This is a genomic window from Dehalogenimonas etheniformans, assembly GCF_014672715.2.
Taxonomy (GTDB): domain Bacteria; phylum Chloroflexota; class Dehalococcoidia; order Dehalococcoidales; family Dehalococcoidaceae; genus Dehalogenimonas; species Dehalogenimonas etheniformans.
Genome location: NZ_CP058566.2, coordinates 55,808 through 170,610 on the forward strand (window position 1 = coordinate 55,808; position 114,803 = coordinate 170,610).

Consider the following 114,803-nt stretch of genomic DNA (forward strand, 5'->3'; position numbering starts at 1 on the left):
TGTTCCAAAAATGTTTCGCGGTCACTCGGGGATATAACGACATCCATGCCACCACGCCTGACCAGTTCGACAACATTCTTACTTGAAGTGGCCATTCGAAGTCCCCAGTATACCCAGGCTTCAGCGCCGCCGCCAGGACGGGCTTCTCGGATTGTCGACAAGGGGATATCGTATCTTACCGGCGCACCGAGACAAATGCGCACCCGGTCGTCAAAGATCTGGTATTTGCGCGGGATAATGAAGTAGAACAGCCCAGCCTCGGCAAGAGCGACGATTACCATCAGCCATAAAGTCCCCGGGATGAGAAATCCCAGGAGTAGATCGGCGAAAATCAGCAAACTGATGATGCCGGATATCGGCGCGGTATCGTAACGCGGAGCCGTTTCATAACGGAGTTCCGGCGAATTGCCTATGCTATACATTGAATAGGAATTGGGCGATGTCGCCGTCCTTCATGATGTAGGTCTTGCCTTCTAGTCGAAGAACACCCTGTTTTTTGGCTTCGGCCATCGAACCGGCACGGATAAAATCATCATAGGCGACGATCTCGGCCCGGATGAAACCGCGCTGGATATCGGAGTGGATCTTGCCGGCGGCAAATTGCGCGTTGGTGCCGGCAGTGATACTCCAGGCGCGGCACTCATCGGGGCCGGCGGTGAAGAAAGAGATCAGATTTAAAAGAGCGTAAGACGCTCGAATAGTGCGGGATAGGCCGGTCTCCACCAGCCCGTAGTCGGCGCGGAATTCTGCGGCGGAGGCGGCGTCCATGGTAGCCAGTTCGGCCTCAAGTTTGCCGCAGATGGCGATAAGGCGGCGTTTGTTGCCGGAAAACTTCGCAGTGAATTCTTTTTCGATCTTCTCGACATTTCCCAGGTCTTCCTCGCCGATGTTGATCACCGTCAACAGGGGCTTCGCGGAAAGGAACTGGTACCCCGTCAGCGATTTCTCTTCATCTTCTGTGAGTTCGACGTCGCGCAGGGGGATATCCTTTTCGAGCTCGGCTTTCAAGCGGTTGATCAGGTCCTGCTCGGCAAGGATCTTGGGACGCTCGGTAGCCTTAGCGGCCTTGAGGGACTGTTCGATCTTGCCCAAGCGGCGCTCGATGATCGCCAGATCGGAGAAGGTCAGTTCAAGGTTCATGGCTTCGATGTCCCTGGCAGCGTCGACGGTGAGCTGGGGGTGGGGCACCGAATCGTCTTTAAAGGCGCGGACGACGCTGACAAGCTCATCCATGGCAGAGAGTTCGCGCAGAGCCTCGCCGCCGATGTTCTTGACTGAGGCTCCCAAGTCAAGGTATTTGACCTCGGCGAAGGTGGTTTTTACGGGTTTGAACATCGCCGACAGTTTGTCGATTCGGGCATCCGGAACTTTGGCGATGCCGACGTGGACGGATTCGCCGGGCCGGGCAGCCGCAGCCGCGCCCGTGGCAGCTTCAAAAATGGTGGTGCGGCCGCTCATGGAGAGGCCGATAATGCCGATAGATAAAGCCATTCAATATCCTTTAAAGAAAGTCGGGGACATTATACCATCCGAGGTTAGGAGCTTTCAGCAGTCTAATGTTGTGTTTGAATTTGCCATTTTAACGAAAACGACTCAAACGACTCGGATTTCAGGTTCAAATTCACCTTCTCGTCGAGAACCTCGATTGAAAACAAATCTCGGGGCGTCGGCGGAGAACGAAGAATCGCCATTCCACCATAGTGGATTTTTCCAGATGGGGTAGCATAGAGGTCCTGCGCTTCACTCAGGACGACATACGAGGAAAACATGGCACTATTATAGCACACATGTTCATTAGAGTTGTCAAGCGTCTCGTGTCGTTTTTTGTGCCATTTTCAAAAAATATTTTGGCAAAAAAGCTACCACAAATGCGCGGGCGGGTTAAAATCCGCCCCTACAGGGAGCGTTTTGCGAGGGATGCCTCACAGTCGGCAACAAGGTTTTGCAAGCCGCAGGCGAGACAGGGAGAATCGTGGCAGTCGCCAGTGGATTCGCCGGACAGGGCGCGTTTATACTCCCGTCTCAAATAACCCTCGGTGACGCCGGTCTCGATGTGCGACCACGGGAAGACCTCATCCAACGGCCGCTGCCGGCGGGCGTAGAAGGCGGGGTCAAGGCCGAATTCGGCGAAGGCATCAGCCCAGCGCTGCCAGGAGAAAAATTCCGTCCAACCATCCAGCATGCTGCCGCGTTTCCAGGCCGAGTGGATCACTTTCGACATACGCCGGTCGCCGCGGGAGATAGCCGCCTCGAGGAGGCTGGCTTTGGGCTCCGACCACGATAGTTTAATGCCCTTGCTCCTTATACGATCGAGCAGGTGGCGTTGCTTAACAACGATAGTCTCCTCATCATCCTGGGCCGCCCATTGGAATGGGGTGTGGGGCTTGGGAATGAAGGTGGACAGACTGACACGCAGAGTTGGCCGGCGGCCGGGGGCGTTACTACCAAGGGCATATACCTTATGCAGAGTGTCGGCCATCTCCGAAAGATCGTCGAGAGTTTCTGTCGGTAAACCCAGCATGTAGTAAAGCTTCATGCCCGTCCAGCCACGGTCGAAAGCCGCTTGAGCGGTGGCAAAAAGGGCTTCGTCCGGGATGATTTTGTTGATCACATTCTGGAGGCGAGGCGAAGCGGCTTCCGGTGCGAAGGTCAGGCCGCTTTTGCGGCCTTCAGGAAGACTCTCGACCAGCGACACCGAACCGGGTGTGACCCGTAGCGAAGGCAGAGAAATGGCGATGTGCCTGCCTGAATAGCGATCGGCAAGTTTGCTCACCAAACCATCGATGTCATCGTAATCAGATGTGGAAAGCGAAAGAAGCGAAATTTCATCGTAGCCGCAATTGGATATGATCTCATCGGCGGCATCGATTACTTCCTGGTGGGGGCGCTGTCGGGTGGGGCGATAGACAACGCCTGCATGGCAGAAACGGCAGCCCCGGACGCAACCTCGGGAGATCTCGATGACGCCTCGGTCCTGCACAGCTTCGATGTATGGGACAACCGGTTTGGTTATCGGTGGAGGAAGTTTTTGGACGATGCGACGGGTGATTATGGCAGGGGCAACCGGATTGTTTGGAGTTACCGAAGCAACAGTGCAGTCGTCTTTGGATTTCACGTCATAGAACGAGGGGATATATAAACCGTCTACAGCTGCCAATTTTTCAAGAAGCCCGGTTTTACCACCCGGCTCGCCGTCGGTTTTCCAACCGCAGTAAACATCGATAAATTCGGAAATAGAGTCCTCGCCGTCACCGATGAAAAAGACATCAACGAAATCAGAGACCGGTTCGGGATTGAACATCGAGGTACCGCCAGCGACCACCAAGGGGGAATCTTCTCCTCGATCAGCCGCCCAAACCGGGATACCGGCGAGGTCAAGCATTTCCAGCATCGTGGTGAAAGACAGTTCGGCGCCCAGAGAGAAACCGACGACATCGAAGTCACGGACCGGACGGAAATTCTCGAGAGACAAAAGGGTCAGCCCATTGTCCCGTATAGCCTTGATCATATCAGGCCAGGGCATGTAGGCGCGTTCAGCGAGGGCGTCATGCCGCCTGTTGATGATATCATAGAGAATGGGGAGAGAAAGATTGGAGAGGGCGACTTCATAAAGATCAGGGAAGCAAAGGGCTATCCTGACCGGAGTCGCGTCGAAATCCTTGACAATAGCATTAACCTCGCTGCCGGTGTAGCGGGCGGGTTTTTGGACTTTATATAAAATGGAATCGGGGTAAGACAATCAATGACTCCATTGATAAGAATTCAAGGTATTCGGGGCTCTGAGATTCTTCACTTCGTTCAGAATGACATTTACGTTTTAACTTCATCGAGGTCTGCAAGATGGAAAACCATGCCGTCGCGGGCGGCGATCACGCGAATGCCGGTTCTTTCGGTCATATCCGCGGCAACCTCCCACGGATGCGCTTTCCAGACGTTCATACCGAAATGTGTCAGGATGGCGGCTTTGGGCTTGATGCCGGCGATGATTTTCTTCGCCTCGTCCAGGGTCAGGTGATCGACGGTGGGTCTCGGCTCAGTCAAGACGACGTTAATGATCAGTAAGTCGGCGCCCTTGTAAACATCGATCAATTTATCGAAATATCGGGTGTCCGTAATGTAGGCGATGGTGCGCCCGTCTGCATGGAAAACAATCCCATAGGTCTCAACGGGGTGATGGTGCTGCAACGGCGTCTCGAACTTGAGACCATCGAGTTCATACTTGCCGCCTTCTTTAAGAACCACAACTTCATTGAGGAACTTTTTTACGTATGAGTAGATGACGGGCTCGGGCCCGAAGGCATCGGATGGCGCATAAAATTTACCCTTGCCGCGGAAACCGCCGCCGGTCATGGCTTCGATCATGACGTTGACGTCGCCGGAATGGTCGAGGTGGCGGTGGGAGAGGATGATAGCATCCAGGGTCTCGGCACGGAGCTTGCGCTTGTTTACCTGGACGATGCATCCCGGGCCCGGGTCAACCAGAACATTCTTCCCAGATAGGGACATCCACATTCCGCCGGACGCCAGAATCTGGAGGGCAACCATGATGCGGGCGCCGCCCGTGCCTAAAAAAGTGATGCTATCGTCGCGGGGTTCAGTCATGACCGGCAAAGTATAGCAGAATCCCTACCCACCACCCATACTCCACAAACCGGAAATCCGAATATCGTCCCTCGACAAGCTCAGCACCGAATAAATTCAAATGACCAAAATCCAAAACTGGTACGCCGGGTTTAAGGAGGGCTGGAATCGGCCGGGTTGCGCTGCTGGGCTAACCGGGAGATCTGGTCAATTTGGGATTTGTCGAAAGACACCTTGGTCTGGGGGAAGGGTATTTCGATGCCGTTTTCGTCGAAGGCTTTCTTTAGACGCAACCGGAGTTCGCCGGCGACCTGCCACTGCTTATTCGGCCGGGTGTCCCCCACGATCTTGATTTCCACACCGGAATCAGCGAGATTCTCGACCCTGAGAACCTGAGGCGGTGAAATTATTATTGGGCTGTAATTCTCATCGGCAGCCAGCTCTTTACCGACCTTATTGATCACGGCGATAGCCTTCTCAAGATCGGTCCCATAGTCTACGGAAACATTGATATTGACCCTGGCCCATTCACGGGTGAAATTGGACACTGTGGTTATCAAGCTATTAGGAATTATATGAACGATGCCATCAAGATCACGTAGCACGGTGCGCCGCATGTTGAAGTCCTCAACCTGGCCGGAAATATCGACGATCTTAACTACATCACCGGGGTTGAACTGGTCTTCAAGCATGATAAACAGGCCATTTAAAGTATCTTTGATCAGGCTCTGGGCGCCGAAACCGATAGCGATACCGGCGACGCCGGCGCTGGCGATGAGCGGTCCGATGTTGATATTCAATTCTGATAAGACCATGAAGGTAGCTATGGTGAAGATCGCCACGCCCAGGGCACCGATGAGAACGCTAAGGATGGATTTAATGCGGCGGAGCTCATCTTCCTTGGGCAACCGGTCAACACGGGCGCGAAGTTCGACCAGGCGGCGAACGACGCGGGAGAGGAATACTTTGATTATCTGATAGAAAATCCAGGAGCCGACGACGATCAGCAAAATCCGTGCGCCATGGCTGCCTATCCAAGAACCGATGGAATCTATGAGATCTCCCCAATCAATCATGATTTCGCAGTATACAAAAGAACACCGAAAATTGGAACTCCCGGTGAAAAAATTGAAGGGTTAAGGCCAGGTGGGTTTACCGGTGCGAACTTCCTCTCCGAGGCGGCTGACCGAAGTGACGCCCTTGACACCTTCCATTTTCGAGATCAGGCGGGCCAGTTGGGTCAGTCCCTTGGTCTCGATGTCCAGGCTGATGGCGGTCACACGGTCGGGGCTCTCGGCTACGGTCATGCCGGTGATATTGATCTTTTCATCCGCGATCAGAGTAGAAATATCGCGCACCAGGCCGACCCTGTCCCAGGCCAATATCTGGAGACGGGTTGGGTAAAGCTGGTCGGCGGTACCCCACTGGACAGGGATCAAGCGCTCGGGTTCTTCTTCCTTGAGGACATTGTAGCAGTCGGTCCGATGGATGGTGACCCCCTGGGAACGGGTGACATAGCCGATGATATCCTCGCCGGGAATAGGATGGCAGCAGCCGGCGATCTTGGAGACGATGTCGCCGATGCCCATGACTGAAACGCCAGACGTCGGGCCTTTGCCAGACGAAGACGGGGCTGAAACCGGGAGAGCGCTGGGCTCTACAACAGGCTTCGGCCCCTCCGAGGCGGCGATCTGGGCCATGGCGATGGTGTGGGCCGACAAACCGCCGTAACCGATGGCGGCGTAGAATTCGTCGACGTTTTCGTAGTTGTTCTGGTGGGCCAGGCTCTTCAGTTCGGGGATCTTGATGCCGAGATGGCGGAACTCCTTCTCCAACTGCTCCCGGCCTTTTTCGATGTTTTCAGTCCGCTCCTGCTTCTTGAACCACTGGCGGATCTTGGTTATGGCATGAGAAGTTTTCACGTAGCCGAGGTTGGGATTCAGCCAGTCCCGTGAAGGGCCCTTGTCTTTCTTGGTAGTGACGATCTCAACGACATCGCCATTCCTGAGACGATAATCCAAGCCGACCAATTTGCCGTTGATCTTGGCGCCGACGCAGCGGTGGCCGAGCTCAGTGTGGACGCGATAGGCGAAATCGAGAGGCGTGGCACCCTTGGGCAAATCTTTAATTTCGCCGCCGGGGGTGAAAACGAATACCTGGTCGTTGAAGATATCGGTCTTGACCGATTCAAGGAACTCCTCGGCGCCCGACAGGTCGCGGTGCCAGTCGACAAGCTGCCGCAGCCAGGAGATGCGGTCTTCGGACTTTACCGCGGCTTTTTCGCCTTCCTTGTAGCGCCAATGGGCGGCGACGCCATATTCCGCCAGGCGGTGCATCTCATAAGTCCGGATCTGGATCTCGAGAGGGGTGCCGCCGACCGAAACCACCCCGGTGTGGAGGGACTGGTAGCCGTTAGGCTTGGGATTGGCGATATAGTCGTCAAAGGTGCTCGGAATGGGGTGCCAGATGGCATGTACCGTCCCCAGGGCGGTGTAACACTCCCGGACCGAATTGACCAGCACCCTGATGGCTAAAAGGTCGTAAATCTCGTCTATCTGGCGTCCTTGGGCGGTGTATTTTTCTGCCTTCTGGTGCAGAGAATAGATGTGCTTGGCGCGTCCTGTGATCTCGGCTTTTAGGCCGGATTTTTCGAATTCGCCCCGTAAAACCTCGATAACCTTATTAATGAACTCCTCGCGTTCAGTCCGTTTGGATGAGATAAGCCTGGCCAGGGACTTGTATTCGGTGGGCTCTAGGAATCGGAAGGCGAGGTCCTCAAGCTGCCACTTTATTTCCCAGATGCCGAGGCGGTGGGCGAGGGGAGCGTAAATCTCGAGAGTTTCGCGGGCGGTAGCCTTCTGGTTCTCCGGCGGCATGGCATCCAGGGTTCGCATGTTGTGAAGCCGGTCGGCAAGCTTGATGAAGACGACACGGAGGTCTTCTGCCATGGCCACGAGCATCTTGCGGAGGTTCTCGGCTTGCCGTTCGTACGTAGTGTTACCGGAAAAACGCGTCTCGCCCGGGGCAGCCAGTTGCAGTTTGGCCAGCTTGGTGACCCCGTCGACAAGCTTGGCGACGTCCTTGCCGAAAAGCTCCTCGATTTTACTCAGGGGTATCGTGGAGTCCTCGGGAACGTCGTGGAGCAAAGCGGCTTTGATCGCCGTGGAATCTAGCTGAAGCTCAGCAAGGGTCAAGGCGACGGAGAGAGGGTGCTCGATGAAAGGTTCGCCGCTCTTGCGGGTCTGGCCTTCATGGGCTTTGGCCGCGAAGTCATAAGCCGATCTTATCAACTCGACTTTTTCCGTGGGCAGGTAGCGGGTGGTAGCTTCTAAGAGGGTGGTTACTTCCATGAATTTACCATAAAGTGACGAATGCTTAAGTATAGCGTAAATGCCGACAGCTGTCAGCAAGGTACATAAAGCAAAATCCTAATATCTAATACTAAATCCTAAATAAATCCAAATGATAAAAATCAAAATCCAAAACGGGAAACGAACGTTGAACCACAGCCGGGATTGAATCCAGTGTTATAATTCATCCGAATTTGTTCAGATGAAAAGAATTCATAAGATATTAATCTCGACAACAGTAGGAATTTTGATCCTAGCTTTAGTGTGGCCAGTGATGGACTATGGAATTTATTTCACCGGCCCTATAGAGACTTTGATGGGTGTGGTGACGGTTTTATTGGGGGTTGGAGGAGCGCTACTTTTAAGCTATGCGGCGCACGAGATTCATCCCGCCCTGGTACCAATCCTTTGGGCGGCTTTATTTTTAGTCACACTTGCCCGTTTCCTGGCGGGGAATAGCGAAGGGCTAATGGAAGATTTGGCGTGGATATTTTTCCTCGGTATCCCAGGAATTGTGTTGCTGATAGTCGGCTTAAGAGTGCTGGTAAAAGCCCGCGGATCGGCTGATAAAACCAATCGTTAATCCGGCAGATCACCGTTCTGCCCTGATTTTCCTCACCCGGCTCCAAATGAACCACACAACAAGCCCGACCCCGGCAATAACGATCGGGATATCGAATGGCCGCATGACCTCGCGGATTTTTTCCCAATTCTGGCCCAGGAGGTAGCCGCCCCAGGCTAAACCGGTCGACCAGGGCAATGCCCCGAGGAACGAAAAGGCGAAAAACCGCTTCAGATTCATGCGGGCGATGCCGGCAGGCAGGCTGATGAAGGTACGGACGGCGGGCAATAAGCGGGAGAAAAAGGCGGTGACATCGCCGTATTTTTGAAACCAATGGTCGGTCCGGGCTATTTCCTCTGAAGTTATCAAAAAGTATTTGCCGTAGTGCTCAAGGAAGCCCCTGCCGAACCTGGCACCTGCCCAGTAGGCAACTCCAGAACCCGCCAAATTGCCCATGGCGCCAATCAAACCGATAAGAAGTATATATTCCCAGCCGAGGCCTTTGTCGGCAACGAGCATCCAACCGGCAAGGGGCATGATGATCTCGCTGGGCAGCGGAATACAGGCGCTCTCGATAGCCATAAGAACAAAAACGCCACCCCACCCCATGGCATCATAGGCGCTGCGGATAAAATCGAGGATTGCCTGTTCCAGAGAGCCTCCAAAAGCCTGCTAGCCGATGATTGTACCGAAAAAGCAGAACAATTATCTAATCGAGAGCCTCAGTTGTTGGGATTCTCCAGCCCTCACCTTAATCCTCTCCCACGAGGCCGTGGGCGATGAGATTAGATATCCAGGTTCTTGACGTGTTGAGCGTGCGCCTGGATGAACGCCTTCCGCGGCGGGACCTCGTCACCCATAAGGAGGTTGAATGTGGCGTCGGCGCGGGCGGCGTCCTGGACTTCAACGGTCAACAAGGTGCGGGAGGCGGGGTTCATAGTGGTGTTCCAGAGCTGCTCGGCGGACATTTCGCCAAGACCCTTGTAGCGCTGAATGTCCACGTTCTTGCCCTTGAACTCTTTTAAAGCCTCCGCTTTTTCGTTGTCGGAGTAAACCCAGCGTTCGTTCTGTCCCTGCTTGATGCGGTAGAGGGGCGGCTGGGCGATGTATAGGCCGCCGCCAGCGATGAGCTTGATCATGTGCCGGAAGAAGAAGGTCAGTAACAGGGTGCGGATATGAGCGCCGTCAACGTCGGCATCGGTCATCAGGACGATACGGTGGTAGCGCAATTTATTGTGGTCAAAATCATCGTCGATGCCGGCTCCCAGGGCGGTGATGATAGCCCGGATTTCCTCGTGGGACAACATCTTGTCAGGCGCGGCTTTTTCTACGTTCAGGATCTTACCGCGGAGGGGCAGGATGGCCTGGAAACGACGGTTGCGGCCTTGCTTGGCGGAGCCGCCGGCGGAGTCACCTTCCACCAGGAAAAGCTCGCACAGCGAGGGCTCTTTCTCCGAACAATCGGCCAGCTTGCCGGGCAGGGTGCCACCATCGAGGGAGTTCTTCTTGATAATGAGGTCCCGGGCCTGGCGGGCGGCTTCCCGGGCGCGGGCAGAGGTAAGAACCTTGTCAATGATCTTTTTGGCATCATCCGGGTGTTCTTCAAAATAAAGAGTCAACTGGTCGAGTACGGCGCTTTCGACGATGCTCTTCATTTCGGCGTTGCCGAGCTTGCCCTTGGTCTGGCCTTCAAATTGTGGTTCGGAGAGCTTCACGGAAACGATGGAGACCAAGCCCTCCCGGGAGTCCTCGCCCGAAATAGACGGATCAGACTCCTTGACCAGCTTGTTCTTTGAGGCGTAATCGTTCAGGACGCGGGTCAGGGCGGAGCGGAAGCCGGTTAAATGGGTACCGCCATCCTGGGTGTTGATGCAGTTGGCAAAGGAAAAACTGGTTTCGGAGTAGCCGTCGTTGTACTGCATGGCGACTTCGACGATGGTGGGATCCGCCTTTTTGTAGATCGAGATCGGCATGCGGTTGATGACGCCGCGGTTATGGTTCAAATGGCGGACAAACCCGGTAAGGCCGCCCTCGAAATAGAATGTTTCCTCGACGTCGCCACGTTTATCAACCAGGGATATTTCGAGGCCTTTATTCAGATAGGCGATCTCGCGGATTCGCTCGGCTAGGGTCTTATACTCGTAAACTGAATCGTCAAAGATCTTCGGATCGTATTTGAAACTGGTAATGGTACCGGTGCCGCACGACTCGCCGACTACGGCGACAGGGGCGACCGGGATGCCCTGGCGGTATTCCTGGCGATAGAGTTTGCCATCCTGCTTGACCTCGACGCGGACCCATTCGGACAGGGCGTTGACCACCGAGGCGCCGACGCCGTGGAGGCCGCCGGAGACCTGGTAGGTTTTGCCGCCGAATTTGGCACCGGCGTGGAGGACGGTCATGACCGTTTCCAGGGCGGAGACGCCAGTGGTCTTGTGAATGCCAACCGGGATGCCGCGCCCGTTATCTTCGACAGTGACCGACTGGTCAGGGTTGATCGTGACCTCGATCTTGTCGCAGTAGCCGGCCATGGCCTCGTCGACCGAGTTGTAAACGATTTCATAAACGAGGTGATGCAGACCGCGGTAATCGGTGGAGCCGATATACATGCCCGGGCGCTTGCGAACGGCCTCGCGACCGCCGAGAACCTGGATGTCTTCAGCCGTATAAGATGCCGCTTTTTCAGCGTCGGTGTCGTCTAAATGATTGTTTTCCATCATCACTGCCTTAAAGGGATTTTAATAAAGAAAAGGCCGCCATCGAAACGATCGGCGGCGTAACTCTGCGTTCGAATTTCATGCGCTTCTAGCTGTTGAATTATACCATTTTAAAGGGGAGGGAGGCAAAGTTTAGATTGTCAGCAGTCAGCTGTCAGCGATCAATTTGGAACGAAGGTTTCCAACCGCAGATTGCTTCGTCGTTTCGCTCCTCGCAACGACATTGCCGTCGCTTCGGACTCGGCGAGGATGTATTGGAGGAAAGTGTTACCATGCCATGCGATAAATACGCTCGATGTCTTCCTGCTCGAGAGGAGTCGGATTGTTCTTAATCCATGGTGAGGACACCTTAGCAAGGCGCGCAAGGTCCGAAAATCTATCTTTAGATACGCCGAGGTTTTCTAATCGAAGACGCATGCCAATGTTTTTCAGCCAATCTTCAACGGCTTTCTGTCCATCGCTTGCGCCAAAAACCCGCTCGCCAAGCAGGCAAATTCGATCGGCTCTCTCGCGAGACAGATCGGCAAGCCAGGCCGGAAGGAGGGCTACCAACCCTTCACCGTGGGGGATGTCATATAAGCCGGAAAGAGGGTGTTCAATGCCGTGGAGAGTCATGGAACCATCGCCGCCGCCAAGACTGGCGAAAGAGGAACAGGCCATGGTGGAAGCCCAGGCCAGGGCGCGGCGGGCCTCCCTGTTGCGCAGGTCGGCTTTTACGATCGGGAGATATTTGACAACGGTCCGGAGCATCGCCTCGCGCCAGCCGTCGTTCAGGGGTTCGGGGTGGGAGGCAGTTATGTAAGGCTCGACGGCATGGCAGAAGATGTCGACGCCGCCAGCCAGGGTCGGCGCCAGGGGGAGTGATGAAGTGAGTTCCGGATCAACAATAGCGATTTTAGGTAGCAATGAAGAGCGCGATACGACGCTTTTTTGATGGGTAGTCCAATTGGTGATGACGGCGGCAGAGTTGACTTCAGAACCGGAGGCGGAAACAGTCGGCACCATGATCAATGAAGGTACTTTGCCGGGCGGGTTATCACGGGTGGTGATGTAATGCCAGATGGACTTATCGCCAGCCGAGGCGAGGGCAACACCCTTTGATGCGTCCATGGCGGAGCCGCCGCCCAGGGCAATGACAACATCGATTTTTTCGCCGCGGGCAATCGCCGCTCCCTGATCGATGGTGGAGGCGCGGGGATTGGGTTCGACTTTGTCGAAGAGGATGACCTCTAAACCGGCACTCTCGAGCATGTCGGCGGCCTTATCCAAAAGACCGAGCCTACGCATCGTTTTCTGGCCTGACACTATCATGGCACGACGGCCAAATTTGGCCGCTTCATCGCCCAGGCGGGCGAAGGTCCCCTCGCCGAAGATGAGACGGGTAGGGAGATTAAATTCGGTGACAGACATTAAACTTACCTTTCCGTGGCTAATTCTCTTTCAATTAATGCGATCGCGATATTGAATGCCTTGATCCTTCTTACCGCCAACGTGTATTGGGAAGAACCTTCCTTGAAGTTTGGCTGAATTTTCTCAATCTGACGAATTATCAATGGTAAAGTTCGGAGAGCTTCTTCTAAATCTTCTCTGGGATAATTTTCGGTGATATCCTGCTTCGGCATTCTGGCTATTAGTGATGACGACAATCGAAGGACTTTGAGCCTTTGAGAAACCATCGTTAATTGAGGGGTGCGGGGAGGCTGTTTTTGGGAAAGTGTTGCCTGAACTTTCTCGCTTTTACGAATCGCTGAAAACAGCGCCTTTTGGGCTGATTCCAATTCGGTTTTCGTGAATGCACTCATTCTCGTCATTTACACTGCACGGGCACTATATACCGTGCCCCTGCGGCTGGTTGCGGTCCTTGAGCCACTGGCGCTTCTGGGAAAGGCGAACCGCTTCATCGGTCGGCTTGTAGTCCGAAAGGAAGGTGCGGGAAAAGTCAGCGTAGCGCTCTTCGAGGATAGCCTGGCGGATATTGGCCATCAGTTTGTTCATGAAAAAAAGGTTGTGTATCGTGGCGAGGCGGTAGGCCAGTAATTCCTTGGTTCGGAAAAGGTGATGAATATAGCCGGCAGAAAAATTACAGCAGGTGTAGCAGCTGCAATCTATTTCGATGGGGTTTCTTTCGCCTTCATAGCGGGCGTTGGCGATATCGATGCGGCCGGCCCGGGTGAACAATGCGCCGTTTCTGGCGACGCGGGTCGGTAGGGCGGAATCGAACATGTCAATGCCTACCTCGACCCCGCGAACAATATCCTCCGGGGAACCAACGCCCATCAGGTAGCGGGGTTTGTCAACCGGCAGGACATCGCTAGTGGCGGCGGTGATCTCGACCGTCTGGTCCTTGCTCTCGCCGATGGCCAGGCCACCGATGGCGTAGCCCGGGAAGTCGGCATCGATCAAGCCTTCTGCGGAACGGCGGCGGAGATCGGCGTGGAGTCCACCCTGCACAATTGGGAATAATGCCTGGTCGGGACGAGTCTTGGCGGTTTTACAACGGCCTGCCCAAGCCTGGGTGCGTTTCACGGCGGATTCGATGACCTCGCGGGAGGCTTCCACGGGAGGGCACTCGTCGAGGGCCATGATGATATCGGCGCCGAAAATCTCCTGATACTTAATAGCCAGTTCCGGGCTGAAGAAGTGCTCCGAGCCATCGAGATGAGAGCGGAAAGTAACACCTTCATCTGACATTTTCCGGAGAGGTGACAGTGAAAACACCTGGTAGCCCCCGGAATCGGTCAACAGGGCTCCGTCCCAGCCCATGAACTTATGGACCCCGCCATAACGAGCAATGACATCGGTGCCGGGGCGGAGGTAAAGGTGGTAGTTGTTAGCCAAGATCAGTTGATACCCGAGGTCTTTGATCTCGTCGGGCGTGAGCGTTTTAACCGTCGCCTGGGAGCCCACCGGCATGAAACAGGGGGTTTCGACGGCGGCGTGGGGAGTCGTCAGGATCCCGGCGCGGGCGGCGCCAGATTTTTCGAGCAGGAAAGAAAATTCAGTCATTAATGCATCCTATCAAGAAGCAGGATTTTCAACAATCCAAGATGATAATTTCTTAAAAAAGGTTTATCAGGTAGCGTCGAAGCACATAGTGAATTATCGAAAGCAGTCCTGCGAAAAGAAGGACGAACAAAATGGGCGCCCAACTCAATCCAGCTAAGAGAAGACCGATGGAGGTAGCGGCGGCAGGGGGATGCTCCGTATTGGTAACAGCCATGAGAAACATTGAAAGAGCAATGGCGCAGGCAAATGTCAAGGCCAGTAGCACCGTCGATTCATTAATATTGACTGAAAGACTGTCGACGAACAATAAATGGGAGACAGTGCCTGAAATTAAACCGACGGTATGGCCGCCGATAAGACGCCGGGGGCGAGCGGTCATGGTGTGGGGCATCGAGAAAACGATAAAGGTGCTAGCACCCAAGGCCGCTACGATAACCACCTGCGTAACTTTTTCGACAAAGAGAAGAACGACGAAAAAGGTAGCCAGGGCTAAGATGCTCTGGACGATGTAAGCCCAGGGGTTCTTTTTAAAATGCGGATCAAGGATTTCCATATATCAGACACCAGATGCGGGCCGGTTTTCGTCCAGGAAATCCTGGAGGATGACGGCCGCGGCCACCGCGTCATCGCGCTCTTTGAAAAAAGTCTTTTTCTTCTTGCGGTTGGCTTTCATGATCTCCTGGGCGTCGGCGGTGGAGAACCGCTCGTCCTGGAAAAGTACCGGAACATCGGTCATGGAAGCGATCCGGCCGGCAAAATGCTGAACGTGCTCGGCCTGGGAGCCTATATGGCCGGTGAGGAGGCGAGGCAATCCGATCACGACCTTGCCGGCGCGATATTCATTGACCAGTTTGGCCACTGTCTCGGCGTCGGAAACTTCGTCGCGTCGTTCCAGAACGACCAGAGGCCGGGCGATAATGCCCATCGGATCGGAAAGGGCTACTCCGAGCCATTTGTCGCCGACGTCAAGACCTATAATGCGTTCAAGCATGGGAGGAGAATTCTACCAACAAACCAATACTAACATTATACAGATTTCAAATCGCCCCAGCCCCGAGCTCGGCATGCCATGCCCCTGAAAAAGGGGACGCCCCTCACCTTCAGTTCCTCTCCCACTCGGGGAAAGAGGAAAATCGGAGGGATTATTTGATGAATTCGTTGACTGCGTCCAGCGCGGCGGCGAGTTTGGTCGCATCCCGGCCGCCACCCTGGGCAAGATTGGGACGGCCTCCACCACCGCCGCCGGCGATTTCCGACAGTCTCTTGATGATGCTGCCGGCATGGTAGCCCACCGAAACCAGTTCCGGCGCCACAACGCAAAGGAACACAGGTTTATCGGAGTAAGTCGAACCCAGTACGATCAACGCGGGCGCCAGCCTATCACGCAGGATATCAGCCATATCGCGCAATGTATCGATGTCGGCCTCACCGACGGCGGCCACCAGGAGTTTGCCGCCCTTGATAGGCCTGGCGGCCGACAATAGGGATAAGGCATCTTTTCTTGCCAGCTCCTTTTTGAAAACGTCGACCTGGCTCTTACCATTTTCGATCTCGGTCTGGAGGTCCCGTGTCTTGTCGTTCAGCAGCTTGACCTGTTGGCGCACAAAGGCTTCGGCGCCGCGGCCGGTAACGGCCTCTATGCGGCGGAGTCCCGCGCCGACCGACGATTCGGCCACAATCTTAAAGAAACCAATCTCGCCTGTGGTCTTGATATGGGTGCCGCCGCAGAGTTCGGCCGATAACTGCTGATCAGCGCCGATGGATAAAACCCGCACCGTCTCGCCGTATTTTTCACCGAAGAGGGCGGTAACGCCGGTTTTAAGGGCCTGCTGATAACTGGTTTCCACGGCCGCTACTGGGTGATTTTCACGAATATGTTCATTAATAATGTCCTCGACGCTAGCTATCTCCTCCGCGGAAACGGCCTTCAAGTGCGAGAAGTCGAAGCGCAGCCTGTCAGGGTCTACCACAGAGCCCCTTTGTTGAACGTGTTGACCCAAAACCTCTCGCAGCGCGGCCTGGAGGAGGTGGGTCGCAGTATGGTTACGGGCGATATCGTAACGACGCGGCACATCGACTCTGGCAAGCGCCTCGTCACCGATCTTGATCTCGCCCCGGCTGAGGTAACCCTGGTGCAGGACCACGCCGGGGGAGAGAGCGACGGTATTGGTGACGATGAACGAACTTTCGCCTGAAGTGATCTCGCCGATATCGCCGACCTGGCCGCCCATCTCGGCGTAAAAGGCGGTCTTGTCCAGGATCAAGCCGCCTTCCTCACCTTCCCGGATGACATCGGCGCTGGAGTTGTTTTTCAAGATACCGTCAACGGTGGCATACTGCGACAGGGTGTCGTAGCCAGTGAAACAGGTGGTGCTGAACGAATGGCGGGCGTGCGCCTCCTTACTCAATTCGAACTTGTGCGAAGCGCGCGCTTTCTCTTTCTGTTGGGACATTTCATAGTTGAAGCCTTCAGCGTCAACTTCAAAACCAGCCGCGGAGGATATCTCCGAGGTGAGATCGAGCGGGAACCCGTAGGTATCATAAAGTTTGAAAGCCTGTTCGCCGGTGATCTTGCGGCGCAGCAACGCTGCCTCCGAGACCATCATTTCTTCAAGAAGGCGCATGCCGGTAATTAGGGTTTCGGCGAAACGAGACTCCTCCCGGGCAACAAGCTCGGTGATAAAGTTGCGGCGGGCTGCCAGTTCAGGGTAGACCGGGCTCATGCGCTCGATAACGGTCTCGACGAGGGGCACCATGAAGGGCTTGTCCAAGCCAAGGTTGCGGCCGAACAGGGCGGTTCTGCGGAGCAGCCGCCTCAGCACGTAGCCGCGGCCTTCATTCGACGGAATGACGCCGTCGGCGATCAGGAAGGTTATGCTGCGGGAATGCTCGGCCACTATGCGCATGGCGCGGTCGATCTCCGGGCTGGAACCATATTTTTTACCCGAAACCGTTGCCACTTTATCGAGCAGGTAATCGAACCGGTCGGTCTGATAGACTCCGGATTTGCCTTGCATGATGGTGGTCAGGCGCTCAAGGCCCATTCCTGTATCGATGCTGGGATTTTTAAGCGGAATCCGGCTCCCCGATTTGTCCTGGTCGAACTGGACGAACACCAGGTTCCAGATCTCGCAGAAGCGGCCGCATTTGCAGGCGGGGCCGCAATCAGGCTGGCGGCAGCCGACGCCCTCACCGAAGTCGTAATGAATCTCGGAACAAGGGCCGCAAGGACCGGAATCCCCCGCCGGACCCCAGAAGTTGTCTTTCTCGCCGAGGCGAACGATCCTGTTGTCCTGCACTCCCTTTGCTTGCCAGAATTTCACCGCCTCATCGTCGTCGAGGTATACAGTGGTCCAAAGACGATCGGCCGGAATTTTCAGCCGTTGAGTTACAAATTCCCAGGCGAAGTCGATGGCCTCTTTTTTAAAATAGTCACCGATCGAGAAATTCCCCAGCATCTCGAAAAAGGTCAGGTGCGACGCATCGCCGACGGAATCGATATCGGTGGTGCGGAAGCACTTCTGGCACGTGGTAAGGCGGGACGCCGGCGGCTTTTCCTTACCCAAAAAGTAAGGTTTGAACTGCACCATGCCGGCTGTCGTCAGGAGCAGTGTCGGATCACCGTGGGGTATGAGTGACGATGACGGCAGTATCTTGTGGGCTTTTTCAGCGAAGTATTCAAGGAAAAGCGCGCGAAGCTGGTCACCGGTAAAAGGCATAGAATCAGCACCTATCGAAATCGTTTGGATTTAGATTGTAGGGGAGGGGTATGGGGATGTCAATTAAATGAAAGCCGTTCCACGTTTGGGATACATCCTGGATACAGGGCAGCCCGGCACAAGCGACCGGAAATGGGAACGTCTGGAAGCACGCCGTCCGCCGGCGGTTTGCAGGGCCAAAAATGAGGCGAGGTTAAGAGTTGTTTTGAAAAAATAAGTGGCAAAATCTGATGATAATTTTCAAAATACGTTCAAAACTCTGAATACTGGGGTATTGACAAGGTGTGGGAACGGGCTTATAATAAGCGAAAAGTTAGGGAATAATTAGGAAATAATAAGGGAGGTACTCAGTCTATGTGGTTGGTAATCGGTCTCGTCCTCGGCGCTCTCCTGATCTGGCTCGTCTCCTTCATGAAGAGCAAGGGCATGGCTTTCCGCTGGTATGAATGGATCATCGGCATAATCGGTCTGGCCCTGCTTCTCTTCACCATCCAGAACTACTTCGGTTCTCAGGCTGAACTCGAACCCAAGGCCGCCAACATGTTCCTGCTGGTAACCGGTCTGCCGGCCGTGATCTTCCTGGCCATCACTTGGCAGTTGGTCATCCGCCACAAGAAGACCGCCTAAGCTCAACAATTGAATATCGCAGTCACAGGGGGAGTCGAGAGACTCCCCCTTCTTGTTGTCCAGAGTTGCCGAGGCCTGCCGGCAGGAACCTATGTCAAAACTGGCGTTAAAGGAGCTCCGCTGGCAAGTTCGGCCACCAGCAAATCCAGGGCGAGTTCCTCATCCATGCGACCGGTCTTAGCGGCCAGATCGGCTTCGAGAAGCCGGCTATAAACATCTTTTAATCGGCTCATAGTGAAACGCGCCGCCTGGTCCTGGGTCTTCTTCCACACGAAATCAGCCAGGAGTCCCAGCTTTCTCCGGATTTCGAGATCTTTGCTGCCACGGCTTTTTAATTCTTTGTACTGGATAACCAGACGCAACTGCCGGGACAACATCGACAGCACGTAACTCGCCGACAGGCCTTTCACCTTGAGATTTTCGAGGGTTTCGGTTGCTGTTTTCAAACGCGTTTCGAAGATGGCATCGACGAGAGCGAAGATGTTCGACTCACCGGCGTAGCCGACCAAGGTCTTAACGTCGTTGTCGGTGATCGGGCGGCCGGCGGCGAACAGCACCAGTTTTTCGATCTCGCCGGCGACAGCCCACAAATCGGCGCCAACGTATTGGACCAGCAGGTTGATGGCCATTGGGGTAATGGCGCCCCCGGCGTCCATGACCCGGCGCCCGATCCATTCTTTCAACCTGGGCTTGTCGAGCATCGGGAATTCGTGTACTTCGACCTTGTCAGCGAGATACTTGAACAGCGGATTGTTCCGCGAAAGCTCGGTTTCGATCAGGATGATGGCGGTGGAAGGCGGCGAATTGGTGATGGCGCTGGCAAAAACTTCCGGGTCGTCGATCTTCGAGGCTTTTTTGAGCGTCCCGTCGCCGGCAGAGAAACGGGCCAGCAAGCCGGTGACCACCACGAGCCGGCACGGCGTGAGGAAGGGTAGGGCGTCGACGGTAAGCTTGAATTCTCCCGGCTTGAGTTTCGCTCCTTCGAAAACGCTGGTGGCAGAAGCTAGGACGGCGGGGTCGCCGAGCGACGCCTTGATCGAGGCGAGCTTAAGCTTCAAAGAAAAATCGTCAGGCCCGGCCAGTAGATAACGCAATGCGGCTCCTTGACGGAAAGTGGCTTCATTTTAACACACCGGCAGACGCTATCAACGCAGCGCCAACGGAAGAAAAACGGCAGACGGCGAAATCATCGGTGGAAAGAGCCCAACCAGCCCCGGGTCATTTGCCCGAGAATATTTGGCGCAGTTCTTCCTCGGCGTCGGTCGGAGTCACGGCGATGATCTGATCGCCGGGTTTGAACACCGTATCGCCGCGCGGGACAAAAGGCTTTTCCCCGTTACGTATGACCAGCCCCAACACCGCTTTGTTGGGCAACAGCAGTTCGTTAAGCGCTTTGCCCACTGCGGCGGAGCCGGACGCGGCGCGAATTTCCAGTATCTCCATCTCCCGGTTGTCACCGGTAAGGCAGAAGAGATGCGTCAGCGGGTGCGACGGGACCTCGTGCTCGATGCGCTCCAGGATGATATTGGTGGAGTTGACGGTGACATCAACGCCCAGTTGCTTGAAGATCTGTTCGTTCCGGGGCACCCGGACGCGGGCGATGGTGCGGGGCACGTTGAAGCGGTATTTGGCAACCTGACAGGCGACCAGGTTGTCCTCATCCTCGCCGGTGGTGGCGATAAGGAGATCAGCTCTGCCCGTGCCCGCCTCCGCCTGGATGGCTGTTTCACAGGCGTCGCCGCGGAGGCAGATGCTGCCCAGTTCCTTGTTGATCTTCTCGCACACGTCGGCGTTTTTCTCGATGAGGAGCGTCTCATGGCCTTCGCCGAGAAGAGCCTTGGTCAGTGAATAACCTAACCGGCCGCCGCCGACGATAATTATGTACATTTAGCTCTCCAGCTTCTCTTTGAGCATTTCGGCAAGGACGGTGGTGGGGCTGATGGCCTCCAGGCCGAGGACGGAATAAAGGTCCCGGCGCATAGGGTCGTAAATGCGGCAGACGACCTTTTTGACATTGAAAATCTTCTGGGCGATCTGTGCGGCCATGACGTTGCGGTTGTCTTCCTGGGTCACGGCGACGAAGGCATCGGCTTCCTCGATACCAACCCGGCGGAGGACGTCTTCATCCAACCCGTCACCAAGGAGCGCCTCGCCCTTAAAATCGGGAGGCAAACGGCGGAAGCTGTAGGCATCGGTATCCAGGGTGGTGACGCTGTGGCCCTCCTGGTCCAATAACGCAGCCATTTGTGCACCGACCCGTCCGCATCCCATTATAATCACTTTCATGCCGGGACTCCTTACAACGATGCCGGGCGGTGGTTCAGAATGACGCGGCACGGGGCATGCTGCAGGATGTAAGGCACCACGTCTCCCAGGCTGAACTCACCGAAACGCGTCTTATAGGCCGAACCGATGACGATGGCATCGGCTTTTTGTTCTACGGCTTCATCGACGATGGCGGGGGCTACCAACCTGGCCTGCAGTAGGTTGGTCTCGATGGGATAATTGAATTTCTTGGCAAGATTTTCAAACCTGGCCAGAATCGCTTCAGATTTGGCGATCTCAGATTCGACCTCGGCGTCCAGCGGCAGAGACCGGTCGATCGAGATGATATTGGTTACGATGACCTTGACGTCGCCGGTTATGCGAGCCAACTGGCAGGCCATCTCGAGGGCATCTTCGTCTTCCGGCCGCCCGGCAACAGGAACTAGTATAGTGCGAAATTTATTCATAGTTCGCCGAGGCGGATGCGCATATGTATCAGGCTATTATAAACGGCCCGCAACCCCTTGGCAATAGTTGGACACATTTTGTAGTCCGTCTGGGAAAAGATGCCGGTTTAAGCCCTAAATCTCGGTCGATTAATGAATAAAAAGCGATATTTGTTAGTAACGGCGCCAGAAAGGGGGAGCGAACAAAACCAACAGTGCGAAAATCTCAAGACGACCAGCCAGCATAAAAAAGCACAAAGCTGCTTTGCCGATACCGGGTATGTGCTCAAAGTTGCCATAAGGACCAACAGCCCCGAAACCCGGGCCGAAGCTACTCATGCAGGAAGCCACTGATGAGATAGCCTCCTCGAAGGGCAGCCCCAATGCTGCCATAAAGACAAAACCACCCCAAAGCAACCCGAAATAAAACACTGTCAAGCCTATTGTGCGTGATACCGTCGCCTCCTGCAGCGTAGTGTCACCGATCTTAAGTGGGACAATGACAGCAGGATTGATTGCCTGGAGGATTCGCCTGTAGGCGTATTTAAAGAGGATTATCAACCTGATTATTTTCAGGCCGCCGGCGGTGGACCCCGCCGAAGCGCCGATAACCATTAGAACCAAGATGAGCGAACGGGAAAAACCAGGCCAAGCGTCATAATTGGCGGAAGTGAACCCTGTGGTGCTGCTTGCAGAGAGAATATTGAAACTGCTTTGTCTGAAGCTTTCCAGCACTCCTAAACCTTTGTTGAAGATCAGGTCCAGATTGACCAGCGCAACCGAAACCAAGATGATCAGGACCCAAAAACGCAATTCGGGGTTGCCGAAGAAGCGTGTCCACCGGCGGCGGAGGATCAACCAGATAAACAGGGCGAAATTGATCCCGCCTAGGAACATGAATACCATGATGATGATCTCGGCAAGCAGGTTATGATAGCTTTCGATTGACAAATTTGTTGCCGCAAAGCCGCCCGTGGAGACCGTGCTTAAGGCGATGGTAGCGGCATCGAACAGCGGCAGGCCAGTGAATACCAGCAATAAGATCTGAATTGCAGTCAGGCACACATAGATAATAATGATGATTCTGGCAGTATCCCGGATGCGGGAGGTTAAACGTTCTCCTGCGTATCCCCCCGGCGCCTCCGCTTCTAATAATCGCGACGCCCCGAGGCCAAAAAGCGGAAATAGTGAGACGAAGAGGGTAATGATGCCCAAACCGCCGAGCCATTGTGTGAAAGAGCGCCAAACGAGGATACTGTGAGGTTTATCGGCGATACTCGAGAATATCGTGGCTCCGGTGGTTGTGAAGCCGCTCATGGTTTCGAAGAAGGCATCCAGGAAATTGGGAACCACGCCGCTAAGGAGATAAGGGAGCGCCCCAAATATCGTCGCTGTGATCCAAACGCCAACCACCAACACCATCGCATCACGGCGAGAGAGTTGAGTTCTAACGCGCCTGGTAGCCAGTGTGATCGAACCGCCGATGACGACCGCCAAGCCCATGACCACAGCAAAGGCAGGAGCGGCTTCAAGTTCATGGGACGCTGCAGCCACCAGCAGGGGGATCATCATCGTGGCGCCGATGACAGTAGTAAGGAGTCCCAGGTATCGGAGTATTGCCGAGAAGTTCATTCGGCCTACTTGAACAGTTTCTCAACTTCGGGGAGGGCGGGGATGGTAGACATGACGATGACGCGATCGTCCACATCGATAGGATACTCATCAGGCGGAACCGAAGGCCGCCCGTCGCGTACAACTGCCACAATTAGAGCGTTCTTGGGCACCGGGATGTCGCTCACCGGTTTTCCGACGATCTTCGCCTTCGGTGACACGATAAATTCAATGGCTTCCAGGGTGTTGTTCTCCAGGACCGAAGCTGCAACCGCACCACCGCGAAGGACGAAGTGGGCGATTTTGCGGGCGGTAATGATAGCGGGAGAACCGGCAACATCGATGCCTGCAGCTTCAGCAAGGGGCAGGAAATCCGGGTTGTTGATCATGGAAAGAGCCCGTGATACGCCCAAGGTCTTTGCAAGTAACGTCGCTAATATATTGAGTTCATCGTTCTGGGTGACAGACACTACTGCATCAGCTTTGCTGATGCCCTGTTCCAACAGAAAATCGCGGTCTGTCGGTTCACCTTGAAGCACCAGGGCACGTTCCAACTTGGTTGCTATTTCCTCAGCCCTGACCTGATCGCGCTCAAGTATCTTGACCTGGACGCCCTGGCGGATCAAGCCTTCGGCGACAAGATAGCCGATGCTGCCGCCGCCGATAACCACGACGTTCCGGTTTGGTCTTTTGGCGCCGGCAAACAGCTTGGCGAGCCGCTCGACGTGGTCCGCCGGTATGGCGATGTACAGGGAATCACCGGAGTGGATGATTTCCTCTGGATTGGCAATCACTCCTCCTTCATTGTGCCCGACGGCCACAATGAAAAAAGGAATGTCCTGAGCGATTTCCGACAGTTTTTTCCCGGCAAGATTGTCGTCTTCGATCCTGAACTCCCGGATCCGGACCGTCCCACTGCCGAATTCTTCGGCAGGGGTCGAATAAAAACCCGCCAGGATGGAGAGGATCTCGCGGGCCATTTCGGCTTCGGGGTTGATATAGACGTCTATGCCCAGGTTCTTAGGCCGAACGATGCGGCGGGTGGCGATCGGGCTCTTGGCCGGCATTTGGAAATAACCCGAGTAATCCGGGTTGCGGATACGGGCGGCAGTCCGGGCGGCTCCCATTTCCTTGGAAATGAAACAAACAACCATGTTGGTCTCGTCGGAATCGGTAACCGCAAGGACCAGATCGGCGCGATGGGCTTCGGCTTCACGGAGGACGCGCGGCGTGGCGGCGTTGCCCTGAACGATACGGACATCAAGCTGGCGCTTGATCGATTCTAAGGCCTGACCGGATTCCTCAATGACGACAACGTCGTGGTTCTCAACTGAAAGGAGGGTGGCGATGTTGAGGCCGACGACTCCGCCGCCGGCGATAACAATGTACACCTATTTCGCCCCCGGCGTACTCCCGAAACGGAGGAAGGCTGCCAGGGAATTAAGAAATGCGGAGATGCGGCTGCGCCGGCGGACTACCCTGATCACCCGATCGGCGGGACGGGAACGGGACAGAGAAATGGCTGCTGTCTGCTTCATGAACCTTTCAAAAAGCGGGCTGGGATTTTTTGTCTACCGGGAAGGAATTCTAGGCTGAAACCCGGTCAGTGTCAACCATAAAATTGGCACCGGCTTTTAACTCAACAGACTATTTTAACGATTATTTCTTCTCGTCGTGGTGATATTCCGCTTCATCATGGGGTGTCAAGGGGCATGAACCAGGCTCAAGGGTGCATAGTTGGCCGCCAGGGCAGCAGGACTGACACTCAAGCTGTAATGTAGTGTGGTTAATCTCGTAGCGATCAGCTAAGAGCTTCTCCACCTCGGCACGGACCAGAGCGGTCTCCGAGGTTAAGCGATCTTCGATTACGATGTGGCTGGAAAGGGCGTGGAGGTTGGGAGTCAAGCTCCAAACGTGAAGGTCGTGGACTTCCTTGACGCCAGGGAGGTCGCGGATGCTCCCTGCCAGTTCATTCAGGTCGATATGAGCCGGCGTGGATTCGAGAAGCACCGAAACACCCTCCGAAAGAATACCCCAGGCCGAGACCGCAATGATCAGACCGATGACGATGGATATCACCGCATCAGCTTCGGCGAGCCCCGTGACCTTGATGACGATGGCGCCGAGGATGACACCGACTGAGGCCAGAGCATCGCCGAGCACGTGCCAGAAGGCGCTCTTGACGTTGAGGCTATCTTTTCGGGCTTCGCGCAACCAGAAGGCGACGATGAGATTGGCTACCAGGCCGAGCACAGCGACGACCAGCATCACCGAACTGTCGACGTCCGGCGGGGATTGCAGACGCCTGACGGCTTCATAGAAAATGATCCCGGCGATGGCGAATATGGCTAGGGCATTTACGATGGCGACGATGACGCCGATGCGGTGGTAGCCGAAAGTCATGCGGTGCGAGGGCGGGCGTTGCGCCTGGCGCAGTGCGTAAGCCGATAGAGAAAGGGCAACGATATCGGCCAGGACGTGCCCGGCATCCGACAACAGAGCCAGACTGTTGGAAATCAGTCCGCCGATCACTTCGGCTATGAGAATAATACTCGAAAGACCGATGCCCAGAATTAAACGGGAGCCCACGGCATGGTGGCTATGATCGTGCTGGTGCATGTTTTAGGCTCAGTTTCCGAGATTCGCTGTTGTTTTTTTGCCTCTACGCCATTATCATATCAACAATAGGAAGATTGGTGTAATCAGCGCCGGAGGCAAAATGGCTAAATTTTCCATCATCCCCAAAGAAGAAAAATTCTTCGATCTTATCGAAGTCAGCGCTGCCAACATAGTCAAGACCGCGGAGGCGTTGAAAGACCTGGTAAACAATTGGAGTGACATCCATGAAAAAGTTCTGAAGATCGTCGAATTGGAACACGCCGGCGATTCGGTGACCCACCAAATCATCGCCATGCTACACCGCAGCTTTGTCACCCCTTTCGACCGGGAAGACATCGCGCTGCTTGCCCACTCCATGGACGACGTGGTCGATTTCATTCATTCGGCAGCGGATTACATGCTTCTTTACAAAGTCGGCCAACCCGGAGAAAGGGTCAAGGAACTGGCGGGAATCATTCTCGAAGCGACCAAGGAAGTCGCGGCAGCCGCTCCCAAACTTCGGCAAAAGGCTGGGCTGAAACAGCTCCTGGAGCATTGCATCGAGATTAACCGGCTTGAGAATCTCGCCGACCAGGCATACCGTTCCGCTCTCGTCGAACTGTTCGAGGAATACGATATGGTCGATATCATCAAATGGCGGGAGATTTACGAGTCCATGGAGAGTGCCACCGACCGCGCAGAGGATGTAGCCAACGTTTTCGAAGGCGTAGCCCTTAAAAACGCTTAAAGCATTTAGTGTGATTGATATCCAGTTACCCCAAACTTGAAAAGAAGGTTTGAAACATAGACTCTAACTTAGCTTTTATCATTTTTATCATCTTCATAGCGTTAGCCTTTGACTATACCAACGGCATGCACGATGCGGCTAACTCCATTTCCACCATCGTTTCTACAAGGGTCCTGACCCCGCGGCAGGCGGTAGCCTGGGCAGCTTTCTTTAATTTTATCGCTTTCCTGGTTTTCGGTACCGCAGTTGCCAAGACCATTGGCAGCGGCATGATCGATATTAATACGGTAACGCCGACAGTAATCCTGTCTGGCTTGCTTGGGGCAATATCCTGGAACCTCATCACCTGGTACCTGGGGCTGCCAAGCAGTTCGTCTCACGCCCTTATCGGTGGCTATGCCGGGGCCTCGATCGCCCACGCCGGTTTTGGAGTCATCCTTATGGCTGGCTGGTACAAGACTCTGATCTTTATCGTACTGGCTCCGACTATAGGACTTGCCCTCGGATTTATACTACGCGTGGCGACGACCTGGATCGTTTATCGGAACCCTCCGGGGGTCATAAACAGGTTCTTCAGGGTGGCTCAGATGTTTTCGGCGGCGGCTTATAGCCTGGGGCACGGCGGCAATGACGCTCAAAAAACCATGGGCATTATCACCAGCCTGCTGGTCGCCGGAGGGGTGATTTCGACTTTCGACATCCCGCTCTGGGTCGTTCTGGCCGCTCAAGCGGCGATCGCTTTGGGGACATTGAGCGGCGGCTGGCGGATCGTGAAAACGATGGGACAAAAGATCACCAAACTAGCGCCCATCGACGGTTTTTGCGCCGAGACCGCCAGCGCGGTGAGTATTTTTACGGCCACTCATCTCGGGATCCCGGTCAGTACCACTCACGTGATCACCGGAGCCATCTCAGGCGTAGGTTCGGTGAGGCGCCTTAGCGCCGTGCGCTGGGGAGTGACTCTGCGCATCGTGTGGGCCTGGATCATGACCATCCCTGCGGCGGGGATTATCGCTGCCCTGTTGTTCTGGATCCTGAACCTAATATTCTAGGGGTTAAAGCGGATCGTCCGATGCGGCTAGGCCCGGCGTTTACAGGTCAATCCGGCGGGGGTGAACCTTCGATTTTTCGGCGGCGATGATGGCCGAGATCTCCGAAACCGCCTGATCGATTTTGCCGTCATGGTTGACCACGAAATAATCGAACGCAGGTAGTTGCTTGAGCTCTTCAGGCGCTGTCTCGAGCCGCCTCTTTAAAGTCTCCGGCGATTCGGTTAAGCGGCGTGACAGCCGGTAGTTCAGGTCTTCCAACGAAGGCGGCAGCATGAAAACGAATACTGCCTCAGGGGCGATCTTTTTGATCGAGGCTGCGCCCTGGACATCCACCTTCACGATGACGTCGGAACCATGTCTCAATGCTTCACGAACTGCGGACTTGGGCACGCCATAAAAATTACCATAAACCTCAGCCCACTCAAGGAGTTCGTTTTGGGCAATCGCCTTTTTGAACTCGGCCTGGGTAGTGAAACGGTAGTCTTTGCCGTCGATTTCCCGGGGGCGCTGGGACCGGGTGGTAATGGTAGTGATGAATTTGAGGCCGGGCAGGCGGCGCTCCTTCATCCGCTCGAGCACGGCGTCCTTGCCAACTCCTGAAGGTCCTGAAAGTATGAGCAGGACCGGAGCCGGCCGGGGCGGGCTAAAGGTCAAGCGGTACCTCGGCAACATCCGTCTTCATGGCACCGCGGCCAATACTGACGCGGCCAGTGATGGTTTCAGGTGCCAGTGCGGCTAAAACCACGTGACCCGAATCGGTAAAAATCACCGCCTTGGTTTTCCGGCCGTTGGTCATATCGATCAACGTACCCTTGTTGCGGCTCTCCTGGATGATGCGCTTGATGGGGGCGGAGCCGGGCGGGGCGATAGCGATAAGGCGATTCATCGCCAGGATATTACCAAAGCCGACATGGACCAGTTCGATCGCCATTTCTGCCTCTTGATTCGCGGGAAGTATTTAATATTTTATACCCTGTGCCTAGCATGGGGCAACATAACAGAACTCAACCCCTCAGGTTCCGGCAGGGGCGACTCACCTGTTTCTTAGTTAGTCTTGGCTAACAGGTAGCCTTCGCCGGCTTTGGTGAGGATCAAACTGGGGTTATTGGGGTCGGTCTCGATTTTTTCGCGAAGATGTCTGATGTAGACGCGAATGATCTTAACATCGTCGGGGACCGGATGGCCCCATATCTGCTGAGCGATAGTCTTGTGGTTGACCACGTTTCCAGCGTTTTCCAACAAGATACGCAGGGTGACGCTTTCCGTGGAGGTGAGATCGATGGACCTGTTGCGGTAATCCAACCTCCGCAGTGAGGCATCGAAGTGGAAATCACCGAAGGTGAGCCTGAGTTCCTCTCCCCTGGCCGGCTGAGGCACGAACCGGGAGAGCGCCGAACGAACGCGGGCCAAAAACTCAAACTGGCGGAACGGCTTCACGATGTAGTCATCGGCCCCCAGTTCGAAAGCGCGTACGACGTCGACTTCTTCATTTCTGACGGTTAGCACGATTAGGGGCACCTTGGAAAAAGATCGGATCGACCTCAGAACGTCATAGCCGCTCATGTCAGGCAAGCCAAGATCAAGCACGACCAGATCAGGCGTAGCGGTTTTTACCAGTTCCGAACCCTCTCCGCCCAGGTGAGTCCAGACGATCTTGATATCGGGCCAGATTACGCCAAGACAGAGGGAAACCAGCTGGATGATGCCGTCGTCGTCATCAATTATCAGCGCTTTCATTCTTTTCCCCTTTTTTAACGGTAGGCAGGGCTACAAAAAAACGGCTGCCCCGACCGAGTTCGCTCTCCACCCAGATCCTGCCCTTGTACCTTTCCACGATTGCCCGGGTTATTACCAATCCCAACCCAAGTCCGTCCTTCCGCTGTTGACCTGGATCACGACGTTCATACGGCTGGAACAATGCCTTTTGGGTGTCAGGCGACATGCCGCAGCCTGTGTCCCTGACTTCAACGACCAACTCGCCCGGTTGTACGGACGCTTTCATGATGACCGAACCCTTCTTGGGTGTGTATTTGAAGGCGTTGTTGAGCAGGTTCATAATCACCTGTTGCAGGCGTTCGCGGTCTCCCCAGACCCGGGGCAGCCTGGCAGGCAGTTCGAGGCTGAAAGCCAGTTCGCTTCTTTCGGCGGTCGGTTTAACAAATTCTGTGATTTCCCGAAGCAATTGCCGAAGATTAACGGGATAGAATTCAAGGTTGAGGGTGCCAAGTTCCAATCTGATAAGGTCGTGCAGCTCATCGATACGATGATTGACGGCTTTGGCGCCGAAGTTGATGTTCTTGGCAAAGCTGAGTAGCGGTTCTTTCCGGATGTGAGACACCAGGTAATCACTTGAAGCCATAAGTGAGGTCAAAGGTGTTTTCAGCTCGTGAACCAGGGCACGGGTGTAGTTGGTCCGCATATCTTTGTCAGCCTGGAATTTTTCACGGAGCTTGATTTCCTGTTGTAGGAGATCCTCGCGTTGCTTTTCTGTGCCTTTGCGAAAGCCGACATCCCGGCAAGCAAGCACAGCAGCCTTTTGGCCATTAAATTCAAAGAGGCGCGCATTAATCTCTGTTGGAAAAAGTCTTCCCTGTCGTGAAACAAGAGTCGCGTCGAAGGATGCTTGAACCCCTTCGGGGATCGCTAACAACATCTTTTTCAAGGATTCCAAACTTTCGGGCGCGACGATTCTGGATATGCTCTCTCGTAAGATTTCTTCCCGGGCATATCCGTATAACGAACAGGCGCTCGGAGTTACCTCCTCGATTGTGAAAGTTCTAACGCTACAAAAAATAATGGGGTCAGGGTTGTTTTTGAAAATAACCTGATAAATGTCCGAGCCTGGAGAATTTTGGGCCATCCACGCTCCTTTAAGTGGATTTGTTTTGTGAGGATTTTCGCAACATCATATCACAAAAAATACCTCATATTTAATCCAGCCAAAAAGATTACGATAAATTAATCTCCTAATATAAATGTCGCATTAACAAAAATAAATCAGCATAGTACTAGTACTAAAGAACGATGTAATCAGTATAGTAGATGCCATAATACTGCTAAGTTGACTCATAAAAGACAATGATCATATCAGATTACTTAATGAATCAACTAAAGTTGAAAAGCAACCTAACAAATAAATGTTTAGCCCAGCAAACAAAGCAATGGAGGCTGCATGCAGGTTGACGACCGGGAAAGACCGGTTGGCCGCGGGGAAGACTGCGAATAATAAAACGAACACAAGAAAGAGAGGAAATCCAGATGTCTATTTTTCATAGCACCGTCACCCGACGCGATTTCATGAAGGGTCTTGGATTAACCGCTACGGGCGCTGCTGCTCTCGTTTCACCGAGTTTTCACGATCTCGATGAATTAACAGCTTCAGACAGCTCAAAACCCAAACGTGCCTGGTGGGTAAAGGAAATTGACGAGCCTACGGTTGAGATCGATTGGAGCATCATGAAACGCGGCCACGGCGGACATAGTACCCAATCCGCGGCCGTTGTTGCCCGCTACCCGGGGCTGGATGCCTATAACGATATGAATAAAACCGAGAAGAGCGATATTGACCGGTTGAAAGACAATGAACCGGGTTACCAGTTGCGTGATTCAGCCTTGAGCGGCGGCAATAACATCGGCCGAGGAGCCTTGGGGGATACGGCATCCGATCTGAAGTTCGGTCAGGTCAAAGCTAAGACTCCCGAACAACTCGGCGTACCAAAATGGACAGGTTCTCCCGAGGAGGCGACCAAGATGCTTCGGGCAGCAATGATGTTCTACGGCTCCTCAGCCATAGCTACATCCGAGATCAATGAACATCACCAAAAACTTATAGGTTTAACGGGCGAAAACCAGGGTACTGGATATATGCACAAGGAGCCGCCAACCACTTCCACTAAGCCCCTTGTATTCTACGATAAACCTAATTTTTCGTTCGACTCTAAGACCGGCATTTCATACCTGCCTAATGTGCCACTGTACGGAATAACATGGCTGCAGCCTCAAAATCCTGAATTGAACCGCCTGCGCCCGACGACCTTAGGCCGCCTAGCCCAGACCCGCTATCGCTTGCGCGAGGTGCCGCGAGCCTGCACCCAGGCTTTCGTCATGGGACTTGGATATGAGAGCATGCTAGATGAGCCCTACCGAGGCATTCCGTCCAACGCCGGGGCAGTGCTTGGTGGCCTTGCTGAAAACGCTCGACACTCAATTATGGCGATTAGTCCCGAAGTCGGCGCTTTCGGAGGCTATTTTGATCTATTGACTACCCTGCCGGTGGAGCCCACCAAACCGATAAACGCTGGCATCTGGCGCTTCTGCCAATCATGTGGTTTTTGTGCTGATAAATGTCCCTCCGAATCGATCACCAAAGTAGGTGAAGCCGAGCCTTCCTGGGAAGTCAGACCTTCAAAAACCAACCCGGTTGATAAACTCACCGGAGAGTATTGGTCGACTCTACGTCAGGACGCCGGCGGCGAATTCCACAAGATGGGCCGGAAGACATTATGGACGGACATGCCGACCTGCCAGCTCTACGTGAGGAGCGTAGCGACCTGCAACGTATGTTGGGGTAATTGCGTATTCAATGGCGCCAACGGAGCTATGATTCACAATGTGGTAAAAGGTACGGTTTCAGCCACTAGCTTGTTCAACGGTTTCTTCGCCGCTATGTATCCGAATTTTGGCTACGGGGTCAAGGAAGGAGCTCCTATCGAAGACTGGTGGGATCTGGTGCTTCCCAGTTACGGTTTTGACTCAACGATGTACACCACGCACATGGGTTACTAGCAGAAATAGCATTTCGGAAAGGAGAGGGGCAGGCCATTAAAGCCTGCCCCTCTTTTATTATTTCAATCCTTTCTCAAATAGCAGGTATTCTTATCGAACTCCCTCTCCCTTTTCAATTTCAATTTGAAAGCCCTTTAATATTCGACGGTAAAGATTAAGATATATTAATCTTAAGCTTTACAGTTTAGATTAATAAAAATAAATCAGCATAAATGCGGATTTACATTTGAGCTCAATGTTGTAACCTATAACTCAGAAGTAATTACTCGAAAGGAGAAAATCATGTCTGGTTTCCATAGTACAGTAACCCGCCGCGATTTTATGAAAGGTTTGGGATTGGTCAGTGCCGGTATCGGTGGTGCAATGGCAGCTGCCCCAGCCTTCCACGACCTGGACGAATTGATGTCATCCGGCGTGTCCACTCGGAAGCGTGCCTGGTGGGTTAAGGAAGTCGACGAACCAACCGTTGAAATAGACTGGTCCTTAATGAAGCGCCACTACAATTATAGCACTCAGTCAGCCGCAATCGTCGCGGCTTATCCCGGTCTGGATAGGTACAATGCCGAAGTAGCAACTGGCCCAAGCCCCGCCGATAGGATGAAGGCTAATCAGCCTGGCTACCGATTACGCGATCAGGCCTTAGCTTCAGCCAATGGCATCGGTTCCGGCGCCCTCGGTGATACGGCATCCGATCTTAAATTCGGCCAGAAGAAAGTCCAAACCCCCGAAGAGCGAGGGGTTCCAAATTGGACGGGTACGCCTGAAGAGGCGACCATAATGATTAGGGCGGCCATGGTTTTCTTCGGTGCAGCGGATATCGGCACGGCAGCCATCGATGAGCACCATATGAAAATAATCGGTTTGACCGGCGAAAATCCGAGTATTTCGTACTACGACAAACAACCTCCAACCACGGTAACAAAGCCGATTGAATTCTCCAAAACCAATTCGAAGTTCAGCTTCGACAAAACGACGGGTATAACTTATCTGCCCAATGTGCCTCTTTATAGCATTACCTATCTGATCCCCCAGGACAGTGAATTGAACCGGATGCGTCCCGGAACGCTGGGCGGTGTTGCCCAAACCCGTTATCGTTTACGTGAGGTACCACGTGCCTGCACACAAGGCTTCATCCAAGGGTTGGGATACCAGAGTATGCTTGATGAGCCATACCGTGCCATACCTTCTAACGCCGGGGCAGTACTTGGTGGCCTTTCCGAAAACGCACGGCACTCCATTATGTCCATCAGTCCTGAATTCGGTGCTTTTGGCGGTTACTTCGATCTGTTGACCACGCTGCCGGTAGAGCACACCAAACCGATCGATGCGGGTATCTGGCGCTTCTGCCAGAGTTGCGGTCTCTGTGCTGACCTTTGCCCGTCTAATTCGATCGTTAAAAAAGGCGAGGGGGATCCGAGCTGGGAAGTCACCCCGAGCCATGAGGCCAAAGCTCATATTCTGCCATGGGAAGGCATTCGGACGGAAGGGGAGTTTCATAAACTCGGCAGGAAAACCTACTGGACCGATATGCCGCAATGCCAGCTTTGGGTAAGACGAAATATGAATGGGGAAAGATGCAATGTTTGCTGGGGCAACTGCGTCTTCAACGGAGCTAATGGAGCCATGATCCACAAGGTGGTCAAGGCAACAGCGTCCATCACACCATTGTTCAACAGCTTCTTCTCGGCCATGCATCCCACGATGGGGTATGGTATGAAGACGGAAGAAGAGATTGAAAGGTGGTGGCATTCATCACTGCCAGCATACGGCTTTGATTCCACAGTCTACGCAAAGGACATGGGATACTAAATTAATTCTGCTGTCGGTAATGAGGGCAGGCTATAGAGCCTGCCCTCATTTTTATGTACATACCAACCGCCGTTCGTTTTCTTAAAAGCTTTGCCTGATCTACCGATAACAGAAAACATTAAGATAAATTAATCATTAGCTTTGGATGCAGATTAATAAAAAAAAATCAGCATAGATGCGTATTTACAGTACAATACCATAATAGTAAATTACTTAAAAGTAAATAATATTAAGGAGAAGAGGATGTCTAGTTTCCACAGCACAGTCAGTCGCCGAGAATTCATGAAAGGCCTCGGCCTCGTAAGCGCCGGAGCCATGGGCGCTATGGCTGGCGCCCCGGCATTCCATGACCTAGACGAGCTGGCAGCATCCGGCGGCGAACGCAAACGCGCCTGGTGGATCAAGGAAGTTCATGAACCTACCGTTGAAATGGACTGGAGCCTGGTAAAGCGCGTTCATGGCGGTCATTCCACACAGTCCGCAGCGGTTACCGCCAGGTATGTCGGTCTTGAGAAATACAACGCCATGGCCAAGACCGAAGCGCCTGATGTTGACCGGTGTAAAGCCAATGAGCCGGGTTACTTGTTACGTGATTTGGCTCTCAGCGCGGCCAACGGTGGTACTTATTCGGGTATCTCACTGGCCGGTGTTACTGGCGGCGTCGGCGGCGTTATCCCAACCTGCGAAGCTGATAAATTCGGACGCAAGAAGGTCAAGACGCCCGAGCAGCTCGGTGTGCCCAAGTGGACCGGTACCCCGGAAGAAGGTTTTAAGATGCTGCGGGCGGCTATGGTGTTCTTTGGAGCCATGGACTTCGGCGCAGAAGAACTGAACAAAAACCTGGTCGGCCTCTCGGGTGATAACCCGACCGTTGGGGACTATAACAAGGAACCGAAGTCGTCCACGATCAAACCGATCGTTTTTGCCAACCAGCCTACCTTTACGTGGTCGGGTCCAACCGACAACATCACAACGATCCCGGATGGAATTCAGCTTCATTCGATCAGCTACCTGATCCCCCATGACCTTGAACTCAACCGGCGCCGGCCGACGAAACTCGGTCAGACTGCCCAAACGCGCTACCGCATGCGGCGCGAAACAACCACCTGCACCCAGGACTTCATCCATGGTCTCGGCTACCAGAGCATGGCTGATGTCCCTTACCGCTGCATGCCATCAGGCGCATCTGCCGTTTTGACCGGTTTGGCTGAAAACTCCCGCCATTCTATTATGGCCATTAACCCCACTTACGGCGCTTATGGCGGCCTGTTCGATATGCTGACCGACCTGCCACTGGCGAACTCGCACCCGATTGATGCCGGCATCTGGAAGTTCTGCCAATCCTGCGGCATCTGCGCAGAGAAGTGCCCTTCTGGTTCGATCCAAAGGAAGGGCGATGGCGAACCTTCCTACGATGTCCGCCCAAGTGCCACCACGCCTGTCGAAAAGTTTACCTCTCCTTACTGGTCAACTCTGCGCCAGGACGCCGGTGGCGAATTCCACAAGCTAGGCCGTAAGAGCTTTTGGACCGATATGCCTACATGCCAGCTTTACGTGAGATCAGTTGCTGTTTGCAACCGCTGCTGGGGCAATTGCGTGTTCAATGGCGCCAACCTCGGCATGATTCACGCGATTGTAAAAGGTACAGCAGCCACCACGCCCCTTTTCAATTCTTTCTTCGCCACCATGCATGAGACATTCGGGTACAACATGCTTGAAGGAGAAGCGGTTGAAACCTGGTGGGATATGTCCCGACCGTCTTATGGCTTCAACTCCGCTCTCTTTGCGACTCATACCAGCTACGGCTAAACGAATTTCCGAATCCTGACAAAATTAAATGGGTTCCTCCGCATTTAACCGGAGGAACCCATTTAAATCTTCCGTTTAACATACCTTGTTCACTATTGTATTATTTACTGCTGTCATAATTTGGGGTAAAGGCTGCAGATGAACCTTGTTTTAACGAGAGCCTGTTCAAACTCCTGCCCTTATTGCTTTGAATCCGCAGAACGCGAAGACGGTAGGCGAGGCGCCATTTCCCTCGAGAATGTTGCCACGTTTGTGAAATGGGCATCCAATTCCAGGTTGGACTACCTATCGCTATTGGGAGGCGAGCCATTTCTCCATCCCAAGCTATCGACAATTGTGAAAATGTTCCGCCAGGCTTCACCTGGTACTTCTATACGAATTCTCAGCGGCGGCATTTTCAATAAAGAACTCCTGGATGAACTGCCTCCCCAGGAGATCTCGATCGTTTTCAATATCAATGAGCCAAGGGACTACCGCAATCCGAAGCATCTCAATAAAGTGATCAATAACGTCGAAGCCGCTCTGAAAAAAGGCTTCAAGGTTTCCATCGGTTTCAACGTATGGCGCCTGGATTTCGATCCTGATTTTATTCCCAACTTGGCTAGGCAATTCGGATTGTCAAGGTTCACCTGGACGGTCGCCAATCCGATTCGGGGAATTGAATCGAAAGTCGTGCCTACAACGGAATTCCCTGCTCTTGCCGAACGTTGTATGGTCATGCTGAGAAAAGCAGCAGCCTTGAACCTCGAAGCCAATCTTGATTGTCCTGTACCGCTATGTTTTTTCAAGGACAGCGACCTGGCGTGGATCAGGCAGTATCATCCCGGGACTGCTTCAGGCATGGGACCCTGCGCCCCGGTGCTCGACGTTACTCCAGAACTCGAAGTTCTGCGTTGCTTTGCTTTGTCCAAATCAGTTCGGCTTAAGTTGACCGATTTTCACTCGGAAAAAGAGATTGAAGACTGGTTCATGAAGCATCTCGACACCCAATTTCTGGGTACCGGCTGTTTTGACTATTGCGCTGAGTGCCCTCACTTTCAGAAAGGCCGGTGTTATGGTGGTTGCCTGGCCTGCCATGGCTATGGGCAACCGGGTGAAACAGATTTAAGCGCTGCAACCTTAGAGAAAACAATGCACCAGGCTATCGAAGCCGGAAACGCAGATCTGGCATTAAGTCTTTATAAAAAAGCTAGTTTCTGGTCAAAAACAGACCTGGCGACTTTTGCAGCCGCGGTAGCAGCCTCGAAATCCGGAGACTGGACCGCGGCTTATCACTACGCCATCGATGCTAATAATCGGGCTCATGATCCGGTTTTCATGCGGATGATCGGGGATTTTATTACTCACGTCGTTGCTCCTAATTTAAAGGAAGGGACGTCTTATTGTGCCGAACAAAATAGGGCGGGTTTCATTTCTTGCCCGAGCCAGACCTCCGTACCGCCCAAATTAGTTAGTAAGTAACCGTTCCTAAATATCCGATATCATGTCAAGACCTAAAAACTGCCCATCATCCTATTAATTGAAGCCAATAACGGCAACGGCCGTTTAGAGCAGGACATCTAGCCTCAACGGTCTAGGGAGGCTCCCCATAAAGGCTCCTTCTTGTTTTAAATATCCTTCCCCAGATGCTTTATTAAGAATGAACATTAATATAAATTAATCTTTACGTACAAATCGGAGATTAATAAAAATAAATCAGCATAAATGCGGATTTACTTTTGAAGTGACAGATTGTAATTTGAGAGAAATAAAATGAGGAGTGTGAAAATGTCCCTGTTCCATAGCACGGTTTCTCGAAGGCAATTCATGAAAGCCCTCGGTCTGGCTGGTGCCGGCGTCGGCGGAGCCGCTTTGGTTGCCCCGACTTTCCATGATCTTGATGAACTATCGGCATCCGGCGATTCCATGCAGAAACATCCCTGGTACGTTAAAGAGCGCGAACGGCTCGATCCAGCAGTTGAACTGGACTGGGACCTGATGGAGCGGTACGACCGCCGTTATATGGGTCAGTGTTCCAATATCCGCGCCAAGTATTATGGCAAAGACTATATTCTCAAGATCGGCGCAGCCTCAGCAGCACTGCAGGCTCAGAGGATGAAGGCTAATACCCCCGGTTTCGGCCACAAATGGGAAGCCCTCAGAACCGGTCTCAGCCAGGCCAACCGGTGGTCTGTGTCGTTTCTCGGTCCCGAAATTGATGGAAAGATCAACGTGACCACTCCTGAATCACTGGGTGTACCCAAGTGGCAGGGCACACCTGAAGAGAACTCCAAGATGATGGTTGCAGCCATCAGGCTGTTCGGCATGGCAGAACTCGGGTCAAACAACCTGGACAGCAAATGGCGCACCAAGCTGGTGGCTAAAAATGAAAAGGGCAGCGCGACGGGTGATAAATATATCGATACTGATCCGGCAAATGTACCGGATTCAGCCGCCAGGCCTATCGTATATGAGGACGTCGCCGAACCTTACTACACAACCACGAAATGGGTAATCCCGAACAAAGATCTAAACGTATTGTATCTCGGCGGGCCTGAACCGAGAGAGACCGACCGGACATATCCTTCCAGGATCTCCAAGTCGAACCTGGTAGCCAACTCCGGCACCCGCAACATGGCTTTCTATAGCACCTACCAGTTTATGAGGGCTCTGGGCTACAACATGTTCGGCGGTACCGGCCATGGCACCGACTGCTTCCAGACCCCCGGCGTCGCCGTCATGACCGGTAAGGCGGAAAATGCCCGTATGACCAACTGGGTGATTTCCGCCTGGGGTCCCCGATCGACCGATCTGGCTCAGATTACCGATATGCCTCTGGCCGAGACGCATCCGATAGACGCCGGCAAGTGGAAATTCTGCCAAACCTGCGGTATCTGCGCAGACACCTGTCCGTCTAATTCCATTCCAAAATTAGATTTCGGCCCACCGACCTACGAAATGCCGGCGATCAACGGTAAACCTGATACCCAGCATGCCACTGGACGTAAGGTTTACTATTTCAACGGCTCCTCCTGCAACAACTACAGCAAGGAAGCCATTCCCGGTTCCGGCTGCAGCGCCTGCGCGGCGAACTGCACTTTCTCCACCGGCGAAGGCGCAATGGTCCACGAGGTACTGAAGTCGGCAATTCCTACTGTCGGTATCTTCAATCCCTTCCTTGCCACCATGGGCAGAACCTTTGGCTACGGCGCTTTCAAGGATCCGGAAGAATGGTGGAATTCTTCCCTGCCCCAGTTCGGTATCAACAGCACCTTCACCGCTTTGGATGGCGGTTACCGCAAATAGCTCTTACTTAAATTATCGGTCAAAGAGGAGGCTCGAAAGAGCCTCCTCTTATTTTTTTGTGCGCCCGTCCAGCCGCGGAACGCGATGTCAGACTTGTCGAAACACGGTGGTATATTGAGGTAGAAAGGGCGAGAGCATGGATTATACCGTACCACTGCTTTGGATACATTTGTCGGCAATAGTCACGTGGATTGGCCTGTGGTTCAACACCTTGCTCGCATTTAACAGTCTCCGTCGGTTTGTTCCCGACTCCGCCAGAGCCAGCTTTATTTCCACGTTACGCAAACGCTATCTGACCATCACATGGGCGGCAATCGCTGTTTTTATCGTTACCGGTACGATCCTTATGGAGACCAACGAGAATTACCCGGGATTTGGTCATTTCTTCGATAATTCGTGGGCGACACTGGTAGTTTTGAAACATATCATCGTGATTATAATGCTGGCGGTAAGTTTTACTTTGCTTTACGGCATCCTGCCGCGAATGGCCACCGCTATCATCGGGGGAGACAAACTCGGGGAGGAACGGTTGCTGAGGCGGGAAAAGCTGGCTGTTGCAGCGCTGGCGACCTTGGGGCTCGCGGTTTTGCTGATCATCGTTACAGTCGCCGAACTACCGGAATCCGGTGAAACCGCGGCTTTGGTTGGTTGTCTGCTGTAGTTACAACGAGGCGAGGTAGCGATCGATATCTCGCGCCGCAGCCTTGCCAGCGCCCATCGCGGAGATAACCGTCGCCGATCCGGTGACGATATCACCACCGGCCCAGACGGCGCTTTTCCTGGTCAGGCCGGTCGATTCGTCGGCAATGACCGTGCCCTTGCTAGCAAAGGCCAAATCAGGCGCAGACCGGGCAATGAGCGGATTAGGTCGAGTGCCTAAAGCGACTACGACCATGTCTACAGGAAGGTTGAATTCGGAGCCATCGATCGGTACGGGCCGCCGCCTGCCCGAGGCGTCAGGCTCTCCCAACGTCATCTTCTGGCAGGTCATTCCTGAAACCCATTTCCGTTCATCTACCTGAAACGAGACTGGGTTGGTCAAGAAGAGGAAATTGATGCCTTCCTCTTCGGCGTTTTCCACTTCCTCGAGGCGGGCCGGCATTTCTTCACGGCTCCGGCGGTACACCACCGTGACTTTCGCGCCGAGACGGACAGCACAACGGGCGGCATCCATGGCGACATTTCCGCCGCCAATTACAGCGACTTCATTGCCGACCTTGAGAGGCGTATCGAATTCTGGGAAACGGTAGGCTTTCATAAGGTTGACCCGGGACAGGAATTCGTTGGCCGAATAAACCCCGGGCGCATTCTCATTCTCGATATTTAGGAAAAGGGGCAACCCCGCTCCCGTGCCCAAAAAGACAGCCCGAAAGCCGTCTTCGAAAAGTTCGTCGATGGTGAAGGTTTTGCCAACAACCGCGTTCAGAACGATCTCGACCCCGAGGCTCTTGACGTATTCAATCTCTGTTTGAACAATGCTCTTGGGCAACCGGAACTCTGGAATGCCGTACATCAAGACACCGCCAGCAACGTGAAGAGACTCAAAAATTGTGACAGCGTGGCCGAGCCTCGCCAATTCAGCAGCGCAGGTCAAACCGGAGGGACCTGAACCGATGACGGCTACTTTTTTACCGTTGCTTGAGGGAGCAATAGTGGTTGGTGCATCTGTGCGATGACTTAGTTCCCAATCGGCCACAAAGCGCTCCAAACGGCCAATGGCGACCGGGGCCTTTTTCTTGGCCAGGCTGCAAACCGCTTCGCATTGGGATTCCTGGGGGCAAACACGCCCACAGATCCCCGGCAGAGCGTTGGTCTGTTTGATGATTTTGTCAGCGGTCGCGAAATCCCCGGTCTTAACAGCCGAGACAAATTGTGGAATGTCGATAGCTACCGGGCAACCAGCCACGCAATTGCGGGCTTTACACTCGATGCAACGCGAAGCTTCTCTTGTAGCATCATCAGCAGTATACCCGGTCGCGACCTCCGAAAAATTCTGACGCCGCGACTCTGCCCGCTGCTTCGGCATGGCGACGCGATTCAAATCGATCTTGGCTTTGGCTTTTTTAACGCTTGCTTTTTCGTTCATTTAGCACGTCAAGACTTTGGACACCGGCAGATTTCCAAGGACCGCTTTTCTTCCTCGACATAAGTGCGCTGGCGGGCCATGAAATTGTCCCAATCGATTGCGTGGGCATCGAACTCGGGTCCGTCGACGCAGGCGAAACGCGTTTGTCCGTTGACCGAAACGCGGCAGCAACCGCACATGCCGGTGCCATCGATCATAATCGGATTCATCGATACGATAGTTTTTATCCCAAAGGGTTTTGTCGTCAGCGCTGAAAACTTCATCATAATGCTAGGACCGATGGCGATAACACGATCGATATGCTCGCCGCGCTCCAGCATCTCCTTAATTGGCTCGGTGACTACACCTTTTCGCCCCGCCGATCCGTCGTCGGTGGTAATGATCAGTTCGTCCGACACGGAGGAAAGCCGGTCCCGCCAAAAAAGCAGGTCTTTGTTACGGGCCCCCACGATGGTAACCACCCGGTTACCGGCGGTTTTCATGGCCCGTGCGATCGGCATGATGGTAGCGGTGGCGAAACCGCCAGCCATAAGGCAGACGGTGCCGAAATTTTCGATTTCGGTGGGATTGCCGAGCGGTCCTACGATATCGACGACGGCATCTCCATCCTGAAGGCGGCTGAGCTTGGTGGTGGTGGTGCCGACCTCCATGAAAACGATGGAGATGCTGCCTTCATGGGCGTCCCAGTCCGCGATGGTCAAGGGTATGCGCTCGCCATTTTCACCAACGCGCACGATAACAAACTGGCCGGCGGCGGCTTTTTTAGCGATTCGTGGTGCGGATATCCGGTAAAGCCGAACCCTGGGCACCAATTCTTCGGTTGAGATTATGGGATACAAATATAGCTCTCGCCATTTGACGGAATTAGTCCTAAAGAACTAAGGACGGTAATAATCTATCATTATAATGGCCTGCGTTCAAGCTTTGAGGATTTCAGCGATCGAATGGTTGCCTGAAAATAGAAAGGGAGCCCTTTAGCTCCCTTTCTGATCGACCTCTTTACTATTAGTAATAATCGAAGAATGATTGGTCGGTCGGGGGTTCGTCGGCCTTCATCTCCGCTTTCTTCTTGTCTTCTTCGGCCTTCTTTTTGGCTTCCTCCGCTGCTTTGGCGGCGGCGGCGGCGGCTTCCTCGGCGGCCTTCTCTTCAGCCGAGGGCTCGGGCATCTTCACTTCCGATGGGATCGAGAAGTGCATCTCGCTGAATCCCCATTTGTTTTCGATCTTCTCAAAAACGGCGGTCATGCGCATGTCGAGCGCAAGTTGGCGGTTCGCACCTTTTTTCAACGTCTCCCATAAATGGCTGGAGACCCAGGCGACGTTGCCGTTGGATTTGATTGTAGTGTAGCCGTATTTCAGAGTGACCGTGTCAGCTGTTGCAAACAGTTTCTGGTAGTATTCTTTCAGCTGACCAGTGCCGATGCTCATCTCATCTTTGCCGGGTCCGATGTTCAGCATGTTAGGATCATTAGTTGTTAGAGCAATAATAGCGTCGGCATTCCTGGATTCAACTGCCGCCTTGTACTGCTCTAATAGATTATTGATGATGCTCCTGGTTTCGTTGTCGGCTCTCAAGGTAAAACCCCCTTATAAAGGAATAGTCACAAAGTACTTTTATAGGATAAAGAAGGCTTCGATGTCAAGCTGGAACGTAAGGCGATTTTCGTGTGGCTGGACTTTTTCCGAACTGGCTGGCAGCAATCCCTTGGTGAAAGAGCTGAAAATTTTTAATGACCATCTCCACCTAAAGCTAATAGGGGCCTTGACACGGCCTTGAAGCCTGTGCTATTATATCTTTCGCGTTTGAAAATAATGATGTTTGATAGAGCAACATAAAGCGCACTAACGGTGTTAACCAAGACGGCTTGGTGAAAACGCCAAGCCGTTTCTTATTGTACTGAACCTTTAAAACTGAATACCGCCAAAAAAGTAATAGGTTATCTCAAATCTGAAGCAAGTCAAGCGGGAAAGAGCGCACGGTGGATGCCTTGGCATCAAGGGGCGATGAAGGACGTGGCAAGACTGCGATAAGCCTCGGCTAGCTGTCTAGCAAGCTTAACCGGGGATTTCCGAATGGGGCAACCCGTCCCGATAAAATCGGGACACTCTCAGCCGAACACATAGGCTGAGTAGAGGTAACCGGGGGAAGTGAAACATCTCAGTACCCCGAGGAAAATAAAAAATTCCCGAAGTAGCGGTGAGCGAAACGGGAACAGCCCAAACTCCATAAGCTCAGTGGTTTAACGGCCTAAGCTTCTGGGGGGTAGTAAGACAGATAACGCCCGGTGTTAAACGGGCAAAGGAGTTACCAACCGAACTCTAGCAGAAGGTCTCTGGAAAGAGCCACCACAGATGGTGATAGTCCAGTAAGCGAAAGAGCTAGGCTCCTCATCTGTTCTTAAGTACCACGGGACACGCGGAATCCTGTGGGAATCAACCATGACCACATGGTAAGGCTAAATACTCTTGATGACCGATAGTGGACTAGTACCGTGAGGGAAAGGTGAAAAACACCCCGAGAGGGGAGTGAAATAGATCTGAAACCGTGTGCTTACAAGCAGTCGGAGCCTCGATTTATCGGGGTGACGGCGTGCCTATTGAAGAATTAGCCGGCGAGTTAATCTGTGTAGCGGGTTAAGCAACTACGTTGCGGAGCCGTAGCGAAAGCGAGTCTGAATAGGGCGTCATGTTGCACAGATTAGACCCGAAGCTGGGTGAGCTATCCATGACCAGGGTGAAGCTCCGATAATCTCGGAGTGGAGGCCCGAACTAATTAGCGTTGCAAAGCTATTGGATGAGTTGTGGATAGAGGTGATATGCCAAACGAACCCAGGGATAGCTGGTTCTCCTCGAAATGTATCTAGGTACAGCCTCGGATGTTCGCTTATGGAGGTAAGGCACTGGATGAACTAGGTGGGAGAGATCCTGCCGAATTCAACCAAACCATGAATGCCATAAGCCAAAGTCCGGGAGTGAGACTATGGGGGCTAAGCTCCGTAGTCGAAAGGGAAACAGCCCAGACCATCAGCTAAGGTCCCTAAGTGCAGACTAAGTGGCAAAGGAAGTTGGACTACCCAGACAGCCAGGAGGTTGGCTCAGAAGCAGCCACCCTTTAAAGAGTGCGTAATAGCTCACTGGTTAAGTGGCCCTGCGCCGACAACCCAACGGGGCTCAAGTCTGTCACCGAAGCTATGGATCCTTCTTCGGAAGGATGGTAGAGGAGCGTTCCTCCTGCAGCGAAGCTGTTGTGTGAACAATGGTGGAGCGGGGGGAAGAGAGAATGCCGGCATGAGTAGCGCAAGGTGTGTGAGAAACACACCCACCGTAAACCTAAGGTTTCCTACGCAAGGTTAATCCGCGTAGGGTTAGTCGGGCCTAAGCCGAGGCCGAAAGGCGTAGAGCGATGGACAGCTGGTCATTATTCCAGCACCGCCGCTGTAGAGGCGAAGGGGCAACACGGAAGGATAGGTTAGGCATACCCATTGGACATGGTGTGTCACCAGTCAAAGGCGTGTGGGGGCAGGTAAATCCGCTCCCGCGATAAGCTGAAGGCTGGAGGAAGTTGCGGAGAGATCCAAGGCGATTTAACTGAGTCCATACCGTCAAGAAAACCCTCGTCGCCGTTGAAACAGTGGCGCCCGTACCGCAAACCGACTCTGGTAGGTGGGGGTAAGTGTCCCAAGGTGATCGAGATAACCCTCGTTAAGGAACTCGGCAATTTAGCCCCGTAACTTCGGGATAAGGGGTGCCCTGATTATTCAGGGCTGCAATAAAGGGGTCCGGGTGACTGTTTAACAAAGACACAGGTCTCTGCTAAAGCGTAAGCTGATGTATAGGGGCTGACGCCTGCCCAGTGCTGGAAGGTTAAGGAGAGAGGTTAGCGCAAGCGAAGCTTTGAACCGAAGCCCCAGTGAACGGCGGCCGTAACTATAACGGTCCTAAGGTAGCGAAATCCCTTGTCGGGTAAGTTCCGACCCGCACGAACGGCATAACAACCTGGACGCTGTCTTAACGAGGGACTCGGCGAAATTGAAATACCCGTGAAGATGCGGGTTTCCCGCCACTGGACAAAAAGACCCCGTGGAGCTTTACTACAACTTGACACTGAGACTGGGTTTATCTCGTGTAGGATAGGTGGGAGGCTGTGAAGCCAGGGCGCTAGCTCTGGCAGAGCCAACGTTGAAATACCACTCCTGATGAATCTAGCCTCTAACCTCGGAGCAAGCCGGGGGACAGTGCCTGGTGGGTAGTTTGACTGGGGTGGTCGCCTCCCAAACAGTAACGGAGGCGCCCAAAGGTCTCCTCAGGGTGGATGGAAATCACCCATAGAGTGCATTGGCATAAGGAGGCTTGACTGCGAGACCAACAAGTCGAGCAGAGACGAAAGTCGGGCAAAGTGATCCTACGGCCCTTCGTGGAAAGGCCGTGGCTTAACGGATAAAAGCTACCCCGGGGATAACAGGCTTATCTTGCCCAAGAGTTCACATCGACGGCAAGGTTTGGCACCTCGATGTCGGCTCGTCGCATCCTGGGGCTGAAATCGGTCCCAAGGGTCCGGCTGTTCGCCGGTTAAAGCGGCACGCGAGCTGGGTTCAGACCGTCGTGAGACAGGTCGGTCTCTATCCGTGGTGGGCGTCCGGAGATTTGAGGGGGGCTTTCCGTAGTACGAGAGGACCCGGAAGGACGGACCAATGGTGTATCAGTTGTTCCGCCAGGAGCACTGCTGAGTAGCCAAGTCCGGTTCAGATAAGTGCTGAAAGCATCTAAGCACGAAGCTGGCTCCAAGATGAGATCTCCCTCCCTCGCAAGAGGGTAAGACCGCAGGTAGACTACCTGCTTGATAGGCCAGAGGTGTACGCACGGTAACGTGTTCAGCTGACTGGTACTAATGGTCGTGGGCTTGACTTGCTTCAGAGTTGAGGTAACCGAAAACAAGTGGCGGTATCAGATTAGAAGTTCAGATTAAAAACTTAATAGCTTACTTTCGTTAAAAAGTCTCTTGGTGATAAGAGCGACGTGGTCCCACCCGTTCCCATCCCGAACACGGCCGTGAAACGCGTCAGCGCAGACGATACTGAGGGGGCGACCCCTTGGGGAAAATATGCCATTGCCAGGGGACTTTTTATATTTCTAAATGAAAAAGCCCGTCTCACTGACGGGCTTTTTGGTTTTGGGAATGATTATCGGATCAAGACTGCCTTGAAATCGATGCGACCAGTCCCAGGATGCCGCCGATGAGAACGAGCAGTCCGCCCAAACCGCCGCCAATGAGTCCGACCACGATCAAGATGATCGCCCAGACCAGTTCACGGACTCGGCTGGCGCCAATGACAGCAATAATACCAGCAAGAAGAGTGATCAAGCCACCATTGAAGAAGCCCCATCCATAAAAGGCAACCCTGAACGTAGATTGTGCCACGGCGAGAATGCCGAACACGATCATCAATATGCCACCGATCAGTGCCAGCGTGTAACCCAACCGCGAAAGTGACATTCTTCCTCCTTACAGTAGTAAATATTTATCGGTTTATTTTTTGGCGAAGCCGCCGTGCTCTCCGGCTAACCTAGCCCGGATGCTGGCTTCGGCGTCCTCTTTGGTAGCCGAGCTACCGACAACCTCTTCCCGATCCTTGTTTATAATGACCCAGGGGGCCGATTCGCCCTTTGAGTTCTTGTGGCCTTCTCGGCGCTCAATGCGGTAAGGCATCTTCTTTCGACCTCGCTTCCAAATCAGAATCGAACGCTATTATTTATTCTCTTTGTGCCTGGAGAAAAAGTAGTCGGCATCGGCAGTGGCTCTGTTCTTGGTTGCTGAATCGGTAGTAACATTGGCCAGTGCTTGCAGCGATCTGGCGGTGGCCAGTTCATCGCCTTTATGGGCTTCGAGGGCATGTCTGCGCCGGGTTTCAGCCACCATGTCTTTGCTCCAGTTCATGTCGACCCCGTGTTGATACCATTTCTGCGACTCGGGTGTCTTTCCGGGCTCGCCTCTATCCTTCGCATAATAAGTCGCAGCTTTTACATGGGTACCATCTTTTCTGGTGTAAGCCTTACGATGGACTTCAATTTGGGCCATATTATTCCTCCCCACCTTATTTAGAACCAGCCATAGTAATGTCCGATGGCTATCGCGCCCGCCACGATCAAGTAGATTGCAAAAAGGATGTTCAGAATTTCGGGTGCCAAAAGTATGATGATGCCGGCCAACAGCGAAATTATGCCGATGATCACCGCGCTATTAATCAACAGCCAGATGCCGACTAACACAAGGTAAGCCGCGACGAGATAGTTCAGTATCGTCGGGAAAATGAAAACCAGGATGCCGAATAGGATCGAAACAATCCCAGCCAGGGGGTTACCCCCGGCAAGCCAACCGATACCGGCCAGGATCATCGCGGCCCCAATAAGGTAGTTTATAATCTTGGGGAAGATAAGTATAAGAATACCCACAAGTAGGAGAACTATGCCCGGGACCAGGCCAGCCATGTCCGGGAAGCCGATGATTTTCATTTCACTCCTTGCTCAAAATGTTCATTACGCATCTACTGGCTATCGGGCACAAATCTCAGGGCGTACCCGTTCATGCAATAGCGCTTGCCGGTGGGTGGCGGTCCGTCATCGAAGACATGTCCCAAGTGCGACCTGCACCGGGCGCACAGGACCTCGGTCCGGGTCATGCCAAACGAGTGATCGGGCTGCAACACGACGTTCAGGGGCGAGACTGGTTCGTAGAAACTTGGCCAGCCGGTGCCTGATTCGAACTTCGTAGAGTATTTGAACAGGTCGGTGCCGCAGCGGACGCATTTGAAGACGCCCGGTCCATGGACGTCATCGAAAGTCATGCTGCCGGGAGCCTCGGTACCGTTCCTGGTGGTGATCTCGTATTGTTTTTTAGTTAGCAGCCTCTGCCACTCGGCATCGGTCCTATCGATCCTGGCGACGGCTTCGACTGTTTTCTTTTTAGCGTCGTAGATACGGACGGTATCGTCCATCCTGTTTCCTTTCAACGGTCGATTTAGCGCTGGCGAGCCTTTTCCAGGACAAGTACCTCATGGCCGTCCTGCGCATGATGGCTGAATTTTAATCCGATGGCTTTGGCGGCAGGAATGAACGAATCGTAGATGGAGGCGAACTGGCGCTCGGTAACGCCGAAACCCTTGAGAAGTTCCGAGGGGGTTGTGCCGAACCTCTCAAGCACTTTCCTGGGCGGCAGCGAAGTCAACGTGACCTCGGCTTTTTCAAGGCTTGCCTGCTTGGAGATTACTTCGGCGCCCATAGGAAGAACTTCCAGGTCCAGGAAGTGGTCCATTACTTCATTAACCCCTCTGCCTTCCAGATCAGCCCAGGCACCCTCGAATTGTTTACCAAAATAGTTTACGAACTCCTTCAGGGGGATTCCTTTTTCTTTCAAGAACCCGGCAATGGCGGCCATCATCGAGGCGATGCTCATCTGAGCACCATCGAGCAGGATTTCCGTTGAGGCGTTTTTAGTAGCCATCCAATTCTCCTTTTTCACTTCCTCAGAGCCCGAAATTCCCTCTCCGCCCCTAGCAGCCTGGCATGAATTCAAAAAGTCGCTTATTTCCTCATTGATGCTTTTTGAGGCGTGCCCATTTCCATCATGGATTTTTGCATCATGGCTTTGTCCATAACGGCCTGTGACATCTGCCCCAAGCCCAGAATATTGCCTTCGGAGTCCTTGAACCAGGCAGCTTTCTCCGTATCCATACCGGAACCCATGGTGGCAACGCCGTTGATCGTCTTGATGCCCATTGAGGGGATGTCATATTCTTCGAATTTGACGCCCTTGTCCCGGAGGTCCTTCATCTCGGCGTCGATGTCATCCACTTTGAACTCCAGGACGGTGTGGTCGGCCTTGGTAGGCCCTCTCTGATAGAGGTAGATCATGGAGCCCTCGCCAGCCATGAGCATAATGCCCGGAGACGGGTCTTCCATCATCACTTTCAAGCCGAGTTTTTCCACATAGAATTTCCGCGCCCTCTTGATATCAACCGCGGGCAGAACCGCGTACGCTATTTTGTTACCTAGCATGTTGTTACTCTCCCTTCCTTATTTTCCCCGTTGATTCCCCAAATCCCTTTCCGCTGTAGATATGTTTGTGAATTCGAGCTTGTCCTATCGCTCAGAGCCCCTCCCCTCGGGCGCCTGATTACGTCGCCATGAAGAGAATATCGCCGCTGGACGACTAACGTAATTGGTAGATTTACCTAATTTCATCTGTGAAAGGCACTATTTGTTGGCTGGGGGAGTTGGAAAAGAAGAGGGGCATGTTCCTGGAGTTCCTCTTCTTAACGGCCTTCAATTTTGAAGTCTCGTCACATTCAGTCGAGTAGTCCGGATCCAGGTGGTTGTTGGCACCGGCGCTTCCTATCGGAGCCCGGCATCAGCCAAATTCTTCACCCGCTAGCAGATCACTAACTCGCTGTGTTCTCAGGATACTCTGTCATGCCCCGTTTAACAGCATACTCGTAAGCTATACTCAAGGGAATAAGGAAAACTACCTAATTTCAGCTACCAAAACTACGGAAAAAAGGACTTGGGAGGTTACTATTTCAAGTAAGTTTGAGGGGATGCCGGTGAAAAGAAGGAGCCCTTCATGCGAAGGGCTCCTTAAGTAAGCGTTGCAGAGCGTTTAGCCGCCGGCCAGGGCGGGCTTTTCGGCAGTCTCCGCCGGAGGCGGCAGTTCAGGGTGTCTTACATTGAAGATCAGGTCCTCGCCGTCAGCGGACGGTTCGATGACTACGGTGTCGCCGCTGTTGAACTGACCTCGCAGCAGGTCCTCGGACAGATGGTCCTCGATAAGGTTCTGGATGACGCGGCGCAACGGCCGGGCGCCGTAAACCTCATCGTAGCCCTTCTTGCCCAGGACGTCCTTAGCGCCCTCAGTGATCTCGATGGCGATGTTCTTTTCCTTGAGCTGCTTGGTCACCGAAGCAAGCTGCAGGTCGACGATCTGGCGGATCTCGTCCCTGGTCAGGGAGTGGAATACCACCGTCGAGTCGATGCGATTCAAGAACTCCGGCCGGAAACTCTTCTTGACCTCAGCCAGTAGCTTGTCCTTCATCCGCTCGTAGCCGATGTCTTGGGCCTTGGCGGCGTCGGATGTCGTGGTGAAGCCGATGGTGCCGGTGCCCTTCCTGATGAGTTCGGCGCCGATGTTACTGGTCATGATGATAATCGTGTTCCTGAAATCTACCCGGCGGCCCTTGGCGTCGGTCAGGTGGCCGTCGTCGAAGATCTGGAGCAGGATGTTGAAGACATCCGGATGGGCCTTTTCGATCTCATCGAGCAGCACCAGGGAGTAGCCCTTGCGCCTGACTGCTTCGGTGAGCTGTCCGCCTTCTTCATAGCCGACGTAGCCGGGAGGCGCGCCGACCAGCCGGGATACGGCGAACTTCTCCATAAACTCGGACATGTCGATGCGTATCAGGTTGTCCTCAGAGCCGAACATGAACTGGGCCAGAGCCCTGGCCAACTCGGTCTTGCCGACGCCAGTGGGACCCAGGAAGACGAAATTGCCGATGGGACGGCGTGGGTCCTTGAGACCGGCGCGGGCGCGCCTGACGGCCTTGGCGATAGTGACGATGGCCTCGTCCTGGCCGATGATGCGCTTGTGCAGCGCCTCTTCCATGTGCAAGAGCCGCTCGGTCTCGTCGCCGGTGAGCTGAAGCAGGGGTACGCCGGTCCACATGGAAACGACGTCGGCGATGTCCTCCTTGGTGACTTTCGGCTTGGCAGCGCCCTGGACCTGCTGCCACTCCTCTTCCATCTTGCGGCGCTTCTCGGCAATCTGGTATTCGCGCTCGCGGAGTTCGGCTGCGTAGTCGTACTGCTGGGTGGCCAGGGCGGCCTCTTTATCTCGGCGGTAGGAGTCCTCGGCTTTTTTAAGATCTTTCAGCGGCATCGGCTTGGTGCGATGCCGGATGCGGACTCTGGAGGCCGCCTCATCGATAATATCGATGGCCTTGTCCGGCATGAAGCGGTCGGAGATGTAGCGCGAAGCTAGGTTGGCGGCGGCCTCGAGGGCATCGTCGGTGATTTCCAGGCGATGATGCTCCTCGTAGCGGCTGCGGATGCCTTTCAAAATCTCGATGGTATCTTCCAGCGATGGCTCCTCGACGAGGACGGGCTGGAAGCGGCGCTCCAGGGCGGCATCGCGCTCGACGTACTTGCGGTAATCATCGAGGGTGGTGGCGCCTATGACCTGGATCTCGCCGCGGGCCAGGGACGGCTTCAAAATGTTGGCGGCGTCCACTGCGCCTTCGGCGGCGCCGGCGCCGACCATGGTGTGGAACTCATCGATGAAGATGACGATATTGCCGACGGTGCGGAGTTCCTCGAGGATCTTCTTCAAGCGTTCCTCGAACTCGCCGCGATACTTGGTGCCGGCCACAAGGGAGGCGATGTCGAGTGACACCAATCGCTTGCCCTCGAGCGTCTCGGGGACGTCGGAGGAGACGATGCGGTGGGCTAAGCCCTCGACGATGGCCGTCTTGCCGACGCCCGGTTCGCCGATTAAAGCGGGGTTGTTCTTGGTGCGGCGCGATAAAATCTGGATGACCCGCTCGATCTCCTTGACGCGGCCGACGACGGGGTCGAGCTTGCCCGCCCGGGCGGCGGCGGTGAGATCCACCGACACGGCATCAAGGTTAGGTGTCTTGCCGGGGGCTTTGCCCGATTTGATGGCAGCGGGGCCGGTGCGGTTGGCGGCACCCTGTTGCAGGACTTTGGTGATCTCGGCGCGGACGCGGTCGATGGAGATGCCGAAGGAATCGAGCACTCCGGCGGCTACGCCTTCGCCCTCGCGCAGCAGGCCCAGGAGGAGGTGTTCGGTGCCGATATAGTTATGACCAAGGTTGCGGGCTTCGTCGATCGCCAGTTCGATGACCTTCTTGGCGCGGGAGGTGAGGCCGGTTTCGCCGGCGGACGGTTTCTCGCCGCGGCCGATGACGAACTCGACGGCCGATCGGAGCTTGGCCAAGTTAACGTCCAAGTTGACCAGGACGCGGGCGGCAACGCCGTCTTCCTCGCGGACCATGCCCAGGAGGATGTGTTCTGTACCGATATAGTTGTGATTAAGTTGTTGAGCTTCTTCCTGCGCGTAGGTGAGAACGCGGCGGGCGCGCTCGGAGAATTTGTCGAAACGACTAGCCATGACTAACCTCTTAGACGGGGATACTCATTTCATTATAGGCCAAAAAGCGTATCCCGTAAAGCATTTTAGCTTTGAAGCCTCCCTTTGCCCCTCAGCACCAAGCACCAAATCCTAATTTCTAAACCCTAAATAAGTTTTAACATTCCAAATTCAAAGGTCAAAACACTCACGTGGATTCTCGCCTTCCCCGGGGCAAAGCGCGGGAATGAGGGAGTTGATCTCGACGAGACGTTTGGTGCGCATCAAGCCCCACACCTAGGCGGGGCAGGATCAACTGAGAACAGTCTATGGGCTTGTTTGTCTTCGGAGATTCGTTTTTTGTTATTTCGGATAAAGTGTTTTTGTGAAACGAATCATTGGAATTTAGCTTTGGATCAATCGTAAGATTTGTTTTGAAAAACGAACCATAACGACTCCAGTACCAGATAGAAAAAATCGAGCGAGCACTAATAGAGAAACGTCCTTAGACAATAGAGTTGTAGATGGGGCGGCACAGAGGTCCTTCGCTACGCTCAGGACGACAAAGGGGACAACATGGCGGTATTATAGCACAGGTGTACGATGATGTTGTCAAGCGTTTCGTGTCGTTTTTGGTGGAATATTTTTTAAACTCTCAGCCATCAGCGATCAGCCGTCAGTTATAGGACTACGAGGCAAGTTGCCCGATCTGATCGGTGGACTGAGACGATTGCCGATCCCCGATTTCATCGCGGGTCTCGCAAAGACACGCCAGAGGAGAACTTGCGGAGCTCACAAATTCTTATAGTGAGTGTGACTTTGATTGCAGACTTAATTCCCGAAGGCTGTAGAATAGAAAGTGAGGCTTTTGCCAGCCCAGTATTCGGAACAGGGGGGGCCAGATGTCTGAAATCAAAATCAATTGCATGGGGGAGACGTGCCCGATCCCGCTGGTGGAAACCCGAAAGGCGATAAGAAAAGCCCAACCCGGAGATATCATCGAGGTCACCGGCGATCATCCGGCCTCCAAAAAGGAAATCCCGATGGCCGTCCGGGAAATGGGACTGGAACTACTCGAGGTCAAGGATGTAGCCGGGGGCACGTGGACAATCAGGATCAGGCGATGACCACTAAAACCCTGTCAGGAGGTCGATGATGGCCGATAAAATTACCATCGTGTTGCATAGCGGAGACATGGATAAAGTGTACAGCGCCCTTATTATAGCCAACGGAGCCCTGTCCATGGGCATGGAGGCATCGATATTCTTTACCTTCTGGGGCCTTCAGAGGCTCAAGAAGGGCGGCCTCGACAAGGGGCCGTTGTCCAAGATGCACATGTTTGGCTTGGGGAAATGGATGGTGAAAAACCGGATGAAAAAGGTCAACGTCGCCTCCCTGGACAGGATGCTGAACGACTTCAAGGAACTGGGCGGGAAAATCCTGGCCTGCGATATGACCATGGAGATCATGGGGCTAAAGAAAGAGGACATGAGAGAAGACCTGATATCTGATTACTGCGCCGTTGGCACCTTTGTCCTGGAAGCCAAGAATTCGAAAGTCAATCTGTTCATTTAAGGCAGGATATGGAGAATAAATCCGTTTATCTCGACAATGCCGCGGCGACAAGACTCGACGTGCGGGTGCTCGAGGCTATGTCGCCCTATTTCTTTCAGACTTACGCCGTAGCGACATCGGAATTCGCCTACAGCCAGGGGATAGAAGCGAAAGAGGCACTGGACGGCGCCCGCGGGCGGCTGGCCAGTCTATTGGGGGTCAACCCTGAGGAATTCATCTTTACCTCCGGCGACACCGAGTCATCCAACCTGGCCGTGAAAGGCGTCGCCAGGGCGCTGGGCAAGAGCAAGGGGCACCACATAATAATATCGAAAATCGAGGACTTCCCGGTGCTACAGAGCGCCAGGGCGCTTGAAAAAGAGGGATTTTCGGTGACCTACCTCGACGTCGACGGCGTAGGATTCGTCGATCTCAATCAGTTGGAGCAGTCCATCACCGGCGAGACGATCCTGGTATCGGTGCAGCATTCCAACCAGGAAATCGGCACCATCCAGGACATCGAGGCCATCTCCCGAATCTGCAGGAGCCGGAATGTCTTATTTCATTCGGACGCGACCCATTCCTTCAGGCGGCTGCCCATCGACCTGTCCGCTGTCCCGATCGACCTGCTCACGGTGTCCGCCCACACAATCCACGGGCCCAAGGGCATCGGCGGACTGGTGGTGCGTAAAGGCACGACGCTAGCCAAATTGATGGACGGTGGTTTCCAGGAATTCGACCGGCGCCCCGGTCTTGAGAACATCCCGGGCGCAATCGGCTTTGCCAGGGCAGCTGAGCTGGTGGAACAGTCTGAAAATGACCGCCTGAGAGCCATGCGAGACCACGCCATCTCCCGTATATTGAAGGAGATACCGTCGGTGACGCTGAACGGTCCCCCGGTCAAACGCCTGCCCCAGAACGTAAACGTCAGCTTCCACTTCGTCGAAGGCGAATCCATTACCCTACACCTGGATATGCGCGGTTTTGCCGTCAGCACCGGGTCGGCCTGTTTCAGCAGATCGCTCCAGGGCAGCCATGTGATCTACGGCATCGGCGGCGACCATGAACGCGCCCACGGCTCCATCCGGTTGTCGCTTGGACGTTATAATACTATGGAAGAGGTAGATTCGGTGGTAACTGCTTTAGCTGAAGTCATCAGGGAGCTTCGAAAAATCAGCCCGCTCGGTAAATAGGAGAACGACATGCCGAACCTGCCGTATACCGATAAAGTGATGGAGCATTTCAGGCACCCGCGCAACGTGGGGAGAATCGAAAATCCCGACGGCAAAGCCACCGAGGGCAGCCCTGCCTGCGGCGACATGGTGTCGGTGTATATTAAGGTTGACGACCGGACGAAGAGGCTTGCCGACGTAAAATTCGAGTCCTACGGCTGCGCCTCGAACATCGCCACCGGATCGATCATAACAGAGCTGGCGCTGGGCAAAACGCTGGAAGAGGCAAAAAACATCACCTGGCAGGAGGCTTCGGAGGCACTCGGCGGACTGCCCAAGATAAAATCGCACTGCTCGGTCCTGGCGGTGGAGGGACTCCGATCGGCGATCCAGAATTACGAAGAGAGGCACGGCCTGATCACCGAAAAAGAACCGACCACGGTGGAGGGCATCCGGAAACGCTTGAAGAAAGTCATCAACCCTATAAGCGGCCTGGATGTGATGAGGACTAACCTGGTCAAGGATATTACGCTTAATGACGGGTTAGTGACCATCGAGCTCGATTTACCCCAAAACCACCAGTTCGCCCCGGCGATCCAGGAAGAAATACGAGAAAAGATCGAGCCTCTGTGGGATGTGAAAAAGGTAGTCATCAACTACACCGATTGATACACTCTTTGTCTTTCAACTGATGGTATTACGACAGGCGATGCGTCCCGTTATTCCATTGAACGCACGGAAGGTATAATCGGACGCATCTTTTTTATCGGTTTTGAAACAAGCCGGCGCAGCCGGTAATTCAATCTAAAGTAGGTCGAAATGGTTTCCGAAACCACTCCCGGCCTCGAGCGGCGATTGGGATTGTTCCCGGTGGTGCTCAGCGGGCTAGGCGTCACAATCGGGGCAGGCATCTACGTGCTTATCGGGGCTGCGGCCGAAAGTGCCGGCAACGCCGTGTGGCTGTCGTTTGCCCTGGCCGCGGCGGTGGCTTCATTCACCGCAGTGTCCTACGCCCGGCTGGTCCGCCTCAGACCGAAAAACGCCCCGGAATACCAATTCGTCACCCTTGCTTTCAACCGGCGGCTGGGATTCCTAGCCGGCTGGTTGACGACCTGGTCGATGATTATTTCAACGGCGGTGATCTCTCTGGGTTTTGCCGGTTATCTCGAGAACCTGTTCCACGTCCCCCCGATCGCCGGAGCCCTGGGCTTGATGGCCGTAATGACGGTTATTGTTTTTTCGGGCATGAGAAAATCGGTCGCTTTATTGATTGGTCTCACCGTGCCGACGGTACTGGGCCTAGTCGCCGTCATCCTGATCGGGGTCCCGCACATAGGGACATTCAACCTCTTTGAGACGGCATCGGGATTTACAGGGGTTTTCGGCGCCACCGCCCTGGTGTTTTTCGCCCTGCTCGGCTTCGAGACCATGGCCAACCTAGCCGAAGAAATGAAGAAACCTGAGAAAGACCTGCCGAAAGCGATGCTCTTTGTGCTGGCGATCAGCGCTGTATTATATGTCCTGGTGTCGGTGTCAGTGGTCAGCGTCCTGGGATTTTCAGACCTGAGCCTGTCGACGGCTCCCATGGCTGACGTGGCGTCGCGCACCGTGGGGTCTCAGGCGGGGGCGTTCATTGCTGTTTTGTCTCTGACGGCGACCAGCAGCAGCGGGCTGTTCCTGCTGATGTCTTCGTCGCGGGCGGTATGGGCGATGTCCTGCGCCGGGGTGCTGCCGCTGCCTTTTTGTTCAATCAACCAGCAGCGCACTCCCTGGATCGCGATACTGGGGGTCGGGATCCTGGCCAGCCTGTTCGTATTCCTGGAGAACATTGAGGTTGTCGCCCAGGTCACCAACATTGCCGTCCTCCTGGCATTCGCCGGAGTAAATGCCGCGGCCATAAAACTGGCGGACAGAATCGAACCCAACCCGTCCCGACTGATGCAAGCTCGAATCGTACCTGCCCTGGGGCTGGTGCTGAGCGGCTGGTTGGCCCTGAACACCGGGACGATCGCCCTGATATTCGGAGGCGTCCTCACCGCGGTTGGCCTCGTCTATTACAACATTATATTACGAAAACGGGCTGGGACAGCAGACTAGCCCGGTCTTTACTCGATTTAGCCGAAGCCAAAAACCGGTAGCCGGTTTACTTCTGACCGAACGGCAATACCTTCAAAGTCGCCAGGTTCCCGAGGTCGTTCAACTGCAGCCTCGACTGCGACACGGTGTAGAGGACGTCGCCAATGTACAAGCTGCGGGTAATCTCAGCCGGTCCGCCGTAGAAATACATCCCGCTCTTCTGGAAAACGTCGGTCGAATCGTAGTGGGTGACCTTGCCCTTCAAGGCAAAGCCGCTCTTCAGAGTCAGGTTGTAGACGTAGGCGCCCTGGAAAATATACTCGCCCTGCTGATTCTTGGGCTGACCCGGCTTCAACTGGGCTACGGTAACCGGCAGGACCAGAAGTCCCGACTGTTTATCGAACAACAAAGCCTTGTGGTCGTCGCCGACAATGGTCTCGGTGCCTCGATCGCCGATGACTTCCTTGTAAACCTCGATCGGATTGGCGACGTCGCTGACGTCGAACAGAGACAACTTGACGCCCTGGATGGCGGTGTAATAGACGGCGTTTTCGGTATGGATCAGGCCGGCGTCGATGCTGGGATCGACTTCGTGGCCAATGCCGATGAGGTGGGTCTCATCGTACGGCTCCAGATAATCGCTGTAGCCCGGGATCTTCAGTTTGCCGAGGATCTTGGGAGATGCCGGCTGGGAAAGATCGATGACGAAGAGCGGATCGACATGGAGGAAGGTCACCATATAAGCCCGCTTGCCCATGAACCGGACGGCGTAAATGCTTTCACCGGGGGCGACGTCCTCAAGGGCGCCGGCATCCTTCATGGAACTATCGAGAACGTAGATATTGTTAGTGGAGGTGTCGCGGCTGTTCACGTAGCCGCTGATGGTAGTGGCGATGCGGAAGTAGCCGTTGAATTCATCCATGGCGAATTGGTTCAGGATGTGCCCCTTGACCTTGCCGGTGGCGGCGAAGGTGGCGTTACCGCCTTTCAGGGAGAATTTGGTGACGACGGTGTTCTGGGTATTATCGGTGACGACCTCACCGATGCCGGTGTAGGCCGGCCAGGAGGTCTGGGCGACGTACAGGCTGTCCAGTGAGGCGTAAACGTTCTCGCCGCTGCCGGCGATGACGGTCTTGCCGACCTCTCTATTGGCGTCGGTCATCGACATTGACGCAATGGTAAGGAAGCTGGCGGCCTGGACTGGCGGGATGTAGCCTATCTGGTTGTAGCCGGCGATGGGTTGGAAATTGCCGGGCTTGGCATCGCCGACGGTCTCGCGGTAGGCCGGAATAAGGTCCGCAGCCGTGGGTTTGGTCTGGGCGTAACGGGGATAGGAGTTAACCACAAAGTAGACGTCGGCGCCGATCTTGCGTGAGGTCAGGTACGAACCCTCGATATCGATGCTCTTCAATAGTTTGGGATTCGAACGGTCCTTGATATCGTAGAGTTTGACCGATACCAGACCGGACTGAACCGGATAGGGCATGATGGCAATGCCGCCTTTGACATCGGCGGGCAGGATGGTGGGATAACCGGGATCGCCGCCGGTGGAATAAGTCGAACCGAAGACGGCTAGGCGATCTCCGTCGACGAAAAGCTCTCGGGGGGTGAACCCCGTGATGGCAATCTGCGCGATGATCTTGGCGGTGTCCGCCGGAAAAGCCTGGACGATATAAATGGTGCTGCCAGAAACGACGTAGACGTATTTGCCGTCGGTCTTGACGATATCGGCTTCATCCACGCCAGCGACCTGGATATTGGTGCCGGAGTAAGCGGCGTCGCTGGCCGCATTGGCGGCGCCGGCTACGGGCGCCAGAACAGGGGGCATTATTCCTTCTTTAGCGTAGTAGCCGCCTGAATAACCGCGGGCTTGTGCCTGGGTAAACGCGGAAACCAGCGCTTCTTCCGAAGCGAATACGGGTAGCCCCGAGACCGGGTCTTTCACCTCACCCGCCGAACATCCGGGGATAATCAGCATACCTGCAAAAGCCAAAATCGACAGACCAAAAATAGCGATCTTTTTCATAGGGCACTACCTCAAACGGAGTTTCTACACTCTATAACGATGAATATATTCGAAAGATATCCCGCATTTCTGATCTTTTTAAATATCGACGAGGGGAATATCAGAACCGAGGGGCAACCCTGATCCCAATTTTTACGTTATTGTAACGGAGGACAATGAAATGAAGAGTTGGCTCCAGCCCATCCCGGTGTTATTCCTCGCTGTGGTTTTAACGGGCATGGCTACCTTAGGGGCCTGCACCTCGAAAGAACCGGCAACCGAAGGGTTTGCTATTTACCTGACGAAGAACGATATTTCTCCGACAATGCTGCCAGCTATGAACTATATCGGTCTTGCCGATGCGCCACTTATCAGCGGAGATGATATCGTTTCTTATGATGCCAAGACGCATGAGATAAAGCTCAGCGATGAAGCATTTGTCCGGATTACCGAACTCAAGGTGCCGACCACGGGCAAGTCCTTTGTGGTGTGTGTCGACAACCAGATCAAGTACGTCGGCGCTTTCTGGACGCCGATTTCTTCTCAGTCGTTCGACGGCATTACGATCGTAAAGCCCCTCGGGTCAGATAAAAAGGTTATCCAGATCGGGCTGGGATATCCCGGCGCGGGGTTTTTCCAAGGTTACGATACCCGATCCGACCGCAAAATCCTCGACGCTCTGGAGAAAGTGGGTAAGCTGGTCGGATAGTGCGGCTGGCGGGTCGGCACTCACACATAGACTTAAAGGCAACAATATATTGACATTCACTTGCCCGGTTGTATACTCAAAGCAGCATGTTCACCGTGCAAACCCTTGCTGCGGCAACCATTTACCTGTTGGCGCTGATAAATCCCATCAGCAAGGTCTTTTTCCTGGCATCCGCCGAAGACGTTAAGCGCGGCCGCGATCTACTCATCGTTTCGCTAGAATCCTCGGCCGCAGCATTGCTGATACTGGTGGTTTTCATCATCCTTGGCAATATAGTTTTTACTCAGGTTTTCCACGTAGATATCTACTCATTCGAGATACTGGGCGGCATCGTGCTGTTCAGCATGGGATACAGGGCATTGACCAAGGGGGTATTTTACGAGGCGCAGGAAAGCCAACACCTGACTGAACACGCCATCATGCCGCTGGCATCGCCGCTCATTGCCGGGCCAGCCACGATCACCGCCGTCATCGCCCTCACTGCTCAGAATGGCATGCTGCAGACCTCGCTGGCGACGTTTATCGCCATTGCCATCAATTTCGTTTTTATGCTGATCGCGATACCCCTGTTCAATCTATTGAGACACTACAACCTGATCGGCGCTTTGATACGCGTCACCGGGCTGATCGTGTCGATGATCTCGGTGCAGTTGATACTTGAGGGGTTGAGGAGATGGATCGCCACTTTATAGCCGGCCTCAAAAGTAGACCACTGGAACGTAAAGGTCTCTATGCCGAAGGCGGTCAATGAACTCCTGGAAAAGGGATATTTTTACCTGGCGACATTCAAGGGTTTAGAAGGGATCGAAAACGAGGGCATATCCGATAAGAAAATCAGGAATAAGTACCGAAAAATGCTTGAAGTTAAGAGCGAAAAGACCGGAAAATTTCTGAAACTCGAGCGTCCGGCCGATTAAATCTAGATGGCGGCGTAGGGTCGATGAATTGCCTTTTGGGATTTCAAGAGATTGATGCGTTCTATCAAACCATAGAAGATCTGTTTGAGGTTCGCGAGTTCCTCGATAAGTTCCAACGTGGGCGGGTGTTTGAGTTCATCTAAGGAGTCTCGACCGCGGAGATCAAGCGCGGATAACCGGAGTTCTATCTGCTCTATCCGGCAGGCAACCTTGTAAGCCTCGGAAACCAATCGATGCCTATCTTCCATATTCCGCCACCTATCCAATATATATTATAGTACGAATACAATACATTTTGGTTAATAATGTCTATAAAAGTCCTATACATAAAATCTCATAACCTGAATTGGGCATTTTCCATATTTGATAACGCGAGATGACGCCCATTCCGTAACCAAAATTACATATTTGTCCGGTATCACTGTTTGCTAGCTAATGATTTATGAAATGCCGGCTAGATATTTATTGCAAGACGGATTATTTCGATCCGGTTTTTTCTTCCTTGTCCAACCAATCGACAAGAGCCCTTTGTCCGGCTACGTTCACCTCTTGAAAGGTCGGCTGGCGCCCGGTCTCCGAATTGCGGATAAGATGGCTGAAAAAACGGTTGAACAATTCTTCCGGGATTTCAATGGTCAGTTTTTTTATAGTCACCTATTATTCTCCTAATGATTGATAAAGCTGATAGCTAGCCAAAGAGTCTCTACCACAAACAGTCCCTTTCCGATTTGGAACAGGTGGTCGGCGAGCCATTTGGGAAGGAAGATGTCAGTGATCTGGCCATTTTCCGCACCGGCTTTTTCAGCCATGATCCGCAGCGGGCAGGTCCAACGGTTGAAGATGAGTACGACGCCCTCGATCAGATGAGTGCCATAGGTGACGGCCAGTACCCAGGTGAAAGTCGCCGTAGCCGCTGCATAGACGTTGTAGACGAAGCAGGCTAACATCCACCAAAAGGCGATGCTGTGGACGGCTTTAATAATTAAAATACGACGGGCGCGGGTCACAGCCATGATCAGAGGGTTTCTTCCGGTAAATCCTCTTCTCTGGCCTGGGCGGTCAAGCCTTCACGGATCGCCTGCCGGATGTCACGAACGTGGATTAGCTTGAAATCTGGGGAGGGGGATTTGACCCGGGCAGCCGCCGGCACCAGGGCTTTCCTGAACCCCAACCGATCAGCCTCGGCAAGCCGCCGATCGATTTGAGGGACGTTGCGAATCTCGCCGGACAATCCGAGCTCGCCGATAGCCACTAGGTGTGGATCAACCGGAGCATTTTTATAACTCGACGCGATGGCCAGGGCAACAGCCAGATCGGCAGCCGGTTCATCGACGTGCAAGCCGCCGGTGGCAGAGGCAATGACGTCCTGGGTTCCGAGCTTCAAATAAGCCCTCCTCGATAGGACCGCTGTTATGATGAGGAGGCGCCCGAAATCGAGACCATTGGCGGTGCGGCGGGGCTGGCCGAAGCTGGTCATGTTGGTCAGCGCCTGAATTTCAACGAGCAAGGGCCTCGAGCCCTCCAAAACCGGCACCACGGCCGAACCTACGGTATTCTGGCGATCGCGGGAGAGAAAGACCTCCGAGGGGTTCTCGACTTGTCTCAAGCCGTCTTCTTTCATCTCGAAGATACCGACCTCATTGACCGAACCGTAGCGGTTCTTGACCGAGCGCAGGATGCGGTAGCTGGAGAATGGTTCTCCTTCGAGATATAGAACAGTGTCGACGATGTGTTCTAGCAGCCTTGGTCCGGCAATGGCGCCGTCCTTGGTGACGTGCCCGGCGATCATCACCGGAGTTTGCGAAGCCTTAGCCCAGGTGACTAAGCGGGCGGCGCATTCGCGGACCTGAGAAACGCCCCCAGGGGCCATCTCTATGTCCGGGGCGTAGACTGTCTGGATGGAGTCGATAACGACGAGGCCAGGAGATAGCTTGTCCATTTCGGCGATAACAGCGTCGAGGTCGGTTTCGTTCAGGATGTATAACCGGTCGCCATTGATGCCGAGCCGTTTGGCCCGCATCTTGATCTGCGGGCGGGTCTCCTCGCCGGAAACATACAGCACTGGTACTTTGGAGCGTTCTGCCATCTGGGCGCCGACCTGAAGTAGCAGGGTCGACTTTCCGATACCCGGCTCGCCGCCGACGAGCGATAACGACCCTGGCACGAGGCCTCCTCCGAGGACGCGGTTGACCTCTCCCATTTGAAGGGCTATACGCTCGTGACCAGTGATTTCGATCTCGGTAAGAGGTTGCGGGACGTTGGCATTGGTTCGTCGGGACGAGGGCGATTTAACAACAGCCACAGTCTGTTCGAAGAGGGTGTTCCACTCGCCGCAGCCGGGACACTTGCCCTGCCACTTGGCAGACTCCTGGCCGCAGCCGGAACAAACAAAGACGACGCGGGACTTAGGCATGGGAAGACTTTAGCGTATTGAAACTTTGGGCGCAAGGGCGGCCAAACGGCATAGTCCTACCTATCCATTAAGGGAGTTTTTGTGAATTTGCCGCTTTTTCACTATCTACATTCGAAGAAAGGCGTTGTATCTGGTGTAACGAGCCGGCCAGCCCGAAATGAAAAGGAGAATTGAAGATAGAGAAATCGCTGAAGACGAAGAAAATGCTATGGCTAGTATTTCCATTACTCGCATTAACACTGGTCCTGGGCGCCTGCGCGACGCCAAACGCCGATGCCGCAACAAACCCTCCGACAACTACTGGCGATACCGAAAATAACAGCTATATGCCGCCGCTAGACAACCCCTCAAAGACGATCAGAGTCGAGTATCTGTATGACGAACTTGCGGTCCAAAAACACATCACCTACGATGTAGTTATCGAAAAGAGTGGTTCACTGATCGTGACTTTTGGTTCCAATCCGAGCACCGGATATGCCTGGCAGAAAGCCGTTACAAGCAATAGCAACATCTCATCTGAATATACTTGCCAGTTCGTAGCGCCGCCGAGCGGGATGGTGGGAGCGGCGGGGAAACAAGTCTGGACGTTCAAGACACTTCAACCCGGCAATACGACGATCAATTTCAGCTATAGCCAGTCGTGGCAGGGCGGCGTTCAGAATGAATGGACGCTGGCGCTCAACGTAACGGTCAAATAAGATAACCTCGGGATTGAAGGGGGGAGGGATGAGTGTGTCCTTCCCCCTTCTTCATTGTCATAAACCACTAGTTGACGCCCCGGGATATGGGTGTTATTCTTGATGAATTAAGGTTCGTTATTCCACTAGGAGGGACGTGAGGGAAAGATGAAAATCGCTATCGCCTCCGATGACGGCTTGAACCTAAGTCAGCATTTCGGCCGGGCGACGTATTACATCGTTTATACAATAGAAAACGACAAGGTCGTCTCGAAAGAGGTGCGGGAAAAAGTAGGGCATCATTCGTTTATCGAGAGCCCCGATGCCAAGTCCTGCCACGACCACGGCCAGCACGGCGAACACGGCATGGACACCGAGTCACAGAACAAGCATAAGTCTATGCTGAGTGCTGCCGAGGATTGCGAGTATATTGTCGCAGGGCACATGGGGGGCGGCGCTTTCCATTCGATGATGGAGAAGGGGATCGAACCGCTGCTCACCAACATCAAGGACCCTGACGAAGTCATCCAAGCGATCCTCGAAGACCGTTTCCAGAACGAAATGGATAGACTGCACTAGGATAGGGGAGAGCAAATGCCGATCTACGATTACAAGTGCCGCGCTTGCGGCTGCGTTTCAGAATTGCTAGTAAGTTATACCGGAAAGTGCGCCGATTTCAGCTGCACCGCCTGCGGCAGCTCAGACCTGGAAAAGCAGCAATCGATTCCTGTGGTGCTGAGCCGCTGCAATCCGGGCGGGAAAACCTGCTGCGGCGCGGACGACCGAAGTGAGGCAGGATGCGGTAGTGGTGGCGGCGGCTGCTGCGGTGGCCACCACTAGGCTGCAGGTTTCTCTCTCCTCTTAAGGAAGTCCTTGGCGACTTTGCGCGCCTTGGGACTTGGGGCATTCACATAAAAGCGGGCGAAATCAAGCACAGCCTGCTTGTCTTCGATTTCATCGTAAACCTTATCTAAAGATTCGAGGGCGGCGGAGGCGATGAGCGCCTTACGACCGGGGGTATGGTGGGTCCTGTCAATGCTGGTCAGCAATTTCACGATGTCATCCCTGAGATCAGGCTTGGCCTTGAACACCGTAGCGGCGTTCAAGGCCACGTGCATCGGGGCGATGAGGGTGTTGTCATCCAGCAACGAAAAGTATTTGTTGAAAATATCCTCGAACCAATCTTCTGTGTCCACTGCAGCCAGCCCGGCAAGCAGATAGATGCCGATGTATTTGGCATCGACGCCGGGGCTATCGAGGAAAACGGCGAAACGGTCCCAATACCGGGGGTACAGGCGGCCGGGATTGGTTTTGATCAACAGATGAAGCGACTGGAAGCTCCGCCGTTTGGAATCGAGGTCTTTTGAGGATAATCCGGCAACCAAAGCAGCTAAAGCCTCATCATCGGCCGCCGCTTTCTTGGCCAGCGCTGCGATCTCGGCTTCGGTAGGTTTCATCCGGTATGACCCAAAGCTTTTTCCAACCGTTTAACCGCCTCGACGATATCCGCGGCGTTGACCATGCGGTGGGTTACAGCTCGTACCCGCTGCGGTCCGACACTGATCATTTTCACTCCGACAGCCGCTGCCTTTTTGATGAAATCGGCAGCCGGCAGGTTTTCCGGGGTGCCGATCATGACAATGTTGGTCTCGGGCTTTTCAACGTTTAATCCCGGGATCTTCGTTAAGCCCTCAGCTAGAGTTTTGGCGTTGGTATGATCATCCTCCAGGCGGTCGACACAATGTTCCAAACAAACAATGCCCGCCGCGGCGATGACTCCTGCCTGGCGCATTCCGCCGCCGACCATTTTCCGGAATTTCCGCGCCCTGGCGATGAATTCAGCGCTGCCGCAAAGGACCGATCCGATTGGCGCCGACAAGCCCTTGGACAAACAAAAATTAACCGAATCGACCGGCTCGCATATTTCGACTGGTGCGACACCCAGGGCAACAGCAGCGTTGAACAACCGCGCCCCGTCGAGGTGGACGGCGAGGCCGTGGCGGTGGGCGGCTTCACCCGCCTCGGTGGTGTATTCGACATCAAGGACCGCGCCACCGCAGTAATTGTGAGTGTTTTCCAGACACAGGAGTTTCGAAGGCGGCCAGTGCAGATTGCCGATGCCTCTTACCGCGGCCTCGATGCGGTCGATGTCGATGGTGCCGTCAGAATTGTTGGGCACGGTGCGCAAGGAAACCCCTCCGATGGCTGCGGCACCACCGGCTTCGTTCAGGAAGATGTGGGCCCTGTCCCCAAGGATGATCTCGTCGCCGTGGCGGGTGTGGCTCAAGACGGCGATGAGGTTACTCATGGTGCCGCTTGGGGTGAACACAGCGGCTTCCTTGCCGGTGATCTCAGCAGCTAATGCTTCAAGCCGGTTGACGGTGGGGTCTTCCCCGAAAACATCGTCGCCGACCTCGGCGCGGTACATGGCATCGCGCATTTCCTGCGTGGGGTGGGTTATAGTGTCACTCCGTAGATCGATAATTTGCATCATTGTCCTCATCTATAAATCGACGATGATTGTACACCGCGGCATGGAAGCTGTCATATCAGAAAATGATTTTCCGAGCACAACCACCCTAGCATCTGGCTTCTCTGATAGCTTATAATGAAGTATGTTTAACGGACAACGGGTCGCCGCTATTATCGCCGCTGCAGGCCGAAGCGAGCGAATGCAGGGCGTGGACAAGATCTTCACGTTACTGGGCAACCGGCCGGTCCTGACCCGAACGGTCTATCCGTTCGAATGCCATCCCTTGATAGATCGAATCGTCGTGGTCATCAACCCCGACCGGGTTGCCGCCGCGGAAAAACTGGCCTCTTACGAAAAATGGCGAAAGGTTACCGATATCGTCCCTGGCGGCGAACGGCGACAGGACTCGGTGATGAAGGCGCTGGACCGGCTGGAGAACGACGTTGAATGGGTGATCATCCACGACGGAGCACGCCCGCTAGTGCGCATGGCCCAGATCGGCGATGGTCTCGACGCAGCCGGGGAAACCGGCGCCGCCGTTTGTGCGGTTCCAGTGACCGATACTATCAAGCAGGCATCGGCATCAGGTATTGTCGAATCCACCCTGGTCCGCGAGAAGCTCTTTGCCGTTCAAACTCCCCAGGTTTTCCGCTATGAAATTATCCGCAGGGCTTATGAATCTTCAGCCGAAACAGCTGTAACTGACGATGCTTCGCTGGTGGAGAATCTCGGTATTCCGGTTAAGGTGTTTCATGGTTCATATGGTAATATCAAAATAACAACTCCGGAAAGCCTAGCCACCGCCGAAATGCTATGGCGGAGAAGCGGAGACTAGCATGAAGATCAAAACCGGAATCGGTTACGACGTGCACCGCCTGGCTCCAAACCAAAAGCTGGTGCTGGGGGGCGTTGAAATCCCGTGGAGCCACGGCCTCATCGGCTGGAGCGATGCCGACGTGCTGATCCACGCCGTAATGGATGCACTGCTCGGTGCAGCAGGGTTAGGCGACATCGGCGTCCATTTTCCGCCGGGCGATCCTCAATACAAGGGCATCTCCAGCTTGAAACTTCTCGCAAAAGTCAACGGAATGCTGAATGCGGGAGGCTGGAAGGTCGGCAACGTCGATGCAGTCATCGTCGCCGAACAACCGAAACTGCGGCCAAACGTCGCCGCCATGTGCCAGAATATTGCCAGTGCGTTGGGTCTCGATCCGAGTTCGATCAACGTGAAGGCGAGCACTTCCGAGGAATTGGGATTCGTCGGACGTGAAGAAGGCATGGTTGCCTGGGCAACGGCGCTGATCGAAAGGTAGCGCTCGCGGCAACGCCGGGAGCCGTGATATACTCGCCGATATGAAGATTTCGAACACCCTCACCGGCCGTAAAGGGGATTTTACCCCCCTGGGCGACCCGATCAAGATGTACGTCTGCGGCATCACGCCGCAATCATCAGCCCATATCGGCCATGCCATGAGCTATATCAATTTCGATGTCATCCGACGCTACCTGATTTATCGCGGCTACGACGTCCGGTATGTCCAGAACTTCACCGATGTCGATGACAAGATCATCGCCAAGGCGGCACCTCTTGGGATCACACCGTTAACTCTGGCCGACCGGAATATCGCCGAATTCCTGGCCGATATGGCAGCCATAAATATTATGCCAGCCACTGCCTACCCGAGGGTGACGCAGGAGATCCCGTCTATCATCGCATTGGTCGAAGGGCTGGTCGACAAAGGTTACGGTTACGAGGTCAAAGGCTCCGTTTATTTCCGTGTGAACAAGTTAAGCGACTACGGCAGATTGTCTCATCGTACCCTGGACCAGATGCAGGCCGGCGCCCGAATCGAGATAGGGGAGGACAAAGAACATCCGATGGACTTTGTCCTGTGGAAGGCTGCCAAGCCGGGCGAGCCCTCCTGGGATTCGCCGTGGGGGAAGGGGCGCCCCGGGTGGCACATCGAGTGCTCGGCGATGAATTTGAAGTACCTGGGGGAGCAGATCGACATTCACGGCGGCGGCGCCGACCTCATTTTCCCGCACCACGAAAACGAGATCGCTCAGACTGAGAGTTTTACTGGCAAGAAGCCCTTTGTCGGTTACTGGATGCACAACGGGCTGCTGCAACTCGGCGGCGAAAAGATGAGTAAATCAATCGGCAACCTGATCACCATCAAGGAATTCCTTTCCAAGAATTCCGCGGACGCCCTGCGTATCTTTGTTCTGGGTTCCAACTACCGCAGCCCTCTGACGTTCTCGATGGAAGTCATCGAAGGGGCGGAAAAAGGGGCGCAACGGCTGGCACAGGCCATTCAAGCCCCCGGAGGAACCAATCAGAGTGAATTCGACGCCGGAGCTCATCGCGACCGTTTCGCCGATGCTATGGATGATGATTTCAATACCCCGAAAGCGCTGGCGACTCTGTTTGACCTGGCCCGAGACCTCAACCGCATCGACGCCGATAAAGGTGATACTTCCGGCGCCAGGAGTCTGCTGCGCGAACTCGCCAACGTTCTCGGCTTGCGACTCGAAACGGCAAAAACAATGGTCGATGACGGCAAGATTGCCGCGAGCGTTGCTGAAATCTTCAAAGAGTTCGGTAAACCTTCAACTGGGTGGGATGGGGATGCGGATAAGGCGATGACAGACGCCATCACTCTTCGAACGGAACTGCGCAAGGCTAAGGATTTTACCAAGGCTGACATACTCCGCAAAAAGCTGGAAGGCATCGGTGTCAACCTTAAAGATACTCCCGCGGGTACCGTTTGGGAGTACAGGCCTAGAACTTAAACTCATTGGAGTTGATATACAACGTTTATTGAGGTATTATTTCGGTAATTGGCGAATTACCGAATATGACCGAAAGCGTATTTAAAGCCCTAGCCGACCCAAACCGGCGCCGAATATTGAAATTGCTCGCGGAACGGCCGATGACCGCCGGCGAGATTGCGGAAAAATTCAACCTTGCCAAATCAACCCTCTCCGGCCATTTCACCATGCTCAAAGCCGCCGAGTTGATCCAGGAAGAACGACGGGGCGCGACAATCGTCTATTCCTTGAACCTTTCCGTCGTCGAGGAAACGCTGGCGGCGGTGATGGACCTGTTTAAAGTAAATAAAGACAAACCAATTAACTGGAATGAGATTGAATCATGAAAATCACATGGCGTTCCGAAGCACTTAATCTATTGTTGATCGCAGCGATGTTCATCGCCTCGGCGATTGTCTATCCAACGGCGCCTGAGACCGTTCCGATCCATTGGGGAATTAACGGTGAACCGAACGGGTATGGCGGTAGGTTCGAAGGTTTGTTTTTGCTGCCATTGATGACATTGGGAATTTACCTGCTCTTGTTATTTTTACCAAAGATCGATCCCAAACGGGCTAACTATGAAAAATTCGGCGGAGTGTACCGCATAATCAGGATCCTCATTGTTGTCTTCATGGCGGGACTCCACGGCGTTATCATCGCTTCGATCAAGGGCGTTTCGATCGATATCGGCATGGCGGTAATGGTGATGGTCGGCCTGATGTTTGTCGTCCTGGGGAACTATTTCGGCAAGATTAAGCAAACGTGGTTTGTGGGTATCCGTACGCCGTGGACATTGAGCAGCGAACTTTCGTGGAGGAAGACTCACCAGCTCGGCGGCAAGATATTCGTTGTTTTCGGCCTGTTTTTGGCCCTGACCGGGATCATCCAGCAAAACTGGTTGTTTTTCTCGGTTTTCGGTCTATTTATGGCGTCGATCATCTACCTGATCTTCTATTCCTACCAGGTTTGGAAGTCCGACCCCAACAAGACAAATGGTACTCCGCACTGATCTCCTGTTTGAACTTGATAATCCGTCCAGTTGGGAAAAACAGAAAGAGGCTCTCCGAGAGAGCCTCTTTTCACAAGTTAACTGAAGCAGCCTAGTACTGTTTTTTCCTGGAAGCTTTTCTCTTTCGGTAGCACGAATAGCAAATGACCTTGAGCTGGAGCGGGGCTTCACGGTCGTAAACATATTGGCATTCAGCATCCAGACCAATGCCACAGGTATCGCCGTGTTCATGCACGGGATCGGTACATTCGCATTTGCCGCCTGATCGTTCGAGGACCTGTTTAGTCAATTTCGGATCCAAAAGACCCACTTTGAATCAACCCTCCGTGTAAGTTTGTTAATTTTTATACCAGAGGATTTACCACCTGTCAACCCTCGACGCGGTTGTTTTCAGGTCCAGGGAAACAGGAATATCTACTTCCTGGTCCAGATGGGAGACATTGCTCTCAGCCGGGCAACTATCCCCGGCAGGACCTCAAGCACCCGCTCGATATCTTCTCCGGTGGTCCAACGACCCAGAGACAGGCGCAGAGAGCCGAACGCCTGATGCTGGGGCAGGCCGAGAGCAAGTAGCACGTGGGAGGGCGCTGTGCTCGTTGAAGAACAGGCCGAGCCGGGCGAAGCCGAGATACCGGCCAGGTCCAGGTTGAGGCAAACGCTCTCACCTTCGACATAATCGAAAGAAAAGTTAGCATTGTTCGGCAGGCGTTGGGTGGGGTGGCCGTTAAGACGGGTTTCAGGCACCGTTGCCAGCAGGCCGGCGATGAGTCGATCGCGTAACTTCGAAAGTCGTTCGACCTCGGAGGTTATGGAAGCCGCTGCCAATTCAGCGGCTTTGCCCAGTCCGACGATGCCAGGAACATTTTCGGTGCCTGAACGTTTGCCTCGCTCCTGGCCGCCACCCCACAGAATCGGCGAGATTCGGGTGCCTTTTCGAACGTAAAGGGCGCCTATACCTTTGGGGCCGTATAGCTTGTGGGCTGAAATGCTGAGAAGGTCCACCCCGAGTGCCTGAACGTCGACGGGAACGCGGCCGACCGCTTGAACTGCATCGGTGTGGAGATAAACGCCCTTTTCACGGGTGATCCTGGAAATTTCCGGGAGGCGCTGAACCGTTCCGATTTCGTTGTTGGCAAGAATGACGGAAACGACAGATGTGTCGGGGCGGATAGCCCTGGCCACCTCGAGCGGATCCAGAAGGCCCTGTGAATCGACAGGGAGAATGGTGACAGAAGTACCTTTCTTTTCCAGGGAATAACAGGTCTCAAGTACGGCATGATGCTCGATGGCGGTTGTAACGATATGGCTGCCTCCGCATCCGTTGGCATTCAGGATGCCGGATAACGCCATGTTGTCGGCTTCAGTGCCGCCGCTGAGAAAAAGAATCTCGTCAGGGCGGGCGTTAATCAGCCTGGCGAGCGAGACCCGGGCGGTCTCGACAGCCTGCCGAGCCTGCTGTCCTTCGGCGTAAATGGCGGAAGGGTTGCCGGGAAAATCGTGGAAGTACGGCAGCATGGCATCAAGGACTTCCGGGGCTACCGGCGTGGTGGCGGCGTAGTCTAGATAACTGCGTTTCATAGTTAAGAATTATATCAGAACCGCCGATTGGTTCTTGTAAAGGGGAAAATCGTACCCGCGGATTAAAGTTCTTCGAACGAGTTCAGGAATATCTCAGGAACGGTTTCGGCGTTTTCATTGACCCATCGCTGAAGGCACTCAAGAGAGCAGAATCCGTAGCGTTTGATGTCTTCCGGCCCCAATAAATGGGAAACAATATACCAGCCCTGTAGGGCCAGGCATGGCAATTCTGATGAATCGACTCCCTGGTTCCGGCCGCAGCCGTAGCAATGGCAGGTTTTATCAGTCAACTTGGGTTAAATGACCTCTTCCGGCACTTCCGGCTGGCCGCTTTGCCGCCAGCGTTCGACCATGTCCTTCAGCGTGATCGCATCAAGAATATTATCGGTGGCTTTTTTAATCTCAGCCCAAATGTCTCGGGTTACGCAGTGTTCGCCCTTCCAGCAGACCCTGGGATCATCTACACATTCGGAAGGAGCCGTCGAGCCTTCGGTGGCTTTTACAACTTCGGACAGCCGGATTTCCGCGGGTTCCTTGGCCAACACGAAGCCGCCGTTGGCGCCGCGCACACTGCGTACCAGCCCGGCGATGCGGAGGGGGATAAAAAGTTGGGCTAGATATTGTTCCGAAATCCGCCGCCGCATGGCAACATCCCGGATCAAAATGGGCCCTTCTCCGTAGTGAATCGCCAGATCGAACATAGCTTCCATGGAGTGACGGCCGCGGGCTGAGAGTTTCAATTGAGCCTCCCTGGCGTAAACCGAGGTAACCGGATAATGATTCAGAACTTGGTGGCGTATTCATATTAGCCGCTACATTTTTCCTTGTCAAACGCAGCCGCTTTCTGTGGGGATTCAAAGTCATCGTGTATAATGTGTTGCTAATCACATGGACGATAACGAAAACTTGGCATCCCGGCTGGCTGAAAAGCTTCCAGCTGAGATTTTAGCCCTTTTGAGGGTTGCCTCGGCGGAAGCGGCGGCAAGAGCCTGGAGAATTTACCTCGTCGGGGGTACGGTACGGGATATCGTTCTCGACCGGACGGGTTTTGACCTGGACCTCTCGGTCGAGGGTGATGCCATTGGATTGGCGAACGCGATCGCAGCTTCTCCCAACGACGTCACCGTTCATCACCGCTTCAATACCGCTCGGGTAAAATGGGGCGGCCATCACATCGATCTGGCACGCAGCAGAGAAGAAACCTACACCAGGCCGGGAGCGCTGCCGACAGTGAGGCCGGGGCATATCGAAAAGGACCTTTTCCGCCGTGATTTTACGATTAACGCGATGGCGGTTTCCCTGAATCTCAACGATTGGGGGCGGCTGATCGATGAACTCGGCGGGCGCAAAGACATCAGGCAGGGATTGATCCGGGTGATTCATCCCAAGAGCTTTGTCGACGACGCCACGCGCATTTGGCGGGCGGTGCGTTACGAACAGCGTCTGGGTTTTTGCATCGAGCCGGAAACCTTGAAGTTGATCGATCGCGACCGGCAAATGCTCCGCACAATCACCGCAGACCGACTTCGCTACGAACTGGATTGTATTCTCAGAGAAGCTTTCCCCGAAAAAGTCTTCAGGCGTGCAGACGACCTCGGATTATTAGCGACCTGGCATCCGTCACTGAAGGGTGACACCTGGCTTTCCGAAGCTTGCGCCAAGGCGCGATCGCCTACCGAAACACCACACCCCGACATTTACCTGGCGCTGCTTGCCTGGCGCTTAACCGCATCGCAAAAGGAAGAATTCATTGCTTCACTGCGTTTTACCAAGGCACAGACCAGGGTCCTAAGGGATAGCGAGACTATTTCCCGTAACGCCGAGAAACTGGCTTCGCCTCAGGCAAAACCTAGCTCTGTGTTTGCTGCTCTCCATGGTTTGTCCGGCGACGCCCTGACTGCCGCAAAATGCGCCATGGGATCCGATACCGCTAGGCTCAATATCGATCGTTTTGAGAATGAATGGAGACGTATTTCATCCATTCTAACCGGCGAAGATCTGAAAAGGTTGGGCGTCAGCCAGGGGCCTGACCTCAAGTGGGTGCTCGAAAAGCTGCGCGATTTGCGGCTCGATGGGGTTATTTCCAGCAGGGGGCAAGAAGAGACTTTCGTCCTTGATTGGTTGAATTGTAAGCCTTAGATCCGGTTACACAACTTATTCGACATGGCCAACGGTATGCGCCAGATAGCACTTCAGGTTGTTTTTTTTCAGGTTGTCAAAAATTCGCTCGGCTTCACCTTTATCGCGGTGAAGGCTGAACAAAACCGGGCCGGCGCCGGATAACCGGACGCGGTATGCGCCTGCTTCCAGAAACCGCCAGCGGTACTCTTCGATCTCCGGCCAGATTTCTGAGGCTGGCCTTTCGAACGCATTGGAAAGAAGCGACGGCGGTATTTCCCAACCCTCCATCAGAGCGCGGACGAATTTCTCCGTTTTATCCCCTCCGGTAAAATCGGTTTTCTTGAGGGTCTTGTAAAGGCGGGCTGTCTTGCCGGTTTCCGGCTTAACGGGCGGCAAGAGCAGGACCACCCAAGCCGAAGGAAAGGCGTTCAGGGGGATCACCATCTCGCCGCGGCTTTCGATGAGGGCGGTACCACCAAGAAAGAAAAACGGCACATCGGAACCGAGGATGGCGCCGATCTCCATAAGATCAGGGTCCGAAAGACCCAAATTCCATAACCTATTGAAGCCTTTAAGGGCGGTTGCTCCATCCGATGAATCTCCTCCGAGGCCGGACATCAGAGGAATGCGCTTGGTCACAAAAACCCTGGCGCCGTCTTTACACCCAGTGCGCTCCCGAAGCAACATCGCAGCTTTCGAAATCAGGCTTTTAGAATCCTCCCAGCCGGGCAAATCGGCGGTGATGTCAAGACTTTTGGCTGGGCTAAACTCCAATTCGTCGGTCAAATCGATGGTCTGGACGATGCTTTTAATGTCATGGTAGCCGTCGGGGCGCTTGCCGAGCACCTCGAGGGCCAGGTTGATCTTGGCGGGGGCGATGAGTTTAAACAACGCGTTCCTTGTACGATTGAAGTAGTTTTAACCAGTTGTCAATAGTGAGAGTCTCGGCGCGGCGCTTGGGATCGATGTCGGCTTTTAAGAGCAACTCGGAGCCCCTGGCCTTGTCGAGGTCGAGGCCGCTGGAAATTGCATTGACCAGTTGCTTGCGTCGGGTCGAGAAACCTGCTCTGGCTAGCTTGAAGAAGACTGCCTCGTCATCCATCTGAAGCCGGCGCTTGGGCAGGACATCGATCTTCAATATGGCGGAAGAAACCTTGGGCGGGGGGTAAAAAGCGCCGGCCGAGACGTGGCTCACGATCCTGGGTACCGCGTAGAATTGAATGGCAATGGACAGCAGGCTCATCTCCGGAGGTTTGGCGACGACCTGCCGGGCGACTTCTCTTTGAACCATAACCACGAGACTCTGCGGCTGATGAGGCGATTCGAGGAAATGCCTCAGGACTGGAGAGGTGATGTAATAGGGCAAGTTGGCGACGACCTTATAGCCCGCCCCATTGACCAGGTCCTCGACTTTGGTTTCGAGGATATCACGCTCGACGATCTCGACATTGGACAGGCCCGACATCGTTTCACGGAGCAAGGAAGCCATGCCCCGGTCGAGCTCTACGGCGATGACTTTGCCGGCACGCTCAGCGAGGGCGCGGGTGAGCACCCCCAGGCCGGGGCCGACCTCGACGATGGTATCGGATCGGGAGATATCTGCGGCAGAGACGATCTTGTCCAGTATGCTCCGGTCGATTAAGAAGTTTTGACCAAGGCCCTTCCTGGCGGAAAGATTGTACCTTTCCAACAGGGCGCGGGCCTCGGACATGAGGGATGTCGGCGAGGTCATGGCTTAACGGCCGATCTCCAACCGATCGATCAGACTCTGCGGCAGGCCCGCCCGGGTCATCTTGGCTTGAGTCGCCTCGAGGTTGTAGGGGATACGCCGGAGATGCATCGTTTGAGTATCGACATCGTAGAGGGCATAAGCGGCGCGGAAGTCTCCGTTTCTCGGCTGGCCGACACTGCCGGGGTTGACGATGAACCGCCCTTCGGCGATGGGTCTCGGTTCGCAGGGCCGGAATGGCATGAACCGCACGTTGCCGTCCTGTTCCCGTTTGTACACCGCCGGGACGTGGGTGTGGCCGACGCAGGCGTGGGGAGTTTCCAGTAAGCCGAAGTTATGTTCCGCCTGCTGCACCGTCATCAGGTACTCATCGGCTGGGTGTTCGGGGGTGCCGTGGACCAGGGTGAAGCCGTGACGATGCATCGAGATGGGCAGAGAGGCAAGGTAATCGCGGTCACATTTTCGGAGCTGGCTCATAGTCCACGTCAAAGCGGCGGCGGCTTCGGGGTTGAAGTAATCGGTGGGAAAGAGACCGATGCTGGCGAGGTCATGGTTGCCGGCCACAGCCACCATCGGCAGATCGAGCAGGAGGTCAAGACAGCCACAGGGGTCGGGTCCGTAATTGACCAAATCGCCGAGAAGCCAGAACTCTTCGGCGCCGCCATTCCTATCGATATCGTCGAGGACGACTTTGAGAGCCTCCAGGTTGGCGTGGATGTCGGCGAGCAGAGCGTATTTCATGCTGGCCAAATATTACCATAGTTGGGAGTTCACAGTTATTAGTTTGATGCTCTGTGTTTTGTGTAAAAACGACTGAAACGACTCGTTGATGTTTGGCGTGAAAACGAATGAAACGAATCCTGCCCTCAGCGCACGTTCGCCTCGAGAATCGCAAGAGACGATTGTTTGTACAGGTGTTCTGATAATCACGGGTGATATTATAGCACCGACGTTCTTGTGGCTGTCAAGCGTTTCGTGTCGTTTTTGGGGGAATATTTTTTCGAAAGCTGTCAGCAACCAGACTGCGAGATCAGACCTCACATTATTCGATCGGTGTACTGTTCGGGGATGCTTGCCACGGACTACCAACTGGCAGTCCTCGCAAAGACAGAATGGGGGATAAAGCAATGGGGCAGAACTGAGATTCTTCGCTACGCACAGAAAGACAAACCAAGAAAGACTCTATATTCTTCCGGGATGATTACTATCCCGATTTCATCGAGGACGGGCAGCCTGGATCACTTTGCGGGCTCGCGAGACAGGTTGGGAGCAAAGTCAGAACCGAGATTCTTCGTTGCACTCAGAATGACAGATGGGAAAAAAGAGAGGGAGCCCCGTCGGGGCTCCCTCTCTTTTAACAACTTAGCGGATCTATTTGATGTGGATACCGCCGCGGGGGTCAACCTGGAAGTTGTAGTCGGCGTAACTTGCTACGCCTATCTCGGCTTTATAGGTGACTAAAACTAGCAATTGGGTATAGTTGTCAAACATCTGCCTAATGCTGTCCCAGTCAGATACAAATCCTCCATCGAGAATATTCAGAACCTTGTATTCAGTGACGCCCTTACGAATTCGCTCACCAAGCAAAGAAACCGAATAATCGTTTGATATACCGAGAACCTGGTTGAGGCTCATGAAACCGGACGTAGAGGAACCATCCGAGATGAGAGTGTCATCAACGTATATATTATCGATGAACCACCCCTCAAGAGCAGTAGCCCAGTCGGTCATATACCTGAATCCTACGAGAATATCCTGACCTGCATAGACGCTCAGATCAAAACTCATGTTTATGGTTCCATCTGAAGTACCGGTAAGTCCGGGGAGGTTGGCTATGATATTTGGGTGGGCACTAGGATCATGGTCCGAAATGGTGTAGGAATTAACTAGGCTAGTCCATGTTTGTCCATCGTCGGTCGAAACCTGGACGAAGCCGAAATCCCAAAACTCTTCGATATCATATTCGGTATCAAAAGTCAGGATCCCACCACCTTGGGTTTCAAAAATCGCCCAATTATCGAGAAGATCCCCAGTGCCTCCCCAAAGCTTGCCATCCACCGATGTCCAGGTAATGGGATTGAAAGCGAAACCATTGAACTTAAGGTTAGCAATTTGTTCATAACCCCATACCAGGAGGTAATCAGTTCCCCATGGAGGCGCGCCAGGGCTTGCGAAGGCTTCAGGATTGGGCTTACCAGCGTGGCCGACATTTACCTGGAAGTCAGGGAAGAGATCGAAAGATCCTTTTTGGTACAAGGCTAAACGAAATTGCTGGTAGAATTCATCAAAGGTGTTATCAACAGCCTGTCCTTGGAAGGCTGCGTTGACGCCGGCAATACCGTTGGCCTGTTCGTGGAACAAGGCCTGTGTGAATTCAGTTCCATATTCTTGATTCAACAGGATCTGGAAGAGCGCCGCCTGACCATAATCGGTGAGGATTTCATCATCACCCTGGTCACCCCAGACAACCAGTGAGTTTTCGGGATTGGCGGCAGCGGCATCAAGGTGTCCTTGCAACGAAGGCGTGTAACCGCAGACGATCTCGGCGTATTCCGCCATACCTTCATTGATAAAGGTATCTTCATCTGAGTCGTAGTCATCGTGGAGCAGATGCTGCCACTCATGAGCAAAGACTCCTTCATAAAGATACGGGCGCCATTTTGATTGATCCGGATTTGGATGAGGATTAGGCCCCATACGATTGGCCCAATCATAAGCGTCTATGCTAATGATGTTGCGGTCAAAATAGGTCTCGAACGATGGTGAATAAAAGCCTGCGATGTATATTGGGTAAGTCGAGTCGTAGTAGTTTTCATCCCGGATATTACTGACCAGGACGATATTTCTTCCGGTGGAGTCAAAATAGTAATCTTCGGGTAGACCCAACAGTGATGGTAAGTATGCGTTGCTTCCGTCATGAGCATCGGCGGTACCGAAATATGCGCTCTCTTTTGGCAGGATATTATTATCAAATTGGCCGAGGATGTATGAAATCTGGTCCTGAGTGAGCTCCGGTTTGGCCCTCGAATCTCCCGCCGGCCAGGCAAGGTTTGCTTGTACCCAAACCTGAGTCTTTGAAGAATCGGCAACTAAATCGAAATATGTGGCTTGATATTGACCAGTATAATCGTTGAGAATCAAGAAAATTTTTGTATCCAATACTGTAAGTGCGGAAGCCGTGGCGGAACCTCCACCACTTTGTTGATCATCTTTAACGATCCGATCTGCGGTGGGTTCCCATTGCCTGATCTTAGGCCCAACGTCTGTCGCCTCATAAGTGATCTTGGCGGCAGAAACCGGAATAGACGCGGGAAGCATGAACACCAGGGCGCCGAGGACCAATAGGATACTGACTGGTAACGACATTCTGCGCTTGAACACTAGAACCTCCTCCTTTTTAGTCTATTTAAACGCAAAAACCGACCTGGATCAGGCCGGTTTCACTGTTAGCTCGCTGCCGCCCAAGTGACCATCTACAAGCGGCAGTTCAAAGCTCCTGAAATTACAATTGTAAGCCCCGGAACCAGTCGTTTCAAGATATCCAATCATCATCATAACTCACCAATAGTCACTATTTATGAGGAATGATATCGTTGGGGTATCCGGATTAAAAAAATGAGACGGGCTCCGCGATAACCGCGGAGCCCGTCGTAGGCTATTTCTTTTCCAGGGTCTGGTCGTCGAGGGCGGCACCGGGGGCGTTGGTCTTGACCGATTCGATGCCATTCATCGCGGAGGCCTTGCTCTTGTAACCTTCCGATGTGGCGATGATCTGGCCGTTGGAGGCCATCAGTTTGAACCGGAACTCTCCTGCCTTGTCCTTGTAGAGCTGGAACTTACCTGCCATGGTTTCTCCTTCCGTTTTTCTAGCTAGGTATCCTAGCGTAGCTCTGAAGTACAGTTAGGGCAGCGGGTAGCCTTGATCGGGATGGATGTCGTGCAGTAGGGGCAGTCCTTGGTGGTGGGTGCAGCCGGCGTGGCGGCGGCAGCCTTTTTGGCGGCCTCGCGGGCGGCGATCATATTGAGGGGCTTGACTACCACGAAGAAGATGGCGGCAGCGACGATCAAAAAGCTGATGATGACATTAATAAAAACACCGAAGTTCATAGTGACAGCCCCCGCGGCCTGAGCGGCAGCCAGCGAATCGTACGGTCCAGCGGTGGCGCCCTCTTTGAGGATGGCGTACATGTTGGTGAAGTCGACGCCACCGAGGAGCATACCAATAGGCGGCATCAGGATGTCCTTAACGAAGGAGTTGATTACGGCGCCGAAGGCTGCGCCGATGACAATACCGACGGCCAGATCGACGACATTGCCGCGCATGATAAAGGTCTTGAATTCTTTGAGCATATGCCTCCTTTTGCGTTTATTTTTGTACCTATATTACGACCGGCATGAGCCTAAATCAAGAGGGTTTACGATTATTTTTTTTCACAAATGCCGCCCATGTCCGCAGCTTGAAAAAATCCGGATAAAGCAGGACTACAGCCAGGGCGGCAACGAGCAGGACCAGGTCAACGGCTAGGGCGCCTGCAGGAGTCAGGTAGCCGAAAATCCTCTCCCAAAAGCCGAAACAGTCGCCGCAGTGGGCAAACTTGCCGATGCCCTGGGCGATAGCCCAGACGTTGTTAGCGATAAAACCCAAGGCCAGGACGACCGTCCCCAGAGCGGCCAGGCGAGGCAAGAAGCCTGCCAGGAGCATCGTTCCGAGGATTATCTCTACCCAGGGCACGACGCGGCTGAAAAAGGTCGCCAGCTGTGGAGTATAGAAGGTGCCCATCATTGCCTCGGCGAATTCGGACTGGCCAGGCAGTTTACCGGTACCGGCGAACAACAGGGTAGCACCGACGAAGACGGCGCAAATGATGACGACGATGCCTCTCAGCTTCATAGTTATTTATTGAGTTCAGAATCGATCGCCGAGGTAAAAACATCCAAGGCCTGGACGCCGACGATGCGCGTATCGTTGACGAAAATGGTGGGTAGGTTGTCGATGTTGAGCTGACCGGCGGCTATTGTGTTGTCGGTGACGGCCTGGCGATACTTGCCGCTCTCCAGGCTAGAGTTGAAGGTCCCGGTGTTCAGCCCCAGAGAGACCGCCGCAGCCTCGAGCGCGGACAGGGTGTACGCATCAGCTCCGATGTTGTTCCAGGCGGTCAAAATGCTATCGCGGTATTGAGAGTATTTACCCTGATCGCTAGCGCAAAGCATCGCCTGAGTGGCCAATGAAGAAGCTGGGCCTATGCTGGAGGTATATTTGGTTTCGATGGATACCTGCGGATTACTTCCGTATTTTGTATTTAATTGCGGTTCGATCTCGGTGTAGAGCCGGTAGCAGGCATGGCACTGAGGATCGCTGTATATGACGATTTTGACTTTAACCCCAGGGCTCGGAGATGATGGCGGGGTAGTTGTTTCGGAGTGAGAACAACCAACAGCACCGAGCGTAATAATCAAAAATATAGCGAATACTACCCTGGAAAGTCCTGTCAAAACATCCCTCTCCGAACATGCGAGTTAGCACAATGATAGTCTCAAATAAACGCGGTTTCAAACGAGTTTGACCGAATATCGAAGAGGGAGGCTCTCCCGAGAGCCTCCCTCTTCATTACCACTTTGTTTGGATTACTTCTTGCCGCCTTTAGGTGCTAACAGACCTACCGAGTTGCTGCAATCCGCAAACGGGATGTTTGCAGTATCTTTTGCAGCCCCCGGAGTAGCACGTTGGGTGGGTGGCAGGCTGGGATCGAAGGCTACGTCATCGCCACTATTGTTGTAGGTATCAAGAACCGAATTCAACGTATTGATGGCGGTGATGTCGTCACCATAGAGAATGGCCGCGATTTCAGCCGCGCTGTAACCGGCGGGCAGCGGAGCTCCACCCGGAGTAACGCTGTTCAGGATGGCTGCCAAGGCCTGTTGAGAAGCAATCATCCGAGCCTGACACAGTGCATCGCGTTTTGAGCCGTCTGAGTTCTTGGCATTGTTACCCCAGAACACACCCATCAGGTCATCGATGTTGGTGATCGGGGGGAGCCAACCGAGGTCGATGGAACCAAGATTGTCGTCGGCAACCATGTCACCGGTGTAGGTGTCGAAGATGTACTCGGTGAACCAAAGATGGGTAGCCCAGAAACCTTGAGTTCGGGTGAAGAAGTTGACCTCGACGATAAAGGTGTCAAACTCGCTATCAAAGGAGACATCAGGATCTTCCGGATTGTAGTCGACGGGATTGCCGAGAGGATCGGTTCCGTGACCCCAAACCTCAAAGGTGGTTGTCTCCGAGATAGTGTAGGTAACCTGCCATGTCCATGATTCTCCGGGGTCCATGATATCGTCTGAATTTCCGCCGGAGAAACCTGTGACATCAGACCAATCGTAGCTGTCGAACACTGTTTCTACGCCGCCAACAAGCAACCTAACGTGAATATGAGCGTCGGTAAGCGGAACATCACCGTCATTAGTATCGGTGATGGTCAGTTCGACGTTGCCGGTAAGTGTGTCGTAGACATATACGACTGTGCTCATGGTGGTGTTGGGCAGTTTGATGGTGTTGGTGATAGTGCTGGTTGCGCAGGTGGCGCCAGCGCTGACTTCCACATCGCCTCCACCAGTAACCGTCCACATGATCCCCGGGTCACTCTCAGTGACATTGTATGTACCAGGGATTAGGTTGTTGAGTGTCCAAGGCGAACCTGACAAAACGCCGTTAGTCACTACGAAGTCATGGGAGGTACCACCTGGATAAGACGGACCAGTCACTGTGGCGGTAAAGGTGACGTTGATGGTATCGGGGAACACATAACCGGTGAGGTCGACAACCTTGGTGACGGTGAGGCAGCCGTCGGCGAAGGTATTGACCACGGTGGCCGTGGCGCAAGTAGCGCCGGCCGAGACGGCCACGACGCCGAGGCCGCTGGTGTTGCTCCAGCCGGCGGGCAGGGTGGGCTCGGTCAGGGTGTAGTTGCCGGGGATAAGGTTATTAAGGGTCTGCGGATTGGTGCCGGTGATGGCGCCGTCAGTCAGGGTGAAGGTGAGGTCGGTGCCGGCCGGGTAGGACGGGCCGACGACATGGATGACGAAGCTGCCATCGAGGGCGGCGGGATTGACTACATCCTGGACGACGGACTTGGTGACGGTGAGGCAGCCGTCGGCGAAGGTATTGACCACGGTGGCCGTGGCGCAAGTAGCGCCGGCGGAGACAGCCACAACGCCGAGGCCGCTGGTATTGCTCCAGCCGGCGGGCAGGGTGGGCTCGGTCAGGGTGTAGTTACCGGGGATGAGGTTATTAAGGGTCTGCGGATTGGTGCCGGTGATGGCGCCGTCAGTCAGGGTGAAGGTGAGGTCGGTGCCGGCCGGGTAGGACGGGCCGACGACATGGATGACGAAGCTGCCATCGAGGGCGGCGGGATTGACTACATCCTGGACGACGGACTTGGTGATGGTGAGGCAGCCGTCGGCGAAGGAGTTGACCACGGTGGCCGTGGCGCAGGTAGCGCCGGCGGAGACGGCCACGACGCCGAGGCCGCTGGTGTTGCTCCAGCCGGCGGGCAGGGTGGGCTCGGTCAGGGTGTAGTTACCGGGGATGAGGTTATTAAGGGTCTGCGGATTGGTGCCGGTGATGGCGCCGTCAGTCAGGGTGAAGGTGAGGTCGGTGCCGGCCGGGTAGGACGGGCCGACGACATGGATGACGAAGCTGCCATCGAGGGCGGCGGGATTGACTACATCCTGGACGACGGACTTGGTGATGGTGAGGCAGCCGTCGGCGAAGGAGTTGACCACGGTGGCCGTGGCGCAGGTAGCGCCGGCGGAGACGGCCACGACGCCGAGGCCGCTGGTGTTGCTCCAGCCGGCGGGCAGGGTGGGCTCGGTCAGGGTGTAGTTACCGGGGATGAGGTTATTAAGGGTCTGCGGATTGGTGCCGGTGATGGCGCCGTCAGTCAGGGTGAAGGTGAGGTCGGTGCCGGCCGGGTAGGACGGGCCGACGACATGGATGACGAAGCTGCCATCGAGGGCGGCGGGATTGACTACATCCTGGACGACGGACTTGGTGATGGTGAGGCAGCCGTCGGCGAAGGAGTTGACCACGGTGGCCGTGGCGCAGGTAGCGCCGGCGGAGACGGCCACGACGCCGAGGCCGCTGGTGTTGCTCCAGCCGGCGGGCAGGGTGGGCTCGGTCAGGGTGTAGTTACCGGGGATGAGGTTATTAAGGGTCTGCGGATTGGTGCCGGTGATGGCGCCGTCAGTCAGGGTGAAGGTGAGGTCGGTGCCGGCCGGGTAGGACGGGCCGACGACATGGATGACGAAGCTGCCATCGAGGGCGGCGGGATTGACTACATCCTGGACGACGGACTTGGTGATGGTGAGACAGCCATTATTTACGTTGCCGAAGTTGACGTTGGTCTGATCAGGGTTGGCTTCCGTTAAAGTGACGATCCAACCCCAGGCGGCGAGGTGTGCCGGACCAATGGCTGCCTGAATTTCCGCCGGGAAACCAGTGATCAATGAAGATACGGCTCCGGGCGCAACGTTTACTACGCTGTTAGGATATGTCTGTGTCCAGCCTGGTAAAAGGTCAGGGGGTGGGGTTGGATTATTGGGACCCAGATGTTCACCCACATACCAGTTACCAAAGGTAATATTGTCGACCAGATAGAAACCATTAGAATCGGTAGTGTAGTGGGTATTAACGACAATACCACCTTCAACCTGGGCATAGACGTGAATTTCCCAATTCGGGATTCCAGGTTCGGTAGGTTGATCCCAAATGTGGTTATTATTCAGGTCGTTGAATTTGTATCCACTAAGAGACGCGGGCGGGGTTGGCGGGATAAAAGCCTGTCCACCGTCCGTGTTCATAATTGTCTTTTACCACAAAAATATATTGCCAAAAACGACACGAGACGCTTGACACTATAGAGAACACCGGTGCTATAATAATCGACGTGAATATTAGAACAAGCGTCTTCTGTGCAGGCTTTCCGCCGAATCATGACGCTGAACTGTAAACTGATACACGTGAACTGTTTAACTTGTTTGAATTGAACGGATTGAATGAATTGTCCGCGCTAAACCACTCAATCGTGACTGTCGGCTATTTCAATCGTGTCGTTTCGGCAAATATAAATATTGGCGCCCAAACAATTCAGCGGCTCGCGGCACCAATGGTGACTCATAGAACGAGGGGATCGGCGGCTTGCGGGCGGATTTGTAATCCGCTCCAACTTGACATATGCGAGCGTCAACCCTATTATTTAGAACCGTTCGCGCCGAAAAATCGGGGCATTAGACCAGATTCAAGCCTAACGCGCTATCTCTTAATTCTTTACCGGCGGCGGCTTGCGGCCATTTAAAACATTGGGCTCGACCACGACACAGGCAGGGCTGCCTGTAGTACCAGTCAGGGCAAGGAGTGTTGATGGAAACTATCGCGCCGGTGAAAGACCCGGGGTTCGATTCCGAGGAAGCCCGTAAACGCAAGAAATATATGGTGGACCTGTTCGTGGTCCAGGCCAAGAACTACGATTTCCACGACGACATCTATGGCCTATACGCCCATCGGCTGTGGGTGCGCACCATGGTCAACATCCTCAAGAAATACATGAAGAAGAAGCAGCGCGCCGACATGCTGGACATGGGCTGCGGCACCGGCTTCGTTACTTTCAATGTCGCCCGGAAAATCCCGGCCGTCGACAATATCGAATCCTTCGACCTCTCACCGGACATGATCAAGGTGGCCAAGGAACGCTACGAAAAAGGCTTTAAAAGCCGCAAAATCAAGTTCTGGGTAGCCGACGCCGAGATCCCATTCGGTAGCAACAAATATGACATCGTCACCACCTCCTTCGCCTTCCGTAACTTCGCCAACAAGAACCTGGCTACCAAGAACGTCTTCAACGCCCTGAAACCCGGCGGCATTTTTATCATCCAGGACCTGACCAAGCCCGAGAAGCACCCGATGAAAGGCCTGTACGCCTTCTACATGAAATTCATCCTGCCGATCTTCGCCAAGGTTCTGGGCACCGAGAGAACGGCGGCGGGCTGGCTCAAGAAAAGCACCGACATAATGCCGACCAACTCCCAGCTCCAGAAAATCCTGGAAGACAACGGCATGGTCAATTGCTACCACAAGAGCCTTTCGGCGGGCATCGCCTGCATCATCGTCGGGTTCAAACCGGAGGCATAGGGATGGCGGCGGGAACAGCGGAGCGGCACTTACAGGACCCCGGCTTCGACTCCGAGGCGGCAAAAAAGCGCAAGGCGTACATGCTGGAACTTTTCGGCTACCAGGCGCCAAAATACGATCTTACCGACGACATCATCGGCCTGGGCATCCACCGCCGATGGGTCAAGGATGTCTTGAAGGTCATCGGCCACTATAAAAAAGACAAATCCAATCTGAAAATGCTCGACTTGGCCTGCGGCACGGGCTTCGTCACCTTCAATACGGCCAGAAATTTTAACGATATCGAAATTGATGCCTTCGACCTGGTTCCAGAGATGGTCGGGGTAGCCAAGAAACGCTACGACAAGGACTTCAAGGGAAGGGCGATCAAATTCTGGGTCGGTGATTCCGAGGTGCCCTACGGCGAAAACAAGTATGATGTCATCACCACATGTTTCGCCTTCCGCAACTTCATGAACAAGAATCTGGCGGCGCAGAACGTTTTCAAGGCGTTAAAGCCCGGCGGCATGTTCATTATTCAGGACATGACCAAGCCGGAACACCAGCCTCTCAGGGGAATTTATCTGTTTGCCTTGAAGTACATGTTGCCCCTGGCCGGGTTCGTCCTGGGCACCGCGAAAGGGTCGCCGCGATACCTGTATAATTCCGTTATGCTCCTGCCGAAGAACACCGACATCGCCAAAATCCTTACCGACAACGGCTTCAAGGACGTGTGGCACAAGTACCAAAGCGGCGGCATGGGCACGGTGGTGGTGGGTTACAAGAAATGAATTTGAACATGGCTGAACTCCAGACCCTGCAATATGATATCGGCGGTGGCAGATACCGACCGATCTACATCGGACGCAACATCCTCGACCGGTTGGGCGAATGCGCCAGGGCCCTTAACGCTGACCGGTTCTTCATCGTTACGGACAACACCGTAGCCAGCGTGTTCCTGGAACCGGTGCTGGCCCAACTTGAGAAGGTTGCCCCGACCAAAGCCTTCGTCTTCCCGGCCGGAGAGCAGTCCAAGACGCTGACCACTCTCGAATCTCTTGGCGCCCAGATACTCGACGCCCATGCCACCAAGTCCTCAATCATCGTTTGCCTTGGCGGCGGCGTCGTCGGCAACCTCGGAGGACTTTTAGCAGCGCTTCTTTTCCGCGGCATCCGCTTTTTCCACGTTCCCACGACCATGGTGGCTCAGATAGACTCCTCGATCGGCCAGAAGCAGGCGGTTAATTATAAAAAGGGCAAGAACCTCTTCGGCCAGTACTATCCGCCGGAATTCGTCTTTATCGACTTCGCCTTCCTGCGGCAGTTGCCGGCAAGGCAGATCAGGGCTGGACTCGCCGAATCCGTCAAGCACGGCCTGTGCCAGGAAGAAAGCTTCTTCGAATACATCGGATCCAGAGCTCCTGATTTTACCTGGGACGATATCGAATACATCTCCGCCCACACCATCGAATTGAAACTGGAACTGTTGAAAATCGATCCCTATGAGGGCAAACTTGATCCGCAACTGGAACTCGGCCACACCATCGGCCATGCCCTCGAGATCAGAAAAAACGGCCAGTTACTCCATGGCGAGGCCATTGCCATCGGCATGACCGTAGAGGCCAAGATCTCGGCAGCGCTGGGTTTCATGGACCCCGCCCTCGCCATCCGCATCGAGAATATTTTCAAGAAGATCGGTCTGCCGACGCGCATCCCGCCTGAGATCTCCATCGAAGAAATCCTGGAAACGCTGACCTTCGACAACAAGCGGCGCACCGCCATCAACGACTTCTTCCTGCTGGCGCAGTTCTGCCATTTCCACAAGGAGAACGGCAAGATCGCCTGCAAGGTGCCGGAATTAGTGTTGAGGCAAGTCCTTGAGAGCGCTTACTAACCAGACCAACGTGCCTTTCGGTGTCTGGGTACAGGCAGCCCGCCTGAAATTCCTGCCCCAGGGAGTGTTTCCCGTTCTCATCGCCGGGGCTGCCGCTTTTGCCGCCGGGGTCTTCAACCCGCTGTATTTCATTATTGCCTTACTGGCGGCGGCTGCAGTGCAAATTGGCCTCACTATGTTTAATGATACTCTCGACTTCCAATACGGCACCGACAGGTCCATCATCGAAACCAAGAACCCATTTTCAGGAGGTTCCGGTGTCCTGGCTTCCGGGAGGGTCAAACCGAAGCAGGCGATGACGGTCATTGTCGGGTTGTACATCTTCGCACTCATCTGCGGCATCTTTTTCGCTTTTGCCGCCGGAATCGAGAGCCTTTACATCGCCGGGATCGGCGCGTTCATCTCGATCGCGTACTCCGCCCGACCATTCCGATTGGCTTACAGGGGGCTCGGAGAACTGGCGATGCTTATAGGCTACGGGCCGGTGCTCACTGCCTGGGCTTACCTCGTCCACGCCTCAACAGTCCCTCTCGATATCGTGCTCGTCGGCATTATCCCAGGCCTCTGCATGTGGACGATGATCCTCATTAACGAAATCCCGGATTATGCAGAGGATAAGGCGGCGGGCAAGAAGAACCTGACCTATAGATTGACTCCTGAGGGTTCGAAAAACCTGTTCATCGCTTCGCTGATCACCATTTACGCATACGTTGCGGTTTTGATCGTCGCCAAGGTATTGCCACCACTGGCGTCTCTGGCATTCCTGGGGATCCCATTGGCAATGGCGGCAGGTCAGATAGCGAGTCGGGAGTTCGGAGACCCCCTCAAAATTGCCAAGGCGAACAAGTACATGGTATTAATATATTCTCTCACTAACGCCGCCGTAGCCGTCGGTTTCCTGGCGGCGTGAAGTCATTCGCGATAACACTACGATTAAATAGACATCCAAACGACTTGGGCATGTACGAACGGAGACCCGAATGAAAAACGGACAGGAACTCCAGTGTTACCGTGAAGCCCTGGACGACCATAAAGAAGCGAAGAGGATCATCAGCGAAATCTCCAAGCTCACTGCCGAGGTATCCAACTGCCTTAGCACTGAGCCTTACAGGCTGACGATTTCCGGGTTCGGCATGGATATGCCGTTGAAACCTGAATTCGCTGGAAAGCAACTGGTGTGCGCGCCGGGGCAATGGCCGACCGAGCAGAACCTGGCTGAGGCGGTGAACCGCCAGTACAAAACCGAGAAAGCGCTGCACAAAGCCTGGGCGAAACTTTCACCCGAAGAAAAGAAACAGGTCGAACCGCCACCGGCTTCGAAATAGTTAGGACGGAAAATGGTAGAACCGAAATTTTTTGAAACTATCGCCCCGCTGTACGACTTCCTGACGAAGCTGTTCATGGGTGGCACCTATGAGAGCATGAGGAAACGGATGCTCAACGAGGACACTTCGCAAATGGAGATCCTAGATCTTTGCTGTGGCACAGGTTACATCAGCAACACTATTGTCGCCAAGAGGATAGTCGGTCTCGACCAGTCCGACGCCATGCTGGCCAGGAACGCCAAGGTGAAGCGGCCAAATAAGGAACTGATCAAGGGCAACGCCTACCAGGTTCAGTTCAAGGATGCCGAGTTCGATCGAATCTACAATTCCAGCGCCTCGCACGAATTCAAACTTTTCTCACGACTGCTGCAGAAAAGCTACCAGGCGCTTAAACCCGGCGGCAAAATAATCATTTTCGACATCTACCAGCCGAAAAACCGCGTATTGTCCTTCTTTATGAACACTTTTGTCCGTTACGTAGTGGAGCGCGGCATCATGTTTGTCCATACCAAAGAGGAGTGGAGGCAGATGCTTACGGAAGCAGGATTCGAAGTCGAAGAACTCGAACCAGTACGTGGGCTTTATATCTTCGTTAAAGCGGTCAAACCATTGCAGGGGAAATTGCCTTTGACGACGGCGGGTTAAACGGAGTCTATCAATCGATTCCCGAACGGTGTATACTATAGTGCTTAACCTCGGAGTAACCGAGACATTCAGAAAAATTAGAGATGGAGGAGCTATCCGGTAATGGGACTGACACTCGGTGAAGCCATCCGACACATCACCAACAAAAACTATGCGATAGTTGCCGCCGACCTCTTTGATGAGATCTTCGGCCGCAAGTATGGCGACGCCGCCAAAATCCCAGCCAGGGACAAGGGTTCCTGGCCGATCAAGATTGAAGACAAGTTGAAGGACACCCATTTCGCCAAGATGGTTGAAGGTGAATTCAAACGCACCCGCGTCGATATCGCCAGCGACACTTATCTGGAAGTAAAAAGGTGGCTGGAGGACGAGGTCGGGGTGCCCCATCCTTGTATCGACCACGATTTCAAACTGGGCGTAAAGTAAAAACAGAAATTTCGAGTCAGAGACCAGCCGCCGAGAGGCGGCTGGTGTGTTTATGGTGAAATCCGAAATCCTAATATCGAAATCCGAAAATCAAACGACCGGATTTGACTGTTAAAAAAGCCAAGCCTAGAATCAGGTTGGCGAGGTTTCCGGCAGGTCGGAGAGATTGCTTCGCCACCGCCGGTGTCTCGTAACGATGAATCGAGTATATGAAAGGCAATGTATGAGCCTCAAAGAAACCCTTCCCATTGAACTTAAAGAAGCCTTGCGGTCCGGGGATAAGATGAGGCTGAATACCCTTCGCCTTCTCCTATCCGCAATCAACTATGCCGAGATCGATCAGCAGAAGCAGCTGGATGATCCGGGCGTTCATGCTGTTATCGCCAAGATGATCAAGCAACGGCGCGAAAGCATCGAGGCGTTCCAGGCGGGCAATCGGCAGGACCTGGTGGACAAGGAACAGGCTGAACTCAATATCCTCGAAAGCTACATGCCGAAACAGTTGACTCGCGATGAGATAACGGCGGAAGCCAAGAAAGTTATCGCAGAAGTCGGCGCTAACAAACCGCAGGATATGGGCAAGGTGATGGGGAAACTCACGCCGATGCTCCGCGGTAAGGCCGACGGCAAGGAAATAGCGGCGGTGGTGACGGAACTGCTGAAGCAATAGTAGTTTCAATTCCTCACTGGGAGGCGAAGCCAGGTGAAAAAAGGATATGTCACCGCCGCCGCTGCATGGTTGGCTTCACTTGCGGTTATCGCAATCGGTTATTCAATATTCCAATCCAGATACGTTCATATCACGTGGAGCCTGTCGGAATTCCTGGATCCACTAAAATTTTTCACTGTGGGTCTTCCGATTTTAGCTCTCTTGTCGCTTTGCCTAGCACTCGCACTATTTCATCGAGCAGTGCGATTATCGAAAACGTTGGTTCAAATAAGTTTCGGGATACTTCTGGTGTTGTCTCTAACTGCTATGTTGAGCATTTTGGGGTTATTGGTAGCACCCGCCGCCTGGTTTGCATATCAGGGGATAGCGAAAAATGAGCCGCCGAGAACAACCGAGCCCTGATGGATCTCAAGTGACATCGGAAGTTCAGGATTTTTCGGCGGCTTTGGCCTTCAGAGCCAGGTATTTTTTATAATCACCTGAATCTTCAGGTTCGATGCCGGGAGTCGCGGCTCCAGCTTTCAGCGCCATGAACCTCTTGAAATCAGCCATATCTTCAGGTTTGATTTTGGGATCGATCGATCCGGCACTTGTAGCTGATTTAGGCAAGCTCTGTTTTCCCGATGTAGCCGTTCGGCTAACGGATTGGACATTGGATTTTTGATTCGAGGCGACCGGACTGACTTTCTGCCGGGCCATGATGACGAACGATATTCCCAAAGCAAGGATCGCGATCCCAGCCACCGAATAAAAATCCAAAATACCCCGGGTCATCAGATATCCGATTCCGCCCAACGCAAGGCCAGCGACTATTACGACGATACCGAGGAGCTGCAGCTCAGGGTATCTGATAGCGCCGCCGGTAGTTTTCGTGGCACGCAAAGCCTCGGCTCTTACAGCTTCCTGTTCCTTCCTGATTCTCCTCGCTTTCTGGCCTCTCGAAATGAAGATAAGAACCAAAACGATAACGGCGACGAAAAGAAGTTCACTCGGTCCGATGCTCATATCTGGTTATTTGTCGGCGCTTTCAGAAGCGCTTACTCCTTTTTCATCCAAAACTAAACGGCGTGATAGTAAAACTAGCTTTTAGTCAGGATTTTGTCAATATCAGTTTAACATAAAATTGGCATTATGAGGAGACTCTAATTGATTCCCCCTAAATACAAGCGGAAATGGCACAGATGAGATGTTTTTTAGCAGTTGTTCCGCTCTCGGTTCAACAACCTATCAGGCTGAGGTCGGGACGGGCACTAGGAACGGAGGGCGGAAAACTCGAATTAGCCCAGATACCCCCGTTTACGGTATTATGTTTCCGTAATGATGAAACCCATTCGCCTGGCCGTGCTCGGTTCTACGGGCAGCATCGGGCAACAAACGCTGGACGTAGCACGGCGACACCCCGACAAGATATCCATCATCGCTCTGACGGCGGGAGAGAATGTCAATCTCCTCCAGAAGCAGGCGGCGGAATTCAAACCGAGATTCATCTCCTGCAGAGGCCACAATCTAGTTTGCGGAAATTCGTTATGCCTGCCTATCGAAGAGATGGCCAGGCACCTGGATGTGGATATTGTACTGGTAGCTGTACCGGGTGGGGCGGGATTGAGTCCCGCTCTGGCGGCCGCAGGGGCTGGAAAGACCATTGCACTGGCGAATAAGGAATGCCTGGTCGCCGCGGGTGAGATCCTGCTTGCCGAGGCCAAAAGCCACGGCGCTCAAATCAGACCCGTGGACTCGGAGCATTCAGCCATTTGGCAGTGCCTGACTGGAGAAACCAGCAAACCGGAGAAATTGATTCTGACCGCCAGCGGCGGGCCTTTCAGGGACTACCCCATCGAAAAGATCGAATCGGTGACGCCGGAACAGGCGCTGGCCCATCCATCGTGGAAAATGGGGAAGAAAGTGACCATCGACTCGGCGACGCTGATGAACAAAGGGCTGGAAGTCATCGAGGCGCACCGGCTTTACGGCATTCCGTATGAACGCATCGAAGTGGTGATCCATCCCCAATCGATCATTCATTCGATGGCCGAATTCGCCGACGGGGCAGTCAAGGCCCAGCTTTCGCCGCCGGATATGCGCCTTCCGATCCAATATGCACTATCCTATCCCGACCGCTGGGAAACTCCAGACCTCCCAAGGGCGGATTGGCCGAAGATAAGTCGATTGGACTTCTCGGCGCCGGACTTTGAACGCTTCCCGTGCCTTAAACTGGCAATAGGCGCCGGTAAAAAGGGTGCAACCTTCCCGGCGGTGCTTTCGGCGGCGGACGAGGAGGCGGTTGAGCTGTTCCTGAGCCGCAAGATAAAGTTCGGCGATATCGCCCGGCTGGTGGGGAAAACCCTTGAAGAACATATCCCGGCGGGCGGTCCGTCGTTAGAAAACATAGCCGACGCTGAAAATTGGGCGCGGCAGAGAGTATCCGAATTGGCGAGGAGTCTTTAGTTGTCGAGCGTTCTGAGTTTTTTGTTCACAATAGCGGCGTTCGCATTGGTACTGGCGATCGTAACCCTGTCACATGAGGCAGGCCATTTTTTCAGCGCCCGGATTTTCGGGGTGAAAGTCAATGAATTCGGGTTAGGCTATCCGCCTCGATTGTTTGCTAAAAAAGGCAAGAGCGGCACCGAATACTCGGTCAACCTACTGCCGCTAGGTGGTTTCGTCAAGCTAGCCGGTGAGGAAGACCCGACTGCGCCGGGTGCCCTAGCCTCGAAGAGTCACGCCAAAAGGATCACCGTTCTTGCGGCTGGAGCAATTGTAAACGCTCTACTGCCGATTATCCTGTTTACGGTAGTTTTCGCACTTCCTCACCAGATAGCCACTGGCAAAATCGAAGTCCTGGCAGTGGCAGCGGGCTCACCGGCAGAGGTGGCGGGAGTGCAGGTCGGGGACACCATTTTGAGCTTCAACGGGCGGCAATTAGCAAACAACGCCGAACTCGGCAGATATATATTCCTCGATCTGGGTGAAACGGTGCCGATGCAGATCCAAAAAGCCGACGGTACGGTGGTGAACGTCACCGTGAATCCGCGCTGGAATCCGCCTGCGGGGCAGGGGGCGGTGGGAATCGAGACTCAGACGACAGATGTGGTGGTCACCAAAGTCCATGATGGCTTTTTCACCGCGATCTCCTCCGGTTTCCGGGAAACCGGCGAGACCATGGTGCTGTTTAAAAACAGCATTTTATCCCTGATCTTCGGCGCGCCGGCTCAATTCGCCGGCCCGGTGGGCATTGCCCAAATGACCGGTGAGGTAGCGAGGGCGGGGTTCGGGCCGCTGCTGGAATTCACCGCATTTCTATCGCTCAACCTGGCGATACTGAACATCCTGCCTGTACCGGCACTCGACGGCGGACGGATCGCCTTCGTGGTGGTCGAGTGGGCGAGGCGGGGCAAGAGAATCGATCCGCAAACCGAGGGGAAGATTCACTTTATTGGATTTGTACTTTTGATCGGTTTAATACTGCTGGTAACGTTTCAGGATATTGTTAGAATTGTCGGCGGATAAATCCCAAATCCTAATATCTAAATCCTAAATAAACACAAATGACAAAATCCCAAACACAAAACCAGAGGCGAAAAACAAAGGCGATCAACATCGGTGGGGTGATGGTGGGTGGAGACGCACCGATTAGTGTGCAGTCAATGACCAAGACCGACACCCGAGATGTTTCCCCGACCGTTGCCCAGATCACAGACCTGGCGGAGGCTGGCTGCGAGATCATCCGCTGCGGCGTGCCCGATGCACAGGCAGCCGAAGCTCTACGGGAAATTAAGAAACGGAGCCCGATTCCGGTTATCGCCGACATTCATTTCGATTATCGCCTGGCCTTGACGGCGATCGCCGCCGGAGTAGATGGGCTGAGAATAAACCCGGGCAACATCGGCGGGGAGGAAAGGGTTAAACAGGTTGTCGAAGCAGCCAAAGGGCGAAAGGTGCCGATACGCATCGGCGTCAACGGCGGTTCTCTGCCGGAGGATTTTGAACCCGATAAGCCGCTCCATCAAAGAATGGTCGATTCGGCAATGGGGCAGGTCCGGCTTCTCGAAAGCCTCGATTTCGATCTGATCAAGATTTCGCTTAAGGCATTCGATGTCCCTGAGACTCTCACTGCCTACCGCATGATTTCCGGGATGGTCGACTACCCCTTGCACCTCGGAATGACCGAAGCGGGAACACCGCGAACCGGAATAATCCGCTCGGCGGTGGGGATTGGAGCTCTTTTATCAGAGGGCATTGGCGACACGATCAGGGTCTCTCTTACAGCACATCCCAGAGAAGAGATCGTTGCAGGCTACGAGATATTGAAAAGCCTGGATCTGAGGCAAAAAGGTCCGACGCTAGTGAGTTGCCCGTCGTGCTCCCGGACCGAGGCCGATGTCGTCAACCTGGCAGAGAAGATCGCCGACGCTCTCCTCTCCATTGACAAGCCGGTCAAGGTGGCGGTGATGGGCTGCGCCGTGAACGGCCCGGGCGAGGCCAAAGACGCCGACGTCGGCATTGCCTGCGGCAAAGGGCAGGGGATACTTTTCCGGCGGGGCGAGAAGATACGGGTGGTGGCCGAAGCGGATTTCTTCGACGCGCTTTTAAAAGAGATTGAAAACTTTTAGAATATAGCCGCTTTTGACCGCGACTCAAAAAGGAGTCGTGAATCTGGCGGAACATCGGGACTTCTTCGTCCTTCTTGGGAAGGACTCGCAACGACAGCCGGGTTTCAGCGAGGTGTAAAGGTGGATAGCGCGTTCTGGCAGGCGGTGACATCGATTTCCGTGGCAGTGCTCACCGTCGGCTTCATAATCGGTATCGTCAAATATCTTCAATTCCGACGCCGCGACGACGCCAAGCTGGCTATCGACCTTTTCCGGGATTTCCGAAGCGATGAGTTCAAGGCAGTCATCCGCAGCATCTACTCGGTAAAACCAGACCAGTGGGCGACCCTGGCAGATTATCAAAGAGTGCGGTTCGATCACTTGGTGGACTGGCTGAATTTGCTCGGGGCGGTCACTCGCAATAGGGAGATCAACCAGCAACTGGCTATCGAAACGCTCGGCGGGCCGACAGCGATACGGTGCTGGTACAAGCTGTTGCCGTACCTGCGGCAGGAAACAGAGCGGCGCGGCTTTTACTGCGACTCCTTCGAAGATTTCACCCGGCGTTCGATGATCCATTTCAAAGAACGCGGCGTGCCGATCTGGTTCAACTGGGGCAGCGAACGCGTAGAGCTTGTGAAACTGCTGCAGAAGCCTGAATTCAAGCCGAGAACCATGGAAGAGATCCGGCAAGGCGTGAAGGCGAGCGGCTCGACTTGAATATTTGGTAATCGAATCACCGGGTGTGTTATAATCTTAAGTCAGTTTTCAAATTGGAGTTAAAAAAATGGCTAAAAAAGTACTCGCCGCCGATAGAAAGCCCGTCGCGTTGAAGGATTTTGCTGCCGGCGTCAACAAGAAGGACGAGGTCTCCGGCCTTAAGATCAAGTTCGCCTTCTGCAACCGCAAGCGCCGCGGCGGCTAAAACACTCACTTCGGTTAAAAAAGAAGCCCCGATAATATCGGGGCTTCTTTTTTTTTCAGAACACAACAAACAAACCGATCATGGTTGGCCGTCTAATTTTCAACTAACAAATGAGACCGCTAATGGTTCGACGGGCTCACCACGAACGGCCGATCAGGAGCGTTCGAAGGGATGGCCTTCGGCGTTGAAGTCCGGTAAGTAATATTCCTGGGAGCCGGCATCCTGCATCCAGCCGTTTTCCATGCCCAGGACATCAACGATGTTGATGACGCGGCGGTGTTCGGCGGAGTTGATGCTGCGGGCGAGGGGCGGCATCTGCATCGCCTTGTGGCGGGGGAAATATTGGGACATGATGCTTACCGTTACTTGGGGGGACAATTCCTGGGCTATCCACTTAAGCGAGTCTTCCGAACCTGCAAGGTCGTTGGGCAGAATTAGATGACGGATTATCAGGCCTTTGACGGCGAGCCCTTCTTCGTCGATTTGAAGGTTGCCCACCTGGCGGTACATTTCCTTGATCGACGATCGCGCGCTTTGGACATAATGGGCGACGTCCGAAAGTTGCATGGCGATTGTGTTGGAAGAATATTTCAGGTCCGGCAGGTAAATATCCACCACGCCATCGAGTTCTTGAAGGGTCGAAGGCTCATCATAGGCGTTAGTGTTGTAAACAATAGGCAACCTGAAACCCTGTGGGACGGCCTCTAAAAGGGCCCTCATTATCTGAGGTACGTAATGAGTAGGAGAAACCAGATTCAAGTTATGGCAGCCGAGGTCGTTCTGAATGTGGAGCATTCGGTTAGCCAATCGCGAGGTGGTGATCTCATGGTGGCGCTGGCCGGCCGGGTCCTGGGAGATCTGGAAATTCTGACAGTAGACGCACCTGAGGTTGCAGTTGCCGAAGAAAATGGCGCCGGAGCCCCTGGTGCCTGAAAGGGCGGGTTCCTCGCCGCGGTGGGCGCAGACCGAAGCAACAGCTACCAGCTTACCTGCGTTGCATAAGCCGATCTCGCCATCAACGCGGTTGGCGCCGCAACGCCGGGGGCAAATGTTGCAGCATTCAAGACGGGCATCGAGCGCCATGACACGGCGCTCAAGTTCGCCGGATTCAAAGAGTTCAATGTATCGGGGAAGATCTGCCAAATTAAAGCCTCAACGGTGGACGGTCGCCTTTTGAATTGCCGAACCGGGTAAAGAACACCGTCCGCCGCCACCCATGGATTATTGCCCTGACGGGGCTCGATTGAAGATTAAGTAATAAGTTTGCCCTGTCCTTTTAGCGCCTGCTCGACGCTCCGGCGCACCAGGAGGCAATCGGCCTCAGTTTTCAAAGCAAGCAACTTGATAAGGCCGGGCCAGACCTCTTCTTCGGTGTCCCGGCTGACGGATTCCACCGAGCCTTTTTTGACTTCAGCCTTACGGAAAAGGACTTTGTTGTCGATAGAATCCCAGTAGGGGATGATGCCGTATTTGACCAACCAGTTCAAGGCGTCCTGGCGGGTGAGAGTGGCCATTATCGGGGCCTCCTTGTTACGGGTTGCCTAATATTTAACCCGATTGAAGTCGCCGTTGCAACTATCTCACTCCGCCAGTTCATGCGTCTTCTGAACGGCTTCATGGATCCGCGACAGAGTCCGCTCCCGGCCGAGAACAGCCATTGTTTGGAACAACGGCGGAGAGACGCTCTGGCCGGTGACTGCCACGCGTAGGCAGCCAAATAGCTGGCCAGGTTTGAGACCAAGCTCCGCCGCCAGCGGCCTCATTTCGTTTTCCATGTTCTCGATATCGAATTCATCCAGTTTCTCTAAGCGGTCTTGCGAGGATTGGAGAGCCTGGCGGGTGGTGGCTGTGGTCATGCCCTTGCCCACCAGATCTACGGCGTGGTACTCGAGGTGCTGGTAGAAGAAGAAGCGGGTCAGTTCCGGCTGGTCCCGGAGTTCACCCAGCTTTTTCACCCGCTCCTGGATCAGGGCTAGAGCATTCTTAACATAATCGCGATCGTAAGCCGCAGCCTCGGGAACGCCGGCTTCAAGGAACGGCCGGGCTCGATCAGTGAACTCATCAAGTGACAATGACCGGATGTAGGAACCATTCATCCAATCCAGTTTCTCAATGTTGAAAATGGCGGCGGTTTTGGAAATGCGCTCGAGGGAGAAATTCTCGATGATCTTTTTGACATCCATGATCTCGGTTGTGGCATCGAGAGACCAACCGAGGAGGGCGAGGAAATTAACCATCGTCTCCGGCAGGTAGCCCTGGTTCTTGTAATCGATGATGGATACGGCGCCGTGCCTTTTGGAGAGCTTGGAGCGGTCGGAACCCAGGATCATAGGCAGGTGGGCGTAAAGAGGGGGCTCGTAACCCATGGCCTTATACAACTGGATGTGCTTAGGGGTGCTGGACAGCCATTCCTCAGCCCGCATGACGTGGGTAATAGCCATGTCGTGGTCGTCCACGATATTGGCCAGATGGTAGGTGGGAAAGCCATCGCTTTTAAGGAGGACGAAGTCGTCGAGCAGGGCATTTTCGAAGGCGACCTCGCCGCGAATGATGTCGTGGAAAAAGGTCCGGCCTTCAAGTGGCATCCTGAAACGCACAACCGGGGTGACGCCTTCGGGACCAAGTTCGCACCTGTCGCGGCAGTGCCGGTCATACCCCGTGGGTACCTTGGCGGCCTCCTGCGCGGCGCGCATCTGCTCCAGCCTCTCAGATGAGCAATAGCATCGGTAGGCGTGGCCGCTGGCAATGAGTTTTTCTGCCGCTGCCTTGTATCTATCGAGCCGCTGCGACTGGAAATAAGGTCCGTAGGCACCGTTTTTCTCCGGTCCTTCATCCCAATCCATACCCAGCCATCTCAGACCGTCGAGGATGGCTTCAACGGCGCCGGGGACATAACGTGCCTGGTCGGTATCCTCTATACGGACGATGAAACTGCCAGCATTGTGCCGCGCGAACAGCCAGTTGAAAAGTGCGGTGCGGATATTGCCCACGTGGGGATAACCGGTGGGGGAGGGAGCATATCTTACTCTAGCTAAATCGTTCATCTTTTCCTCAATTATCAAATTCGAAGCACGAATTTCGAAATCTGAAACAAATACAAAATCTCAAAAACTAGAATCCAAATGGTCATTTTTATTCGGATTTCGAATTTATTTTATGCGGCAGCGGTGGGTGGGGTAGCCGCATGGGCTTCAGGCACTGCCGGAATTTTCACCACATAAGTCTCGGCCAACTTATCGTGCCAGCCCTGCTTGTGGGCGTCGAAGGCTATCCAGATGAAGCCAAGGAAAACGGCGATGATGGAAATGAGGTAGCCCAGGTAACGGACAACCGCCCGCCCTGTATCAATCGGTGTTCCATCGGTGCGGATGACCTTGACACCAGCCACCATCATGCCGAGAGTCTGCCCACGCCATACCCAGAAGACGATAAAATATATTCCGCTCAAGATGGTCGAAATGACATTAGCCAATGCCCGTAACTGGCCTACCCAGTAGTTGGAGTCAAAACTGGTGGTGAAATTGAAAAATTTGCCGAAATCCGGCCACAGAAGCGGCTCCAGAACGGCAAAAATAGCCCCGAGGACGATGGCATCGATGACATAAGCCCCGAACCGCCTCCAAAAACCGGCGAATTCCAGGGCGATGGTGCCTTTAGTTGGCTCAGGCATTAAGGCGTCGCTCCTTGGGACACATTTACAATCGTGGCACATTATACAACGGATGTTGTTTGAAGGCTATAGAAACGCTCATTGTCCAGCTTTATCCCGCCGAGGCGCCCATGTTATAATCGCGGTATGGAGATTAAGTATCTCGGCCATTCGTGTTTCCGGATCAAAGGTAAAAACACCACGGTGATTACCGACCCGTTCGCCCCTGAATTGGGTTTTACCTTGGGCAAGCAGACGGCCAATATCGTGACCGTCAGCCACCAGCACAACGGGCATAACTATACCTCAGGGGTAACCGGGGATTTCCGGGTGGTGTCACGCCCGGGGGAATACGAGATCGGGGACGCCATACTCATCGGCCTGCCCTCATTCCACGACTCCGAAAAGGGTTTGCTCCGAGGAAGGAACGTCATTTTCGTCGTGTCGGTGGATGATGTGGTGATTTGTCACCTGGGCGACCTGGGCGAACCTCTGACCGAAAGCAAGGTCGAAGAACTCGGCAACGTAGATATCCTGTTAGTCCCGGTAGGGGACATGAGTGCCCTCAACGCCAATAACGCCGCCAGACTGGTGCGGCAGATCGAACCGGCCATCGTTATACCGATGCACTATAAGCTACCGCAGGGCACGCGCGAACTTGAACCGGTCGAGAAATTCCTGGGCGAGATGGGTTCCAGCGGCGTTGTGCCGCAACCCAAATTGGTAGTCACAAAAGCCAACCTGCCGCTGCCGACACAGGTGGTGGTGCTGGAGGCGGGTGCGCAATAATCCACCAGCGCCGGGAACCTAATCCCGTCGCTGTTTCCTCGTCTTGATTATCATCGAGACCATAAACCCGCTTAAACAACCCATTCCAATTAGGATTCCAATCAGCAATCCGGGGACCGATGGAGTGGTGATTGGCGGCGCAATTGATTGAGTTGGCGCTGGCGTTTGGGCTGAAGTTGATAAGGGCGGTGCCGTTGCAGTCGTTGTCTGAGTTGGCACGGGTGTCGTCGTCGGTAAAACGGTCTTGGTAGGCGCGGCTGAGGTGGTGGGTGGCGCGGAGGTGGTGAAAGCCGAAACCGCGCTCCAAGGCGAATAGGTGTTTGTTCCGATAGCCCGAACCTTCCAAAAATAGCCCGTCGAGGGTATAAGGGGTGATGTCGGCTGCCAGGCATTGCCGCCGATGCCAGTGGCAAAGGCAGTCAAATTACTGAAGTCGGCGGATGTGGACAGCATCAACTCATACGACTTTGCGCCGGTTGACGGCTGCCATTGAAAAGGCGGCTGCAGGATCTGGACCGTGGAACCGATTGCCGGTGTCGTCAGTACCGGCGCACCGAGGGCGGTGGTGAAACTCCAGACCGCCGACCAAGGACTCAATGAAGGGGTGACGGCGCGGACGCGCCAATAATAGGTGGTTCCCGGATCAAGGTTTTTTAACCTGGCACTTTCCGTCGCAGTCGTGCTCTCGAAACGAATTATGGACATGTCATAAGAGTCGCTGACTTGCCATTGAAAACCCGTGGCGCCGCCCGGGTTGCGCCAGACGATATCGATACCTCCGATCGTTCCAGCCGCAAAGGTACCAATGCCCGGTGACCCGGACTGGGGCGATAACAGTTCAACCGGCGAGGCAAGTGTATCGTTGTAGACGACTATACGATTGTTGGCCGTGTCCAGGCTATATAGCTTGCTGCCTCGCGATTGAAGACCCCACAATGTAGTCCCTGTCTGCAAACCGTCGCGGGCGGTTTCCCATGACGAATTAAACACCGTTTTTTTGACCAACCCGCCATTTGAAGCGTTGACCTGATTGCTTGAAGCAGCGTAGATGATCCCTCCTACAGAGACTTCGATATCGCTGAGCATTGTTCCGTTTGGCAAGCCGGCATCAATCCGGGTCCAGGCCGGTTCCCCGACCTTCATGCGCCAGATTCCGGAACCTACGCTCGTTGAAGCGGCATAGATATACTTACTGGCGGAGTAATCCGCGGAAAACGCCAGGCAAACCTCACCGACGAGGGGCGATTGCTGCAGGGCTGAAAAGTGTGAGCCGCCATCGGTCGAAAGATAAAAATTGCCGTCGGCGCCGGCTGCGATCAGGTTATTATCGGCGGCGAAACCGGGAGAAAGTTCAAGGATCGTAAGCGGCGTCGCTGATATGATCGTGCTTTCAAAAGCAGAACCGTCAGCAGTCCGCCAGACTCTCGACCTGGAGCCGTCGAACGAAGTGAAGAAAAAACTCTGCTCGCTGAGTGCCCCAAAACCAGCGGTCGAATCGATAGCCACCGGAAGGGTGAACTGTGTGAAAGTTTGACCCTGATCGATCGACTTTAGACAAGCGGGGCCGTTGGCAGAACCCCCGGCGATCAACAATGTCCCATTCCGGGCAAGGGTGAAGCGATCGATACTGGAAAGGCCGGCGCTTCCGGTCTGATAAATAAGCTGCCAGGCGCTGCCATCGTTGAATGTACGCCAGACCTTGTGGCCGTTGTTGAAAGCCAGCAGATATACCAGGCTGGTTTGATACGGCGACACCGCCATGTCGACCACAGTTCCGACGGATTGGGGCATCGGCAGGTCGGACCAGGCACTATCGGCGGCGCTTATGGGTTGGGTGGCAAGCGGAGAAAAAAGTACGAGGGCAACGAGCACAGAAGCGATCCCGCGACCCAAGTTACAATTCTTCACGCGCAGGATTGTAATTGTAGGGGTCGGCTCTCGTCAATTGGAATAATTCTGGGGTCGCATTAGGACTGAGGTTTGCCGCCACCAACCTGGGACGAGACCGGGGGTACGGCGACCGGAGTTCCTTTGCCCCTGGCGAGCGAGGCGAAAACGCCGACGGCGCAAAGTCCTGTGAAAATAGCGAAAGCTACCCGAAGGCTGGAGACAAGCTCGTTGTGTACCGCAGCAGAGATGCGGACGTGACCGATAATAATAGAAAATAGAAGCATGGCGATGCCCAGGGACAACATCTGACCGACCAGCCTGGTCGTGCCTAAAGTTGCCGAAGCCACGCCGTATTGCCGCCGTTCAACTGAACCCATGACGGCCGAGGTGTTGGGCGAAGAGAAAAGGCCGAAGCCGAGACCTAGAACCACCAGCCCGCCGATGACGTATACCATCGACGTATCGTTACCGATGAAGATGAACATTGCCAGGCCTACCGCCGAGATAGCCATGCCGAGGGACGCCAAGAATCGAGCCCCGACTTTATCGGCGCTCTTTCCGGCCCAGGGAGAGACCAAGGCCATCACGATAGGCTGGGCAACCAGGATGAGGCCGGCATCGGTCGGCGAATATCCTTTGACGAATTGAAGGTACAGAGAAAGCAGAAAACCTACGGCGAAAGTTGCCGCGTAATTAATCAAAGACGCCGCGTTGGACAAGGCAAAAACGGTGTTGTGGCGAAACATCCTCACCGAAAGGAGCGGGAATTGGATGCGCGACTCAAGCAAAACAAAAACCGCCAAGCCGACGGCGCCGACCGCCAATAAAATGAAACCGATATTATCAGGCAACTCGGAAAATCCCAGCATAAGGGCGCAAAGAGCCAGGCCATAAACGATGGCGCCCTTCATATCGAAGGCCTCGCCTTTACATTCCTGGAACTCGGCTTTGAGTTGAGTCACCACAACCATCAGCGCGAAGAACGCAAGGCCCGCATTCAGGAGGAAGATGCCCCGCCAGCCGAAGGCGTCGGTCACCACGCCGCCTATCGTCGGTCCGAGCGACAACCCGATGTAGACCGCAGCGGCGTTAAGGCCGAGTACTTTGCCCCTCTCCGATGGCGGGAAAATCGAGGTCAGGATGGCCATGCCGGTGCCGAATAGAAGCGCTCCGGCCACACCCTGGAACACCCGCATGATGATCAATTGGCCGCCGTTCTGAACGAACGCCACCAGGAGTGAAGTCACGGTGTAAGAGGCCAACCCGGCGATGAATATCTTTCTGCGGCCGATGATGTCGGCCAAACGTCCGAAGGGCAACAGGAACACCGCCGCGGCCAGGATGTAAGCAGTGGCGACCCAGCCTAAAGCGACGGCGTCGAGCGAAAACTCCTGTCCGATAGGTGGCAGGGCGATGTTTACCGATGAACCCATAAAGGGAGTCAGGAAGGAGGCAACGATGGCCGCAATGAGCCCGCCGCGGCGCGCTGAGGCCCCGGCGGCGGGCGGTAGCACAGAATGGGGCAGCATGACCTACTTGGCTTTGGGATCGTTCTGCATTAGCCCGAAAGGGTTGCCCTCGGTGTCGGTGAAATAGGCGAAATAACCGATGCCCGGAACGGTCTGATCAGGGCTGACGCGTTTGCCGCCGGCGGCTAACACTTTTTTGGCGGCTTCATCGAGGTTCTTGACGCCTATGGTGTTGACCACCTGCTTGATGGCGCCGTCGACGCTCATAATGGCGCCGTTAATGCCCGGTTCCTTATCGGCGCCGGTGGTGATGTTCCAATAGTCCATGGGACCCGCCCATTTTTCTATCTTCCACCCGAAGACCGTCTCATAGAATTTAACCGCCCGATCTGCCTTGATCGCCGGGATCTCGAAATGGATAACTCTGTTCATCATGCCCTCCTGCATTAGCGCCTGGCGGCGCCGATTAGCTGAGCCATCTCAGTCATTTTCCATTGTAGCATGTATTTTTCGATACCTTTTACGATGTCGTCGGGGACACTGGGATTCACCAGGGCAGCGGTACCGACCTCGACGCCTGACGCACCGGCCAGCAGGAATTCGATGGCGTCGTCCGCGTTCGATATCCCGCCGCCGCCGATGACCGGTATCTTGACTGCGCCGGCGACCCGCCAAACCATCGCCAGGGCGACTGGTTTGATCGCCGGACCAGACAGGCCTCCTGTGATGTTGCCGAGAACTGGCTTCCGTTTCTTGATATCGATAGCCATGCCGCGGAGGGTGTTGATGAGCGAAACCGCGTCGGCGCCAGCGTTTTCAACCGCTTCTGCCAAGGCGACAATGTCCGAGGTATTGGGGGTCAGCTTGACGATAACCGGCAGAGAAGTGGCCAATTTGACCTTCCGGGTCACGGCCGCAGCGCCTTCCGGTGTAGCTCCGAATTCAAGACATCCGGCGGCTACGTTGGGGCAGGAGATGTTAACCTCGAGAGCCGCGACTCCTGACACTTGGTCGAACCGCTTGGCGATCTCGGCGTAATCTGCAACGCTCTCGCCGGCGATGTTGACCAATACCGGCGTCTGCCATTTTGACCAGAGAGGTGAATAATGCTCGATGACATAATCGACGCCCGGATTCTGTAGACCAATGGCGTTTAGCAGGCCGTTCTCGGTTTCCATGATGCGGGGTTGGGGGTTACCGACCCGGGGCTTTAACGTTGTGCCTTTGCAGACGAAGGCCCCAAGGTCGGCAATGTGGTAAAGCCGGTTCGGCTCGTCTCCGTAGCCCGCGGTGCCGGAGGCGGCAATGACGGGGTTCTTCAGGGTAAGCCCGGGGAGCAATTGAACGGAGAGATCAGGCATCGGGGAAGATTATAAACTTACTTGCCAAGCCGGGCAACCAACTTCCGGGAAAATTTAGCTATTTCCGCCTCGTAATTGCCAGCCAGGCGGCGGCGCCGAGAGCGATCGCCGGCAACATGGTAATTATGACGAAGATATAAGATTCCGGGGTGGCGAGGTCGTTGCGGGCGTCCATAATAACCCAAAGCCCGGCCAGGAGCAGGACGCCGCCGATACCGCCGACAACACGGTCGTACATGGTGACCTTAGCTCCATGCGACCTGAAATAGTATTCAAGGAAAGCATAACCAGCGACGATAATGAAGAAAAAGAGCACGAAAATCATGAAGGTCTGTCCTCGCTTTCCTGAAAGTATACCTTTGAAAGAGATATTAACATTTTTTCAAAACTGGAACGAATTTATTGAGAGAGCATGGTTTAAGACGGACTAATCGTGACGGTGACCGTCGTGGGGATGGACGCATTCGAGCACGGTAAAGCGCTTCTGGTCGCCGCCGATGACGATGCCGAATGTTTCGAGCAGGGTTTGGGGGGTGAGAACCTGGTCCGGAGGGCCGAGGGCGACGACGCGATGGGCCAGCAGCATGACCTGGTGGCACAACGAAGCCTCGTCCTGAACATCGTGGGTGGCGACGACGATCGAGGCCCCGCGGCAGAGTTCATCTTTTATAGCCTGAAGGTAGCGCTCGCGGCCGCCGACGTCGAGTCCGGCGGTGGGTTCGTCGAGAACAAGCAGGTCCGCCCGGTGGGCCAGCACCTGCGCCAAATACACCCGCTGCTGCTGGCCTCCGGACATGGCCCGGAGCGGGAAATCGGCCAGCTTTTCCACGCCCATGGCGGTCATGGCGCTTTGGACGATGTCGTTGTCCTCCGATGTCATCCGGCCCATCAGCCCTTTGCCGGGAAAGCGGCCCATGCGCACAACGTCAATAGCGCGGAGCGGCAAAACGAACCCCGAGGCGTGAAATTGTCCCAAGTAGGCGATGCGTTTAGGCTTGGCGCCCGGAGCTTCGCCGAATATTTTAATCTGACCGTCGATAGGAGGCAGCAGCCCGACAATGGTCTTGAGCAGAGTGGATTTGCCGGAACCGTTAGTGCCGATCAGTGCGATGGCGCGCCCTTCGGTGAGTTCGAAGTTTATGCCAGCTACCACCGTATTACCATCGTAACCGATGTCCAGGTCGCGGGCTGAAATGTCGGTGCCGGAGGTTGTGACTGCACTAACCATGCGCGGCCTCCGAGGCGGTTGAAGCCCGCCTAGCGGTGACGTTCTTAATAATAAACACGGCGAAGAAGATGGCGGCCGCCACCAGGATGACCGAAGCTCCGGCGGCTATGTTCAAATGGTAACTGATGAGGAGACCGGCGTACATTGAAACGGCCCCAAAAATTGCCGCTAAAAGCATCATGATACTGATCCTTGAAGCGAGCAGGGCACCCGCCCCGGCCGGAGCAATCAGCAAACCGAAGACCAGGAGAGTCCCCACTGTCTGGAAGGACACGATGACAGTGGCGGCAATCATAAGCAGCATGAGGAAATGGTATTTCCTGGAGGAGAACCCGGCTACCTGAGCTTGTTCCGGATCGAAGGCGAGGAGCATGAAGGGCCGCGCGCAGACAACAGCGACGATGCCGATGACTGCCGTCGAAATCAGCAATAGCCAGATGTTGCCCCAGGAAATCCCTAACAGTTCGCCGAAGAGTATCCGGGTCAGATCCCCGGAGAATGAACCTGAATGGGACACGATAGCAACGCCCAGCGCCAGCATGCTGACGAACAGAAGGCCGATGGCAGTATCGGATGATAACCGCGAGCGTTGGGTGATGAGCGTTACGCCACCGATCATGACGGCGGCTCCGATGGTGGCGCCGATGATACCGGGAAAGCCGAAGAGCAAAGCTGCCGCGATACCGGGAAGCACGCCATGGGCCAGGGCATCGCCGATGAAAGCCAAGCCCCTCAGGACAATGAAAGTCCCGGCGATAGCGCATACAACGGAAACCAGAATCCCGGCCAGCAAGGCTTTAACCATGAATTCGTTGTTGGCGAACGGTCCAATGAAAAAATCAATCATATTCTTGCATAGTCGTTAGGCTTAAACTGCTGAACCATCGGCGCCGGTGACAACAGTGTTTTTCTTACGATGGCGAAGCCACAAAACGACGGCACTGCCGATGACCAGCGCACCCGAGATCCAACGAGCGGTGGGGATGCCTCCAATGGTCCAGACCTCGATCTTGAAACCTTCAAGGATGAAACGGACCACTCCGTACCAGATGAAATACAGGAGCATTATGTCGCCGTTCTTGAGGCGGTCTCTCAGCTTCCTGCCGGCGATCATCAGAAACGCAAAGCCAGCGATGTCCAAGATAGACTCGTAAAGGAACAAGGGGTGGAAGTGGGTGTACTGCTCGAATCCCGGGAGGCGGTGAGCTGGATCGATTGGAATTCCCCAGGGCAGGCTGGTGGGATAACCGTATAGCTCCTGGTTGAAGAAATTGCCCCATCTGCCAATGCCCTGCGCCAGGATGAGGCCGGGGGCGAGAATATCGCACCATCGCAAGAGGTTCAGTTTTTTCCAACCTGTGTAAATGATAAGACCGAGAAGCCCCCCAGCCACGGCACCGAATATTCCCAGGCCCTCCCCGCCGATGATTTTGCCAGGATTGGCGCTGTAAAAAGACCATTGATCGATGACATGGTATAGCCGGGCGCCGATGACTCCCAGCGGGATGACGATGAGGGCCATGTTGAATAGGTGGTCGGGATTCTCGCCGCGGCGCCTGGCTTCGATGTAGGCCACAAGTATGGCGGCAAGGGCGCCCAGTGCGAGCATCACGCCATACATGTGGATGTTGAACGGACCGATCTGGAAGGACATTAAGCTAAAGACTCCTTAGCGAAAGTATATACCCAAGTTTACTTTAAGCAGTAGTAATCGTATCGGCAACTCCCCGCATGAAGGTGAAATACGAACCGTCGGAGGGTATTACGTGCGTAGTCAATTCTACAACCTTGACGCCGGTTTCGTCTCCGATAGCTTTAGCGACAACCGGCGACGTCCCCAACTCGGTGAAGATAGCCTTAACGTTGTTATCTAGAATAGCCTGTTTCAGAGCAGCCAGGTCGGCGGCTGAAACCTCGGCCTGAGAGGACAGGCTGGGGACAATCACGCCGACGAGTTTAAAACCATACCGCTGGGCGAAGTAACCCATCGATTCGTGACCGGTGACCAGTTTACGTTCAGCCTGAGGAATCTGACCGATGATCCTGGCGAGTTCGGAGTTCAAGGAAGTCAACCGGTTTTCAAGGTCAAGCGCCCGGGCGGATACATCAATCTGGAGAATGTCCTTCAGAACCGGCGCCAGGGCGGTCACAACGTCACTCATGGTCAGCGGATCCATCCATAAGTGGGGGTCCGGGGCACCGATGACCTGGTCCGGGTCGCCTGAAGGAATGCCTTCACCCTGGCCGACATGTCGCACGGCGATTTGGTCGGCGGCGGTGAAAAACTTCACTCCGCCGTTTTTAGCCTGGGTCAGCGTTTTTTCCAGACCACCCTCGAGACCGAGCCCGTTTTCTACGACCAGATCGGCGTTATTGATGGTTTCGATGTCCCGGGCTGAAGGCTCCCAGTCGTGGGGGTCCTGGCCATTGGGGATGGAAACCGTGACAACTGCGGCGTCGCCGACAAGGTCTCTTACGACAGAACCGAGGACCGAATAAGTGACGACTATCGATTTGCCGGTTTTGACCGCCTTGCCGCAACCGGACACAACCCCCAAACTCGATGCCAAAATCAAGGAAGACAAAATGATGATCAAAGCCCTGTTTTTCACGATTATTTGCCCCTGCAATTCCGGCAATAACCGGCAAATTCAAGTTGATGGTCGGTGATCAAGAAGCCGGTTTCCCGTTCAAGACTCGTTTTAAGCTCGATGGGGCACCGGCCAGTGAAATCGACCACTTCACCACAACCGCGACAGACTAAGTGGTGATGATGTTCCGCCGGGCCCGCTTTGAAGCTCCGGGCGCTGCCCTGGGGCTGGAATTCGCATAAAAGCCCGAGACGGTTCAATAATTCGAGGGTACGATATACAGTTACCAATCCAATCTGTGGGTGCTTTTCTACCAGACTGGAATGGAGTTCCTGGGGCGTCAAAGATCTTTCTGACGAAAGTATCGAACTGATGATGGCGCGCCGTTGCGGGGTTAATTTATAACCCGAGGACTTGAGTTTAACCGCAAAATCTTTGGAATAGGTCATAGTTAAATGAAAATCATTTTCAATTGAAATTTAACAGAGGCTGCCTGTTGTGTCAAATTCAAATGTTTCCACCTGGTTATGAGATTATTGCCAATCAGCCGGTTATCGTATAAACTTAGTGTTGCCGGCGAAGGCGGACTCCGACACCGGCTTACGAATTGTTTCCCTTATTTTCAGCCTTAGCGGCGCATAGGCACAAACGCTGAACAATCCGGGAGGACGAACATGGTGACGGAAAAGAAAAACTACGATACGGTAACTATTCGTCTGAAAGCCGATTACCACCGCCTTTCCGATCAACTTGAGGCGCTGAAAGCCTCAGCGCCTCAGGAAGACAGGCGGGAAGGCTCTCCCTTCGGCAAGCGGGAAGAAGAAGCCACCGAGACCGCAGACCTGGAAAATCGCCTGGCACTTGAGAAAAGAGTCCTTGACCAAATGGCCGAGGTTGAATATGCGCTCTCCAAGATCAATAAGGGAACTTTCGGCAAATGTGAAAACTGCGAGCAGGCCATAGATCCCGCCCGTTTAGAGATATTGCCCTATGCAAAATTGTGCGTTACCTGCAAAACCAAACTTAACCGAACCGGTTAACCCAACCTCACTGATGGCTCGAATAAACAACCTGGGTATATCTGCGCTCGTCATGGCGCTGGTGGTCGGGCTCGACCAACTGACGAAACACCTGGTCCGTACATATATATCCTTGTCGGAAGCGATCCCCAGTCACGGTTTTTTTCAGATTATACACGCTCAAAATACGGGCGCAGCATTCAGTATTTTCCAAAATTCGATTCCGATCCTAATTGTTACCAGCAGCACAGCCCTGCTATTCATTATATGGATTACCGTGTCTCATAAATTGGGTTTCCTGGAGAATACCTGGGGTCGAATCGGACTGGGTTTAGCGGCGGGGGGAACGCTCGGAAACCTGATCGACAGGGCCTATTACGGCTCGGTCACCGATTTTCTCAGGGCCGGCCCCTGGCCCGCCTTTAACGTCGCCGATTCCTCCCTGGTGGTCGGCATGATCCTGATCGCTTTCCTTTACCTTCGCTCCGGGCAAGCAGCGGGCCAATAAATGCCGGAAAAAATCGAGCTGATCTCTGACAATACTGAAGTCAGACTGGATAAATTTGTTGCCGAGAAAATTCCGACATTGTCCCGGGTCAAGGTCAGGGAACTCATCGACGGCGGCTTCGTCAAGGTCAACGGCAAAGCGGTAAAACCATCATATCTGCTGAATACCGGAGATCGGATCGTAGCCGAAATTCCTTTACCGCCTCCCAGCAACCACCCGGCTGAACACATCCCCCTCAAGGTCATTTATGAGGACGAGGACCTGGCGGTCATCGACAAACCACGGGGGCTGACCACCCATCCCGCACCCGGGCACCCTGACGGGACTCTGTTGAATGCCTTGCTGGCGAAGTATCCGGAACTGGCAGAGGAAGGCGGCGAACGGCCCGGCATCGTCCACCGGCTGGACAAGGACACCTCCGGGCTGATGGTCGTGGCGCGCTCGAGGCAAGCTCAGGCGGCGCTTTCGGCGCAGTTTAAAGAACGGACGGTGACCAAAACTTACCTGGTGCTGGTCAAGGGCAAACTGGAACCCAGGAGCGGCATCATCGAAGCCGCCATCGGCCGGCACCCGGCAAACCGCAAAAAGATGGCGGTGACCGAAGACGGACGTGAAGCTAAAAGCCAATACCGGGTGATTCAGTATTACAAGGGTTACACTTTTGTCGAGGTGCGAATTTTCACCGGAAGGACCCACCAGATACGGGTTCATCTGGCGGCGATCGGTTTTCCAGTCGTGGGCGACGAAACTTACGGAATGAAATCCGAGCTATTTCTGCGGCAGTTTGTGCACTCCCACCGTTTAGGTTTCAAACAGCCGAAAACCGACGCTCTGCTTAGCTTTACGTCAGAATTGGCGCCGGACCTCGCCGCAGGGTTGGCTAAACTCAGTCCGCTATCTTGACAAATCCGTATTAAAAGTGCTAAATTACGATTGTTAGCAATCGACCTCGGAGACTGCTAACGGGTGTAATTTATGCTCAATCCAAGATCGGAGACAATACTCTCCAGCATCATCCGACAGTACATCGAGCGCGCCGTGCCGGTACCTTCGGCATCGGTAGCCGCCGAGTGCGGACTTGATGTTTGCTCGGCGACGGTGCGCAACGAGATGATGCGGCTGGAAGAGGAAGGGTACATCCTGAAGCCACACCATTCGGCCGGAAGCATCCCGTCCGATAAAGGCTACCGTTACTATGTCGAGAGCATCAAGCACGCCCAGCTGCCGATCAACGAACAGCTCCTGATCAATCACCTGTTCCACCAGGTCGAGAAGGAAATGGAGAACTGGCTGTCGCTGGCGGCGGGACTGGTGTCTCAGCGGGTGCACAATGTGGCGGTAGTAACCCAGCCCAGGCAGACTTCGAGTAAATACCACCACCTGGAATTGGTTACGCTACAGGAAAATCTTGCCCTGGCGGTATTGATCCTAAGGGGCGCACGGGTGCGCCAGCAATTGGTAAGTTTCGACAATCCGATCAGCCAGTTCGAACTGGCTGCGATGTCCGGTAAACTGAACGAGAGTTTCGATGGCCAGACGCGGTCCCAGATTGAAAAATCTGCCATGATCCTGTCGGATACCGAGAAAAAGGTCCAGGCCGCGGTCATCAAAATGATGCAAGCTGAAGACGAGCAGCGCAACGAGGAACCCTATCTTGAAGGGTTGAACTACCTCCTGGAGCAGCCGGAGTTTGTCAAAAGCCAGCGGGCGCATTCATTAATGGAACTTGTTGAGAAACGGCGCCTCGGGCCGATGCTGGGAGACGAAGAGTTCCAAGGCCAGGAGGTCAAGGTTTACATCGGGCAGGAGAACCGCGAGGAAACCATCCGAGATTTCTCGGTGGTGCTGGGCAGTTACGGGTTGCCGAACGAAGCCCGCGGTACCCTGGGAGTCATCGGCCCGACCCGGATGAACTACGAGAAGACCATCGCCGCGGTCCGATACCTATCCCTAGTAATGAGCGCCCTAGTGGCGGAACTCTACGGCCGAGAGCCTGGGGCGACTGACTGCGGCAACTGACTTTTTGGTGGTTAGGTCTATACCGCCTGAGGCGGTATATTTATTACAGGCAGCTTTTTTAAGGGGAATTATTAATGGTGCAAGAACATAACGGAGACGGGATCATGGAGGGTGATTTTGATGCCTTGCGCGGCGCCCTGGAGCAGGAAAAAGCCCGCGCCGAAGATAATCTCAATAACTTAAAGCGGGCTCAGGCTGATTTTATCAACTATAAGCGCCGCTCCGAGGTCGAAAAAGCGGAAAGTGTGGGCCTGGGCAAGAGCCTGGCTTACATGTCCATCTTGCCGGTTCTGGATGATTTCGGACGCGCCTTGGCTGCCGTACCGCCCCAATCCACGGAAGAGCCGTGGGTGCAGGGAATGGCACTGATCGAAAAGAAATTCCGGCAATTGCTGACCCGTGAAGGCATCACCCAGATCAAAACCGTCGGCGAGACCTTCGATCCCAGCCTCCATGAAGCAGTGCTCAGGTGCCACGGCGAAGAGGGCGTTATTGTCGAAGAGCTGCAGGCCGGCTATATGTTTCAAGGCAAGGTCTTGCGCCACGCCAAGGTTAAAGTATCATGCGAGGATGTTGAAGTGTGATTCCAAACAGCTTAGGACTTCGTTATTTGCTGAAGTATAATCGAATTGCTTTTAAGGAGGAATGTTTAAACAATGGCTAAAGTAGTCGGTATCGATCTTGGTACCACCAACTCTGAGGTGGCTGTCATTCAAGGCGGCGAACCGGTAGTCATTCCCTCGGCTGAGGGCTCGACGCTGGTGCCTTCGGTAGTTGCCGTCAACAAAAACGGCGAACGGCTGGTCGGCCGCCAGGCAAAGAACCAGGCTGTTTTGAACCCGGAAAACACCATTTACAGCATCAAGCGCTTTATGGGCCGAAAGTGGGGCGAACCAGCCGGACGCGAACTGCCAGTGGAGGAAGACGCCCGCCGCAAACCTTATAAAGTAGTCAAGGGTCCGAACAACGAGGTCAAGGTAGCCCTCGGCGGTAAAGAATATTCGCCACCGGAAATCTCGGCGATGATCCTGCAGAAACTCAAGGCGGACGCTGAGGCTTTCCTGGGCGAAACGGTAACCGAGGCGGTCATCACCGTACCGGCTTATTTCAATGATGCCCAGCGCCAGGCCACCAAGGACGCGGGTCAGATCGCTGGTCTCAAAGTATTGCGCATCGTAAACGAACCCACAGCGGCTGCACTGGCTTATGGTCTCGATAAGAAAAAAGAAGAAACCGTCGCCGTTTATGACCTGGGCGGCGGCACCTTCGATGTGTCGGTGCTCGAACTCGGCGAAGGAACGTTCCAGGTCAAGTCCACTAATGGCGATACCCACCTGGGCGGCGACGACTTCGACCAGAAAGTCATCGACTGGCTGGTCGCCGAATATAAGAAAGACCAGGGTATCGACCTTTCGAAAGATAAAACGGCCATGCAGCGGTTGAAAGAGGCCTCGGAAAAAGCCAAGATCGAGCTTTCGACGGTAGCCCAGACCGAGATCAACCTGCCCTTCATCACCGCCGATGCCTCCGGTCCGAAGCACCTCAATATCACCCTGACCCGAAGCAAGCTGGAACAGTTGGTGATGGATTTAGTCGAAAAGACCATCGCGCCCTGCCGCCAGGCTCTACAGGACGCCGGCAAGTCGACATCTCAGATTGACGAGGTCATCCTGGTCGGCGGCCAGACCCGCATGCCTTTAGTCCGTGCCCGGGTTAAGGAGTTCTTTGGTAAAGAACCTAACATGAGCGTCAACCCGGATGAGGTTGTGGCCATTGGTGCCGCCATCCAGGCCGGCGTCATCAAAGGTGAGGTCTCAGACGTGCTGCTGCTCGACGTCTCGCCGCTGACCCTGGGCATCGAGACCCTGGGCGGTGTGGCGACGCCGCTCATCCCGCGCAACACCACTATCCCGACGTCGAAGAGCCAGGTGTTCTCCACCGCCGCCGATAACCAGCCGAGCGTGGAGATCCATGTCCTCCAGGGCGAACGCCCGATGGCGGCTGATAACCGCACCCTGGGCAGATTTATGCTCGACGGCATTCTACCGGCGCCCCGCGGCTTGCCGCAGATCGAAGTTACCTTCGACATCGACGCTAACGGCATTCTGTCGGTCAAAGCCCAGGATAAGGGCACAGGTAAAGAGCAGAAGATCACCATCACGGCTTCCTCCGGTCTCTCCAAGGACGAGGTAGCCAAGATGCAG

At 54.2% G+C, this 114,803-nt stretch carries 119 protein-coding genes, 2 rRNA genes and 1 riboswitch (2 of these 122 running past the window's edge); of the genes, 50 read left to right on the forward strand and 71 right to left on the reverse strand.

The features are described from left to right. The 6 genes from HX448_RS00330 to HX448_RS00355 all read right to left on the reverse strand — a co-directional run. Positions 1-422: the 5' portion of a PH domain-containing protein gene (locus HX448_RS00330; protein ID WP_102331134.1), read on the reverse strand. The gene continues 55 nt to the left of window position 1, outside the view; only the first 422 of its 477 coding nucleotides appear in the window; the start codon lies at positions 420-422; its stop codon lies off the left edge, out of view. Continuing rightward, on the reverse strand, positions 415-1,491 hold the full coding sequence (gene ychF / locus HX448_RS00335; RefSeq protein ID WP_102331135.1) for a redox-regulated ATPase YchF: 1,077 nt from the start codon (positions 1,489-1,491) through the stop codon (positions 415-417). The genes HX448_RS00330 and ychF overlap by 8 nt, the downstream gene beginning before the upstream one ends. A gap of 403 nt (positions 1,492-1,894) precedes the next feature. Then, the gene (locus HX448_RS00340) at positions 1,895-3,739 is read right to left on the reverse strand and encodes a TIGR03960 family B12-binding radical SAM protein (protein ID WP_102331136.1); all 1,845 of its coding nucleotides are present in this window, start codon (positions 3,737-3,739) and stop codon (positions 1,895-1,897) included. 71 nt (positions 3,740-3,810) lie between these two features. After that, positions 3,811-4,602: an MBL fold metallo-hydrolase gene (locus HX448_RS00345; protein ID WP_102331324.1), complete on the reverse strand. Its 792-nt coding sequence runs from the start codon at positions 4,600-4,602 to the stop codon at positions 3,811-3,813. A 131-nt stretch (positions 4,603-4,733) separates the two neighbouring features. Next, positions 4,734-5,657, reverse strand: a complete 924-nt coding sequence (locus tag HX448_RS00350; protein ID WP_102331137.1) for a mechanosensitive ion channel family protein — start codon at positions 5,655-5,657, stop codon at positions 4,734-4,736. 60 nt (positions 5,658-5,717) lie between these two features. Beyond that, entirely contained in the window at positions 5,718-7,931 is a 2,214-nt protein-coding gene (locus HX448_RS00355) for a RelA/SpoT family protein (protein ID WP_102331325.1), read from the reverse strand. Between the two features lie 202 nt (positions 7,932-8,133). Between HX448_RS00355 and HX448_RS00360 the strand changes: the two genes are divergently transcribed. Then, positions 8,134-8,514, forward strand: a complete 381-nt coding sequence (locus tag HX448_RS00360; RefSeq protein ID WP_104201595.1) for a hypothetical protein — start codon at positions 8,134-8,136, stop codon at positions 8,512-8,514. A 9-nt stretch (positions 8,515-8,523) separates the two neighbouring features. Here the strand turns inward: HX448_RS00360 and HX448_RS00365 are convergent, their stop codons facing one another. The 8 genes from HX448_RS00365 to alaS form a co-directional block, all read right to left on the reverse strand. Continuing rightward, complete coding sequence (locus tag HX448_RS00365) at positions 8,524-9,102, reverse strand: DedA family protein (protein ID WP_102331139.1); 579 nt, start codon at positions 9,100-9,102, stop codon at positions 8,524-8,526. A gap of 176 nt (positions 9,103-9,278) precedes the next feature. Continuing rightward, positions 9,279-11,213: a DNA topoisomerase (ATP-hydrolyzing) subunit B gene (gene gyrB / locus HX448_RS00370; protein ID WP_226846784.1), complete on the reverse strand. Its 1,935-nt coding sequence runs from the start codon at positions 11,211-11,213 to the stop codon at positions 9,279-9,281. Between the two features lie 264 nt (positions 11,214-11,477). Next, positions 11,478-12,620 (reverse strand): iron-containing alcohol dehydrogenase, encoded by a 1,143-nt coding sequence (locus tag HX448_RS00375; RefSeq protein ID WP_102331141.1) that lies wholly within the window; start codon positions 12,618-12,620, stop codon positions 11,478-11,480. Positions 12,621-12,625: 5 nt separating this feature from the next. Further along, positions 12,626-12,988, reverse strand: a complete 363-nt coding sequence (locus tag HX448_RS10405; protein WP_226846786.1) for a hypothetical protein — start codon at positions 12,986-12,988, stop codon at positions 12,626-12,628. Between the two features lie 49 nt (positions 12,989-13,037). Continuing rightward, positions 13,038-14,216 carry a tRNA guanosine(34) transglycosylase Tgt gene (gene tgt / locus HX448_RS00385; RefSeq protein ID WP_102331142.1) on the reverse strand — a complete coding sequence of 393 codons (1,179 nt, stop codon included), beginning with the start codon at positions 14,214-14,216 and terminating at the stop codon, positions 13,038-13,040. 52 nt (positions 14,217-14,268) lie between these two features. Next, positions 14,269-14,769: an HPP family protein gene (locus HX448_RS00390; protein ID WP_102331143.1), complete on the reverse strand. Its 501-nt coding sequence runs from the start codon at positions 14,767-14,769 to the stop codon at positions 14,269-14,271. 3 nt (positions 14,770-14,772) lie between these two features. Next, positions 14,773-15,207 (reverse strand): Holliday junction resolvase RuvX, encoded by a 435-nt coding sequence (gene ruvX, locus HX448_RS00395; RefSeq protein ID WP_102331144.1) that lies wholly within the window; start codon positions 15,205-15,207, stop codon positions 14,773-14,775. Positions 15,208-15,358: 151 nt separating this feature from the next. Beyond that, entirely contained in the window at positions 15,359-17,935 is a 2,577-nt protein-coding gene (gene alaS / locus HX448_RS00400) for an alanine--tRNA ligase (RefSeq protein WP_102331145.1), read from the reverse strand. A gap of 354 nt (positions 17,936-18,289) precedes the next feature. Between alaS and HX448_RS00405 the strand changes: the two genes are divergently transcribed. Continuing rightward, positions 18,290-18,562 carry a dehalogenase gene (locus HX448_RS00405; protein WP_102331146.1) on the forward strand — a complete coding sequence of 91 codons (273 nt, stop codon included), beginning with the start codon at positions 18,290-18,292 and terminating at the stop codon, positions 18,560-18,562. 89 nt (positions 18,563-18,651) lie between these two features. Here HX448_RS00405 and holA read toward each other — a convergent pair whose 3' ends face one another. The 6 genes from holA to trkA all read right to left on the reverse strand — a co-directional run bounded on the left by holA (position 18,652) and on the right by trkA (position 24,275). After that, entirely contained in the window at positions 18,652-19,656 is a 1,005-nt protein-coding gene (gene holA, locus HX448_RS00410) for a DNA polymerase III subunit delta (protein WP_102331147.1), read from the reverse strand. Between the two features lie 124 nt (positions 19,657-19,780). Beyond that, the gene (locus HX448_RS00415) at positions 19,781-20,449 is read right to left on the reverse strand and encodes a potassium channel family protein (RefSeq protein WP_102331148.1); all 669 of its coding nucleotides are present in this window, start codon (positions 20,447-20,449) and stop codon (positions 19,781-19,783) included. Continuing rightward, positions 20,450-20,848, reverse strand: coding sequence for a potassium channel family protein (locus tag HX448_RS00420; protein ID WP_102331149.1), 399 nt, complete (start codon positions 20,846-20,848; stop codon positions 20,450-20,452). Positions 20,849-20,859: 11 nt separating this feature from the next. Beyond that, on the reverse strand, positions 20,860-21,294 hold the full coding sequence (locus HX448_RS00425) for a universal stress protein (RefSeq protein WP_102331150.1): 435 nt from the start codon (positions 21,292-21,294) through the stop codon (positions 20,860-20,862). A gap of 153 nt (positions 21,295-21,447) precedes the next feature. Beyond that, positions 21,448-22,905, reverse strand: coding sequence for a TrkH family potassium uptake protein (locus HX448_RS00430; protein WP_102331151.1), 1,458 nt, complete (start codon positions 22,903-22,905; stop codon positions 21,448-21,450). 5 nt (positions 22,906-22,910) lie between these two features. Then, on the reverse strand, positions 22,911-24,275 hold the full coding sequence (gene trkA, locus HX448_RS00435; protein ID WP_102331152.1) for a Trk system potassium transporter TrkA: 1,365 nt from the start codon (positions 24,273-24,275) through the stop codon (positions 22,911-22,913). On the opposite strand from trkA, the gene HX448_RS00440 reads away from it, so the two are divergent. Next, a complete protein-coding gene (locus HX448_RS00440; protein WP_102331153.1) occupies positions 24,268-24,480 on the forward strand; it encodes a hypothetical protein in 213 nt (70 codons plus the stop codon). The two genes, trkA and HX448_RS00440, sit on opposite strands and share 8 nt — an antisense overlap. Before the next feature lie 63 nt (positions 24,481-24,543). On the opposite strand, the gene HX448_RS00445 is transcribed toward HX448_RS00440, so the two are convergent. Then, positions 24,544-25,503 carry a cation diffusion facilitator family transporter gene (locus HX448_RS00445; RefSeq protein WP_102331154.1) on the reverse strand — a complete coding sequence of 320 codons (960 nt, stop codon included), beginning with the start codon at positions 25,501-25,503 and terminating at the stop codon, positions 24,544-24,546. A 100-nt stretch (positions 25,504-25,603) separates the two neighbouring features. Between HX448_RS00445 and HX448_RS00450 the strand changes: the two genes are divergently transcribed. Both HX448_RS00450 and HX448_RS00455 read left to right on the forward strand, forming a co-directional pair. Further along, the gene (locus tag HX448_RS00450; RefSeq protein ID WP_102331155.1) at positions 25,604-26,230 is read left to right on the forward strand and encodes a DUF47 domain-containing protein; all 627 of its coding nucleotides are present in this window, start codon (positions 25,604-25,606) and stop codon (positions 26,228-26,230) included. A 125-nt stretch (positions 26,231-26,355) separates the two neighbouring features. Beyond that, on the forward strand, positions 26,356-27,282 hold the full coding sequence (locus HX448_RS00455) for an inorganic phosphate transporter (RefSeq protein WP_102331156.1): 927 nt from the start codon (positions 26,356-26,358) through the stop codon (positions 27,280-27,282). 39 nt (positions 27,283-27,321) lie between these two features. Here HX448_RS00455 and HX448_RS00460 read toward each other — a convergent pair whose 3' ends face one another. The 4 genes from HX448_RS00460 to HX448_RS00475 all read right to left on the reverse strand — a co-directional run bounded on the left by HX448_RS00460 (position 27,322) and on the right by HX448_RS00475 (position 30,142). Continuing rightward, positions 27,322-27,936 carry a guanylate kinase gene (locus tag HX448_RS00460; RefSeq protein ID WP_226846788.1) on the reverse strand — a complete coding sequence of 205 codons (615 nt, stop codon included), beginning with the start codon at positions 27,934-27,936 and terminating at the stop codon, positions 27,322-27,324. Then, entirely contained in the window at positions 27,926-28,213 is a 288-nt protein-coding gene (locus HX448_RS00465; protein ID WP_076003261.1) for a DUF370 domain-containing protein, read from the reverse strand. Before HX448_RS00465 ends, HX448_RS00460 begins: the two co-directional genes overlap by 11 nt. A gap of 113 nt (positions 28,214-28,326) precedes the next feature. Continuing rightward, complete coding sequence (locus HX448_RS00470; protein WP_102331158.1) at positions 28,327-29,019, reverse strand: response regulator transcription factor; 693 nt, start codon at positions 29,017-29,019, stop codon at positions 28,327-28,329. Further along, positions 29,000-30,142, reverse strand: coding sequence for a PAS domain-containing sensor histidine kinase (locus HX448_RS00475; protein WP_102331159.1), 1,143 nt, complete (start codon positions 30,140-30,142; stop codon positions 29,000-29,002). Before HX448_RS00475 ends, HX448_RS00470 begins: the two co-directional genes overlap by 20 nt. Before the next feature lie 398 nt (positions 30,143-30,540). On the opposite strand from HX448_RS00475, the gene HX448_RS00480 reads away from it, so the two are divergent. The 6 genes from HX448_RS00480 (at position 30,541) to HX448_RS00505 (ending at position 39,631) form a co-directional block, all read left to right on the forward strand. After that, complete coding sequence (locus HX448_RS00480; RefSeq protein WP_102331327.1) at positions 30,541-32,067, forward strand: reductive dehalogenase; 1,527 nt, start codon at positions 30,541-30,543, stop codon at positions 32,065-32,067. Positions 32,068-32,349: 282 nt separating this feature from the next. Next, complete coding sequence (locus HX448_RS00485) at positions 32,350-33,876, forward strand: reductive dehalogenase (RefSeq protein WP_102331160.1); 1,527 nt, start codon at positions 32,350-32,352, stop codon at positions 33,874-33,876. 243 nt (positions 33,877-34,119) lie between these two features. Beyond that, positions 34,120-35,685 carry a reductive dehalogenase gene (locus tag HX448_RS00490; protein WP_102331161.1) on the forward strand — a complete coding sequence of 522 codons (1,566 nt, stop codon included), beginning with the start codon at positions 34,120-34,122 and terminating at the stop codon, positions 35,683-35,685. A gap of 138 nt (positions 35,686-35,823) precedes the next feature. Then, positions 35,824-37,146, forward strand: coding sequence for a radical SAM protein (locus HX448_RS00495; protein ID WP_102331162.1), 1,323 nt, complete (start codon positions 35,824-35,826; stop codon positions 37,144-37,146). Positions 37,147-37,452: 306 nt separating this feature from the next. Beyond that, entirely contained in the window at positions 37,453-38,970 is a 1,518-nt protein-coding gene (locus HX448_RS00500) for a reductive dehalogenase (protein ID WP_190259882.1), read from the forward strand. Between the two features lie 136 nt (positions 38,971-39,106). Next, positions 39,107-39,631 (forward strand): CopD family protein, encoded by a 525-nt coding sequence (locus HX448_RS00505; protein ID WP_102331163.1) that lies wholly within the window; start codon positions 39,107-39,109, stop codon positions 39,629-39,631. On the opposite strand, the gene gltA is transcribed toward HX448_RS00505, so the two are convergent. The 3 genes from gltA to HX448_RS00520 form a co-directional block, all read right to left on the reverse strand. After that, positions 39,632-41,056, reverse strand: a complete 1,425-nt coding sequence (gltA, locus tag HX448_RS00510; RefSeq protein WP_102331164.1) for an NADPH-dependent glutamate synthase — start codon at positions 41,054-41,056, stop codon at positions 39,632-39,634. 8 nt (positions 41,057-41,064) lie between these two features. Continuing rightward, positions 41,065-41,895 carry a sulfide/dihydroorotate dehydrogenase-like FAD/NAD-binding protein gene (locus HX448_RS00515; protein WP_102331165.1) on the reverse strand — a complete coding sequence of 277 codons (831 nt, stop codon included), beginning with the start codon at positions 41,893-41,895 and terminating at the stop codon, positions 41,065-41,067. A gap of 166 nt (positions 41,896-42,061) precedes the next feature. Continuing rightward, entirely contained in the window at positions 42,062-42,631 is a 570-nt protein-coding gene (locus tag HX448_RS00520) for a nuclear transport factor 2 family protein (protein ID WP_102331166.1), read from the reverse strand. 381 nt (positions 42,632-43,012) lie between these two features. Between HX448_RS00520 and HX448_RS00525 the strand changes: the two genes are divergently transcribed. Continuing rightward, positions 43,013-45,964 (forward strand): 23S ribosomal RNA (locus HX448_RS00525). Between the two features lie 90 nt (positions 45,965-46,054). Continuing rightward, a 5S ribosomal RNA gene (gene rrf, locus HX448_RS00530) occupies positions 46,055-46,172 on the forward strand. A 72-nt stretch (positions 46,173-46,244) separates the two neighbouring features. Here rrf and HX448_RS00535 read toward each other — a convergent pair. From HX448_RS00535 to HX448_RS00570, 8 genes are all read right to left on the reverse strand, one after another. Next, entirely contained in the window at positions 46,245-46,550 is a 306-nt protein-coding gene (locus HX448_RS00535) for a hypothetical protein (protein WP_102331167.1), read from the reverse strand. Between the two features lie 33 nt (positions 46,551-46,583). Next, positions 46,584-46,763, reverse strand: a complete 180-nt coding sequence (locus HX448_RS00540) for a hypothetical protein (protein WP_102331168.1) — start codon at positions 46,761-46,763, stop codon at positions 46,584-46,586. Between the two features lie 39 nt (positions 46,764-46,802). Beyond that, positions 46,803-47,132 (reverse strand): hypothetical protein, encoded by a 330-nt coding sequence (locus tag HX448_RS00545; protein WP_102331169.1) that lies wholly within the window; start codon positions 47,130-47,132, stop codon positions 46,803-46,805. A gap of 20 nt (positions 47,133-47,152) precedes the next feature. After that, entirely contained in the window at positions 47,153-47,566 is a 414-nt protein-coding gene (locus HX448_RS00550; RefSeq protein WP_102331170.1) for a DUF3096 domain-containing protein, read from the reverse strand. Positions 47,567-47,598: 32 nt separating this feature from the next. Then, on the reverse strand, positions 47,599-48,048 hold the full coding sequence (msrB, locus tag HX448_RS00555) for a peptide-methionine (R)-S-oxide reductase MsrB (RefSeq protein WP_102331171.1): 450 nt from the start codon (positions 48,046-48,048) through the stop codon (positions 47,599-47,601). Positions 48,049-48,071: 23 nt separating this feature from the next. Then, positions 48,072-48,554: a hypothetical protein gene (locus HX448_RS00560; protein WP_102331172.1), complete on the reverse strand. Its 483-nt coding sequence runs from the start codon at positions 48,552-48,554 to the stop codon at positions 48,072-48,074. 80 nt (positions 48,555-48,634) lie between these two features. Further along, positions 48,635-49,108 carry a VOC family protein gene (locus HX448_RS00565; protein WP_102331173.1) on the reverse strand — a complete coding sequence of 158 codons (474 nt, stop codon included), beginning with the start codon at positions 49,106-49,108 and terminating at the stop codon, positions 48,635-48,637. A 601-nt stretch (positions 49,109-49,709) separates the two neighbouring features. Next, on the reverse strand, positions 49,710-52,232 hold the full coding sequence (locus HX448_RS00570; protein ID WP_102331174.1) for an ATP-dependent Clp protease ATP-binding subunit: 2,523 nt from the start codon (positions 52,230-52,232) through the stop codon (positions 49,710-49,712). 860 nt (positions 52,233-53,092) lie between these two features. Between HX448_RS00570 and HX448_RS00575 the strand changes: the two genes are divergently transcribed. The 5 genes from HX448_RS00575 (at position 53,093) to HX448_RS00595 (ending at position 57,013) form a co-directional block, all read left to right on the forward strand. Next, positions 53,093-53,317 (forward strand): sulfurtransferase TusA family protein, encoded by a 225-nt coding sequence (locus HX448_RS00575; RefSeq protein WP_102331175.1) that lies wholly within the window; start codon positions 53,093-53,095, stop codon positions 53,315-53,317. Positions 53,318-53,345: 28 nt separating this feature from the next. Next, positions 53,346-53,765 carry a DsrE/DsrF/DrsH-like family protein gene (locus HX448_RS00580; protein ID WP_102331176.1) on the forward strand — a complete coding sequence of 140 codons (420 nt, stop codon included), beginning with the start codon at positions 53,346-53,348 and terminating at the stop codon, positions 53,763-53,765. Positions 53,766-53,773: 8 nt separating this feature from the next. Further along, entirely contained in the window at positions 53,774-54,937 is a 1,164-nt protein-coding gene (locus HX448_RS00585) for a cysteine desulfurase family protein (RefSeq protein ID WP_102331177.1), read from the forward strand. 9 nt (positions 54,938-54,946) lie between these two features. Continuing rightward, complete coding sequence (locus HX448_RS00590; protein WP_102331178.1) at positions 54,947-55,585, forward strand: iron-sulfur cluster assembly scaffold protein; 639 nt, start codon at positions 54,947-54,949, stop codon at positions 55,583-55,585. A gap of 150 nt (positions 55,586-55,735) precedes the next feature. Next, positions 55,736-57,013 (forward strand): APC family permease, encoded by a 1,278-nt coding sequence (locus HX448_RS00595; RefSeq protein ID WP_102331179.1) that lies wholly within the window; start codon positions 55,736-55,738, stop codon positions 57,011-57,013. A 46-nt stretch (positions 57,014-57,059) separates the two neighbouring features. Here HX448_RS00595 and HX448_RS00600 read toward each other — a convergent pair whose 3' ends face one another. Then, the gene (locus tag HX448_RS00600) at positions 57,060-59,018 is read right to left on the reverse strand and encodes a beta-propeller domain-containing protein (RefSeq protein ID WP_102331180.1); all 1,959 of its coding nucleotides are present in this window, start codon (positions 59,016-59,018) and stop codon (positions 57,060-57,062) included. Between the two features lie 160 nt (positions 59,019-59,178). Here HX448_RS00600 and HX448_RS00605 point away from each other — a divergent pair, with 160 nt between their 5' ends. The 3 genes from HX448_RS00605 (at position 59,179) to HX448_RS00615 (ending at position 60,623) form a co-directional block, all read left to right on the forward strand. Further along, a complete protein-coding gene (locus tag HX448_RS00605; RefSeq protein ID WP_102331181.1) occupies positions 59,179-59,706 on the forward strand; it encodes a hypothetical protein in 528 nt (175 codons plus the stop codon). A gap of 95 nt (positions 59,707-59,801) precedes the next feature. Continuing rightward, positions 59,802-60,398 carry a MarC family protein gene (locus tag HX448_RS00610; RefSeq protein WP_162485906.1) on the forward strand — a complete coding sequence of 199 codons (597 nt, stop codon included), beginning with the start codon at positions 59,802-59,804 and terminating at the stop codon, positions 60,396-60,398. A gap of 39 nt (positions 60,399-60,437) precedes the next feature. Continuing rightward, positions 60,438-60,623, forward strand: coding sequence for a hypothetical protein (locus HX448_RS00615; RefSeq protein WP_102331183.1), 186 nt, complete (start codon positions 60,438-60,440; stop codon positions 60,621-60,623). 2 nt (positions 60,624-60,625) lie between these two features. Here the strand turns inward: HX448_RS00615 and HX448_RS00620 are convergent, their stop codons facing one another. The 4 genes from HX448_RS00620 to radA all read right to left on the reverse strand — a co-directional run bounded on the left by HX448_RS00620 (position 60,626) and on the right by radA (position 63,036). Then, positions 60,626-60,871 (reverse strand): hypothetical protein, encoded by a 246-nt coding sequence (locus HX448_RS00620; protein WP_102331184.1) that lies wholly within the window; start codon positions 60,869-60,871, stop codon positions 60,626-60,628. Positions 60,872-61,100: 229 nt separating this feature from the next. After that, on the reverse strand, positions 61,101-61,277 hold the full coding sequence (locus tag HX448_RS00625; RefSeq protein WP_162485907.1) for a hypothetical protein: 177 nt from the start codon (positions 61,275-61,277) through the stop codon (positions 61,101-61,103). 11 nt (positions 61,278-61,288) lie between these two features. Continuing rightward, positions 61,289-61,636, reverse strand: a complete 348-nt coding sequence (locus tag HX448_RS00630) for a hypothetical protein (protein WP_102331185.1) — start codon at positions 61,634-61,636, stop codon at positions 61,289-61,291. 2 nt (positions 61,637-61,638) lie between these two features. Next, entirely contained in the window at positions 61,639-63,036 is a 1,398-nt protein-coding gene (gene radA / locus HX448_RS00635; protein WP_102331186.1) for a DNA repair protein RadA, read from the reverse strand. A 203-nt stretch (positions 63,037-63,239) separates the two neighbouring features. Here radA and HX448_RS00640 point away from each other — a divergent pair, with 203 nt between their 5' ends. The 3 genes from HX448_RS00640 to HX448_RS00650 all read left to right on the forward strand — a co-directional run bounded on the left by HX448_RS00640 (position 63,240) and on the right by HX448_RS00650 (position 64,553). Next, entirely contained in the window at positions 63,240-63,734 is a 495-nt protein-coding gene (locus tag HX448_RS00640; RefSeq protein ID WP_162485908.1) for a protease inhibitor I42 family protein, read from the forward strand. A gap of 147 nt (positions 63,735-63,881) precedes the next feature. Next, a complete protein-coding gene (locus HX448_RS00645) occupies positions 63,882-64,292 on the forward strand; it encodes a NifB/NifX family molybdenum-iron cluster-binding protein (RefSeq protein ID WP_102331188.1) in 411 nt (136 codons plus the stop codon). A 15-nt stretch (positions 64,293-64,307) separates the two neighbouring features. After that, positions 64,308-64,553 carry an FmdB family zinc ribbon protein gene (locus HX448_RS00650; RefSeq protein ID WP_102331189.1) on the forward strand — a complete coding sequence of 82 codons (246 nt, stop codon included), beginning with the start codon at positions 64,308-64,310 and terminating at the stop codon, positions 64,551-64,553. Here HX448_RS00650 and HX448_RS00655 read toward each other — a convergent pair. Together HX448_RS00655 and ltaE are read right to left on the reverse strand one after the other, a co-directional pair. Then, positions 64,550-65,170 (reverse strand): hypothetical protein, encoded by a 621-nt coding sequence (locus HX448_RS00655; protein ID WP_102331190.1) that lies wholly within the window; start codon positions 65,168-65,170, stop codon positions 64,550-64,552. The genes HX448_RS00650 and HX448_RS00655 overlap by 4 nt on opposite strands. Continuing rightward, on the reverse strand, positions 65,167-66,204 hold the full coding sequence (gene ltaE, locus HX448_RS00660) for a low-specificity L-threonine aldolase (RefSeq protein ID WP_102331191.1): 1,038 nt from the start codon (positions 66,202-66,204) through the stop codon (positions 65,167-65,169). Before ltaE ends, HX448_RS00655 begins: the two co-directional genes overlap by 4 nt. Before the next feature lie 124 nt (positions 66,205-66,328). On the opposite strand from ltaE, the gene ispD reads away from it, so the two are divergent. From ispD to HX448_RS00685, 5 genes are all read left to right on the forward strand, one after another. Beyond that, entirely contained in the window at positions 66,329-67,021 is a 693-nt protein-coding gene (gene ispD / locus HX448_RS00665) for a 2-C-methyl-D-erythritol 4-phosphate cytidylyltransferase (protein WP_102331192.1), read from the forward strand. 7 nt (positions 67,022-67,028) lie between these two features. Then, on the forward strand, positions 67,029-67,499 hold the full coding sequence (ispF, locus tag HX448_RS00670; protein ID WP_102331329.1) for a 2-C-methyl-D-erythritol 2,4-cyclodiphosphate synthase: 471 nt from the start codon (positions 67,029-67,031) through the stop codon (positions 67,497-67,499). Positions 67,500-67,539: 40 nt separating this feature from the next. Then, positions 67,540-68,979 (forward strand): cysteine--tRNA ligase, encoded by a 1,440-nt coding sequence (gene cysS, locus HX448_RS00675; protein ID WP_102331193.1) that lies wholly within the window; start codon positions 67,540-67,542, stop codon positions 68,977-68,979. Between the two features lie 65 nt (positions 68,980-69,044). Continuing rightward, positions 69,045-69,344: an autorepressor SdpR family transcription factor gene (locus HX448_RS00680; protein WP_102331194.1), complete on the forward strand. Its 300-nt coding sequence runs from the start codon at positions 69,045-69,047 to the stop codon at positions 69,342-69,344. Beyond that, positions 69,341-70,009 (forward strand): SdpI family protein, encoded by a 669-nt coding sequence (locus HX448_RS00685; RefSeq protein WP_102331195.1) that lies wholly within the window; start codon positions 69,341-69,343, stop codon positions 70,007-70,009. Before HX448_RS00680 ends, HX448_RS00685 begins: the two co-directional genes overlap by 4 nt. 91 nt (positions 70,010-70,100) lie before the next feature. On the opposite strand, the gene HX448_RS00690 is transcribed toward HX448_RS00685, so the two are convergent. The 4 genes from HX448_RS00690 to HX448_RS00705 all read right to left on the reverse strand — a co-directional run bounded on the left by HX448_RS00690 (position 70,101) and on the right by HX448_RS00705 (position 72,327). Continuing rightward, the gene (locus HX448_RS00690; protein WP_162485909.1) at positions 70,101-70,298 is read right to left on the reverse strand and encodes a hypothetical protein; all 198 of its coding nucleotides are present in this window, start codon (positions 70,296-70,298) and stop codon (positions 70,101-70,103) included. Between the two features lie 125 nt (positions 70,299-70,423). Then, positions 70,424-71,587, reverse strand: coding sequence for a cysteine desulfurase NifS (gene nifS / locus HX448_RS00695; protein ID WP_102331197.1), 1,164 nt, complete (start codon positions 71,585-71,587; stop codon positions 70,424-70,426). A 62-nt stretch (positions 71,588-71,649) separates the two neighbouring features. Beyond that, complete coding sequence (locus HX448_RS00700) at positions 71,650-71,877, reverse strand: hypothetical protein (protein WP_102331198.1); 228 nt, start codon at positions 71,875-71,877, stop codon at positions 71,650-71,652. 6 nt (positions 71,878-71,883) lie between these two features. Continuing rightward, the gene (locus HX448_RS00705) at positions 71,884-72,327 is read right to left on the reverse strand and encodes an RrF2 family transcriptional regulator (protein ID WP_102331199.1); all 444 of its coding nucleotides are present in this window, start codon (positions 72,325-72,327) and stop codon (positions 71,884-71,886) included. 148 nt (positions 72,328-72,475) lie between these two features. On the opposite strand from HX448_RS00705, the gene HX448_RS00710 reads away from it, so the two are divergent. Further along, a complete protein-coding gene (locus tag HX448_RS00710) occupies positions 72,476-73,726 on the forward strand; it encodes a CCA tRNA nucleotidyltransferase (RefSeq protein WP_102331200.1) in 1,251 nt (416 codons plus the stop codon). A 15-nt stretch (positions 73,727-73,741) separates the two neighbouring features. Here the strand turns inward: HX448_RS00710 and ispE are convergent, their stop codons facing one another. From ispE to HX448_RS00755, 9 genes are all read right to left on the reverse strand, one after another. Continuing rightward, positions 73,742-74,599 (reverse strand): 4-(cytidine 5'-diphospho)-2-C-methyl-D-erythritol kinase, encoded by an 858-nt coding sequence (ispE, locus tag HX448_RS00715; protein WP_102331201.1) that lies wholly within the window; start codon positions 74,597-74,599, stop codon positions 73,742-73,744. Beyond that, positions 74,592-75,440 carry a 16S rRNA (adenine(1518)-N(6)/adenine(1519)-N(6))-dimethyltransferase RsmA gene (rsmA, locus tag HX448_RS00720; RefSeq protein ID WP_102331202.1) on the reverse strand — a complete coding sequence of 283 codons (849 nt, stop codon included), beginning with the start codon at positions 75,438-75,440 and terminating at the stop codon, positions 74,592-74,594. The genes ispE and rsmA overlap by 8 nt, the downstream gene beginning before the upstream one ends. Positions 75,441-75,443: 3 nt before the next feature. Next, positions 75,444-76,178 (reverse strand): metallophosphoesterase family protein, encoded by a 735-nt coding sequence (locus HX448_RS00725; RefSeq protein WP_102331330.1) that lies wholly within the window; start codon positions 76,176-76,178, stop codon positions 75,444-75,446. Positions 76,179-76,808: 630 nt separating this feature from the next. Further along, positions 76,809-78,818 (reverse strand): M6 family metallopeptidase, encoded by a 2,010-nt coding sequence (locus HX448_RS00730; RefSeq protein WP_162485910.1) that lies wholly within the window; start codon positions 78,816-78,818, stop codon positions 76,809-76,811. Positions 78,819-78,860: 42 nt separating this feature from the next. Then, positions 78,861-78,943: riboswitch (cyclic di-GMP riboswitch) on the reverse strand. 149 nt (positions 78,944-79,092) lie between these two features. Then, positions 79,093-79,284 (reverse strand): YegP family protein, encoded by a 192-nt coding sequence (locus tag HX448_RS00735; RefSeq protein WP_102331204.1) that lies wholly within the window; start codon positions 79,282-79,284, stop codon positions 79,093-79,095. 32 nt (positions 79,285-79,316) lie between these two features. Beyond that, entirely contained in the window at positions 79,317-79,787 is a 471-nt protein-coding gene (gene mscL, locus HX448_RS00740; RefSeq protein WP_102331205.1) for a large conductance mechanosensitive channel protein MscL, read from the reverse strand. A gap of 55 nt (positions 79,788-79,842) precedes the next feature. Next, entirely contained in the window at positions 79,843-80,328 is a 486-nt protein-coding gene (locus HX448_RS00745) for a DoxX family protein (RefSeq protein WP_102331206.1), read from the reverse strand. A 2-nt stretch (positions 80,329-80,330) separates the two neighbouring features. Beyond that, on the reverse strand, positions 80,331-80,930 hold the full coding sequence (locus tag HX448_RS00750; RefSeq protein ID WP_102331207.1) for a DsbA family protein: 600 nt from the start codon (positions 80,928-80,930) through the stop codon (positions 80,331-80,333). Positions 80,931-81,062: 132 nt separating this feature from the next. Further along, a complete protein-coding gene (locus HX448_RS00755) occupies positions 81,063-84,296 on the reverse strand; it encodes a hypothetical protein (RefSeq protein WP_190259883.1) in 3,234 nt (1,077 codons plus the stop codon). 559 nt (positions 84,297-84,855) lie between these two features. On the opposite strand from HX448_RS00755, the gene HX448_RS00760 reads away from it, so the two are divergent. The 8 genes from HX448_RS00760 (at position 84,856) to HX448_RS00795 (ending at position 90,562) form a co-directional block, all read left to right on the forward strand. Then, entirely contained in the window at positions 84,856-85,623 is a 768-nt protein-coding gene (locus HX448_RS00760; RefSeq protein WP_102331209.1) for a class I SAM-dependent methyltransferase, read from the forward strand. Positions 85,624-85,625: 2 nt separating this feature from the next. After that, positions 85,626-86,393, forward strand: coding sequence for a class I SAM-dependent methyltransferase (locus HX448_RS00765; RefSeq protein WP_102331210.1), 768 nt, complete (start codon positions 85,626-85,628; stop codon positions 86,391-86,393). Between the two features lie 8 nt (positions 86,394-86,401). Further along, positions 86,402-87,496, forward strand: a complete 1,095-nt coding sequence (locus HX448_RS00770; RefSeq protein ID WP_102331331.1) for a 3-dehydroquinate synthase family protein — start codon at positions 86,402-86,404, stop codon at positions 87,494-87,496. Then, positions 87,480-88,406 carry a prenyltransferase gene (locus HX448_RS00775; protein ID WP_102331211.1) on the forward strand — a complete coding sequence of 309 codons (927 nt, stop codon included), beginning with the start codon at positions 87,480-87,482 and terminating at the stop codon, positions 88,404-88,406. The genes HX448_RS00770 and HX448_RS00775 overlap by 17 nt, the downstream gene beginning before the upstream one ends. A 70-nt stretch (positions 88,407-88,476) precedes the next feature. After that, positions 88,477-88,821 carry a hypothetical protein gene (locus HX448_RS00780; RefSeq protein ID WP_102331212.1) on the forward strand — a complete coding sequence of 115 codons (345 nt, stop codon included), beginning with the start codon at positions 88,477-88,479 and terminating at the stop codon, positions 88,819-88,821. Positions 88,822-88,833: 12 nt separating this feature from the next. After that, the gene (locus tag HX448_RS00785; RefSeq protein ID WP_102331213.1) at positions 88,834-89,466 is read left to right on the forward strand and encodes a class I SAM-dependent methyltransferase; all 633 of its coding nucleotides are present in this window, start codon (positions 88,834-88,836) and stop codon (positions 89,464-89,466) included. Between the two features lie 102 nt (positions 89,467-89,568). After that, positions 89,569-89,892: a hypothetical protein gene (locus HX448_RS00790; RefSeq protein ID WP_102331214.1), complete on the forward strand. Its 324-nt coding sequence runs from the start codon at positions 89,569-89,571 to the stop codon at positions 89,890-89,892. A gap of 223 nt (positions 89,893-90,115) precedes the next feature. Continuing rightward, entirely contained in the window at positions 90,116-90,562 is a 447-nt protein-coding gene (locus tag HX448_RS00795) for a GatB/YqeY domain-containing protein (protein WP_102331215.1), read from the forward strand. A 426-nt stretch (positions 90,563-90,988) separates the two neighbouring features. Here the strand turns inward: HX448_RS00795 and HX448_RS00800 are convergent, their stop codons facing one another. Next, positions 90,989-91,567, reverse strand: a complete 579-nt coding sequence (locus tag HX448_RS00800) for a hypothetical protein (protein ID WP_102331217.1) — start codon at positions 91,565-91,567, stop codon at positions 90,989-90,991. Between the two features lie 312 nt (positions 91,568-91,879). Between HX448_RS00800 and dxr the strand changes: the two genes are divergently transcribed. The 5 genes from dxr (at position 91,880) to HX448_RS00825 (ending at position 96,076) form a co-directional block, all read left to right on the forward strand. Then, on the forward strand, positions 91,880-93,007 hold the full coding sequence (gene dxr / locus HX448_RS00805; protein WP_102331218.1) for a 1-deoxy-D-xylulose-5-phosphate reductoisomerase: 1,128 nt from the start codon (positions 91,880-91,882) through the stop codon (positions 93,005-93,007). After that, positions 93,008-94,069 carry a M50 family metallopeptidase gene (locus HX448_RS00810; protein WP_226846790.1) on the forward strand — a complete coding sequence of 354 codons (1,062 nt, stop codon included), beginning with the start codon at positions 93,008-93,010 and terminating at the stop codon, positions 94,067-94,069. Positions 94,070-94,107: 38 nt separating this feature from the next. Further along, the gene (gene ispG, locus HX448_RS00815) at positions 94,108-95,172 is read left to right on the forward strand and encodes a flavodoxin-dependent (E)-4-hydroxy-3-methylbut-2-enyl-diphosphate synthase (RefSeq protein ID WP_102331219.1); all 1,065 of its coding nucleotides are present in this window, start codon (positions 94,108-94,110) and stop codon (positions 95,170-95,172) included. 120 nt (positions 95,173-95,292) lie between these two features. Further along, positions 95,293-95,871 (forward strand): hypothetical protein, encoded by a 579-nt coding sequence (locus tag HX448_RS00820; RefSeq protein WP_102331220.1) that lies wholly within the window; start codon positions 95,293-95,295, stop codon positions 95,869-95,871. Positions 95,872-95,938: 67 nt separating this feature from the next. Beyond that, positions 95,939-96,076, forward strand: a complete 138-nt coding sequence (locus HX448_RS00825) for a hypothetical protein (RefSeq protein WP_190259884.1) — start codon at positions 95,939-95,941, stop codon at positions 96,074-96,076. Positions 96,077-96,229: 153 nt separating this feature from the next. Here the strand turns inward: HX448_RS00825 and HX448_RS00830 are convergent, their stop codons facing one another. The 4 genes from HX448_RS00830 to HX448_RS00845 form a co-directional block, all read right to left on the reverse strand. After that, positions 96,230-97,219 carry a radical SAM protein gene (locus tag HX448_RS00830; RefSeq protein ID WP_102331221.1) on the reverse strand — a complete coding sequence of 330 codons (990 nt, stop codon included), beginning with the start codon at positions 97,217-97,219 and terminating at the stop codon, positions 96,230-96,232. A 107-nt stretch (positions 97,220-97,326) separates the two neighbouring features. Further along, positions 97,327-97,590: a hypothetical protein gene (locus HX448_RS00835; RefSeq protein WP_226846792.1), complete on the reverse strand. Its 264-nt coding sequence runs from the start codon at positions 97,588-97,590 to the stop codon at positions 97,327-97,329. Between the two features lie 66 nt (positions 97,591-97,656). After that, on the reverse strand, positions 97,657-99,120 hold the full coding sequence (gene gltX, locus HX448_RS00840) for a glutamate--tRNA ligase (protein WP_102331223.1): 1,464 nt from the start codon (positions 99,118-99,120) through the stop codon (positions 97,657-97,659). A 110-nt stretch (positions 99,121-99,230) separates the two neighbouring features. Next, a complete protein-coding gene (locus tag HX448_RS00845) occupies positions 99,231-99,746 on the reverse strand; it encodes an RDD family protein (RefSeq protein WP_162485911.1) in 516 nt (171 codons plus the stop codon). Positions 99,747-99,872: 126 nt separating this feature from the next. On the opposite strand from HX448_RS00845, the gene HX448_RS00850 reads away from it, so the two are divergent. Next, positions 99,873-100,514 (forward strand): MBL fold metallo-hydrolase, encoded by a 642-nt coding sequence (locus HX448_RS00850; protein WP_102331225.1) that lies wholly within the window; start codon positions 99,873-99,875, stop codon positions 100,512-100,514. Positions 100,515-100,532: 18 nt separating this feature from the next. Here HX448_RS00850 and HX448_RS00855 read toward each other — a convergent pair whose 3' ends face one another. From HX448_RS00855 to HX448_RS00900, 10 genes are all read right to left on the reverse strand, one after another. Then, positions 100,533-102,386 (reverse strand): fibronectin type III domain-containing protein, encoded by a 1,854-nt coding sequence (locus HX448_RS00855; protein ID WP_162485912.1) that lies wholly within the window; start codon positions 102,384-102,386, stop codon positions 100,533-100,535. Positions 102,387-102,481: 95 nt separating this feature from the next. Next, the gene (locus HX448_RS00860) at positions 102,482-103,933 is read right to left on the reverse strand and encodes an MFS transporter (protein ID WP_102331227.1); all 1,452 of its coding nucleotides are present in this window, start codon (positions 103,931-103,933) and stop codon (positions 102,482-102,484) included. 3 nt (positions 103,934-103,936) lie between these two features. Beyond that, on the reverse strand, positions 103,937-104,305 hold the full coding sequence (locus HX448_RS00865) for a VOC family protein (RefSeq protein ID WP_102331228.1): 369 nt from the start codon (positions 104,303-104,305) through the stop codon (positions 103,937-103,939). Positions 104,306-104,319: 14 nt separating this feature from the next. After that, complete coding sequence (locus HX448_RS00870) at positions 104,320-105,234, reverse strand: dihydroorotate dehydrogenase (RefSeq protein WP_102331229.1); 915 nt, start codon at positions 105,232-105,234, stop codon at positions 104,320-104,322. Between the two features lie 58 nt (positions 105,235-105,292). Beyond that, positions 105,293-105,559, reverse strand: a complete 267-nt coding sequence (locus HX448_RS00875; protein WP_102331230.1) for a hypothetical protein — start codon at positions 105,557-105,559, stop codon at positions 105,293-105,295. 102 nt (positions 105,560-105,661) lie between these two features. After that, positions 105,662-106,462, reverse strand: a complete 801-nt coding sequence (locus tag HX448_RS00880) for a metal ABC transporter ATP-binding protein (RefSeq protein WP_102331231.1) — start codon at positions 106,460-106,462, stop codon at positions 105,662-105,664. Beyond that, positions 106,455-107,309, reverse strand: coding sequence for a metal ABC transporter permease (locus HX448_RS00885; protein WP_102331232.1), 855 nt, complete (start codon positions 107,307-107,309; stop codon positions 106,455-106,457). The genes HX448_RS00880 and HX448_RS00885 overlap by 8 nt, the downstream gene beginning before the upstream one ends. 21 nt (positions 107,310-107,330) lie before the next feature. Beyond that, positions 107,331-108,116, reverse strand: coding sequence for a prolipoprotein diacylglyceryl transferase (lgt, locus tag HX448_RS00890; RefSeq protein WP_102331233.1), 786 nt, complete (start codon positions 108,114-108,116; stop codon positions 107,331-107,333). A 43-nt stretch (positions 108,117-108,159) separates the two neighbouring features. After that, complete coding sequence (locus HX448_RS00895; protein ID WP_162485913.1) at positions 108,160-109,074, reverse strand: metal ABC transporter substrate-binding protein; 915 nt, start codon at positions 109,072-109,074, stop codon at positions 108,160-108,162. Between the two features lie 2 nt (positions 109,075-109,076). After that, a complete protein-coding gene (locus tag HX448_RS00900; protein ID WP_102331235.1) occupies positions 109,077-109,502 on the reverse strand; it encodes a Fur family transcriptional regulator in 426 nt (141 codons plus the stop codon). A gap of 225 nt (positions 109,503-109,727) precedes the next feature. Here HX448_RS00900 and HX448_RS00905 point away from each other — a divergent pair, with 225 nt between their 5' ends. The 6 genes from HX448_RS00905 to dnaK all read left to right on the forward strand — a co-directional run. Continuing rightward, the gene (locus HX448_RS00905) at positions 109,728-110,093 is read left to right on the forward strand and encodes a TraR/DksA family transcriptional regulator (protein WP_102331236.1); all 366 of its coding nucleotides are present in this window, start codon (positions 109,728-109,730) and stop codon (positions 110,091-110,093) included. A gap of 13 nt (positions 110,094-110,106) precedes the next feature. Next, positions 110,107-110,580 carry a signal peptidase II gene (lspA, locus tag HX448_RS00910; protein WP_162485914.1) on the forward strand — a complete coding sequence of 158 codons (474 nt, stop codon included), beginning with the start codon at positions 110,107-110,109 and terminating at the stop codon, positions 110,578-110,580. Next, complete coding sequence (locus HX448_RS00915) at positions 110,581-111,483, forward strand: RluA family pseudouridine synthase (protein WP_102331238.1); 903 nt, start codon at positions 110,581-110,583, stop codon at positions 111,481-111,483. It begins immediately after the preceding gene. 72 nt (positions 111,484-111,555) lie between these two features. Beyond that, positions 111,556-112,599 (forward strand): heat-inducible transcriptional repressor HrcA, encoded by a 1,044-nt coding sequence (hrcA, locus tag HX448_RS00920; protein ID WP_102331239.1) that lies wholly within the window; start codon positions 111,556-111,558, stop codon positions 112,597-112,599. 74 nt (positions 112,600-112,673) lie between these two features. Further along, complete coding sequence (locus HX448_RS00925; RefSeq protein WP_102331240.1) at positions 112,674-113,183, forward strand: nucleotide exchange factor GrpE; 510 nt, start codon at positions 112,674-112,676, stop codon at positions 113,181-113,183. 72 nt (positions 113,184-113,255) lie between these two features. After that, positions 113,256-114,803 carry the 5' portion of a molecular chaperone DnaK gene (gene dnaK, locus HX448_RS00930; protein ID WP_102331241.1) on the forward strand. 366 nt of this gene lie beyond the right edge of the window, so 1,548 of the gene's 1,914 nt are visible here — the first part of the coding sequence; its start codon is at positions 113,256-113,258; the stop codon falls past the right edge of the window.

Bases quoted from the DNA above. Each gene is read 5' to 3' on its own strand.
- ychF (WP_102331135.1), bottom strand. From the start codon at position 1,491: ATGGCTTTATCTATCGGCATTATCGGCCTCTCCATGAGCGGCCGCACC.
- HX448_RS00345 (WP_102331324.1), bottom strand. From the start codon at position 4,602: ATGACTGAACCCCGCGACGATAGCATCACTTTTTTAGGCACGGGCGGC.
- HX448_RS00350 (WP_102331137.1), bottom strand. From the start codon at position 5,657: ATGATTGATTGGGGAGATCTCATAGATTCCATCGGTTCTTGGATAGGC.
- HX448_RS00355 (WP_102331325.1), bottom strand. From the start codon at position 7,931: ATGGAAGTAACCACCCTCTTAGAAGCTACCACCCGCTACCTGCCCACG.
- HX448_RS00360 (WP_104201595.1), top strand. From the start codon at position 8,134: ATGAAAAGAATTCATAAGATATTAATCTCGACAACAGTAGGAATTTTG.
- HX448_RS00365 (WP_102331139.1), bottom strand. From the start codon at position 9,102: ATGGGGTGGGGTGGCGTTTTTGTTCTTATGGCTATCGAGAGCGCCTGT.
- gyrB (WP_226846784.1), bottom strand. From the start codon at position 11,213: ATGATGGAAAACAATCATTTAGACGACACCGACGCTGAAAAAGCGGCA.
- HX448_RS00375 (WP_102331141.1), bottom strand. From the start codon at position 12,620: ATGTCTGTCACCGAATTTAATCTCCCTACCCGTCTCATCTTCGGCGAG.
- tgt (WP_102331142.1), bottom strand. From the start codon at position 14,216: ATGACTGAATTTTCTTTCCTGCTCGAAAAATCTGGCGCCGCCCGCGCC.
- HX448_RS00390 (WP_102331143.1), bottom strand. From the start codon at position 14,769: ATGGAAATCCTTGATCCGCATTTTAAAAAGAACCCCTGGGCTTACATC.
- ruvX (WP_102331144.1), bottom strand. From the start codon at position 15,207: ATGCTTGAACGCATTATAGGTCTTGACGTCGGCGACAAATGGCTCGGA.
- alaS (WP_102331145.1), bottom strand. From the start codon at position 17,935: ATGCCTTTTACCGGTGACCAGCTTCGCGCGCTTTTCCTTGAATACTTC.
- HX448_RS00405 (WP_102331146.1), top strand. From the start codon at position 18,290: ATGTGGTTGGTAATCGGTCTCGTCCTCGGCGCTCTCCTGATCTGGCTC.
- HX448_RS00415 (WP_102331148.1), bottom strand. From the start codon at position 20,449: ATGTACATAATTATCGTCGGCGGCGGCCGGTTAGGTTATTCACTGACC.
- HX448_RS00420 (WP_102331149.1), bottom strand. From the start codon at position 20,848: ATGAAAGTGATTATAATGGGATGCGGACGGGTCGGTGCACAAATGGCT.
- HX448_RS00425 (WP_102331150.1), bottom strand. From the start codon at position 21,294: ATGAATAAATTTCGCACTATACTAGTTCCTGTTGCCGGGCGGCCGGAA.
- HX448_RS00430 (WP_102331151.1), bottom strand. From the start codon at position 22,905: ATGAACTTCTCGGCAATACTCCGATACCTGGGACTCCTTACTACTGTC.
- HX448_RS00440 (WP_102331153.1), top strand. From the start codon at position 24,268: ATGTACACCTATTTCGCCCCCGGCGTACTCCCGAAACGGAGGAAGGCT.
- HX448_RS00445 (WP_102331154.1), bottom strand. From the start codon at position 25,503: ATGCACCAGCACGATCATAGCCACCATGCCGTGGGCTCCCGTTTAATT.
- HX448_RS00450 (WP_102331155.1), top strand. From the start codon at position 25,604: ATGGCTAAATTTTCCATCATCCCCAAAGAAGAAAAATTCTTCGATCTT.
- HX448_RS00455 (WP_102331156.1), top strand. From the start codon at position 26,356: ATGCACGATGCGGCTAACTCCATTTCCACCATCGTTTCTACAAGGGTC.
- HX448_RS00465 (WP_076003261.1), bottom strand. From the start codon at position 28,213: ATGGCGATCGAACTGGTCCATGTCGGCTTTGGTAATATCCTGGCGATG.
- HX448_RS00470 (WP_102331158.1), bottom strand. From the start codon at position 29,019: ATGAAAGCGCTGATAATTGATGACGACGACGGCATCATCCAGCTGGTT.
- HX448_RS00475 (WP_102331159.1), bottom strand. From the start codon at position 30,142: ATGGCCCAAAATTCTCCAGGCTCGGACATTTATCAGGTTATTTTCAAA.
- HX448_RS00480 (WP_102331327.1), top strand. From the start codon at position 30,541: ATGTCTATTTTTCATAGCACCGTCACCCGACGCGATTTCATGAAGGGT.
- HX448_RS00485 (WP_102331160.1), top strand. From the start codon at position 32,350: ATGTCTGGTTTCCATAGTACAGTAACCCGCCGCGATTTTATGAAAGGT.
- HX448_RS00490 (WP_102331161.1), top strand. From the start codon at position 34,120: ATGTCTAGTTTCCACAGCACAGTCAGTCGCCGAGAATTCATGAAAGGC.
- HX448_RS00495 (WP_102331162.1), top strand. From the start codon at position 35,824: ATGAACCTTGTTTTAACGAGAGCCTGTTCAAACTCCTGCCCTTATTGC.
- HX448_RS00500 (WP_190259882.1), top strand. From the start codon at position 37,453: ATGTCCCTGTTCCATAGCACGGTTTCTCGAAGGCAATTCATGAAAGCC.
- HX448_RS00505 (WP_102331163.1), top strand. From the start codon at position 39,107: ATGGATTATACCGTACCACTGCTTTGGATACATTTGTCGGCAATAGTC.
- gltA (WP_102331164.1), bottom strand. From the start codon at position 41,056: ATGAACGAAAAAGCAAGCGTTAAAAAAGCCAAAGCCAAGATCGATTTG.
- HX448_RS00535 (WP_102331167.1), bottom strand. From the start codon at position 46,550: ATGTCACTTTCGCGGTTGGGTTACACGCTGGCACTGATCGGTGGCATA.
- HX448_RS00540 (WP_102331168.1), bottom strand. From the start codon at position 46,763: ATGCCTTACCGCATTGAGCGCCGAGAAGGCCACAAGAACTCAAAGGGC.
- HX448_RS00545 (WP_102331169.1), bottom strand. From the start codon at position 47,132: ATGGCCCAAATTGAAGTCCATCGTAAGGCTTACACCAGAAAAGATGGT.
- HX448_RS00550 (WP_102331170.1), bottom strand. From the start codon at position 47,566: ATGAAAATCATCGGCTTCCCGGACATGGCTGGCCTGGTCCCGGGCATA.
- msrB (WP_102331171.1), bottom strand. From the start codon at position 48,048: ATGGACGATACCGTCCGTATCTACGACGCTAAAAAGAAAACAGTCGAA.
- HX448_RS00560 (WP_102331172.1), bottom strand. From the start codon at position 48,554: ATGGCTACTAAAAACGCCTCAACGGAAATCCTGCTCGATGGTGCTCAG.
- HX448_RS00565 (WP_102331173.1), bottom strand. From the start codon at position 49,108: ATGCTAGGTAACAAAATAGCGTACGCGGTTCTGCCCGCGGTTGATATC.
- HX448_RS00570 (WP_102331174.1), bottom strand. From the start codon at position 52,232: ATGGCTAGTCGTTTCGACAAATTCTCCGAGCGCGCCCGCCGCGTTCTC.
- HX448_RS00575 (WP_102331175.1), top strand. From the start codon at position 53,093: ATGTCTGAAATCAAAATCAATTGCATGGGGGAGACGTGCCCGATCCCG.
- HX448_RS00580 (WP_102331176.1), top strand. From the start codon at position 53,346: ATGGCCGATAAAATTACCATCGTGTTGCATAGCGGAGACATGGATAAA.
- HX448_RS00585 (WP_102331177.1), top strand. From the start codon at position 53,774: ATGGAGAATAAATCCGTTTATCTCGACAATGCCGCGGCGACAAGACTC.
- HX448_RS00590 (WP_102331178.1), top strand. From the start codon at position 54,947: ATGCCGAACCTGCCGTATACCGATAAAGTGATGGAGCATTTCAGGCAC.
- HX448_RS00595 (WP_102331179.1), top strand. From the start codon at position 55,736: ATGGTTTCCGAAACCACTCCCGGCCTCGAGCGGCGATTGGGATTGTTC.
- HX448_RS00600 (WP_102331180.1), bottom strand. From the start codon at position 59,018: ATGAAAAAGATCGCTATTTTTGGTCTGTCGATTTTGGCTTTTGCAGGT.
- HX448_RS00605 (WP_102331181.1), top strand. From the start codon at position 59,179: ATGAAGAGTTGGCTCCAGCCCATCCCGGTGTTATTCCTCGCTGTGGTT.
- HX448_RS00615 (WP_102331183.1), top strand. From the start codon at position 60,438: ATGCCGAAGGCGGTCAATGAACTCCTGGAAAAGGGATATTTTTACCTG.
- HX448_RS00620 (WP_102331184.1), bottom strand. From the start codon at position 60,871: ATGGAAGATAGGCATCGATTGGTTTCCGAGGCTTACAAGGTTGCCTGC.
- HX448_RS00630 (WP_102331185.1), bottom strand. From the start codon at position 61,636: ATGGCTGTGACCCGCGCCCGTCGTATTTTAATTATTAAAGCCGTCCAC.
- radA (WP_102331186.1), bottom strand. From the start codon at position 63,036: ATGCCTAAGTCCCGCGTCGTCTTTGTTTGTTCCGGCTGCGGCCAGGAG.
- HX448_RS00640 (WP_162485908.1), top strand. From the start codon at position 63,240: ATGCTATGGCTAGTATTTCCATTACTCGCATTAACACTGGTCCTGGGC.
- HX448_RS00645 (WP_102331188.1), top strand. From the start codon at position 63,882: ATGAAAATCGCTATCGCCTCCGATGACGGCTTGAACCTAAGTCAGCAT.
- HX448_RS00650 (WP_102331189.1), top strand. From the start codon at position 64,308: ATGCCGATCTACGATTACAAGTGCCGCGCTTGCGGCTGCGTTTCAGAA.
- HX448_RS00655 (WP_102331190.1), bottom strand. From the start codon at position 65,170: ATGAAACCTACCGAAGCCGAGATCGCAGCGCTGGCCAAGAAAGCGGCG.
- ltaE (WP_102331191.1), bottom strand. From the start codon at position 66,204: ATGCAAATTATCGATCTACGGAGTGACACTATAACCCACCCCACGCAG.
- ispD (WP_102331192.1), top strand. From the start codon at position 66,329: ATGTTTAACGGACAACGGGTCGCCGCTATTATCGCCGCTGCAGGCCGA.
- cysS (WP_102331193.1), top strand. From the start codon at position 67,540: ATGAAGATTTCGAACACCCTCACCGGCCGTAAAGGGGATTTTACCCCC.
- HX448_RS00680 (WP_102331194.1), top strand. From the start codon at position 69,045: ATGACCGAAAGCGTATTTAAAGCCCTAGCCGACCCAAACCGGCGCCGA.
- HX448_RS00685 (WP_102331195.1), top strand. From the start codon at position 69,341: ATGAAAATCACATGGCGTTCCGAAGCACTTAATCTATTGTTGATCGCA.
- nifS (WP_102331197.1), bottom strand. From the start codon at position 71,587: ATGAAACGCAGTTATCTAGACTACGCCGCCACCACGCCGGTAGCCCCG.
- HX448_RS00710 (WP_102331200.1), top strand. From the start codon at position 72,476: ATGGACGATAACGAAAACTTGGCATCCCGGCTGGCTGAAAAGCTTCCA.
- rsmA (WP_102331202.1), bottom strand. From the start codon at position 75,440: ATGACCTCGCCGACATCCCTCATGTCCGAGGCCCGCGCCCTGTTGGAA.
- HX448_RS00725 (WP_102331330.1), bottom strand. From the start codon at position 76,178: ATGAAATACGCTCTGCTCGCCGACATCCACGCCAACCTGGAGGCTCTC.
- HX448_RS00735 (WP_102331204.1), bottom strand. From the start codon at position 79,284: ATGGCAGGTAAGTTCCAGCTCTACAAGGACAAGGCAGGAGAGTTCCGG.
- mscL (WP_102331205.1), bottom strand. From the start codon at position 79,787: ATGCTCAAAGAATTCAAGACCTTTATCATGCGCGGCAATGTCGTCGAT.
- HX448_RS00745 (WP_102331206.1), bottom strand. From the start codon at position 80,328: ATGAAGCTGAGAGGCATCGTCGTCATCATTTGCGCCGTCTTCGTCGGT.
- HX448_RS00755 (WP_190259883.1), bottom strand. From the start codon at position 84,296: ATGAACACGGACGGTGGACAGGCTTTTATCCCGCCAACCCCGCCCGCG.
- HX448_RS00760 (WP_102331209.1), top strand. From the start codon at position 84,856: ATGGAAACTATCGCGCCGGTGAAAGACCCGGGGTTCGATTCCGAGGAA.
- HX448_RS00765 (WP_102331210.1), top strand. From the start codon at position 85,626: ATGGCGGCGGGAACAGCGGAGCGGCACTTACAGGACCCCGGCTTCGAC.
- HX448_RS00770 (WP_102331331.1), top strand. From the start codon at position 86,402: ATGGCTGAACTCCAGACCCTGCAATATGATATCGGCGGTGGCAGATAC.
- HX448_RS00780 (WP_102331212.1), top strand. From the start codon at position 88,477: ATGAAAAACGGACAGGAACTCCAGTGTTACCGTGAAGCCCTGGACGAC.
- HX448_RS00785 (WP_102331213.1), top strand. From the start codon at position 88,834: ATGGTAGAACCGAAATTTTTTGAAACTATCGCCCCGCTGTACGACTTC.
- HX448_RS00790 (WP_102331214.1), top strand. From the start codon at position 89,569: ATGGGACTGACACTCGGTGAAGCCATCCGACACATCACCAACAAAAAC.
- HX448_RS00795 (WP_102331215.1), top strand. From the start codon at position 90,116: ATGAGCCTCAAAGAAACCCTTCCCATTGAACTTAAAGAAGCCTTGCGG.
- HX448_RS00800 (WP_102331217.1), bottom strand. From the start codon at position 91,567: ATGAGCATCGGACCGAGTGAACTTCTTTTCGTCGCCGTTATCGTTTTG.
- dxr (WP_102331218.1), top strand. From the start codon at position 91,880: ATGATGAAACCCATTCGCCTGGCCGTGCTCGGTTCTACGGGCAGCATC.
- ispG (WP_102331219.1), top strand. From the start codon at position 94,108: ATGACAAAATCCCAAACACAAAACCAGAGGCGAAAAACAAAGGCGATC.
- HX448_RS00825 (WP_190259884.1), top strand. From the start codon at position 95,939: ATGGCTAAAAAAGTACTCGCCGCCGATAGAAAGCCCGTCGCGTTGAAG.
- HX448_RS00835 (WP_226846792.1), bottom strand. From the start codon at position 97,590: ATGGCCACTCTCACCCGCCAGGACGCCTTGAACTGGTTGGTCAAATAC.
- gltX (WP_102331223.1), bottom strand. From the start codon at position 99,120: ATGAACGATTTAGCTAGAGTAAGATATGCTCCCTCCCCCACCGGTTAT.
- HX448_RS00845 (WP_162485911.1), bottom strand. From the start codon at position 99,746: ATGCCTGAGCCAACTAAAGGCACCATCGCCCTGGAATTCGCCGGTTTT.
- HX448_RS00850 (WP_102331225.1), top strand. From the start codon at position 99,873: ATGGAGATTAAGTATCTCGGCCATTCGTGTTTCCGGATCAAAGGTAAA.
- HX448_RS00860 (WP_102331227.1), bottom strand. From the start codon at position 103,933: ATGCTGCCCCATTCTGTGCTACCGCCCGCCGCCGGGGCCTCAGCGCGC.
- HX448_RS00865 (WP_102331228.1), bottom strand. From the start codon at position 104,305: ATGAACAGAGTTATCCATTTCGAGATCCCGGCGATCAAGGCAGATCGG.
- HX448_RS00870 (WP_102331229.1), bottom strand. From the start codon at position 105,234: ATGCCTGATCTCTCCGTTCAATTGCTCCCCGGGCTTACCCTGAAGAAC.
- HX448_RS00875 (WP_102331230.1), bottom strand. From the start codon at position 105,559: ATGATTTTCGTGCTCTTTTTCTTCATTATCGTCGCTGGTTATGCTTTC.
- HX448_RS00880 (WP_102331231.1), bottom strand. From the start codon at position 106,462: ATGGTTAGTGCAGTCACAACCTCCGGCACCGACATTTCAGCCCGCGAC.
- HX448_RS00885 (WP_102331232.1), bottom strand. From the start codon at position 107,309: ATGATTGATTTTTTCATTGGACCGTTCGCCAACAACGAATTCATGGTT.
- lgt (WP_102331233.1), bottom strand. From the start codon at position 108,116: ATGTCCTTCCAGATCGGTCCGTTCAACATCCACATGTATGGCGTGATG.
- HX448_RS00900 (WP_102331235.1), bottom strand. From the start codon at position 109,502: ATGACCTATTCCAAAGATTTTGCGGTTAAACTCAAGTCCTCGGGTTAT.
- HX448_RS00905 (WP_102331236.1), top strand. From the start codon at position 109,728: ATGGTGACGGAAAAGAAAAACTACGATACGGTAACTATTCGTCTGAAA.
- lspA (WP_162485914.1), top strand. From the start codon at position 110,107: ATGGCTCGAATAAACAACCTGGGTATATCTGCGCTCGTCATGGCGCTG.
- HX448_RS00915 (WP_102331238.1), top strand. From the start codon at position 110,581: ATGCCGGAAAAAATCGAGCTGATCTCTGACAATACTGAAGTCAGACTG.
- hrcA (WP_102331239.1), top strand. From the start codon at position 111,556: ATGCTCAATCCAAGATCGGAGACAATACTCTCCAGCATCATCCGACAG.
- HX448_RS00925 (WP_102331240.1), top strand. From the start codon at position 112,674: ATGGTGCAAGAACATAACGGAGACGGGATCATGGAGGGTGATTTTGAT.